At 67.9% G+C, this 113,024-nt stretch carries 103 protein-coding genes (2 of these 103 cut by a window edge); 56 read left to right on the forward strand and 47 right to left on the reverse strand.

The genetic code is table 11. The annotated features are described in order from the left end of the window. Both D7006_RS16925 and D7006_RS16930 read left to right on the forward strand, forming a co-directional pair. On the forward strand, positions 1-1,225 hold the 3' portion of the coding sequence (locus tag D7006_RS16925) for an MFS transporter (protein WP_237353853.1). 128 nt of this gene lie to the left of the window's left edge; the window shows 1,225 of its 1,353 coding nt (coding positions 129-1,353); the start codon falls outside the window, past its left edge; it ends in the stop codon at positions 1,223-1,225. Positions 1,226-1,304: 79 nt separating this feature from the next. Next, positions 1,305-2,108, forward strand: coding sequence for a 1,6-dihydroxycyclohexa-2,4-diene-1-carboxylate dehydrogenase (locus tag D7006_RS16930; protein WP_237353854.1), 804 nt, complete (start codon positions 1,305-1,307; stop codon positions 2,106-2,108). Between the two features lie 18 nt (positions 2,109-2,126). Here D7006_RS16930 and D7006_RS16935 read toward each other — a convergent pair whose 3' ends face one another. Then, positions 2,127-3,068: a LysR family transcriptional regulator gene (locus D7006_RS16935; RefSeq protein WP_169123035.1), complete on the reverse strand. Its 942-nt coding sequence runs from the start codon at positions 3,066-3,068 to the stop codon at positions 2,127-2,129. 162 nt (positions 3,069-3,230) lie between these two features. Between D7006_RS16935 and D7006_RS16940 the strand changes: the two genes are divergently transcribed. The 10 genes from D7006_RS16940 (at position 3,231) to D7006_RS16985 (ending at position 15,996) form a co-directional block, all read left to right on the forward strand. After that, complete coding sequence (locus D7006_RS16940; RefSeq protein ID WP_237353855.1) at positions 3,231-4,415, forward strand: muconate/chloromuconate family cycloisomerase; 1,185 nt, start codon at positions 3,231-3,233, stop codon at positions 4,413-4,415. Between the two features lie 103 nt (positions 4,416-4,518). Next, complete coding sequence (locus tag D7006_RS16945; RefSeq protein ID WP_237353856.1) at positions 4,519-5,877, forward strand: Rieske 2Fe-2S domain-containing protein; 1,359 nt, start codon at positions 4,519-4,521, stop codon at positions 5,875-5,877. Next, complete coding sequence (gene benB, locus D7006_RS16950) at positions 5,874-6,362, forward strand: benzoate 1,2-dioxygenase small subunit (RefSeq protein WP_237353857.1); 489 nt, start codon at positions 5,874-5,876, stop codon at positions 6,360-6,362. Before D7006_RS16945 ends, benB begins: the two co-directional genes overlap by 4 nt. 32 nt (positions 6,363-6,394) lie before the next feature. Beyond that, positions 6,395-7,417, forward strand: coding sequence for a benzoate 1,2-dioxygenase electron transfer component BenC (gene benC / locus D7006_RS16955; protein WP_237353858.1), 1,023 nt, complete (start codon positions 6,395-6,397; stop codon positions 7,415-7,417). A 56-nt stretch (positions 7,418-7,473) separates the two neighbouring features. After that, positions 7,474-8,808 carry an MFS transporter gene (locus D7006_RS16960; RefSeq protein WP_237353859.1) on the forward strand — a complete coding sequence of 445 codons (1,335 nt, stop codon included), beginning with the start codon at positions 7,474-7,476 and terminating at the stop codon, positions 8,806-8,808. A 106-nt stretch (positions 8,809-8,914) separates the two neighbouring features. Then, positions 8,915-9,844, forward strand: coding sequence for a catechol 1,2-dioxygenase (gene catA, locus D7006_RS16965; RefSeq protein ID WP_237353860.1), 930 nt, complete (start codon positions 8,915-8,917; stop codon positions 9,842-9,844). Between the two features lie 54 nt (positions 9,845-9,898). Continuing rightward, positions 9,899-11,176 carry a GTPase gene (locus D7006_RS16970; RefSeq protein ID WP_237353861.1) on the forward strand — a complete coding sequence of 426 codons (1,278 nt, stop codon included), beginning with the start codon at positions 9,899-9,901 and terminating at the stop codon, positions 11,174-11,176. Between the two features lie 86 nt (positions 11,177-11,262). Then, the gene (locus D7006_RS16975; RefSeq protein WP_237353862.1) at positions 11,263-12,795 is read left to right on the forward strand and encodes a GTPase; all 1,533 of its coding nucleotides are present in this window, start codon (positions 11,263-11,265) and stop codon (positions 12,793-12,795) included. 209 nt (positions 12,796-13,004) lie between these two features. After that, complete coding sequence (gene tkt / locus D7006_RS16980; protein WP_237356938.1) at positions 13,005-15,005, forward strand: transketolase; 2,001 nt, start codon at positions 13,005-13,007, stop codon at positions 15,003-15,005. 31 nt (positions 15,006-15,036) lie between these two features. After that, the gene (locus tag D7006_RS16985; RefSeq protein WP_237353863.1) at positions 15,037-15,996 is read left to right on the forward strand and encodes a D-2-hydroxyacid dehydrogenase; all 960 of its coding nucleotides are present in this window, start codon (positions 15,037-15,039) and stop codon (positions 15,994-15,996) included. A 178-nt stretch (positions 15,997-16,174) separates the two neighbouring features. On the opposite strand, the gene D7006_RS16990 is transcribed toward D7006_RS16985, so the two are convergent. The 6 genes from D7006_RS16990 to D7006_RS17015 form a co-directional block, all read right to left on the reverse strand. Further along, positions 16,175-18,097 (reverse strand): TRAP transporter large permease subunit, encoded by a 1,923-nt coding sequence (locus D7006_RS16990; RefSeq protein ID WP_371745122.1) that lies wholly within the window; start codon positions 18,095-18,097, stop codon positions 16,175-16,177. A 26-nt stretch (positions 18,098-18,123) separates the two neighbouring features. Next, complete coding sequence (locus D7006_RS16995; RefSeq protein ID WP_169123046.1) at positions 18,124-19,149, reverse strand: TRAP transporter substrate-binding protein; 1,026 nt, start codon at positions 19,147-19,149, stop codon at positions 18,124-18,126. A 56-nt stretch (positions 19,150-19,205) separates the two neighbouring features. Next, positions 19,206-20,084, reverse strand: coding sequence for an NAD(P)-dependent oxidoreductase (locus D7006_RS17000; protein ID WP_237353864.1), 879 nt, complete (start codon positions 20,082-20,084; stop codon positions 19,206-19,208). A 53-nt stretch (positions 20,085-20,137) separates the two neighbouring features. After that, complete coding sequence (locus tag D7006_RS17005) at positions 20,138-21,175, reverse strand: transketolase family protein (RefSeq protein ID WP_169123048.1); 1,038 nt, start codon at positions 21,173-21,175, stop codon at positions 20,138-20,140. Next, on the reverse strand, positions 21,172-22,011 hold the full coding sequence (locus tag D7006_RS17010) for a transketolase (protein WP_229643717.1): 840 nt from the start codon (positions 22,009-22,011) through the stop codon (positions 21,172-21,174). The genes D7006_RS17005 and D7006_RS17010 overlap by 4 nt, the downstream gene beginning before the upstream one ends. Before the next feature lie 89 nt (positions 22,012-22,100). Then, the gene (locus D7006_RS17015; RefSeq protein WP_237353865.1) at positions 22,101-22,850 is read right to left on the reverse strand and encodes an SDR family NAD(P)-dependent oxidoreductase; all 750 of its coding nucleotides are present in this window, start codon (positions 22,848-22,850) and stop codon (positions 22,101-22,103) included. A 155-nt stretch (positions 22,851-23,005) separates the two neighbouring features. On the opposite strand from D7006_RS17015, the gene D7006_RS17020 reads away from it, so the two are divergent. After that, positions 23,006-23,893 carry a LysR substrate-binding domain-containing protein gene (locus D7006_RS17020; RefSeq protein WP_237353866.1) on the forward strand — a complete coding sequence of 296 codons (888 nt, stop codon included), beginning with the start codon at positions 23,006-23,008 and terminating at the stop codon, positions 23,891-23,893. A gap of 105 nt (positions 23,894-23,998) precedes the next feature. Here the strand turns inward: D7006_RS17020 and D7006_RS17025 are convergent, their stop codons facing one another. From D7006_RS17025 to D7006_RS17060, 7 genes are all read right to left on the reverse strand, one after another. After that, positions 23,999-24,772 carry an enoyl-CoA hydratase gene (locus D7006_RS17025; RefSeq protein WP_237353867.1) on the reverse strand — a complete coding sequence of 258 codons (774 nt, stop codon included), beginning with the start codon at positions 24,770-24,772 and terminating at the stop codon, positions 23,999-24,001. Positions 24,773-24,783: 11 nt separating this feature from the next. Next, positions 24,784-25,782 (reverse strand): TRAP transporter substrate-binding protein, encoded by a 999-nt coding sequence (locus D7006_RS17030; protein WP_237353868.1) that lies wholly within the window; start codon positions 25,780-25,782, stop codon positions 24,784-24,786. Positions 25,783-25,841: 59 nt separating this feature from the next. Continuing rightward, positions 25,842-26,906: a branched-chain amino acid ABC transporter permease gene (locus D7006_RS17035; RefSeq protein ID WP_237353869.1), complete on the reverse strand. Its 1,065-nt coding sequence runs from the start codon at positions 26,904-26,906 to the stop codon at positions 25,842-25,844. Positions 26,907-26,909: 3 nt separating this feature from the next. Beyond that, a complete protein-coding gene (locus D7006_RS17040; protein WP_237353870.1) occupies positions 26,910-27,800 on the reverse strand; it encodes a branched-chain amino acid ABC transporter permease in 891 nt (296 codons plus the stop codon). Positions 27,801-27,811: 11 nt separating this feature from the next. Then, complete coding sequence (locus D7006_RS25430) at positions 27,812-30,058, reverse strand: ATP-binding cassette domain-containing protein (protein WP_371744957.1); 2,247 nt, start codon at positions 30,056-30,058, stop codon at positions 27,812-27,814. Between the two features lie 30 nt (positions 30,059-30,088). Next, complete coding sequence (locus D7006_RS17055; RefSeq protein ID WP_237353871.1) at positions 30,089-30,892, reverse strand: ABC transporter ATP-binding protein; 804 nt, start codon at positions 30,890-30,892, stop codon at positions 30,089-30,091. A 94-nt stretch (positions 30,893-30,986) separates the two neighbouring features. Further along, positions 30,987-32,405, reverse strand: coding sequence for an ABC transporter substrate-binding protein (locus D7006_RS17060; RefSeq protein WP_237353872.1), 1,419 nt, complete (start codon positions 32,403-32,405; stop codon positions 30,987-30,989). A gap of 207 nt (positions 32,406-32,612) precedes the next feature. On the opposite strand from D7006_RS17060, the gene D7006_RS17065 reads away from it, so the two are divergent. The 8 genes from D7006_RS17065 (at position 32,613) to D7006_RS17100 (ending at position 41,034) form a co-directional block, all read left to right on the forward strand. After that, positions 32,613-33,758 (forward strand): phosphotransferase family protein, encoded by a 1,146-nt coding sequence (locus D7006_RS17065; protein WP_237353873.1) that lies wholly within the window; start codon positions 32,613-32,615, stop codon positions 33,756-33,758. A gap of 11 nt (positions 33,759-33,769) precedes the next feature. Next, positions 33,770-34,975, forward strand: coding sequence for an acyl-CoA dehydrogenase family protein (locus D7006_RS17070; RefSeq protein ID WP_237353874.1), 1,206 nt, complete (start codon positions 33,770-33,772; stop codon positions 34,973-34,975). After that, entirely contained in the window at positions 34,975-35,766 is a 792-nt protein-coding gene (locus D7006_RS17075; protein WP_237353875.1) for an SDR family NAD(P)-dependent oxidoreductase, read from the forward strand. Before D7006_RS17070 ends, D7006_RS17075 begins: the two co-directional genes overlap by 1 nt. 15 nt (positions 35,767-35,781) lie before the next feature. Next, positions 35,782-36,996, forward strand: a complete 1,215-nt coding sequence (locus D7006_RS17080) for a CaiB/BaiF CoA-transferase family protein (RefSeq protein WP_237353876.1) — start codon at positions 35,782-35,784, stop codon at positions 36,994-36,996. 52 nt (positions 36,997-37,048) lie between these two features. Next, on the forward strand, positions 37,049-38,734 hold the full coding sequence (locus D7006_RS17085) for an acyl-CoA synthetase (protein WP_237353877.1): 1,686 nt from the start codon (positions 37,049-37,051) through the stop codon (positions 38,732-38,734). After that, positions 38,718-39,455 (forward strand): FadR/GntR family transcriptional regulator, encoded by a 738-nt coding sequence (locus D7006_RS17090; protein ID WP_169123062.1) that lies wholly within the window; start codon positions 38,718-38,720, stop codon positions 39,453-39,455. Before D7006_RS17085 ends, D7006_RS17090 begins: the two co-directional genes overlap by 17 nt. After that, positions 39,452-40,171 carry a nitroreductase gene (locus D7006_RS17095; protein ID WP_237353878.1) on the forward strand — a complete coding sequence of 240 codons (720 nt, stop codon included), beginning with the start codon at positions 39,452-39,454 and terminating at the stop codon, positions 40,169-40,171. Before D7006_RS17090 ends, D7006_RS17095 begins: the two co-directional genes overlap by 4 nt. A gap of 101 nt (positions 40,172-40,272) precedes the next feature. Continuing rightward, positions 40,273-41,034 carry an SDR family NAD(P)-dependent oxidoreductase gene (locus D7006_RS17100; protein ID WP_237356940.1) on the forward strand — a complete coding sequence of 254 codons (762 nt, stop codon included), beginning with the start codon at positions 40,273-40,275 and terminating at the stop codon, positions 41,032-41,034. 69 nt (positions 41,035-41,103) lie between these two features. Here D7006_RS17100 and D7006_RS17105 read toward each other — a convergent pair whose 3' ends face one another. Further along, positions 41,104-41,832 carry a TetR/AcrR family transcriptional regulator gene (locus tag D7006_RS17105; RefSeq protein ID WP_237353879.1) on the reverse strand — a complete coding sequence of 243 codons (729 nt, stop codon included), beginning with the start codon at positions 41,830-41,832 and terminating at the stop codon, positions 41,104-41,106. A 174-nt stretch (positions 41,833-42,006) separates the two neighbouring features. On the opposite strand from D7006_RS17105, the gene D7006_RS17110 reads away from it, so the two are divergent. The 4 genes from D7006_RS17110 to D7006_RS17125 all read left to right on the forward strand — a co-directional run bounded on the left by D7006_RS17110 (position 42,007) and on the right by D7006_RS17125 (position 46,036). Next, positions 42,007-42,780: a cyclase family protein gene (locus D7006_RS17110; RefSeq protein ID WP_169123066.1), complete on the forward strand. Its 774-nt coding sequence runs from the start codon at positions 42,007-42,009 to the stop codon at positions 42,778-42,780. 77 nt (positions 42,781-42,857) lie between these two features. Then, the gene (locus tag D7006_RS17115; protein ID WP_237356941.1) at positions 42,858-43,730 is read left to right on the forward strand and encodes a 3-keto-5-aminohexanoate cleavage protein; all 873 of its coding nucleotides are present in this window, start codon (positions 42,858-42,860) and stop codon (positions 43,728-43,730) included. 16 nt (positions 43,731-43,746) lie between these two features. Beyond that, complete coding sequence (locus D7006_RS17120) at positions 43,747-44,763, forward strand: SMP-30/gluconolactonase/LRE family protein (RefSeq protein ID WP_237353880.1); 1,017 nt, start codon at positions 43,747-43,749, stop codon at positions 44,761-44,763. A gap of 37 nt (positions 44,764-44,800) precedes the next feature. Further along, entirely contained in the window at positions 44,801-46,036 is a 1,236-nt protein-coding gene (locus D7006_RS17125) for an ABC transporter substrate-binding protein (protein WP_229643699.1), read from the forward strand. 55 nt (positions 46,037-46,091) lie between these two features. Here the strand turns inward: D7006_RS17125 and D7006_RS17130 are convergent, their stop codons facing one another. From D7006_RS17130 to D7006_RS17140, 3 genes are all read right to left on the reverse strand, one after another. Then, a complete protein-coding gene (locus D7006_RS17130) occupies positions 46,092-47,288 on the reverse strand; it encodes an ABC transporter substrate-binding protein (RefSeq protein ID WP_229646933.1) in 1,197 nt (398 codons plus the stop codon). Between the two features lie 93 nt (positions 47,289-47,381). Then, positions 47,382-48,161: a 3-hydroxybutyrate dehydrogenase gene (locus D7006_RS17135; protein ID WP_237353881.1), complete on the reverse strand. Its 780-nt coding sequence runs from the start codon at positions 48,159-48,161 to the stop codon at positions 47,382-47,384. Positions 48,162-48,174: 13 nt separating this feature from the next. Continuing rightward, the gene (locus D7006_RS17140; RefSeq protein ID WP_237353882.1) at positions 48,175-49,083 is read right to left on the reverse strand and encodes a 3-hydroxyacyl-CoA dehydrogenase family protein; all 909 of its coding nucleotides are present in this window, start codon (positions 49,081-49,083) and stop codon (positions 48,175-48,177) included. A 300-nt stretch (positions 49,084-49,383) separates the two neighbouring features. Here D7006_RS17140 and D7006_RS17145 point away from each other — a divergent pair, with 300 nt between their 5' ends. After that, positions 49,384-50,772, forward strand: coding sequence for a sigma-54-dependent Fis family transcriptional regulator (locus D7006_RS17145; RefSeq protein WP_237353883.1), 1,389 nt, complete (start codon positions 49,384-49,386; stop codon positions 50,770-50,772). Between the two features lie 21 nt (positions 50,773-50,793). Here D7006_RS17145 and xth read toward each other — a convergent pair whose 3' ends face one another. The 3 genes from xth to D7006_RS17160 all read right to left on the reverse strand — a co-directional run bounded on the left by xth (position 50,794) and on the right by D7006_RS17160 (position 53,591). Continuing rightward, positions 50,794-51,591: an exodeoxyribonuclease III gene (gene xth / locus D7006_RS17150; protein WP_237353884.1), complete on the reverse strand. Its 798-nt coding sequence runs from the start codon at positions 51,589-51,591 to the stop codon at positions 50,794-50,796. A 193-nt stretch (positions 51,592-51,784) separates the two neighbouring features. Further along, positions 51,785-52,561: an enoyl-CoA hydratase-related protein gene (locus D7006_RS17155; RefSeq protein WP_169123075.1), complete on the reverse strand. Its 777-nt coding sequence runs from the start codon at positions 52,559-52,561 to the stop codon at positions 51,785-51,787. Between the two features lie 7 nt (positions 52,562-52,568). Next, positions 52,569-53,591: a zinc-binding dehydrogenase gene (locus D7006_RS17160; RefSeq protein ID WP_237353885.1), complete on the reverse strand. Its 1,023-nt coding sequence runs from the start codon at positions 53,589-53,591 to the stop codon at positions 52,569-52,571. Between the two features lie 166 nt (positions 53,592-53,757). Here D7006_RS17160 and D7006_RS17165 point away from each other — a divergent pair, with 166 nt between their 5' ends. Next, positions 53,758-54,924 (forward strand): acyl-CoA dehydrogenase family protein, encoded by a 1,167-nt coding sequence (locus tag D7006_RS17165; protein ID WP_237353886.1) that lies wholly within the window; start codon positions 53,758-53,760, stop codon positions 54,922-54,924. Here the strand turns inward: D7006_RS17165 and D7006_RS17170 are convergent. Further along, a complete protein-coding gene (locus D7006_RS17170; RefSeq protein WP_281809818.1) occupies positions 54,890-55,456 on the reverse strand; it encodes a MarR family winged helix-turn-helix transcriptional regulator in 567 nt (188 codons plus the stop codon). The genes D7006_RS17165 and D7006_RS17170 overlap by 35 nt on opposite strands. A gap of 209 nt (positions 55,457-55,665) precedes the next feature. On the opposite strand from D7006_RS17170, the gene D7006_RS17175 reads away from it, so the two are divergent. The 7 genes from D7006_RS17175 (at position 55,666) to D7006_RS17205 (ending at position 64,545) form a co-directional block, all read left to right on the forward strand. Continuing rightward, positions 55,666-56,436, forward strand: a complete 771-nt coding sequence (locus D7006_RS17175; RefSeq protein ID WP_237353888.1) for an SDR family NAD(P)-dependent oxidoreductase — start codon at positions 55,666-55,668, stop codon at positions 56,434-56,436. A gap of 9 nt (positions 56,437-56,445) precedes the next feature. Next, positions 56,446-57,228: a 2-ketocyclohexanecarboxyl-CoA hydrolase gene (gene badI, locus D7006_RS17180; RefSeq protein ID WP_237353889.1), complete on the forward strand. Its 783-nt coding sequence runs from the start codon at positions 56,446-56,448 to the stop codon at positions 57,226-57,228. A gap of 177 nt (positions 57,229-57,405) precedes the next feature. Further along, positions 57,406-58,578 carry a cyclohexanecarboxyl-CoA dehydrogenase gene (gene aliB / locus D7006_RS17185; protein WP_237353890.1) on the forward strand — a complete coding sequence of 391 codons (1,173 nt, stop codon included), beginning with the start codon at positions 57,406-57,408 and terminating at the stop codon, positions 58,576-58,578. 22 nt (positions 58,579-58,600) lie between these two features. Beyond that, positions 58,601-60,259, forward strand: a complete 1,659-nt coding sequence (aliA, locus tag D7006_RS17190; protein WP_237353891.1) for a cyclohexanecarboxylate-CoA ligase — start codon at positions 58,601-58,603, stop codon at positions 60,257-60,259. 38 nt (positions 60,260-60,297) lie between these two features. Beyond that, entirely contained in the window at positions 60,298-62,355 is a 2,058-nt protein-coding gene (locus tag D7006_RS17195) for a 3-hydroxyacyl-CoA dehydrogenase NAD-binding domain-containing protein (RefSeq protein WP_237353892.1), read from the forward strand. 93 nt (positions 62,356-62,448) lie between these two features. Beyond that, positions 62,449-64,101, forward strand: coding sequence for an electron transfer flavoprotein-ubiquinone oxidoreductase (locus D7006_RS17200; protein WP_237353893.1), 1,653 nt, complete (start codon positions 62,449-62,451; stop codon positions 64,099-64,101). Between the two features lie 9 nt (positions 64,102-64,110). Further along, on the forward strand, positions 64,111-64,545 hold the full coding sequence (locus tag D7006_RS17205; protein WP_237353894.1) for a thioesterase family protein: 435 nt from the start codon (positions 64,111-64,113) through the stop codon (positions 64,543-64,545). A 6-nt stretch (positions 64,546-64,551) separates the two neighbouring features. Here the strand turns inward: D7006_RS17205 and D7006_RS17210 are convergent, their stop codons facing one another. Continuing rightward, a complete protein-coding gene (locus D7006_RS17210; protein WP_237353895.1) occupies positions 64,552-64,998 on the reverse strand; it encodes a MaoC/PaaZ C-terminal domain-containing protein in 447 nt (148 codons plus the stop codon). A gap of 161 nt (positions 64,999-65,159) precedes the next feature. Between D7006_RS17210 and D7006_RS17215 the strand changes: the two genes are divergently transcribed. Continuing rightward, positions 65,160-66,362, forward strand: coding sequence for an ABC transporter substrate-binding protein (locus D7006_RS17215; protein ID WP_237353896.1), 1,203 nt, complete (start codon positions 65,160-65,162; stop codon positions 66,360-66,362). 105 nt (positions 66,363-66,467) lie between these two features. On the opposite strand, the gene D7006_RS17220 is transcribed toward D7006_RS17215, so the two are convergent. After that, positions 66,468-67,616, reverse strand: a complete 1,149-nt coding sequence (locus D7006_RS17220; protein ID WP_237353897.1) for an alkene reductase — start codon at positions 67,614-67,616, stop codon at positions 66,468-66,470. Between the two features lie 182 nt (positions 67,617-67,798). Then, the gene (poxB, locus tag D7006_RS17225) at positions 67,799-69,532 is read right to left on the reverse strand and encodes a ubiquinone-dependent pyruvate dehydrogenase (RefSeq protein WP_237353898.1); all 1,734 of its coding nucleotides are present in this window, start codon (positions 69,530-69,532) and stop codon (positions 67,799-67,801) included. Between the two features lie 265 nt (positions 69,533-69,797). Between poxB and D7006_RS17230 the strand changes: the two genes are divergently transcribed. Both D7006_RS17230 and D7006_RS17235 read left to right on the forward strand, forming a co-directional pair. Beyond that, positions 69,798-71,441 (forward strand): FAD-dependent oxidoreductase, encoded by a 1,644-nt coding sequence (locus D7006_RS17230; RefSeq protein WP_237353899.1) that lies wholly within the window; start codon positions 69,798-69,800, stop codon positions 71,439-71,441. Next, a complete protein-coding gene (locus D7006_RS17235; RefSeq protein WP_237353900.1) occupies positions 71,441-71,740 on the forward strand; it encodes a UBP-type zinc finger domain-containing protein in 300 nt (99 codons plus the stop codon). The genes D7006_RS17230 and D7006_RS17235 overlap by 1 nt, the downstream gene beginning before the upstream one ends. 54 nt (positions 71,741-71,794) lie before the next feature. Here D7006_RS17235 and hpaI read toward each other — a convergent pair whose 3' ends face one another. The 4 genes from hpaI to D7006_RS17255 are packed head-to-tail and all read right to left on the reverse strand — an operon-like array spanning position 71,795 to position 75,478. Beyond that, a complete protein-coding gene (gene hpaI / locus D7006_RS17240; RefSeq protein ID WP_237353901.1) occupies positions 71,795-72,556 on the reverse strand; it encodes a 4-hydroxy-2-oxoheptanedioate aldolase in 762 nt (253 codons plus the stop codon). Positions 72,557-72,577: 21 nt separating this feature from the next. Continuing rightward, positions 72,578-73,360, reverse strand: a complete 783-nt coding sequence (gene hpaH / locus D7006_RS17245) for a 2-oxo-hept-4-ene-1,7-dioate hydratase (protein WP_237353902.1) — start codon at positions 73,358-73,360, stop codon at positions 72,578-72,580. Positions 73,361-73,382: 22 nt separating this feature from the next. After that, positions 73,383-74,222: a cyclase family protein gene (locus D7006_RS17250; protein ID WP_237353903.1), complete on the reverse strand. Its 840-nt coding sequence runs from the start codon at positions 74,220-74,222 to the stop codon at positions 73,383-73,385. After that, positions 74,219-75,478: an MFS transporter gene (locus tag D7006_RS17255; protein ID WP_169123093.1), complete on the reverse strand. Its 1,260-nt coding sequence runs from the start codon at positions 75,476-75,478 to the stop codon at positions 74,219-74,221. Before D7006_RS17255 ends, D7006_RS17250 begins: the two co-directional genes overlap by 4 nt. Positions 75,479-75,697: 219 nt before the next feature. Between D7006_RS17255 and D7006_RS17260 the strand changes: the two genes are divergently transcribed. From D7006_RS17260 to D7006_RS17290, 7 genes are all read left to right on the forward strand, one after another. Further along, positions 75,698-76,594 carry a LysR family transcriptional regulator gene (locus D7006_RS17260; RefSeq protein WP_237353904.1) on the forward strand — a complete coding sequence of 299 codons (897 nt, stop codon included), beginning with the start codon at positions 75,698-75,700 and terminating at the stop codon, positions 76,592-76,594. Between the two features lie 429 nt (positions 76,595-77,023). Then, entirely contained in the window at positions 77,024-78,328 is a 1,305-nt protein-coding gene (locus D7006_RS17265) for an MFS transporter (protein ID WP_237353905.1), read from the forward strand. 48 nt (positions 78,329-78,376) lie between these two features. After that, positions 78,377-79,345, forward strand: coding sequence for a VOC family protein (locus D7006_RS17270; protein ID WP_237353906.1), 969 nt, complete (start codon positions 78,377-78,379; stop codon positions 79,343-79,345). A 158-nt stretch (positions 79,346-79,503) separates the two neighbouring features. Next, a complete protein-coding gene (locus tag D7006_RS17275; RefSeq protein WP_237353907.1) occupies positions 79,504-81,033 on the forward strand; it encodes a bifunctional 3-(3-hydroxy-phenyl)propionate/3-hydroxycinnamic acid hydroxylase in 1,530 nt (509 codons plus the stop codon). Positions 81,034-81,076: 43 nt separating this feature from the next. Beyond that, on the forward strand, positions 81,077-81,922 hold the full coding sequence (locus tag D7006_RS17280) for a fumarylacetoacetate hydrolase family protein (RefSeq protein ID WP_237353908.1): 846 nt from the start codon (positions 81,077-81,079) through the stop codon (positions 81,920-81,922). 128 nt (positions 81,923-82,050) lie between these two features. After that, positions 82,051-82,878, forward strand: coding sequence for a DNA-binding transcriptional regulator (locus D7006_RS17285; RefSeq protein WP_237353909.1), 828 nt, complete (start codon positions 82,051-82,053; stop codon positions 82,876-82,878). A 222-nt stretch (positions 82,879-83,100) separates the two neighbouring features. Next, positions 83,101-84,981 (forward strand): DEAD/DEAH box helicase, encoded by a 1,881-nt coding sequence (locus D7006_RS17290; protein ID WP_237353910.1) that lies wholly within the window; start codon positions 83,101-83,103, stop codon positions 84,979-84,981. A gap of 208 nt (positions 84,982-85,189) precedes the next feature. Here D7006_RS17290 and D7006_RS17295 read toward each other — a convergent pair whose 3' ends face one another. Further along, positions 85,190-85,981 (reverse strand): SDR family NAD(P)-dependent oxidoreductase, encoded by a 792-nt coding sequence (locus D7006_RS17295; RefSeq protein WP_371745123.1) that lies wholly within the window; start codon positions 85,979-85,981, stop codon positions 85,190-85,192. Between the two features lie 191 nt (positions 85,982-86,172). Here D7006_RS17295 and D7006_RS17300 point away from each other — a divergent pair, with 191 nt between their 5' ends. The 5 genes from D7006_RS17300 to D7006_RS17320 all read left to right on the forward strand — a co-directional run bounded on the left by D7006_RS17300 (position 86,173) and on the right by D7006_RS17320 (position 91,242). Continuing rightward, positions 86,173-86,991, forward strand: coding sequence for a Crp/Fnr family transcriptional regulator (locus D7006_RS17300; protein WP_237353912.1), 819 nt, complete (start codon positions 86,173-86,175; stop codon positions 86,989-86,991). Positions 86,992-87,182: 191 nt separating this feature from the next. After that, the gene (locus tag D7006_RS17305) at positions 87,183-88,487 is read left to right on the forward strand and encodes a M20 family metallopeptidase (RefSeq protein WP_237353913.1); all 1,305 of its coding nucleotides are present in this window, start codon (positions 87,183-87,185) and stop codon (positions 88,485-88,487) included. Then, entirely contained in the window at positions 88,484-89,326 is an 843-nt protein-coding gene (locus D7006_RS17310) for an ABC transporter permease (RefSeq protein WP_229643690.1), read from the forward strand. Before D7006_RS17305 ends, D7006_RS17310 begins: the two co-directional genes overlap by 4 nt. Before the next feature lie 27 nt (positions 89,327-89,353). After that, positions 89,354-90,370, forward strand: a complete 1,017-nt coding sequence (locus D7006_RS17315) for an ABC transporter substrate-binding protein (protein WP_237353914.1) — start codon at positions 89,354-89,356, stop codon at positions 90,368-90,370. A 23-nt stretch (positions 90,371-90,393) separates the two neighbouring features. After that, positions 90,394-91,242 carry an ABC transporter ATP-binding protein gene (locus D7006_RS17320; RefSeq protein ID WP_237353915.1) on the forward strand — a complete coding sequence of 283 codons (849 nt, stop codon included), beginning with the start codon at positions 90,394-90,396 and terminating at the stop codon, positions 91,240-91,242. Between the two features lie 116 nt (positions 91,243-91,358). Here D7006_RS17320 and D7006_RS17325 read toward each other — a convergent pair whose 3' ends face one another. The 4 genes from D7006_RS17325 to D7006_RS17340 are packed head-to-tail and all read right to left on the reverse strand — an operon-like array spanning position 91,359 to position 95,411. Next, positions 91,359-92,735, reverse strand: a complete 1,377-nt coding sequence (locus D7006_RS17325; protein ID WP_237353916.1) for an amidase family protein — start codon at positions 92,733-92,735, stop codon at positions 91,359-91,361. Further along, positions 92,728-93,576 carry an ABC transporter ATP-binding protein gene (locus D7006_RS17330; RefSeq protein WP_237353917.1) on the reverse strand — a complete coding sequence of 283 codons (849 nt, stop codon included), beginning with the start codon at positions 93,574-93,576 and terminating at the stop codon, positions 92,728-92,730. Before D7006_RS17330 ends, D7006_RS17325 begins: the two co-directional genes overlap by 8 nt. Further along, positions 93,573-94,412: an ABC transporter permease gene (locus tag D7006_RS17335; RefSeq protein ID WP_237353918.1), complete on the reverse strand. Its 840-nt coding sequence runs from the start codon at positions 94,410-94,412 to the stop codon at positions 93,573-93,575. Before D7006_RS17335 ends, D7006_RS17330 begins: the two co-directional genes overlap by 4 nt. 12 nt (positions 94,413-94,424) lie before the next feature. Then, positions 94,425-95,411 (reverse strand): ABC transporter substrate-binding protein, encoded by a 987-nt coding sequence (locus tag D7006_RS17340; protein WP_237353919.1) that lies wholly within the window; start codon positions 95,409-95,411, stop codon positions 94,425-94,427. A gap of 395 nt (positions 95,412-95,806) precedes the next feature. Between D7006_RS17340 and D7006_RS17345 the strand changes: the two genes are divergently transcribed. Genes D7006_RS17345 through arsB form a run of 4 tightly spaced genes read left to right on the forward strand, consistent with a single transcriptional unit; the run spans position 95,807 to position 98,201 of the window. Beyond that, on the forward strand, positions 95,807-96,169 hold the full coding sequence (locus D7006_RS17345) for a helix-turn-helix transcriptional regulator (RefSeq protein WP_237353920.1): 363 nt from the start codon (positions 95,807-95,809) through the stop codon (positions 96,167-96,169). After that, a complete protein-coding gene (locus D7006_RS17350; RefSeq protein ID WP_237353921.1) occupies positions 96,162-96,701 on the forward strand; it encodes an arsenate reductase ArsC in 540 nt (179 codons plus the stop codon). The genes D7006_RS17345 and D7006_RS17350 overlap by 8 nt, the downstream gene beginning before the upstream one ends. Positions 96,702-96,710: 9 nt before the next feature. Continuing rightward, positions 96,711-97,133 carry an arsenate reductase (glutaredoxin) gene (gene arsC, locus D7006_RS17355; RefSeq protein WP_237353922.1) on the forward strand — a complete coding sequence of 141 codons (423 nt, stop codon included), beginning with the start codon at positions 96,711-96,713 and terminating at the stop codon, positions 97,131-97,133. A 15-nt stretch (positions 97,134-97,148) separates the two neighbouring features. After that, the gene (arsB, locus tag D7006_RS17360; protein ID WP_237353923.1) at positions 97,149-98,201 is read left to right on the forward strand and encodes an ACR3 family arsenite efflux transporter; all 1,053 of its coding nucleotides are present in this window, start codon (positions 97,149-97,151) and stop codon (positions 98,199-98,201) included. Between the two features lie 251 nt (positions 98,202-98,452). Here arsB and D7006_RS17365 read toward each other — a convergent pair whose 3' ends face one another. Together D7006_RS17365 and D7006_RS17370 are read right to left on the reverse strand one after the other, a co-directional pair. Beyond that, positions 98,453-99,763: an MFS transporter gene (locus D7006_RS17365; RefSeq protein ID WP_237353924.1), complete on the reverse strand. Its 1,311-nt coding sequence runs from the start codon at positions 99,761-99,763 to the stop codon at positions 98,453-98,455. A gap of 37 nt (positions 99,764-99,800) precedes the next feature. After that, positions 99,801-100,586, reverse strand: a complete 786-nt coding sequence (locus tag D7006_RS17370) for a class II aldolase/adducin family protein (protein ID WP_371744958.1) — start codon at positions 100,584-100,586, stop codon at positions 99,801-99,803. Between the two features lie 111 nt (positions 100,587-100,697). Between D7006_RS17370 and D7006_RS17375 the strand changes: the two genes are divergently transcribed. Next, entirely contained in the window at positions 100,698-101,633 is a 936-nt protein-coding gene (locus D7006_RS17375; protein ID WP_237353925.1) for a LysR family transcriptional regulator, read from the forward strand. 790 nt (positions 101,634-102,423) lie between these two features. Next, positions 102,424-102,558: a hypothetical protein gene (locus tag D7006_RS25310; RefSeq protein WP_256444913.1), complete on the forward strand. Its 135-nt coding sequence runs from the start codon at positions 102,424-102,426 to the stop codon at positions 102,556-102,558. Between the two features lie 68 nt (positions 102,559-102,626). Here D7006_RS25310 and D7006_RS17380 read toward each other — a convergent pair whose 3' ends face one another. From D7006_RS17380 to D7006_RS17420, 9 genes are read right to left on the reverse strand one after another with little or no spacing between them, the layout of a single operon-like run. Beyond that, positions 102,627-103,097: a RidA family protein gene (locus tag D7006_RS17380; protein ID WP_237353926.1), complete on the reverse strand. Its 471-nt coding sequence runs from the start codon at positions 103,095-103,097 to the stop codon at positions 102,627-102,629. 20 nt (positions 103,098-103,117) lie between these two features. Continuing rightward, positions 103,118-104,296 carry an alpha-hydroxy acid oxidase gene (locus D7006_RS17385; RefSeq protein ID WP_237353927.1) on the reverse strand — a complete coding sequence of 393 codons (1,179 nt, stop codon included), beginning with the start codon at positions 104,294-104,296 and terminating at the stop codon, positions 103,118-103,120. A 25-nt stretch (positions 104,297-104,321) separates the two neighbouring features. Then, the gene (locus tag D7006_RS17390; protein WP_237353928.1) at positions 104,322-105,095 is read right to left on the reverse strand and encodes an SDR family NAD(P)-dependent oxidoreductase; all 774 of its coding nucleotides are present in this window, start codon (positions 105,093-105,095) and stop codon (positions 104,322-104,324) included. A gap of 3 nt (positions 105,096-105,098) precedes the next feature. Beyond that, positions 105,099-106,175 (reverse strand): hypothetical protein, encoded by a 1,077-nt coding sequence (locus tag D7006_RS17395; RefSeq protein ID WP_237353929.1) that lies wholly within the window; start codon positions 106,173-106,175, stop codon positions 105,099-105,101. Positions 106,176-106,198: 23 nt separating this feature from the next. After that, the gene (locus D7006_RS17400) at positions 106,199-107,191 is read right to left on the reverse strand and encodes an ABC transporter substrate-binding protein (protein ID WP_237353930.1); all 993 of its coding nucleotides are present in this window, start codon (positions 107,189-107,191) and stop codon (positions 106,199-106,201) included. A 60-nt stretch (positions 107,192-107,251) separates the two neighbouring features. Next, positions 107,252-108,040 (reverse strand): ABC transporter permease, encoded by a 789-nt coding sequence (locus D7006_RS17405; protein WP_237353931.1) that lies wholly within the window; start codon positions 108,038-108,040, stop codon positions 107,252-107,254. Between the two features lie 3 nt (positions 108,041-108,043). Next, positions 108,044-108,859 (reverse strand): ABC transporter ATP-binding protein, encoded by an 816-nt coding sequence (locus tag D7006_RS17410; RefSeq protein ID WP_237353932.1) that lies wholly within the window; start codon positions 108,857-108,859, stop codon positions 108,044-108,046. A gap of 3 nt (positions 108,860-108,862) precedes the next feature. Then, on the reverse strand, positions 108,863-109,999 hold the full coding sequence (locus tag D7006_RS17415; protein ID WP_229643670.1) for a Xaa-Pro peptidase family protein: 1,137 nt from the start codon (positions 109,997-109,999) through the stop codon (positions 108,863-108,865). A gap of 26 nt (positions 110,000-110,025) precedes the next feature. Beyond that, complete coding sequence (locus tag D7006_RS17420) at positions 110,026-111,186, reverse strand: mandelate racemase/muconate lactonizing enzyme family protein (protein ID WP_237353933.1); 1,161 nt, start codon at positions 111,184-111,186, stop codon at positions 110,026-110,028. Positions 111,187-111,586: 400 nt separating this feature from the next. Here D7006_RS17420 and D7006_RS17425 point away from each other — a divergent pair, with 400 nt between their 5' ends. Then, positions 111,587-112,330: a GntR family transcriptional regulator gene (locus D7006_RS17425; RefSeq protein WP_237353934.1), complete on the forward strand. Its 744-nt coding sequence runs from the start codon at positions 111,587-111,589 to the stop codon at positions 112,328-112,330. 43 nt (positions 112,331-112,373) lie between these two features. Here D7006_RS17425 and D7006_RS17430 read toward each other — a convergent pair whose 3' ends face one another. Then, entirely contained in the window at positions 112,374-112,481 is a 108-nt protein-coding gene (locus tag D7006_RS17430) for a hypothetical protein (protein ID WP_237353935.1), read from the reverse strand. Positions 112,482-112,690: 209 nt separating this feature from the next. Further along, positions 112,691-113,024, reverse strand: the final stretch of a protein-coding gene (locus D7006_RS17435; RefSeq protein WP_237353936.1) for an NAD/NADP octopine/nopaline dehydrogenase family protein. 752 nt of this gene lie beyond the right edge of the window; the window shows 334 of its 1,086 coding nt (coding positions 753-1,086); its start codon lies beyond the right edge, outside the window; the stop codon is at positions 112,691-112,693.

Consider the following 113,024-nt stretch of genomic DNA (forward strand, 5'->3'; position numbering starts at 1 on the left):
GTCGATTGCCTTCATCGGGCCGGCCATCGCGCAGGACTTCAAGATGAATCCTGCCGACATGACCTGGGTCATCACCGCGAGCATCATCGGCATGGCGATCGGCGCCATCGGGCTCGGCAGCTTCGGCGACCGCTTCGGGCGCCGCAAGGCCATCATGATCGCGATCGCTTTGTTCGGCGCCTTCTCGCTGGCGGGCGCCTACGCGACCTCGCCCACGCAGATCATCGTGCTGCGCTTCCTGATCGGCCTCGGCATGGGCGGGGCGACGCCCTCCGTGCTCGCGCTGACCGGCGAGTACAGCACCGCGCCCAAGCGCGGCCTGATGATTACCGCCGTGCTGCTCGGCCTGCCCGCCGGCGCGATGCTGGGCGGCCTCATCGCGGCGAGCTGGCTGCCGGTGCTTGGCTGGCGCGGCATTTTCCTGCTCGGCGGCGCACTTCCGCTGGCCTTGCTGGTCGTCATCTACGCCCTCCTGCCGGAATCCCCCGCCTTTCTCGTGTCCCGCAACAAGGCCGGAGACCAGGACCTGGCGCGGCGCCTCCTCGGGCGCATGACCGGCCAGATCGTGCCCGCGGATGTACAGATCATCAGCCCCGTCCAGGTGGAGAAGGGGGCGTCCATTGCCGGACTGTTCGAGGCGCGCTATCGCGGTGTCACGCTGGCGATTTCCGCGATCTACCTGTTCAACTGGATCGCCTGGTTCCTGCTGCTGCAGTGGCTGCCCACCGCACTGACCACGCTGGGTCTTGAGAAGGCGCAGGCGGCGTATGGCACGGTCACGGTCAATGCCGCGTTCATCGCCATGGCCCTGCCGCTGTCGGCGCTCCTGCCCAAGGTTGATCCGCGCAAGCTCCTGACGCTGATGTTCATGGTCGGCATCGCCGTGGCGATCGGCCTCGGCCTTGCGGGCGACCGGTGGCCGGTGGTCTTCACGCTGATCGCTCTTGCCGGCTTCGGCATCGGCGGCCAGCAGCTCGTGCTGAACTACCTGATCGCCAACGCCTATCCCACGCAGCTTAGGGCCACGGCGACCGGCTGGGGCATCGGCATCGGCCGTTCGGGCGCCATCGTCGGCTCGGCGGTCGGCGGCCAGCTCCTGTCCGGCGCCGGTCCTTCCGGGTATTTCATGGCGCTGGCGATCCCCCTCGCGCTGGCCGCGTTCGCCACCCTCACGGTGCGCCGGACGTCCAGCGAGGGCGCCGCCGTGCCGGTCGCCTCACACTGAGTGCGCGCCTGCGGGGCCTCCAGCGGCCCCGCAGGCTAAAGTCCGTCTTAGATCCAGCCGCACAACAAGGGGAAAACCCGTGTCGGACCAGACCGCTCGCCCTCAACGCTTCGCAGGCAAGAGCCTTGTCGTCACCGGCGCAGCCCAGGGCGTCGGCAAGCAGGTCGCGCTGGACGCCGCCGCCGAGGGAGGCTGCGTGCTGGTGGTGGACCGCTCGCCCATCGTCGCCGAGGTCGCCGCCGAGATCGAGGCGGCCCATGGCGCGGGCCGCGCCTTGGCGATGGTGGAGGATCTCGAGACCTATGCCGGCAACGACCGGGTGATGGCGCAGGCCGATGCCGCGTTCGGCAAGATCGACGTGCTGGTGACCAATGTGGGCGGCGCCATCTGGATGCGGCCCTTCCAGGAGTTCGACGAACGCCAGATCACGGCGGAGATCAGCCGCTCCCTGTTTCCCACCCTGTGGGGCTGCCGCACCGCTTTGCCCTACATGCTGCGCGAGGGGCGCGGGGCCATCGTGAACGTGTCGTCCATCGCCACCAAGGGCATCAACCGCATCCCCTATTCGGCTGCGAAAGGCGGTGTGAACGCCCTCACCGCCTCCCTCTCCTTTGAGCTCGCCGGCACGGGCATCCGGGTGAACGCGGTCGCGCCGGGCGGGGTTTCGGCACCTCCCCGCCGCGTGCCGCGCGGCACGGATCCCATCTCCGAGCAGGACAAGGCGTGGATGCAGGAGGTGGTCGACCAGACCCTGCGCGCAACCCATCTCGACCGCTATGGCGAGCTTCAGGAGATCGCCGCCGCGATCCTCTTCCTCGCCTCCGACGAAGCGTCCTACATCACGGGAACCGTGCTGCCCGCGGGCGGCGGCGACCAGGGCTGACAGGCGGAAGAGCCGGGCCTATTCGGCGAAGGACGGCCGCGTCGGCAGATTGTGCTCGGCGCTGAGCCAGGAGGGGTTCTCCGCATACATCTCCTTGATGACCTCCTTCACCAGATCGATGTAGGGCGAGGTATCGCCCACCCGGTGATAGAGGATGACGGGAGAGGTGGCGCGTTCCCCCTCAAGCAGCCGGTAATGCACATCGCTGCGCATCTGCCGCGCCGATGAGGGAATGACGCACAGACCGGTTTCGGCGGCGACGAGGCCGAGCGCGGTCTGGATTTCGCGCACCTCATGCACCTCCGCCGGCCGGACATCATGCCCGTGCAGCAGATTCAGCACCTGGTCCGCATAGCCGGGGCGCGGCTCCTTGGGATAGACGATGAGCTTCTGGCCGGTCAGCGCGCCGATGGGCAGGGGCGCGCTGTCCTGCGCCAACGGCGTGTCCCGGGGAATGGCGACGGTCAGGCGCTCCTCGCGCAGCACGATTTCCACCACGCCGGAATCGCTGTGGTGCAGGCGCCCGAAGCCGATGTCGATGCGCCCTTCCTTCAGCGCCGGAATCTGCTGAATGGACATCATCTCCAGCACCTGGATCTCGATATCCGGCGCCCGGTGGCGCAGCTTGCGCACCAGCGAGGGCAGCCCGCCATAGAGGGTAGACGCCACGAAGCCGATGGACAGCACGCTGTTCTGGTTCAGGCCCACGCGCCGCGTCGCCGCGCGCATCTGATCGACCCGTCCCAGCACCTGCAACGCCTGCTCGTAGAACAGCCGGCCCGCCTCCGTCAGCCGCACGGGACGGCTGTTGCGGATCAGGAGGGCAACTCCCAGTTCGTCCTCCAGCGCCTGGATTTGGCGACTCAGAGGCGGCTGGGCGATGTTGAGCTGCTGGGCGGCACGGGTGAAATTGCGCTCCCGCGCAACCCCAACGAAATACCGAAGCTGGCGAAGATCCATCCCACGCCCCTCCGCGGGCACAATTTTTATGGTCGTTTACGGTATGCTGCGGTGCGGCAAGCTGCCGTTCCATTATATTTTTTCCGACATAATACCCACTGAGTATAATTGTAAACACAAAAGGTTTTGGACGGCGGGGCCCGTCATCCGCAAGGTGTCGCCATGAACGCGACCTTTGCACATCCCGTCCCGACCTCAGCTCCTGCCCGCGCCGTCATCGAGCGGGTGGAGACGGCGCTGATCGACCTTCCGACCATCCGGCCGCACAAGCTTTCGGTCGCGACCATGAACGGCCAGACGCTGATGCTGGTGCGCGTTCTGTGCAGCGACGGAGTGGTGGGCATCGGCGAGGGAACCACCATCGGCGGCCTCGCCTATGGCGGCGAGAGCCCGGAGAGCATGAAGCTCGCGGTCGATACCTATTTCGCGCCCCTGATGGTGGGCCAGGACGCCACCGCCGTGCGCGCGCTGATGCTGCGCATCGGCAAGATGGTGAAGGACAACCGCTTCGCGAAGAGCGCCGTGGAAACCGCCCTTCTCGACGCGCAGGGCAAACGACTGGGACAGCCGGTGAGCGAACTCCTGGGCGGCCGCCTGCGCTCCCGCCTGCCGGTCGCGTGGACCCTCGCATCGGGCGACACCGCCAAGGACATCGCCGAGGCGGAGAAGATGCTGGAGCTGCGGCGCCACCGCATCTTCAAGCTGAAGATCGGCGCGCGGACACCGGCCGCCGACGTCGCCCATGTCGCGACCATCAAGCGCGCGCTCGGAGACCGCGGCGCGGTGCGGGTGGACGTCAACATGGCCTGGAGCGAGACCGAAGCGGCCTACGGCATGGCCGCCCTCGCCGATGCCGGCTGCGAACTGGTCGAGCAGCCCGTCGCCACCGCCGCCGGACTGGCGCGGCTGGTGCGCCGCTTCCCGGTGGCGCTTATGGCGGACGAGTCGCTGCAGGGGCCGGAGAGCGCCTTCGAGATCGCGAGACATGCCGGCGCCGACGTGTTCGCCATCAAGATCGAGCAGAGCGGCGGCCTGTTCCAGGCCCAGCGTGTCGCCGCCATCGCCGATGCGGCCGGCATCGGCCTCTACGGCGGCACCATGCTGGAAGGCGCGGTGGGCACCATTGCCTCGGCCCAGCTGTTCTCCACGTTCGTCAACCTCCAGTGGGGCACCGAGCTGTTCGGCCCCCTGCTGCTGACCGAGGAAATTCTCGCCACGCCCCTCACCTACGCGGACTTCGAGCTGACCGTGCCTGCCGGGCCGGGCCTCGGCATCGCGCTCGACGAGGATCGCGTGGACTTCTTCACCCGGGGCCGGCCCCGCAAGACAACGAGCGTCGCCATATAGGGCGCGCCGCACCCGGTTCAACAATTTGCACGAACGCGCAGCCGGCCCCGGGCGATCTCCGCCCTCACGCCGACGAAGCGCAGCATCTCGAGGGAGGATAGCCATGTCAGCGACCGCCGAAAGGACCCGCGATCTCGACCGCCTGCTCGCCACTGCCGTGGTGGACGACAAGGAGGCCGGCGTCTTCCGCTGCCGCCGCGACATCTTCACCAACGAAGATCTCTTCGAGCTGGAGATGAAGCATATCTTCGAGAGCAACTGGGTGTATCTGGCCCATGAGAGCCAGATCCCGGAGAACAACGACTATTACACCACCTCCATCGGCCGCCAGCCCGTTGTGGTGACGCGGGACAAGGCGGGCGAACTCCACGCCGTCATCAATGCCTGCGCCCATCGCGGTGCGCTCCTGTGCCGGCGCAAGCACGGCAACAAGGGCAGCTTCACCTGCCCCTTCCACGGCTGGACCTTCTCCAACACCGGCAAGCTGCTCAAGGTGAAGGACGAGAAGACCACCCAGTACCCGCCCCAGTTCGCCAAGAACGGCTCCCACGATCTGAAGCGCGTGCCGCGCTTCGAGAGCTATCGCGGCTTCCTGTTCGGCAGCCTGAACGAGGACGTGGCGCCACTCGCCGACTATCTCGGTGAGACCAGGGCCATCATCGACCTGATCGTGGACCAGGCGCCGAACGGCCTCGAAGTGCTGCGGGGGAACTCGTCCTACATCTATGACGGGAACTGGAAGCTGCAGATGGAGAACGGCTGCGACGGCTATCACGTCAGCTCCGTTCACTGGAACTATGCGGCGACCATGGGCCGCCGCAAGGTGGAAGGCACCAAGGCGGTCGACGCCAACGGCTGGAGCCGTTCCGTCGCGGGCGTCTACGGCTTCGACAACGGCCACATCCTCCTGTGGACCAACACGATGAACCCCGAGGTGCGCCCGGTCTACGGCCACCGCGAGGAGATCGCCTCCCGTGTCGGCCAGGAGCGGGCGGACCTCATCGTCAACCAGACCCGCAACCTGTGCCTCTATCCCAACGTGTTCCTGATGGACCAGTTCAGCACGCAGATCCGCGTTGCGCGGCCCATCAGCGTGGACAAGACGGAGATCAGCATCTTCTGCTTCGCCCCCAAGGGTGAAAGCGCGGAGGACCGGGCGCTGCGCATCCGCCAGTATGAGGACTTCTTCAACGTCTCCGGCATGGGCACGTCGGACGACCTGGAGGAGTTCCGCGCCTGTCAGGTGGGCTATGCCGGCATCTCCGCCCTGTGGAACGACCTGTCCCGCGGCGCGCCCCTGTGGATCGAAGGCCCGGACGAAAATGCCAGGCGCCTGGGCATTCGCCCGCTCCTGTCCGGCGAGCGCAGCGAGGACGAAGGGCTGTTCGTGCGCCAGCACGAATACTGGGCGAAGGTGATGCGTGAGGCCGTGCCGCTCCGCGAGACGGGAGTTGCGGCATGAGCATCTCCCTCGAAGCCGCCCGCGCCTTCCTCTATCGCGAGGCGCGCCTTTTGGACGACCGTGCCTGGGACGAATGGCTCACCTGCTATGCGCCCGATGTCACCTACTGGATGCCTGCCTGGGATGACGATGACCGGCTCACCGAGGATCCGCAGTCGCAGATCTCGCTGATCTACTATGCCGATCGCGACGGGCTGGAAGACCGCGTCTTCCGCATCAAGACCGAACGCTCCGGCGCCTCCACGCCGGAGCCGCGCACGAGCCACAACGTGACCAACGTGGAACTCGTTGCCACGCGGCCGGGCGAGGTCGACCTCAGGTACAACTTCCACACCCTCAGCCACCGCTACAAGGTCACGGACCAGTTCTTCGGAACGATGCTCGTCACCCTTCGCGAGGATCAGGGTCAGATCACAATCTCGGCCAAGAAGATCGTTCTGAAGAACGACTACATCCGCCAGGTCATCGACGTCTATCACGTCTGACAGGCATCGATATCCGGCCCAGGGAGGGTTCCATGTCCAGCCATACCATCGCGCTCAATTTCGAGGATGGCGTCACGCGCATCATCGATTGCAAGGCCGGCGAAAAGGTGCTCGACGCGGCGTTCCGCAACAAGATCAATCTGCCCATGGACTGCTCCGACGGGGTCTGCGGAACCTGCAAGTGCCGCGCCGAAAGCGGCGCGTATGATCTGGGCGAAGACTATATCGAGGACGCGCTGACCGCCGACGAGGCGGCGCAGGGGCTGGTGCTGACCTGCCAGATGGTGCCGTCGAGCGACTGCATCATCGCCGTGCCGGTCACCTCGCTCTCCTGCAAGACGGGGCTGCAGAAATTCAGCGCGACGGTCGCGCAGGTGAGCCTCCACAACGACGCCGCGGTCGTCCTGGAACTGGACGTGGACGGCCCGGCGCCCGCCTTCCTGCCAGGTCAGTACGTCAACATCGACGTTCCAGGCACGGGGCTCACCCGCGCCTATTCCTTCTCCTCGGCGCCGGGCGAGACGCGCATCTCCTTCCTCATCAAGCGGATTCCCGGCGGGCTCATGAGCTCCTGGCTGGCGCGGGCGAAGCCGGGCGAGAGGCTCACTCTCAGCGGTCCGCTGGGCAGCTTCTATCTGCGCGACACAAGTGCGCCGTTGCTCTTCCTCGCCGGCGGCACGGGCCTCGCGCCCTTCCTCTCCATGCTGGAAGTGCTCGCCCGCGCAGGTTCGCAGCAGCAGATCCATCTCGTCTACGGCGTGACCCGCGACCTCGATCTCGTGCTGGTGGACGCGCTCGAAGCCTACACACCGCGCCTGCCGGGCTTTAGCTTCACCACCGTGGTGGCCGACGAGGCTTCGGCCCATCCGCGCAAGGGATGGGTCACCCAGCACATGCCCGACGACATGCTCCGCGCGGCGCCGGACGTCTATCTGTGCGGCCCCCCGCCCATGGTCGATGCCGTGCGCCGTCATTTCGAGGCGACGGGCGTGACGCCCAACTGCTTCCACTACGAGAAATTCACGCCCAACGCGCCGCTGAAGGAGAGCGCCTAGGGCTCGCGCCAGCGAACAAGATCAACGTGCAAAAGCACTCCGGGGAGGAAACCCACATGCGAAACATCGATATCACGGATGCCATCGACAAGGCGCCGTTCGGGCGCTTCCAATGGATGGTGGCCGCGCTCTGCGGGCTGCTGCTCGTGGTGGATGGCTATGACGTCTTCGTGGCCGGCACGGTGCTGCCCGCGCTGATGAAGGAGTGGGGCCTCAGCAAGCCGCAGGCCGGCACCCTTCAGGCCTGGGCCCTGTTCGGCATGATGTTCGGCGCCCTCGTCTTCGGTCCCCTCGCGGACAGGATCGGCCGCAAGAAGGGCATCGCCGTCTGCTTCCTCCTGTTCACCACATCCACCCTGCTTGCCGGCTTTGCCAATTCGCCGACCCAGTTCGGCATCTTCCGGTTCATCGCCGGTCTCGGCTGCGGCGGCCTGATGCCGAACGCGGTCGCGCTGATGAACGAATATGCGCCGAAGCGCCTGCGCAGCACCATGGTGGCCGTCATGTTCTCCGGCTATTCGGTGGGCGGCATGGTGGCGGCCGGCTTCGGCATCGGGCTCATCCCGCAATTCGGCTGGAAGCCCATGTTCTTCATCGCCGCCGTGCCCCTGCTCCTGCTGCCGCTGGTGCTGTGGAAGCTGCCGGAATCCCTCGGCTTCCTCCTCCGCCAGGGCAAGGAGGCGGAGGCCCGCACGATCTGGGCGAAGGTCGCCCCCTCCGCCCGGCTCGAGGCCGGCGACAGGCTGGTGTTCACCGAGAGCAAGAGCGCGTCCGCCTCGGTCGTCGAGCTCTTCCGCGACCAGCGGGCGGTGAGCACCGTGATGCTTTGGGCCGCCTTCTTTTGCTGCTTGCTGCTGGTTTACCTGCTGTCGTCCTGGCTGCCCAAGGTCCTGCAGGAAGTCGGCTATGCCGAGACCGCCAGTCTCCTGAGCCTCTTCTCGCTCAATTTCGGCGGCATGCTGGGGGCCATCCTCGGCGGACGGCTCGGCGATCGCTTCGGCCTGCCGCGGGTGGTGGTCGGCTTCTTCACCGCCGCCGCCGTGTCCATCGCGCTCATCGGCTTCGGCCTTCCGGCGCCCCTGCTGTTCGTGATGGTCTTCATCGCCGGAGCCACCACCATCGGCACGCAGATCCTGCTCTATGCCAGCGTGGCGCAGCTCTACAACCTGTCGATCCGGTCCACCGGCCTCGGCTGGGCCTCGGGCGTGGGCCGCATCGGCGCCATCGTCGGGCCGACGCTGGGGGGCGTGCTGCTGGCGCAGGAGCTGCCGCTGCAGCAGAACTTCCTGATCTTCGCGGTGCCCGCGGCGCTCTCGGCCCTCGCCATGCTGGTGTTCGCGGTGAACGCCGCGCGCCGCACCGCGACGGTCACGGCGGTCGCGACGGCCTAGGGAGTGGCCCCGCCTCGATCGGGCACGAGGACACCTGAACAAGATCACCGGCGCAATGGGCGAATTGAAGCCCGCGCCACCAGAAAGCGAAATGGAGGACACGAGGATGGGCGTGAAGATTTTCAACGGCAAGGACGTGCAGGACTTCCTGCGGATCATCGCCAATCTGGATGGCGCCGGCGGCAACGAGCGGGCGAAGCAGGTGGTGCACCGCATCGTCTCCGATCTGTTCAAGACCATCGAGGATTTCGACCTGACCCCGGATGAGGTCTGGCTCGGCATCAACTATCTCAACAAGCTCGGCTCGGAGGGCGAGGCGGCGCTGCTGGCGGCCGGTATCGGCCTTGAACACTACATCGACATGCGCCTCGATGCCGAGGATGCCGAGCTCGGCATCACCGGCGGCACGCCGCGCACCATCGAGGGACCGCTCTACGTGGCCGGCGCCCCCGAGCAGAAGAGCAAGGCGCGCCTCGACAAGAATCCCGATCCCGACGCCGGCCCCCTACGCATCCACGGCCGCGTCACCGGTCCGGACGGCGCTCCGGTGGCGGATGCCCTGGTGGAAGTCTGGCATTCGGATTCCAAGGGCTTCTACTCGCATTTCGACCCCACCGGCCGGCAGAGCGAGTTCAACCTGCGCGGCGCGATCCGCACCGGCGCCGACGGGCGCTATGAGGTGCTCACCCGGATGCCGGCCTCCTATGGCTGCCCGCCCTCCGGCGCGACGCAGACCCTGCTGAACCAGCTCAACCGCCACGGCAACCGCCCGGCCCACGTGCACTTCTTCGTCACCACGGACAGCTTCCGCAAGCTGACGACGCAGTTCAACATCGAGGGCGACCCGCTGATCTGGGACGACTTCGCCTTCGCCACCCGCGAGGGTCTCATCCCCCACGTGGTGGAGCGCACAGGCGGCCAGGCGGTCGGCTTCGAGGAGGACGGCTATCGGGATATCGAGTTCAACATCGAACTGACCCCGAAGGTCGCCGGCAAGGACAACCAGATCGTCGAGCGCGCCCGCGCCGCGGCCTGAGCGAAAACCGGCGGCAGCGCGAATGCTGCCGCCGGACACGCACGGGAAGCCAAGATGCCCGACGCCTCTCTTCGCCAGCCGGCAACGCCCGCCCTCCCTGCGCGGTGGCGCGACGTGCTCTGCGTCCTGCCGCATCGGGACGGCGACCTCGCGCGCCTCGATGAACTGGCGGCGGCAGATGCCCCCGTCGTCACCGTCATCGGCAAGTACAATCACGGCAAGAGCCGTCTGCTCAACGAGCTGATGCGCCGGGATGCCTTCGCCGTGGCCGACCGGCGCCAGACCATTCAGCTGGCCGAGTGCCGGCACGGGGGCGTGCGCTGGCTCGATGCGCCCGGGCTGGATGCGGACGTGGCCGGAGAAGACGACCGGCATGCGCTGCGGGCCGTCTGGCTGTCGTCCGACATTCGCCTGTTCGTCCATGCCGCGCGCGAAGGCGAGCTCGACGCCGCGGAACGGGCGCTTATCGAGACGCTGCACGCTGACAGCCAGCGCACCGGTCGCGAGACGCTGATCGTGGTGACGCAAGCCGACCAGATGGAAGACGACGACGCGCTCGGCCGCGTGGTGTCGGCCATCGCGGATCAAGTGCCGGGCGCAGGCCTTCATGTCGTCTCCTCCACCCGCCATCGCCGGGGACTGGAGGACGGCAAAACCCTGCTGGTCCAGCGCAGCGGCATTCCCGAGCTGGAGCGCGCTCTAGCGGACGCGCTCGCGCGGGTGCCGGCCGCGCGGGCCCATGAGACCAGCCTGTTGCGGGGCGAGATGCGCGCGGAACTTGGAAGTGTTCGGCGTGCCGAGGCTGAGACGCTCGCGTCACTTCGGCAGCAGCAGGAAGCCCAGCGGCGCGCCTTCGACGACGGACTTGAGACCCTGCTTGCGGCAATCGGCCAGGACATGGAGGAGGTCGTGGCACTCCCCGGCCCCGACCTCGCGCTGGTGGCGGACACCGGCCGCGAGCGCTATGCCACGACCGCCGCGAAGCTGGAGCGCGCGCGCATCCAGGTGGCCTATTCGAGGGCGTGCATCCGCCTCGACGGGTTCCTCGCAGGTCACGGTGTCTCCAGCTTGCCGCAGGAGCAGCAGACCGCTGCGGGGAGCCTCAACACGGTCATGGTGGCGGTCATGGGCGTCTCGGTAAAATTCCGGGCGGACCTGCGCCGCATGTTCTGCGAGGCGCCGGGGCGGGCGCGGCTGCAGGCGGCCTTCGCGCACTATTTCGAGCTGTCGCGGTCGCAAGCTGCGCTGCGGGACAGGATCACCGAGGCCGCCGCCGTGCTGGATGCGACCGACCGCGCCCTTGCCGCCCTGCCGCCGGACGCCGCGCCATGAGGGCGGAGACGATGGACCGCGGTGGCCCCTCGCCGGCACTCAATGAGCCGTCAACACGCGCGGCTCTGTCCGAGGAACAGCTTTTCATGGCCGAGGCCGAGGCGGCCGCGCTCGCCTCGGATGACCTTAGCCCCGCGCTCGCCCGTCTGGACGGGTGGCTTTCAGGTCTGGGCACGGGCCTTGCCAGCGCCCGCATCGACGCCGCAGCATTGCGGGAGGACAGCGAGATCGCCCGCCGCGTCGCGGCGACGAATGCCGCTGTTGATGCTTGCGTCTCGGACTGGCCCCGGCAACGCGACGCGCTGCGGCCCGCCGAGGCGCTGGCGCGGAGCCTGGACCAGGCCGTTGTCCTGCTGGTGTTCGGCAAGTTCAATGCGGGCAAGAGTTCGCTCTGCAATCTCATGGCCGACCGCTTCGCGGCACATGGCGCGGAAGTCGCGTTTTTTCAGCTCGACGCCGACGGGCGCCTGGAGCCATGCGCCCGCTTCACGGAAGGTGCGACGGAGACCACATCGCGCATTCAGGGCATCCGGCTGGGCCAACGGCTGGTGCTGCTCGACACGCCCGGCCTCCATTCCGCCACCGGCGAGCACGCGGCGCTCACCCGCCGCTTCGCCGACTGCGCCGATGCGGTGCTTTGGCTCACCAGTTCCTCCACGCCGGGGCAGGTGCAGGAACTGGACGAGCTTGCCGGCGAATTGCGCCGCGGCAAGCCCCTGCTGCCGGTCATCACCCGCAGCGACCGCTATGAAGAAGACGAGATCGACGGCGCACTGGTGAAGCTCATGCGCAACAAGCCCACGGCCGACCGCTGCGGGCAGGAGGCTGATGTGGCCGAGCGTGCGCGCGACAAGCTCGCTGCGCTGGGGCTGGACGTGACGCAGTTGCGGCTGCCCGTATCGGTCTCCGTCCATATGGCGCGGGTGGAGGGAGCGAGCCCAGCCGCCATGGCGGCGGCGGGCATGGATCGTCTCTATTCTGCCCTGCGGTCCCTCGTTTCGCCGGCACTGGCTTATCGGCGCCGCAAGCCGGCCGAGGTGCGGCTGCGCCATCTGGACGAAACCGTCCTCGGCGGCCTGCAAGCTCTGCTGCGGCCCGCGCTGGAGCAGCTGAATGCCGCGCTGGACGACGCGACGGGCCAGCTCGCCCTCCGGGGCGCGCAGGTCCAGGAGGATGTGTGGCGCGCCGTCGTCCCCCTTCTGCCGGACCTGCTCGATGCCCAAGCCCGTGAGCGGGATGCAGATGGCGTCCGCCGCAACGTATCGCGCGCCCTGCAATCGGCATGGGGCGAGGCACGGGACGCCCACTTCCGCGATTATCGGCTCGGCTGCGATGCGCAACCTGCCCCGTTCGAGCCCGCCACGGACATCGGCTTCGAGGAGATCATGATCGAGGTGGACGATAGCCTCCAGTCTGCTGGGGTCGACGCCACGCGCCTGCACGCCGCTTTGGAGCGGGAGATCCGGGATTGGGCGGCCGTTGCGGCCGACCACGCGCGGGAGGAATGTGCCGAGAGCCTTCGCGAGGTGATGGCGGGCGCCGCGCGCCTCGATGCCGTCCTTCGCGCCCACGAGGCGAGCCTCCGCGAGATCAGGAGCGACCTTCGCGCACCCGCCTGAACGCGCCTTGATTCATCCGCGATGAACGCAAGGCTCGGAAAATCCGCGGCGGGCCGGGCGCATCCATGAACTAGATTCACCAATCGGTGTGTTTTTCGCGTTACCGACCTTCGGCGGCTTTCGGCATCATCGCGCCCCTAAAAGACCAAGGCACGATGAGGAGACGACCCTTGACCGGTCAAGCCCCCGCCACGACGGGCGATATCGCCATTTCCGCCGACCCGGGCGCCCCCCTAGCCGAGGCGCTCCAGCCTCTGGCGCACGCCATCCGCTTCCTGGCGGTGGACGCCATTCTCGCCGCCGGCGAAGGCCATCAGGGCGTTCCCCTCGGCATGGCCGAGATCGCGACGGTGCTCTACAGCCGTCACCTGAAGTTCGATCCCGCCGACCCGACCTGGCCGGACCGCGACCGGGTGGTGCTCTCCAACGGGCACGGCTCCACCCTGCTCTATTCGTTGCTGCACCTCACCGGCTATCACCACATCTCGCTCGACGCGGTGAAGAGCTTCCGTGAACTCGGCTCACCCTGCGCCGGCCATCCGGAATACGAGCCCGCCGCCGGCATCGAGACCACCACCGGCCCGCTCGGGCAGGGCATCGCCAATGCGCTGGGCATGGCCATCGCCGAAGCCCATCTCAACGCGCGCTTCGGCGACGACCTCATCGATCACCGCACCTGGGCCTTCGTCGGCGACGGCTGCCTGCAGGAAGGCGTGGGGCAGGAGGTGATCCAACTCGCCGGCCACCTCAGGCTCGGCAAGCTCACCTTCTTCTGGGACGACAACGCCATCACCGACGATGGCTCCACCGAGCTGTCCATCTCCGAGAACGTGGCCGAACGCTTCCGCGTGGCCGGCTGGCACGTGGTGGAGATCGACGGCCACGACATCGAAGCCGTGGACGCGGCCATCACCGCCGCCAAGGCGGATCCCCGCCCCTCCATGATCGCCTGCAAGACGACCATCGCCCGCGGCATCCCCCGCCTCGAAGGCCAGCGCGGCGGCCATTCCGGCAAGCTGTTCCCCGAGGATCGCAGCCAGATGGCCGCGCGCTTCGGCTGGTCGGCCGGCAGCTTCGACATCCCCGCCGACATCGGCGCCGCCTGGCGCGCCACCGGCTCGGCGGGTGCGGAAACCCGGGCGGCCTGGCGCAAGCGGCTGGCGGACACCGGCAATGCGGTGCAGGACGAATTTCACCGCACCGTCTCCGGCACGCTTGCCGCCCGCTGGCGCGAGGCCATCCACGCCTACAAGGCGAAGATGGCGGCCGAGGAGAAGGCGGACTTCTCCATCGCCACCTCCGGCGACATCGCGGCGGCGCTCTATGAGGTGCTGCCCGAGATCATGACCGCCTGCGCGGACCTTGAGGCGCCCACCAACCACAAGCGCCAGCTCTCCGCCTTCACCGCGAAGGACCGGGCCGGCCGCTACATCCATTGCGGCGTGCGCGAGCATGCCATGGGCTCGCTGGCCAACGGTATGGCCGCCCATGGCGGCGTCATCCCGCTCGCCGTCACTTACCTGCCCTTCTCGGATTACGAGCGCCCTGCCCTGCGCATGGCGGCGCTCATGGGGCTGCCGGTGAAGTTCGTGTTCAGTCACGATTCCATCGGCATCGGCAAGAACGGCCCCACCCACCAGCCGGTGGAGATCATCGCCTCGCTGCGCGCCATGCCGAACATGATGGTGCTGCGCCCGTGCGATGCCATCGAAGCGGCGGAGGCCTGGGAGATCGCGCTGGAGCATCGCACCGGCCCGGTGGCGATGGTGTTCGCGCGCCAGTCCCTGCCGGCTTTGCGGCGCGACGGCGGCGCGGAGAACCGTTCGGCGCGAGGCGCCTACGTGCTTCAGGAGGCCGAGGGCGGCCCGCGCCGCGTCACCCTCATTTCCACCGGCTCGGAAGTGCAGATCGCCGTGGAGGCCCGCGCGCAGCTTCAGGCGGCCGGCATTCCCACCGCCGTCGTCTCCATGCCCTGCTGGAGCCTGTTCGAGGCGCAGGATGCCGCCTATCGCAAGGCGGTGCTGGGCACGGGCACCGTGCGCGTCGCGGTGGAAGCGGCGGTGAAGTTCGGCTGGGAGCGCTGGATCGGCGAGGATGGCGGCTTCGTCGGCATGACGGGCTTTGGAGCCTCCGGCCCGGCCGATGCGTTGTACCGGCACTTCGGCATCACCGCCGAGGCCGTGGCCGAGGCCGCGCGCGTGCGGCTCTGAGCCTGTCGCGACAATCGGAAAGAGCAAGACCATGCACAAGATCGTCGTTCTCGACCGCGACACCATCGCGCCCGAGGTCCAGGTCCGCCGCCCCTCCTTTGCCCATGAATGGGTGGAATATGCGCGCACCAGCCCGAGCGAGGTCATCGCCCGGGCCAAGGACGCCACCATCATCATCAACAACAAGGTGGACCTGCGCGCCGACACGCTGGCCCAGCTGCCGCAGCTCAAGCTCATCGCCATCGCCGCCACCGGCACCGATTGCGTGGACAAGACGGCGGCGGCCGCGCAGGGCGTGCCGACGGTGAACATCCGCGGCTATGCCAAGGCCACCGTGCCGGAGCACACCTTCGCACTGCTCCTCTCCCTCGCCCGCTCCATCGTACCCTACCGACAGGAGGTGCTGGAGGGCGCGTGGCAGGCGGCGCAGCAGTTCTGCTTCTTCACCAACCCCATCGTGGACCTCGCCGGCCGCAGGCTCGGCATCGTCGGCGCTGGCGTGCTGGGCTCGCAGGTGGCGGGCATCGCGCGGGCCTTCGGCATGGACGTGGTGTTCTACGATCCCATGGCGAAGCCGGGCACTGCGGGCGTCGTCAGCCTCGACGAGCTGATCGAGACCTCCCACGCCATCACCCTGCACTGCCCGCTGACCGACGAGACGCGCGGCATGTTCGACATGGCCGCCTTCCGGCGCATGAAGAACCAGCCGATCCTCATCAACACCGCCCGCGGCGGGCTGATCGTGGAGGAAGACCTGGAGGTCGCCCTCGACGAAGGGCTGGTGAGCGCCGCCGGCCTCGACGTGACCCTGCCGGAGCCGCCCGCTCCCGACAGCGCCTTCATGCGGCTCGCACGGCGGCGCAACGTCATCTGCACGCCGCACATCGCCTGGGCCTCGCTGGAGGCCCAGCAGGCGCTGGCCGACCAGCTCATCGACAACGTCGAGAACTTCGTCGCCGGTAGCCCCACGAACGTGGTCTCGCCCGACTGAGGCGTCTCGCACCATTTCAGTGTTGGCAGAACGCCGGCCGGAACTCTTCCGGCCGGCGCTTTCGTTTGCTCCTGGCGATCCTCGGCACAAAAAAAGGCCCACCGGCGAACCGGCGGGCCTTCAGGCTAGGGAGCTTGCAAGACGGGAAGCGGGGCCCGGTCTGCGCCGGGCGCCCTCCTCAGGGCAGGAAGCCGATGGAGATCCACGGCACCGCGGCCACCACCGCCAGCGCGATCAGCAGCACCAGCATGTAGCCGACGATGGGTTTCATGCCCTCGTCCGGGTTCACGTCGCCGATAGCCGTGGCGCAGTAATAGCCGACGCCGAAGGGCGGGGCGAAGAGGCCGATGCCCATGGCGAGGATGACCACCATCGCATAGTGGACCTCGTGGATGCCCATCTGCCGCGCGATCGGGAACAGGAGTGGCCCGAACAGCACGATGGACGGGATGCCCTCCAGCACCGAGCCAAGGATGATGAAGGCGAGGATGGAGACCACCATGAACGTCGCCGCGCCGCCCGGCAGGCCGGACATCACCTTGGCGAGGTTCTGCGAGAAGCCGGACTGGGTGAGCGCCCAGGCCATGCCCGTCGCCGCGCCGATGATGAGCAGGATCGCGCCGGAGAGCGCGGCCGTGCTGATCATCATCGGCACCACCCGGCTCCACTCGAACTGCCGGTAGACGAGCAGGCCTACCACCACCGAATAGATGATGCCGATGGTGGAGACTTCTGTCGCCGTGGCGATGCCCTCCATCACCGCGCCGCGGATGACGAACGGCAGGGCGATGGCCGGAAGCGCGATGCCCGCCGACCACAGGATGTCCCGCGCGGAGACGCGCTTGACGTTGGAAAGGTCGTCGTTGCGGTAGCGGTAGCGCACGAGGAGGCACAGGGCGAGGCCGAGCACCAGAGCGGGCAGAAGTCCGCCGGTGAACAGCGCCGCGATGGACACGCCCGTGACCGAGCCGATGGTGAGCAGCACGAGGGAGGGCGGGATCGTCTCCGTCTGCGCGCCGGTGGCGGCGAGCAGGGCCACGAGATCACCCTTCTTGGCGCCGCGCTTCACCATTTCCGGGAACAGCACCGGCGTCACCGCCGCCATGTCCGCCGCCTTCGAGCCGGAGATGCCCGAGACGAGATACATGGCGCCGATCAGCACGTACGAGAGGCCGCCGCGCACATGGCCGAGAAGGCTGGCGAGGAAGCCCACCAGCGCGCGGGCCATGCCGGTCATCTCGATGAGAAGGCCGAGGAATACGAACAGCGGCACCGACAGAAGGATGAGGTGGCTCATGCCCTCATCCATGCGCCCCACCACCACCGCGAGCGGGGTCGTGGTCGTGAAGGTGAGATAGCCCACCGTCGCGAGGCCGAAGGAGAAGGCGATGGGCACCCCGGCGAACACCGACGCCGCCACGAGGCCGACAAGGAAGATGAGCAGGTTGTAGTTGCCCAGCGTCTTCAGCCAGGGCGAGGCCACATGGCCGAGGGCGACCGCCAGGACGAGGCAGACGCACACCACCGCCACCTGTTTCGGATTGGCCGCGCGCAGCAGCTTCAGGAAGCTGACGAGCGCCATGAGGCCGATGCCGATGGGCAGCGCGGCCGCCTTCCACGTGTTGGGCACGTCGAGGGCCGGCAGCGTGACGAACATTTCGTCCTCGGCATACTCGATGGCGGGATGCAGCACCGCCATGAGGAAGACGAGGGGCGCGGCGAGGGCCAGCGTCTCCAGCACCGACCTCACGCGCGGCGAGGCCATGCTGACGAGGGCGGTCATGCGCATGTGGCTGTCGCGCTGGAGGGCCAGCACCGCGCCGAACATGGCGAGCCAGATGAACAGGACCGAGGCGAGTTCGTCCGACCACACGATGGGGCTGTGCAGCGCATAGCGCTTCACCACGCCGACGAAGAGCACGGTGATCTCGGCCAGCACGAGGGCGGCGGCGAGATATTCCACCACCCGGCAGAGGGCCGTCTCCACACCGAAGACGGCGCGGCGCCAGCCGGTGGGAAGCGCCTGGGTCGGCGCCTCCTCGGTGGCGTAGGCTTCGTGCAGCGCGTGGGTTTCATCCAGCGCGTGCCCGGGCGGCGGCATGGAATGCGATACGTGCTGCGACATGCTCACCCCCCCAGCTTGCCGACGGCGGCTTCGAGCAGGCCCCACGCCTCATCGCCATACTTCGCCTTCCACTCGCCGTAGAAGGGGGTGGAGGCCAGCGCCTTGCGGAACAGCTCGCGGTCCACGTCGATGAAGGTGATGCCCTTGGCGGTGAGGTCCGCGCGCAGGCTCTGGTTGAGCGAGGCGATGTCGGCGCGCTGGTCCACGGCCGACTTGTCCAGCTCGCGGGTGACGACGGCGCGGACGTCCTCCGGCAGCGTGCCCCAAGCGCGGCGGTTGCCGAGGATGACGTAGCCATCCCACACATGGCCGGTCATGGAGCAGGACTTCTGCACCTCGTAGAGGCGGGTGGAAGCGATGATGGCGAGCGGGTTTTCCTGGCCCTCCACCACCTTGGTCTGGAGCGCGGAGTAGAGCTCATTGAAGTTGATGGGCGTGGCGCCGGCGTTCAGCGACTTGAACACCGAGGTCAGCATGGGAGCGGGCGGGACACGGATCTTGAAGCCGTTCAGGTCCTGCGGCGTGCGGATCTCGCGGGTGGACGAGGTGATCTGGCGGAAGCCGTTGTCCCAGAACTTGGCGGGGGCGACGAGGCCGGTCTTCTCGATCTGCGTGCGGATGTACTTGCCGAGGTCGCCGTCGACCGCCTTCCACACCGTCGCATAGTCGGGGAAGGCGAAGCCGGTGTTGACGATGCCGGAGACCGGAACCAGCGTCGCGAGGATCGAGGTGGAGAGGTTGAAGAACTCGACGCCGCCCGAGCGCACCTGGGCGAGGAGATCGGTGTCCGAGCCGAGCTGGTTGGCCGGGAACAGCTTGATCTCGACGCGGCCGGAGGTGGCCTCGCGGATGCGGTCGAGAGCTTCCTGGGCGCGCTTGTTGACCGGGTGGGTGGGATCCTGCCCGGTGGCGTACTTGTAGGTGAACTCGGCGGCCTCACCCCGGCGGGTGAGGATGCTGAACAGGGGCAGCGCGGCGCCGGCGGCCAGCACATGACGGCGGGTCAGGCCGGTCTTGGTCGGTTTCATGGTGTCTTCTCCCTAGTGTGCCGCTTTCGGCGGCTTGGTCGTTTGGAAAGAGGGGACTAGGCCCGGCCCTGTAGGGCTCGGTATGCGTCGATGACCTTGCTGTCGTCCTTTGCGCCCTTGCCCTGTCCGGAGACGGCGAGGAACATCTGGTGGGCGGTTGCGGCGAGGGGCAGCGCGGTCTTCGCGCCGGCACCGGCTTCCAGCACGATGCCGAGGTCCTTCACGAAGATGTCCACCGCGCTGGTCACGCGCGGCTCGCTCTCCAGCATGCGCGGTCCGCGGTCCCTCAGCATCCAGCTGGAGGCCGCCGAGCCGGAGACGATGTCGAGCATGGCGTTCATGTCGAGGCCGAGCGTCTCGGCCAGCGACAGCGCCTCGCCGGCGACCGCCAGATGGACGCCGCACAGAAGCTGGTTCACCGCCTTGGCAGTGGCGCCCTGCCCGGCCTTCTCGCCCAGCAGCACCACCTTGGAGCCCATGGCGTCCAGCACCGGTTTCACCTGCGCGAACAGGTCGGACGGTGCCGCCACCATGATGGTGAGGCTGCCCGCCTCGGCCCCCACCACACCGCCGGAGACCGGGGCGTCCACGAGGCGGCGGCCTTCGGCCTCCACACGTCTGGCAAGGGCTGCGACGGCGGCCGGCGGGCAGGTGGCCATCAGGATCACCGTGCCGCCTTCAGGCAGATGCGCCAACGCGCCCGCGCCGAACAGGATGTCCTCGGCCTGGGTGGCGTTCACCACCATCAGCACCGCGGCATCCTGGCCGGCGAAGGCGTCGGTAAGGCTGGTTGCGGCCACGCCCCCGGCGGCGGCGACCTTCGCCCCGGCCTCGGGGCGAAGGTCGAAGCCGGTCACGGCGAACCCCGCGCGGGCGAGATTGCCGGCCATGGGCAGGCCCATGGAGCCGAGCCCCACAAAGCCGATCTTCTTCATCTTGTCCTCCCGCTCGGCCCGCCTCTCTTGCCGGAGGCTGGGGCCGTATGGATCTATTTCAGCCAGCCCTTCACCTGCGCGCAGAGCGCGTCGGTGGAGATGCCGTAGCGATCGTGCAAGGTCGGCAGCGCGCCGGCCGCAAGGAATTCGTCGGGCAGGCCGATCATGCGGAAGGCGGGGTGGACGCCCTCGCGCATCAGCAGCCCCGCCACCGCCTCGCCGAGGCCGCCGATGACGGTGTGATTCTCCACCACCACCACAAGGCGGCCGGGCTTGGCGCAGGCCTCCAGAAGGGTCGCGGTGTCGAGCGGCTTGATGGTGGGCACATGCAGCACGCCCACGTCCACGCGGTCCGCCTCGAGGGCCTTGGCGGCCTCCAGCGCGCGCATGGTCATGATGCCGGACGAGATGAGCAGCACCTCGTAGCCGTCGCGCAGCATCTTCGCCTTGCCCAGCTCGAAGGTGTAGCCGTACTCGTCGAGCACGAGCGGCACCTGGCCGCGCAGCAGGCGCATATAGACCGGGCCCTTGTGGGCGACGATGGCCGGCACCGCCTGCTCGATCTCGTGCGCGTCGCACGGGTCGATCACCGTCATGTTCGGGATGGCGCGCATGAGCGCCAAATCCTCGGCCGCCTGGTGCGAGGGGCCGTAGCCGGAGGTGAGGCCCGGCAGCGCGCAGACGATCTTCACGTTGCGGTCTTCTTCCGCGATCGTCTGGTGGATGAAGTCATAGGCCCGGCGCGAGGCGAACACCGCATAGGTGGTGGCGAAGGGCGTGAAGCCCTCGGCCGCGAGGCCCGAGGCCGCGCCGAACAGCAGCTGCTCGGCCATGCCCATCTGGTAGTAGCGATCCGGGAACGCCTGCTGGAAGATGTGCAGGTCGGTGTACTTGCCGAGGTCCGCCGTCATGCCGACGATGGAGGGATCGGTCTTCGCGCATTCCACCAGCGCGTGGCCGAAGGGGGCTGGCTTGGTGCGCTGCCCCTCGCCCGCGATGGACGCGATCATGGCGGAGGTGGTCAGGCGCGGTTTGGCGGGGGCGTCGGCGCCCTTGGCGGCGGGAGCGGGATGAGCCGTGGCGGGTTTCATGCGGGCTTCCTCTCGTCGAGGGCGGCCAGGGCCAGCTGCCACTCATGGGCATCCACACGGATGAAATGGTTCTTGTCGCGCGCCTCGAGGAAGGGGATGCCCTTGCCCATGAGCGTGTCGGCGATGATCATGCTGGGCCGGCCGCCATTGGCGTCCTTGGCCGCATCGAAGGCGGCGCGCACGGCGCCGAGGTCGTTGCCGTCCACCCGCTGCACGAACCAGTTGAACGCCGCGAGCTTCTCCGCCAGCGGCTCGAAGCCGAGCATGGAGGTGGAGGGGCCGTCCGCCTGCTGGTTGTTCACGTCGACGATGGCGATGAGGTTGTCGAGCTTGTAATGGGCGGCCGACATGATGGCCTCCCACACCGAGCCCTCGTCCAGCTCGCCGTCGGAGAACAGGGTGTAGACGCGGCTGTCAGAGCCCTTGCGCTTGAGGCCGAGGCACTTGCCCACCGCGATGGACAGGCCGAGGCCGAGCGAGCCGCCGGACATCTCCATGCCCGGGGTGTAGCTCGCCATGCCCGACATGGGCAGGCGGCTGTCGTCGAACCCGTAGGTCTCCAGCTCGTCCTCGGGGACGATGCCGGCCTCGATCAGCGCCGCATAGAGCGCGATCGCATAATGGCCGTTGGAAAGCAGGAAGCGGTCGCGCCCCTCCCATTCGGGGTTCTGGGGCTCGTAGCGCATGGCATGGAAATAGGCGGTGGCCAGCACATCGGCGATGTCGAGCGCCTGGGCGATGTACCCCTGCCCCTGAACCTCGCCCATGCGGATCGCATGCCGACGAATGTTCCAGGCGCGCCGCTCCAGCGAGACGTTGGAAGGTGAAATGGTCATGTCCCTGTTCCTGTCGAGGAGCGCCCGCGCCGGGACGGGTCCGGCCGCCATGCGACCAGCCATCCCGCGCGCGCCGTGGCGGACCGGGATTAGTGGATCAGCATGCCGCCATTGACGTCGATGACGGCGCCGGTGACGTAGGCAGACAGGTCGCTGGCGAGGAACAGATAGATTCCGGCCACGTCGCTCGCATCGCCGAGGCGGTTGAGCGGGATGCCCTTCAGGATGTCCTTGCGCATCTCGTCCGTCAGCTTGCCGCCGGTGATGTCGGTCTGGATCAGGCCGGGGGTGACGCAGTTCACGCGGATGCCGTCCACGCCGAACTCGCGGGCCATCGCCTTGGCGAGGCCGAGCACGCCCGCCTTCGCGGAGGAATAGTGCGGGCCGCCGAAGATGCCGCCGCCGCGCTGCGCGGACACCGACGACATGCAGGCGATGGAACCGGACTTGCGCTCGCGCATGTGCGGGATGAACACTTGGCTGAGGAACAGGACGCCCTTGCAGTTGATGTCCTGGATGCGGTCCCAGCTCGCCTCGTCGATGTCGAGGGTCTTCACCGGCTGGGTCACGCCGGCATTGTTGACGAGGATGTCGACGTGTCCGAACGCCTTGATCACTTCATCCGCGGCAGCCTGGCACGAGGCCTTGTTGGCGACGTCGCAGCCGACGCCGATGTGCTCCGGGCCGAGCTCGGCGGCAGCGGCCTTGGCGGCGGCCTCGTCAATGTCGAGAATGGCGATGCGCGCGCCATGGGCGGCGAACAGCTTCGCCGTGGCAAGACCAATGCCGCGGGCGCTGGCCGCCCCCGAGATGGCGGCGGTCTTGTTCTGAAGCAACATGGTTTCCTCCACGAGGGGCCTCTTTTTGTAAGGGTGATACTGGCTCCCCTTTTCCCGGCTGAAAAACGCAAAAATTGCGCCAATGGATGAATCATGTTCATCTAAAGCCCTGGATTGCCCGCCGTTCCCTTACGGCCCCCTTCATGAGAGCTCACATGAAGCGCCTTCCCCTCTCCGCCCTCCAGGCTTTCGAGTCCGCCGCGCGCCGTGGCTCCTTCCGCGTCGCCGGCGAGGAGCTGGGCATCTCGCCGAGCGCCATCAGCCACGCCGTGCGCAAGCTGGAGGACCTGATGGGCGCGGCGCTGTTCGAGCGGGAGGGCCGCGCGGTGCGGCTCAACCCGGCGGGCGAGGCGCTGATGCGCCATGTGGCGGCGGGGTTCGACGAGATGCGGCAGGGCATCGAGATGGTCGGCGCCCGCTCGGTGAACCTGCTGCGGCTCCACTGCGCGCCGTCACTGGCCGCCCAATGGCTGCTGCCGCGGCTGCGCACGCTGCTCGCCAAGCAGCCGGGGCTGGAGGTGCGGCTCGCGGCCGGCGTCGACTACCCGCGCTTCGAGCATGACGAGTTCGACGCCGACATCTGCTACGGCCCGCCGCGGCAGGAGGGGCTGATCGTCGTGCCCCTCGGCGAGGAGACGGTGACGCCCCTGTGCGCGCCGGAGATGGCCGCGCGTATCTCAGGCCCCCTCGACCTGCTGGACCACGATCTGATCGAGAGCGACAACAAACGCGTGCGCTGGAACCACTGGTTCGAATCCAACGGCGTCGCCCCGCCCGGCCCGCGCGGCTCGCGCTTCGACCGCTCCTTCATGGCCATCGCCGCGGCGGTGGACGGGCTCGGGATCGCGCTGGAATCCACCCGCCTCGCCGAACGCGAGATCGCCCGCGGCCAATTGGTGGCGCCGCTGGCCGACAAGGCCAACGACGTGACCTATGTAGGGCACTACCTCGTCTTCCCCCGTGCTGCAAAGGCGCGGCGGGCGGTGCGCATGTTCGCCACCTGGATCACGCAGGAACTCGATTTACCCACGCCTCGCATGTGAGGGAGACGCGGGGTCGGGGCGGGGCACCATCATCTCCTCCCGCCCCGCAGGATCGGGGCGGGAGGATCATCACCCGACGTCCATTCTCAAGCCGGTCCCGCCGGGTCACATGTCGCGAAACTGCGGCGCGCGCTTCTCCACGAAGGCGGCCATGCCCTCCTTCTGGTCCTGTGTCGCGAACAGGGCGTGGAAGGTCCGACGCTCGAACAGGAGCCCCTCGGACAGCGAGGTCTCGAAGGCACGGTTGACGGCCTCCTTGATCGCCATCGTGCTGATGCGGGACTTAGTGGCGATCCCCTCCGCCACGGCCTGTGCTTCGGCGAGCAGTTCCGATGCCGGGACGACCCGTGAAACAAGGCCCAGACGTTCCGCCTCCGCGGCATCCATCATCCGGCCGGTCAGGCAGAGATCCATGGTCTTGGCCTTGCCGATGGCGCGCGCGAGGCGCTGTGTGCCGCCCGCGCCGGGCATCACGCCGATCTTCACCTCCGGCAGGGCGAACCGCGCCGTTTCGGCCGCGATGATGACATCGCACATCATCATGATCTCGCAGCCACCGCCGAGGGCATAGCCCGCCACCGCGGCGACGAGAGGCTTGCGCAGGTGCGCGATGGCATCCCAGGAGGCGAGGAAGTCCTCAAGGAACGTCTCAGGATAGCTGCGGCCCGCCGCCTCCTTGATATCCGCTCCGGCGGCGAAGGCGCGTTCCGAGCCGGTGAGAACCACGCAGCCGATGTCGGGATCGGCGCCGAACCCGGCGAGGGCGCGCACAATTTCGCCCACCATCGCCGCGTTCAGGGCATTGAGCGCCTCCGGCCGATCCAGCGTGATCCAGCCCACCCGGCCGGCGACGCGGGTCTGAATGAAGTCGTATGCCATCGGCTTTCCCATCACTTGCGGTCCGCCCCGATCTGCGCGCGGAAGTCCCGCCAGGTGTCGGGGAAGCGCTCGGAGAAGCTGGCGGCCACCGGCGAGACGGCCTCGCGCCAGGGCTTGAGATCGGTCACGGTGACGATGGCCGCGCCTTTGGCGGCCATGTCCTTGAGGATCGCCGCGTCGTCCGCCTCCATGCGCCCCCAGCCTTCGGTGATGTTGGTGCGGGCGGCCGCGAGCAGCGCATCGCGATCGGCGGTGGAGAGGCGATCGATCGCGTCCTTCCGCGCCACCAGCACGTAGGTGATCATCATCAGCCCCGGCGCGTGGGTGGCCTTGGGGGCGGCCATGCCGAGCTGAGAGGTCCAGGCGCCGGGAGAGGTGAAGACCCCGTCGAGGGCGCCGCGCTCGAAGGCGGGCTTCATCTCGGGAATGGGCAGCACCACCGGGTCCGCCGAGAGGCGGCGCATGATGTCCTCGTAGGTGCCGGACCCGGCCACGCGGATCTTCAGCCCCTTGAGGTCCGCCGGGGTCGCGACGCGCTTGTCGCGGAAGACGAAGAGCTGGTCCGCGCCCCGCATCAGGCCGATCACCCGCAGGTCCTGCTTCTGGGCGAGCGTGTCGAGGAGGTCCACCACGCCACGGCGCGCGGCTGGCTGGGCCATGGCGGTGTCGTCGAGCGCGAAGGGCAGATTGATGAAGCCGAAGCGCGGATCGAGGCGCTCCAGATTGGCCGCATTGACGAAGGTGAGTTCCGCCTTCCCGGCCTTCAACGCCTCGATGGAGGCGAACCCTGGGTAGATGGTGCCGCCCGGATTGGCGGCGATCGTCAGCCGGCCCGAGGTTGTCTTGGCCACATCCTCCGCCATGGCCGTGAAGTAGGGCACGCGCGGATGATTGGCCGGGATGTCGAACACGAGCCTCAGCTCGTCCGCCGTGGCGACGGACGGAAGCGCGGCGAGGGGGGCGAGCGTCATCATCGCCGCCCCGAGAAGGCGGCCGACAGTCTTGGTCATGGGCGTGTTCCTCCGGTGTTGCGCGCGTTGGGGCGCGTCGTTCATCCGCTGGGCGGATTTCAATAGGGCAGCGGCCAGCGGCGCAGGCGATCCTTCGCCTTCACGGCGAGACGGGCGAGGCCGCTCGGCTCGATGATGAGGAAGGCGACGATGAGCGCGCCGAAGATCATCAGCTCCAGATTGGCCAGGACGTCGGGCTTCAGGGCCTCGCCGAACAGGGTCGCGGCGTTGGCGATGGCCACCGGCAGGAGCACGATGAAGGCCGCCCCGAGGAAGGAGCCGAGGATGGAGCCGAGGCCGCCGATGATGACCATGAACAGGATCTGGAACGAGCGATGCAGCGAGAAGGCCTCGATCTCCACATTGCCGAGATAGAGGAACGCCCAGAGCGCGCCGGCCACCCCGCAATAGAAGCCGGAGACTGCGAAGGCGGTGAGCTTGGCGCGGGTGGTGTCGACCCCGGTCAGTTCCGCAGCCGTCTCGTGGTCGCGCACCGCCATCAGGGCGCGGCCGGCGGAGGAGCGGATGAGGTTCTTCGCCACGAAAGCCAGGGCGACGACCGTCACAAAGGCGACGAGGTAGCGGGACGGCACGGACGAGAAGCCGAAGCCGAATAAAAAGAGCGTCGGGGTGGAGACGACGCCGGAGGGGGTGTTCAGCACCAGCCACGGAATGTGGGTGCAGATCCATTCGATGAAGAACTGGGCGGCGAGCGTCGCCACCGCCACGTAGAAGCCGCGGATGCGCAGGCTCAGGAGGCCGAAGGCGAGCCCCACGGCGCCCGCCACCATCCCCGCCAGCACGAAGGAGACCGGGAACGGCAGCCACGGCAAGCGGATGACGAGGTTCACCGCCGCATAGGCCCCCACCGCCATGAAGGCGCCCGAGCCCAGCGAGAGCTGGCCGGCATAGCCGGTGAGGATGTTGAGCCCGATCGCCGCGAGCGACAGGATGAGGCATGGCAGGAGGATGGAGCCGAGCCAGTAGGGCCCGGCCACGAACGGCACCACGAGCGCGCCCACGGCCATGAGGGCCACCACCGCCCAGCGGTCGAGGGCCACGGGGAAGATGGCCTGCTCCTCGCCATAGGACGTCTTCAGCGCGCCGGCGTCACGGTGGAACATGGGTCAGACCCTCGCGATGCGCGCCGCGCCGAACAGGCCGGCGGGGCGGATGAGCAGGACGGCGATGGCGAGTGCGTACGGGAACCAGTTCTCGATGCCGCCGCCGACGAAGGGCCCGAGATAGATCTCGGCGAGCTTCTCGCTGACCCCGATCACCAGCCCCGCCACGATGGCGCCAGCGATGGAGTTGAACCCACCGAGGATCATCACCGGCAGCGCCTTGAGCGCCACCAGCGTCAGCGCGAACTGCACGCCGAGCCGCGCGCCCCAGACCAGACCCGCGACAAGCGCAATGAAGCCCGCGGCGCCCCACACCACGGCCCAGATGAAGCCGAGCGGCACGCCCGCCACCTGCGCCGCCTGGGTGTCGTCGGCCACCGCCCGCAGCGCGCGCCCGACCTTGGTGTAGGAGAAGAAGGCTGACAGCACCGCCACCAGCACCGCGGCCATGGCCGCAGCGGAGAGGTCGAACTGCGAGATGAGGATGCCGCCGATCTCGATCGGCTCGTCGGAGATGCCGAGGTCGAGCCCGCGCACCTTGGTGCCCCAGATCAATTGGGCGAAGCCCTCCAGGAAGATGGAGAGGCCAATGGTGGCCATGAACAGGATCATGTGGTCCTGCCCGACGAGGGGGCGCAGCACCGTGCGCTCGATGGCCACCGCCAGCGCCAGCATGGCGGCGAGCGCGAGCAGGAAGGCGGCCCACATGGGCAGGCCGAATTCCAGGAAGCCGACGAAGGTGAGCGCGGCGAACAGCACCATGGCGCCCTGAGCGAAGTTGAACACGCCCGAGGCCTTGAAGATGAGCACGAAGCCCAAGGCCACCAGCGTGTACATCACGCCGGACAGGAGGCCGCCCACCACCACTTCGATAAAGAAGGAAAAGTCGCCCATGGTATTCTCCCTCAGGCGGCTTCGCCGAGGGCGGCGGAGCCGAGATAGGCGGCGATGACTTGGGGATCGGCACGAACCACATCGGGCGTGCCATCGGCGATCTTGCGGCCGTAATTGAGGACCGCGACGCGATCGGAGAGGCCCATCACCACGCCGATGTCATGCTCGATGATGAGGATGGTGGTGCCGAAGCTCTCATTGACCCGGCGGATGAAGCCGCACATGTCGCGCTTCTCCTCGTGGGTCATGCCGGCCATGGGCTCGTCGAGCAGCAGCAGGCGCGGCTCGGTGGCGAGCGCGCGGGCCAGCTCCACCCGCTTCTGGATGCCGTAGGGCAGGCTGGCGACCGGCGCCTGGCGCAGATGCTCCAGCTCCAGGAAGGCGAGGATGCGCTCCGCAGCCTCCCGCTCGCGCCGCTCTTCCGCAGACGTGGAAGGCAGGCGCAGCAGCTTGCCAAGCAGCGAGCCCTCGAAGCGCGCGGCGCGGCCCACCAGAACGTTGTCGATCACGTTCATGCCCTTGAACAGGGAGACGTGCTGGAACGTGCGGCCGATGCCCGAGCGTGCGGCAAAGGCCGGGCGCATGCGGGCGCGTTCCTTGCCGGCGAAGGTGATGGTTCCCGAGCGCGGGTGGTAGACGCCGTTGATGACGTTCAGCAGCGAGGTCTTCCCCGCCCCGTTCGGCCCGATGATGGAGAGGATCTCCCCTTCATGGATGGCGAGGGACACGTCGGTGAGCGCCTTCACCCCGCCGAAGGCGACGGCGACGCCGCTGACCTGCATGAGCACGGATCCGCGCGAGCGGGCTGAGCGCTCGGTCGGCCGTGCCTGCGTCTCGCGGCCGGCCGGGGCGAACGGAGCGTCACGCACCTCGCCCTCCAGCGTCAGCTCCTGCGGACCGAAGCCGTCGGCGGCGAGGTCGAAGGTCCGAATGGCTAGAGACGTTCCGGGGAATTCCCCGGCCAGCCGTGCATTCACCCGCTCCACCGCCGCCGATGCATGGCTCTGGGCCGTCGCGGTGTCCTCCGCGTCCGCGGCGGACGGCGCGAGCGCGATCCGGGCACTGAGGCCGCCGGGGACGCGCGTGACGCGGGCGCGATCAATGACGGCCTCGCTCCGGAGCGCGGCTTCGACGGACCGGAGCAGATGGGGGTCGTCGGCCGCGGCGACGGCGTGGGAACGGAGGCTGCCGTCATCGGCGAGGGCAAGATCCGCGTCGAGCGGCACCCCGTAGGACGCGAGGCGGCCGACGGTTGTGGGGTCCAGAATGCCGGAGGTGACAAAGGCCAGGCGGCAGGCGCCGAGGCCAAGGGTGTTGCGCAGCGGCGCCCCGAAGGCGAGACCCGTGCCCGGCAGCCTCTTCTCATTCGCCCGCGCGAGGGCGCGCACCAGCGGCCCGCCCGCGGACAGGCGAACGCCAGCGTCCCTCACCAGAAGCTCGAACACGCGCGCCGGCGCGGCCAGCACGGTGGGCGCCACCTCCTTCAGATCGTTGGGGAAACTCGCCGGCCCCTCCACGCAATGGAGGGAGCAGCCCGAGAGAAGCGGTTGCACCAGGCTGCCGGCGGCGTCGGCTATGCCCGAGGCGGGCAGAAACGCCATGAGCCGGTCGGAGGGAGAAAGCTGCAGGCGGGACATGGCCGCCGCGCCGGCGTCGAGGAGACGCCGGTGGGTAAGCGCCAGCGGGCGGGGCGGCCCGTCCACGCCGGCAGTGTGGAGAATGAGGGCGGTTCGGCTTCCCTCAACCGTGGCGGTCCGCCAGGCGTACCAGGCCACGGCCTCGTCCTGGGCGGCCTCCGGCGATGGCGCACATTCGTCGAGACGCAGCGCGATGGCGGGCGAGCGGCTGGCAGTGCGCCACGCGCGGGCGGCCTCCTCATTCTCGCAGAGGACGAGGGCGGGATCGGCCGCAGGCGAACCGAAGCGGCGCAGGAATTCCGGGCCCACCGGCATCACCGCGGCGCCGAGGCCCTGCGCGGCAAGGGCTGCGGCGTAGAGCTCCGGCCGGTTCTCGCCGACAGTCATGAGCAGGCCTTCGCCGGTGAAGCCTGCACCATCGAGAAGCCGGGCCATGGCGGCGGTACGGGCGAGATACTCGGCGAACGTCCAGGTGCGCCAGATGCCGCCCACCTTGTGGCGCAGGGCCGGGTGCGCGGCATGGCGCCGGGCGGCGGCGATCAGGGCACCGGGCAGCGTGTTTGCGGGGCAAGGATCGGCCCGTTCCGCGGCGCCGGAGGCATGGTCGAAGGCGCGGTTCATGGCAGGAGGAATCCCTTCGTCCATGGAGGATCAGGAGAGCCAGCGCGGGCGACGGCGGGCGGCGAGGCTCGCCCCGTCCGCTTCGGCGGAGGCATCGAGCCCGAGATAGGAGGCGCGGATCTCGGGATCGGCAGCGAGCGCGCGCGCCGGCCCCTCGCGCACCACTCTTCCGCCCTCCACGAGATAGCCGTAGGTGGCGTAGCGCAGCGCTACGGCGGCGTTCTGCTCCGCGAGGAGGAAGGTCACCCCGGCTTCGGCATTCAGCTGCTGCATGATGGAGAAGATCTCCTCCACCAGAAGCGGTGCGAGGCCCATGGAGGGCTCGTCGAGCAGGATCATGTGCGGCCGGGCCATGAGGGCGCGGCCGATGACGCACATCTGCTGCTCGCCGCCGGAGAGGAGGCCGGCCGGCTGATGCCGCCGCTCCTTCAGGCGGGGAAAGGTGCTGTAGACGCGTTCGAGACTCTCGGCGACCGCGCCGTCGCGGCGGGAATAGGCGCCGACCTTCAGATTGTCCTCGACCGACAGGGTGGGGAAGGCATGGCGGCCCTCCATCACCAGAGAGAGGCCACGGCGGGCGAGGTCGGACGGGTCGAGCCCGTCGATGCGCGCGCCGTCATAGTGGATGGCGCCCTTCGTCACCTCGCCGCGCTCGGATCGCAGCAGGTTGGCGATGGCCTTCATGGTGGTGGTCTTGCCCGCCCCGTTGGCGCCCAGCAGGGCGACGATGCCGCCCCGGGGAACGCTGAGCGTGAGCCCGCGCAGCACGAGGGCCAGACGGGAATACATCACCTCGATGCCGGCGACGGACAGCAAGGGGCCTTGCGCGCTCATGGCGTGCCTCTCCCAAGGGGTGGCTCCGGCGCCGGGGGCAGAACGCCCCGGCGCGCGGCAGGTCACGGATCAGGGCAGAACGGGGCCTGCGAGGTCAGTTCGTCTCGCCGGCGCAGTCGCGGGGCGTGATGCCCTTTTCCTTGGCGAACTGGGCGGCGGACGCCTCGATGAGCGGCCGGACCATGGACTGGTCGGACTTGATCCAGTCGGAGATCATCACCCACTTGGCGCCGTCCCATTGCTGGAAGCGGATGGCACCATCGCCCTCGTGGTCGGCGCAGGTGACCTTGATCTCCGGCATCAGGCCCTCGAGGCCGAGCTGCTTGATGCGCTCGCTGGTCATCACCAGATGCTCGAGCCCCCAGCGCACCTCGTCACCGGTGAGGGGACGATTGCCGAACTTCTTCATGGCGGTGCGCATGGCTTCCGTCACCGCCACGCCGTGGAGCACGCCACGGACATAATAGACGGAGCCGATGCGGTTCTCCTCCACATTGCCCTGCCCCTTGGCGTAGACGTACTTCTTGATGTCCTCGAACACCGGATAGTTCGGCCCGGTGGCGTGGAACTGAGCGGTGATGAAGCCCTTGGCCGCATCGCCCGCCGGCGTTACGTCCTCTTCCGAGCCAGACCACCACCAGCCGATGATGCGGTCGCGGGCGATGCCGGCGCGGGCGGCTTCCTTGATGCCGGTGGGGGTGGCGGCGCCCCAGCCGCGGAACAGCACCCAGTCCGGCCGATACTGGCGCACCTGAAGCCACACGGCGCGCTGGTCGAGGCCGGGCGGCGTGATGGGGAAGGTCGTCACCTCGAAGCCATAGCGCTTGGCCTGGGCGTCGAGAATGGCCTGGGTCTCGCGGCCGGCGGCGAAGTCCATTACCACATTGGCGATCTTCTTGCCCTTCAGCTTCTCCAACCCGCCTTCGCGCTCGGCGATGTAGCGGATGGTTGCGGTGTTCTCGCTCCAGTAATTGGAGATGAGCGGGAAGAAATAGGGGAAGACCCGGCCATCGGAGGAATCGGTCCGCCCGTAGCCGATGGTGACGGAGGGGATCTTGTCCGCCGTCATGCGGTCGATGAGGGCATAGACGCCGCCCGTGCCGGAGGGCGTGAAGGCCGCGGCGCCGGTCGGCCCCTTCGCCTTCTGGCGCTCGTAGCATTCGATCATGCGGTCGGGCTGGTAGCCGGTCTCGCACTCCTCATAGACGAGCTTCACGCCGTTCACGCCACCATCGCGGGCGTTCACCAGCGCGAGATAGTCCGCATAGGCACCGTAGATGCCCGAGCCGCCCGGCGCGTAGGGACCGGTGCGGTAGATGGCGATGGGCACGAACTGCTCCATCGCGGCACCGCCCGTAGCGGCGGGTGCCGCCGTCTGGGCGGCGGCCGGCACGGCGAAACCGAGCGTCGCGACGAAGGCAAGGAGACAGGCCGGCGCGACGGATTTCCGGCGCCGCGAGCTGAAGCATTGAGGCATGGCGTCATCCTCCAGGCCGGAATTCTGGTCCGGCATCTTTATCTGATGATCGGACCATAAATCCAAAATCGCCGCGCCGTCAATCTCCGGATGGAGGCGGCGAATTTTCCAGTCAATTCATTGATTATCATACAAAATTCCGCCACATCCGCCGCTCACAATGGGTGCCTGACGGAAAATTTCCGCTTGACCCCATGATTTCAGTCGGACAATTTAGTCCGACAAAAACGAGGCGACGCGTCCATGGTCGAGGCTGTTCACGTGCTGGAAGGCGAGGGCACCGCAAAGGGGCAAGTCGGCGCGTCCATGCTGGACCCGGCGCCGCCGGCCGGTGTCGCCCTGCGCAGCGTGGCCGAGAGCCGGGCGCTCGATTGGCCGGCGATCGGTCGTCATCTGGCTGCCCACGGCATCGGCTTCGATCCCGCCTTCGTGCCCCGTCAATTCACGGGCGGCCTCGCCAACCTGAACTTTCTCGTGCGCGTGTCGGACGGCTGGGCGGTGCTGCGGCGGCCGCCCGACGGCCCCCTGCCCCCGGGCGCGCACGACATGGCGCGCGAGCACCGCATCCTTTCGAATCTCTGGCGGGAGCTGCCCCTCGCCCCGCGCAGCCTGCACCTGTGCGCCGACGCCAGCGTCGCCGGCGCGCCGTTCCAGGTGATGGAGTTTCGCCCCGGCATCGCCCTGCGCGGCGACAGCCTGGCGCCCTTCCCGGCAACCGCCGCCACCGGCGCGGACCTCTCGCACAAGCTGGTCGAGACATTGGCTGCCATCCACGCGGTGGACCCGGCGCGGATCGACCTGTCCGATCTCGGCCGCCCCGCTGGCTTCTTCGCCCGCACAGCCGCAGGCTGGATCGGCCGCGCCGAGCGGGTGGCGCAGGGCGCGCTCTCCCCGGCCGCCCGCGCCGTCGCCGGCTGGCTCGCCGCAGCAGAGGTGCGGGACGCGACGGCGCCGACCCTTCTCCATAACGATTTCAAGCTCGACAACGTGCTGCTGGATCCCGCCACCCGCGCCCCCGTCGCCGTGGTGGACTGGGACATGGGCACCCGTGGCGACCCACTGTTCGACCTCGCGACGCTGCTCAGCTACTGGACCGAGGCCGGCGACCCGCCGTGCATGCACGAGCTGGCGCAGATGCCCACGGCCCGCCCCGGCTTCCTGACGCGGGCCGAAGCGGCGGATGCCTATGCCCGCGCCACCGGCCGGGACCTGTCCCAGCTGAAGGTCTACCGCGTGCTCACCATGCTGAAGCTCGGCGTGGTGTTCCACCAGCTCCACGCGCGGCACCTCGCCGGCGAGACGGCGGACCCGCGCTATGCCGGCTTCGGCACGCTCGCCGAAGCGCTGTTCGATTTCACCCTCGACATCATCAACGACAAGACCTTCTGAAGGCGAGGCCCATGGATTTCGCGCTCCCCCCCGATCTCGCCGCGCTGGAGGCCCGCACGGCGGCCTTCGTGCGCGACGAGGTTCTGCCCTTCGAGGCCGACCCGCGCCGCACCGCCCACGGCCCCACCGACGATTTGCGCCGTGATCTGGTGGCGAAGGCGCGCACGGTCGGACTGCTGAGCCCGCACGTGCCGAAGGCGTGGGGCGGGCTCGGCCTCTCCCACCTCGGCAAGGCCGTGGTGTTCGAGGCGGCGGGCTATTCCATGCTCGGCCCCATCGCGCTCGCCATCGCCGCGCCGGACGAGGGCAACATGCACCTTCTCGCCGAAGTGGCGAGCGAAGCGCAGAAAGCCCGCTACCTCGCCCCCATGGCGGCTGGCGAGACGCGCTCCTGCTTCCTCATGACCGAGCCGCATCCCGGCGCCGGAGCGGACCCGTCCTTGCTCAAGACAACCGCGGTGAAGGACGGCGACCACTTCGTCATCAACGGCCTCAAATGGCTCATCACCGGGGCCGAGGGCGCGGCCTTCGCCATCATCATGGCACGGACCCTCGTGGACGGGCGGGACGTGGGCGCCACCATGTTCCTCGCCGACCTGCCGGCCGAGGGCGTGCGCATCGTGCGGGCGCTCGACACGCTGGACAGCTCCTTCACCGGGGGCCATGCGGAAGTGGCGCTGGAAAATCTGCGCGTTCCCGCGTCCGACGTGCTCGGTGCCGTGGGCGAGGGCTTCCGCCATGCGCAGGCGCGGCTCGTGCCGGCGCGGCTCACCCACTGCATGCGCTGGCTCGGCGCCGCGCGCCGCGCCCACGACATCGCCACCGAATATGCGGGCCGGCGCGAGGCGTTCGGCGGCACGCTCCTGTCCCATGAGGGCGTCGGCTTCATGCTGGCCGACAACGAGATCGATCTCCACACCACCCGCCTCGCCATCCGCCACGCCGCATGGCTGCTGGACAAAGGCGAAAAGGCGAACGTGGAAAGCTCCATGGTGAAGGTGTTCGCCTCCGAAGCCATCTTCCGCATCGTGGACCGGTCGCTTCAGGTGCTAGGCGGCCTCGGCATGACGCGCGACACGGAGGTGGAGCGCATCTTCCGCGACGTGCGCGGGTTCCGCATCTATGACGGCCCCTCCGAGGTCCACCGCTGGAACATCGCGCGCCGGCTCGCCCGTGGCGCGGCCGTGAAGGCCCTGCCGGAAGGGAGGGCCGCGTGATGGGCCTCGCCCTTCCCCTGCCCCATCCCGCGCCCATGCCCGGCCTTGCCGGCAAGATCGTCATCGTCACCGGCGGCGGGCGGGGCCTCGGCCGCGCCGTAGCGGAGGGCTTTGCCGCCGCCGACGCCCATGTGGTGCTCACCGGCCGCAGCGCCGAGACGCTGGCCGAGGCCGCCGCCGCGATCGCCACGCAGGGCGGATCGGCCGAAGGCATCGCTGCCGATGTGGCCAGCGAAACGGACGTCGAGGCGCTGGCCCGCTCCGTGGTGGAGCGCCACGGCCGCATCGACGTGCTCGTCAACAATGCCGGCATCAACCCCTGGTACAAGACCGCCGAGGACACGAGCCTCGACGAGTGGCGGCAGGTGGTGGACACCAACCTCACCGGCGTGTTCCTCGCCGCCCGCGCGGCAGGCCGGGTAATGCTGGCCCAGGGCGAAGGCGCCATCGTCAACATCACCTCGGTCGCCGGCCGGGTGGGACTGGCGCGCACCACCGCCTATTGCGCCGCCAAGGGCGGGGTGGAGCTGATGACCCGCCAGCTCGCGCTCGAATGGGCGAAGAAGGGCGTGCGGGTGAATGCCGTCGGCCCCGGCTATTTTGAAACCGAGCTGACCGAAGGCATGCGCCAGAACCCCAAGCTCGCCGAGCGCGTCACCGGCCGCACGCCCATGGGCCGCTTCGGCCATCCGCAGGAGCTGGTCGGCGCCTGCCTGTTCCTCGCCTCGCCCGCGGCCTCCTACATCACCGGCGCCTCGCTGGCGGTGGACGGCGGCTGGACCGCCGCCTGATCCGAAAGACCAGAGATGAACGCCCTGACGCCCACATCCACACCGAGCTCCACCCCCTTGGCCCTCGCCGGCCTCAAGGTGCTGGACCTCACCCGCCTGCTGCCGGGCGCCTTCTGCTCGCTGATGCTGGCCGACCTCGGGGCCGACGTGCTCAAGATCGAGCAGCCGGAGGGCGGCGACTACAACCGCACCTTCCCGCCGCTGAACCGGGCGGAATCCGGCTCCTTCCTGCTGCTCAACCGCAACAAGAAGAGCCTGACGCTGAACCTCAAGTCGGAAGAGGGCCGTGCCATCCTCCTCAAGCTGGTGAAGGATGCGGACGTGCTGCTGGAGGGCTTCCGCCCCGGCGTCATGGACCGCCTCGGCCTCGGCTATGACACGCTGGCCGAGATCAATCCGCGCCTCGTCTATTGCGCCATCTCCGGTTATGGGCAGGACGGGCCGAGCCGGCTCAAGCCGGGGCACGACCTCAATTACCTCGCCGAAGCCGGCGCGTTGCAACTGTTCGGCAAGGCGGGCGAAGGCCCCATCGTGCCGGGGCTCTCCATCGCCGATGTGGGCGGCGGCTCGCTCATGGCCTCCACGGGAATCCTCGCCGCACTGCTGGCGCGGGCGACCACCGGGCGCGGGCAGTTCGTGGACGTGTCCATGCATGACGGCGCCATGTCCTGGCTGTCCCTGCACGGCGCCGATCATCTCTTCGCCGGCATCGAGCCGAAGGGCGGCGAGCGGCCCTTCATCGGGCAGGCGCCCTGCTACAACGTCTATGCCTGCGCCGACGGGAAGCACGTCGCGCTGGGCCTTATCGAGACGCATTTCTGGCACCGCTTCTGCGACGCCGTGGGCCTGCCCGCGCTGAAGGACGAGCAGTGGCCGGAGGGCGAGCGGGAAGTGGCGCAGAAGGCCACCCTCGCCGAGCTGTTCGCCCGCAAGACGCGCGACGAATGGGTAACAGAGCTTGAAGCCGCCGACATTCCCTTCGGCCCGGTCTTTTCCATGGAGGAGGCGTTCGCCGATCCCCATGCCCGCCACCGGCAGATGCTGATGTCCATGGAGCATCCGGTGGAGGGCACCATTCCCCAGCTCGGCTTTCCGGTGAAATATTCCGGGACGCCCTGCACGCTGCGTTCGCCGCCGCCCCTGCTCGGCGAGCACAATGGCGAGGTGCTGGCGGGCCTCGGCTATGCGCCCGAGGAGATCGCCGCGCTCAAGGCCAGCCGGGCCATCTGAGGCACTACGCGCAAGAGAGCACCAAGAGAGCACAATGCTCCGGGAGGAAACCATGGCCCTCAGCCAGATGGCGCCGACCAAAATGGCGCCCAACATGACCGACTATGCCGAAACCGTCCGCACCTTCCGATGGCAGGTGCCGGAGACGTTCAATTTCGGCGCCGACGTGGTGGATCATTTCGCCCGCACCGCGGACGGGCCCGCCCTCATCTGGGCCAATGCGGCGGGCGAGGAACGGCGCTTCTCCTTCTCGGACATGGCACGACTGACCAGCCGCTTCGCCTCGGCGCTGGCAGCGCGCGGCATCCGGAAGGGGGACCGGGTGCTGGTCATGCTGCCGCGTATTCCGGAATGGCAGGTGGCCATGGTGGGCTGCCTCAAGCTCGGGGCGGTGCCCATCCCGTCCATCGAGATGCTCACCCCCAAGGACATCGAATATCGTGTGCGCCATGCCGGCGTGCGGGCCGTGGTGGCGCGGGCCGAGCACGCACCGAAGTTCGCCAACGTGATGGGAGAGGTCCCGGTGCGCCTCGCGCTGACAGGCCCCCTTGGAGGCGCGCCCGGGTTCGAGCCGCTGGAAGAGGCGCTGGCCTCCGGCGACGAGGCTTTCGCGCCGGTGACCGTCAGGGCCGACGACCCGGCCGTCCTCTATTACACCTCCGGCTCCACCGGCCAGCCGAAGGGGGTGCTCCACGCCTCCCGCGGGCTCTATGCGTGGCGTGGTTCGGCCGTCTGCTGGCTGGATCTTCGTCCCGGCGACACCATCTGGTGCACGGCCGACACCGGCTGGAGCAAGGCCGGCACCTCCATCCTGTTCGGCCCGTGGAGCTGCGGGACGGCCAGCTTCTTCTACGACGGCCCGTTCGACCCCAAGGAGCGCCTGCGGCTGCTGGAGCGCTACGGCATCACCGTCTATTGCGCGCCGGGCACCGAGCTTTTCCGGGTGGTGGATGCCGGCGTCGCCGAGCACGACCTCTCGCGCCTGCGCCACACCGTCTCCTCCGGCGAGACGCTCAACCCCGCGGTCGCGGCGCGCTGGCAGACGGCGACAGGCATCCCCATCCTCGAAGCCTACGGCCAGACCGAGACGCTGATGACGCTGCTCAATTATCCCTGCGTCGCCCCGCGCGAGGGCTCCATGGGCAAGCCCCTGCCGGGCCTCGATCTCGCCGTTATCGACGGCGCGGGCAACCGCCTGCCGCCCGGCGTTGAGGGCGATATCGCCCTGCTCACCCCCAACCCGCAGATGATGCTCGGTTATCTCGACGAGCCCGAGCGCACCGCCAGCGCCCATGTGGACGGGCCGGAGGGGCGGTGGTTCGTCACCGGCGACCTCGGAATGGTGGATGCGGACGGCTATTTCTACCATCGTGGCCGCAATGACGACGTCATCAATTCTGCCGGCTACCGCATCGGCCCCTCCGAGGTGGAGAACGCCCTGCTCGACCATCCGGCGGTGCAGGAATGCGCGGCAGTGGCGGCGCCCCACCCGGAGCGCGGCGAGATCGTGAAGGCCTTCGTGGTGCTGCGCGCGGGGCTCACCGGCGACAACGCCCTCGCCAGCGCCTTGCAGGATCACGTGAAGCGTGTCACCGCTCCCTATAAATATCCCCGCGCCATCGAGTTTCTCGGCGAGCTGCCGAAGACCATGACCGGGAAAGTGCAACGCAAGGTGCTGCGCGACCTGGAGAAGGCCCGCGCCGCCGAGAGGATGGTTCCTGATGTCGCTCGCGCTTGATCCGGTGCAGGTGGAGCCTGCCTTCCGTCTCGTCGCCCGCACCATCGAGGACAAGATCCTGGCCGGCGAAATCGCGCCGGGGGATCTGCTGCCCTCAGAGGCGGGGCTGGCCGAGAAGCTGGGCGTGAACCGCTCCACCATCCGCGAAGCCATCCGCGTGCTGGAGCAGAACGGCTTCGTCAGGCGCGAGGCGGGGCGGAAGAAGCTCTATGCCTCCATCCCCCAGTCCGGCGACATTTCCCGTCGGCTCACGGCGGCGATGGTGCTGCATCAGGTGACGTTCGAGGAATTGTGGGAGGCGATGTACGCCATCGAGCCCGCCGCGGCCGCCTCCGCCGCCCAGCGCAGCGATGCGGCCGACCTTGAAGACCTGGAGCGCAATCTCGAGGAGACGCGCAAGGCGCTGAAGGATTCCACCAGCCTCACCGCCCTCGACATCGAGTTCCACGATTTGGTCGCCCGCGCCACCCGCAACCGGGCCATCCAGATGGCAAGGCTGCCGATCTCCGAGCTGTTCTATCCGCCCTTCCTGAAGGTGATGTCGCGCCTCAATGCCGGCGAGCGCCTGCTGGTGGCCCATGAGGCGATCTTCGCGGCGGTCCGCGATCACGACGAGAAGCGCGCGCGGGACTGGATGGAGAAGCACATCCTGGACTTCAAGCGCGGCTACGAGCTCGCCAATCTCGACATGGCCACGCCCGTGGATATGCCCGAAAAATGAGTGCGCCCGCCCCCTCCCCCGCTTCTGTCACCTCCGGCGTCATCTCCGCCGAGGAGGCCATCCGCTCGCGCCGCTCCATCCGCGCCTTCCTGCCGAAGCCGGTCGGCGACGAGACCGTCGCGGCCATACTGGAGCTTGCGGCCCGCGCGCCCTCCGGCACCAACATCCAACCGTGGCAGGTGCTGGTGCTGCGGGGTGAACCGCTCGCGGCTCTGACGCGTGAACTCCACGCCCTCTCCCTCGCCGGCGATCCCGGCACGGAGGAATTTGCCTATTACCCGCGGCAATGGCGCGAGCCCTATCTCTCCCGCCGCCGCAAGGTGGGGTGGGATCTCTATGGCACGCTCGGCATCGCCAAGGGTGACACCGAGCGGATGCGCCACCAGCTCGCCCGCAACTTCCTGTTCTTCGACGCTCCGGTGGGCCTGATCTTCACCATGGACCGGGACATGGAGCGGGGCTCCTGGCTCGACTACGGCATGTTCCTTCAGAACATCATGATCGCCGCGCGGGCGTTCGGCCTCCACACCTGCCCGCAGGCGGCCTTCAACGCCTATGGCGCGGTCATCGCGCGTCGCCTCGCCATTCCCGACACGCAGATGATCGTCTGCAGCATGGCGCTCGGCTTCGCCGATCCCGAGGCCCCGGAGAACACCTTCACCACGGTGCGTGAGCCCCTGGAGCGCTTCGCGCGTTTCGTCGACGCCATCGCCTGAGCCACACGCTCAATTTCATCCCCGATCGTTTCGCCCGTCCCGCTGCCGCAGGGCGATCGCCTGCGCATGTCACCTGCGCCTGTCACATGAATGGGGTCATCGTGGATCTGAAGGACAAGGTTGCCATCGTCACCGGCGCCGCCTCCGGCCTCGGCAATGCCACCGCGCGCCGCCTCTCCGGCCTCGGCGCCCGCCTCGCCTTGGTGGACTTGCAGGAGGCGGGCATGTCGGCCCTCGCGCAAGAAACCGGGGCGCTCGCCCTCGCCTGCGATGTCGCCGACGGCGCGGCGTCCGAGGCCGCCTTCGCCCGGATCCTGTCGGAACGCGGCTGTCCCCACCTGCTGGTGAACTGTGCCGGCATCGCCCCCGGGGCCCGGATCGTGGAGAAGGGGGGGCCGGGCTCCCTCAGCGAGTTCGAGCGCATCGTCCGCGTCAATCTCACGGGCACCTACAACTGGCTCCGTCTCGCCGCCGCCGCCATGGTGGAGAATGCGCCGGATGACGAGGGCCAGCGCGGCGTCATCATCAACACGGCATCCGTCGCCGCCTATGAGGGCCAAATCGGCCAGACGGCCTATGCGGCGGCGAAGGGCGGCGTGGCGTCCCTGACCCTGCCGGCTGCCCGCGAGCTGGCGCGCCACGGCATCCGCGTCGCCGCCATCGCGCCCGGCCTGTTCGGCACCCCCATGGTGGAGGCGATGACGCAGGAAGTGCAGGACCGCGTCTTCGAGGTGATCCCGTTCCCCAAGCGTCCCGGCCGGCCGGACGAATTCGCCCGCATGGTCCTCAGCATCGTCGCCAACCCCATGATCAACGGCTCCGTGCTCCGGCTCGACGCCGGGCTGAGGATGCAGGCGCGGTGACGTCGAAGCGTCCGGAGAAGCGCGAAGGGGCAGGCCTCTGGCAGCCGCTCCAGCCACCCGGCCGCCCCTCTATCGCGGTGGCGGGCAGCCGCACATGGCATTGAGGCCGGCCGTGACGAACCGCACGAAATCCTCGAACAGCGCCGGATCGCCCGCCGTCGCCCGGCCGCCGGACAGGCGTTCGATGCGCTTGTCGGCGACGTACATCAGCAGAGCGCCGACGGCATATTCATAGGCCCAGAGCAGCCGGTCGTCCGGGCAACCGGGAAGCGCGACGGCCATGGCCTCCAGGAAGGCGCGGACGAGCGGATCATAGAAGCGCTCAATGGTCTCGGTGGCTTCCGGGCCGGGATCCCACGCGGTGCGGGCGACCAGCAGGGAGAAGCTGTCGCCGCTCGCCGAGCCGTGCAGCCGCACCACCGGCTCCGCCCACGCGGTGACGATCTCGGCGACCCGCCCCTCCCCGGGGCCGCGCGCCCCGATCTCGCGGATGCGGGAAATGCGCTCGTCCAGATTGGCCTGGCGGTGGGCGAAGACGGTGGCGAGCAATTCCGGCTTGCGACCGAAATAATAGCCCACCAGCGCCACCGGCACGCCGGCACGGGCGGCGATGTCGCGCACCGAGACCGCGGCATAGCCCCGTTCGGCAAAGAGAAATTCCGCGCTGGCGAGAATGTCCTGCCGGCGATCGGGCCGCTGCGGGTCGCCGGGCGCGACCGCCGAGCGGCGCGCACCTTTCCCGCGCCCGGACGGCGAGGCGGAGCGCCTGGCGGCAGATGTCTTCTTCGTCGTCTCCATGGGCCTTTTCTAGCGTTGCCGCTGCATCCGCACCAGCCGCGGTGTCACGCGCGAGGCGGCAGGCGCGGCCACCGCTCGCCCTATCTTGTACAACCGTACAATAACCTGTACGACTGTGCAAAACGAAGCCTGCAAGAGCGATGCTCACGCTCGGGGCCGGGAGGACGAGACGCCGTGCCAAGATTCGTTGACATCTCCATTCCGCTGGAAAACGACGTGCCCGCCGACCCGCCCTTCCAGCGGGTCCGCATCGACTATTCCGTCCACACGGAAACCGCGGCCACTCTCTGCGCCGCCTTCCCCGGATTGAAGCCCGAGCAGCTCCCGGACGGCATGGGCTGGGCGGTTGAGACAGCCCATATCTCCACCCACAACGGCACCCATGTGGACGCCCCCTGGCACTATCACCCCACCATGGATGGCGGTGCCCGCGCGATCACCATCGACGAAATCCCGCTCGACTGGTGCTTCCGCCCCGGCGTGAAGCTGGACTTCCGCCACCTGCCCGACGGCCATGTGGTGACGCCCGCCGAGATCGACGCGGAACTCGCCCGCATCGGCCACACGCTGAGCCCCCTCGACATCGTGGTGGCCAACACCGCCGCCGGCACCGCCTATGGCCGGGCAGACTATATCGACAAAGGCTGCGGCTTCGGCCGCGACGCCACGCTCCACCTCGTGAACCAGGGCGTGCGCGTGGTGGGAACGGACGGCTGGAGCTGGGATGCGCCCTTCTCCTTCACCGCCCGCCGCTTCGCCGAGACGGGCGATGCCTCTCTCATCTGGGAAGGCCACAAGGCCGGGCGCGAGAAGGGCTATTGCCAGATCGAGAAGCTCCACAATCTCGAGGCGCTGCCCGCCACCGGCTTCACCATCAGCTGTTTCCCGGTGAAGGTGCGCGCCGCCTCCGCCGGCTGGACGCGGGCCGTCGCCATCCTTCCCGATTGAACGCATTTTCGCGGAGACATGTCTTGAGCAAGGTCATCATCACCTGCGCGGTGACGGGCGGCATTCACACGCCCACAATGTCCGATGCACTGCCCATCACGCCCAACGAGATCGCCGAGCAGGCCATCGCCGCGGCGGAGGCCGGCGCCGCCATCCTGCACCTGCACGCCCGCGATCCCAAGGACGGGCGGCCCACGCCCGATCCCGCCGTGTTCATGGAATTCCTGCCACGCATCAAGCAGGCGACCGATGCGGTGATCAACATCACCACCGGCGGCGGCCTGAACATGACGGTGGAGGATCGCCTCGCCGCGCCGCTGAAGGCTGTGCCGGAAATGTGCTCGCTGAACATGGGCTCCATGAACTTCGCGCTGCATCCCCTCGCGAAGCGCTATTCCAACTGGAAATACGAGTGGGAGGAGCCCTACCTCACCGGTACGAAGGACTTCATCTTCCGCAACACGTTCGGCGACATCGAGCGCATCTACAAGATGCTGGGCGAGGAGCACGGCACCAAGTTCGAGCATGAATGCTACGACGTGGGCCACCTCTACAATCTCGCCCATTGCCTCGACCAGGGCTGGTTCCGTCCGCCGGTGTTCCTGCAGCTGATCTTCGGCATTCTCGGCGGCATCGGGCCGGACATGGACAATCTGATGTTCATGAAGCGCACGGCGGACAAGCTGTTCGGCAAGGACTATCACTGGTCCGTGCTCGCCGCCGGCCGCCACCAGATGCCATTCGCGACGCAGGCGGCCATGATGGGCGGCAATGTGCGGGTGGGGCTGGAGGACAGCCTGTTCATCGGCCGGGGCAAGCTCGCGACCTCGAATGCCGAGCAGGTGGCGAAGATCCGCCGCATCCTGGAAGAACTCGGCCACGAGATCGCCACCCCGGACGAGGCCCGCGCCACCCTCGGCCTCAAGGGCGCCGACAAGGTGAGCTTCTGAAAACCTGAGGAACGCCATGGCAACGCCCAACCCCATCGACGGCTTCGAGGTCGACCCCGCCGCCATCGCCTATGTGGGCGAGGGCCTGCAGCGTCCCGAATGCATCCTCGCCGAGCGCGACGGCTCCCTGTGGAGCGCGGACGCGCGCGGCGGTGTCGTCCACATCCGCCCGGACGGCTCGCAGACTCTGATCGCCCAGAGCGAGGCGACGCATTTCGCCTCCGCCACCGACGAGGAGACGCGCTTCGTCTCCGGCACATTGCCCAACGGCCTCGCCTTCGCCCGAAACGGCGACATTCTCATCTCGAATTTCGGCACCGACCGGCTGGAAGTGATGACCCGCGACGGCCGCTCCCGCGTGCTCGCCGACACCATCGACGGCACGCCCATCGGCAAGGTCAATTTCGTGCTACGCGACAGCCGCGACCGCATCTGGCTCACCATCTCCACCCGCATCAAGAACTGGATGCAGGCCATGAGCCCGAGCGTACGGGACGGCTATGTGGCGCTCTATGAGAACGGCCATCTGCGCATCGTCGCGGACGGCTTCTGCTTCACCAACGAGATCCGCTTCGACGCCAACGAGGAATGGCTCTACGTGGTGGAGACCGGCGGCAAGCGCGTGACGCGCCTTCGGGTCCTGCCCAATGGCGACCTCACCGACCGCGAGACGTTCGGCCCTTCGGACCACGGCGCCTTCATTGATGGCATCGCCTTCGACGCCCATGGCAACCTCTGGGGCACCCATGTGATGACGGACCGCATCTTCGCCATCACCCCGGACGGCGACCTGCGCATCATCCTCGACGACGACCGCGGCAGCGCCGCCGGCAAGGCGCTGATGGCGGCGCTGGAGAAAGATGCCGTGACGCCGGAGCTGATGCTCTCCTGCGGCGGCGCCATCGCCCCCTGGTTCGCCAGCGTCACCTTCGGCGGGCCGGACCTCAGGACCGTCTATGTGGGCAGCCTGCGCGGCACCCGCATTCCCTTCTTCCGTTCACCGGTGGCGGGCCTGCCCATGGTCCACTGGTGACGGCCGACCAATAAAAAGCACGAACGGGAGGACATCCATGACAGCGAAATTCGGCCCCCTCGCCCTGGCCCTGGCGGCGGGACTTGCCGCGGCTCCGGCGGCGGCGGAAATCTCCGGCGGCACGGTGAAGGTGGGCGTGCTCACCGACATGTCCGGCGTCTACTCCGACATCACCGGCAAGGGCTCGGTGATCGCCGCCCAGATGGCCATCGACGACTGCCTGAAGGCGGAATGCGCCGGCATGAAGATCGAGATGATCTCCGCCGACCACCAGAACAAGGCGGACATCGCCTCAGCCACCGCCCGCAAGTGGATCGATCAGGACGGCGTGGACGTGCTCGCCGACATGTCCAACGCTTCCATCCAGCTCGCCATCGCGCCGCTGGTGAAGGAGAAGAACCGCGTCGCGCTCTTCCCCGGCGGCACCGCGCGCCTCACCGGCGATGCGTGCCAGCCCGGCCACGTGGTGCAGTGGATGTGGGACACCTACGTGCAGGTGGCCGGCATCGCCAACCGCCTCACCCAGCCCGGGACGTCCTGGTATCTCGTGACGGCGGATTACGCCCTCGGCCAGCAGCTGGAGGCGGACGCCAAAACTGTGGTGGGCAAGAAGGGCGGCAAGGTGCTCGGCTCCGTGCGCCATCCCTTCCCGGCGGTGGACCTCTCCTCGCCCCTGCTGACCGCGCAAGGCTCGGGGGCCGACATCATCGCCCTCGCCAATGCCGGCAACGACACGGTGACGGGAATCAAGACCGCACGCGAATTCGGCATCACCACCTCGAAGCAGAAGCTCGTGGCCTTCTTCCTCACCGCGCTGGACGTGAAGAGCGTGGGCCTGCCGGTGGCGCAGGGCACGCTCCTCTCCGAAGGCTTCTACTGGGATCTCGACGACGGCACCCGCGCCTTCTCCGAGCGGTTCAAGGCGCAGAACGGCAAGATCCCATCCGCCATCCATGCCGGCGTCTATTCCTCCGTCCTGCATTATCTGAAGTCGGTGGCGGCGACGAAGAGCGATGACGCGGAGACCGTGGTGAAGAAGATGGGCGAGCTGCCCATCAAGGACGATGTCGTGCGCAACGCCAAGCTGAGGCCCGACGGACGCATGGTCCACGATTTCTACGTCTTCGAGGTCAAGTCCCCCGAAGCCTCCAAGGGCGAGTGGGACCTCTACAAGCTGGTCGCCACGCTCCCCGGCGACGAGGCCTTCCGCCCGCTCTCCGAAAGCGCCTGCCCGGCCATCATCGCCGCGCGCGGCGAGAAGAAGGCGAACTGAGCGAAGGGCCGCGCCAGCATGGCGCGGCCCTTTTCCTGCGGCGGCGCGCCGCCTGCTACTTCACCAGCGGGCAGCCGCTGTCCTTGACCGGGATATAGGCCTCGGCGCCGGGCACGGTCTGGAGCAGGGTCAGGTAGTCCCACGGGCCCTTGGACTCGGCCGGCTTCTTCACCTCGAACAGGTACATGTTGTTGAACACGCGCCCGTTCTCGCCGATCTTCGCATCCTTCATCATCATGTCGGTTACGGGCGTGGCGCGCATCTTGGCGGCCACCTTGTCGGCGTCATCCGTGCCGAGGTCCTTCACCGCCTGGAGATAGTGCCGGACGGCGGAATAGACGCCCGCCTGGTTCATGGAGGGCTTGCGGCCGGTCTTCTCCTCGAACTTTTTCGACCACGCGCGGGTCTCGTCGTTCATGTCCCAGTAGAACGAGTTGGACAGGATCAGGCCCTTCGCCACCGGCAGGGTCAGCGCGTGGATGTCGTTGATGTTGAGCAGCAGGCCGGCGAGCGTCTGGCCGCCCTGCGGCAGGCCGAACTCGGTCGCCTGCTTCACCGAATTGATGGTGTCGCCGCCGGCATTGGCGAGGGCCACCACCTTCGCGCCGGAGGCCTGCGCCTGCAGCAGGAAGGAAGAGAAATCGGAGGTCGCGAGGGGCACGCGCACGCCGCCCTTCACGGTGCCGCCCATGGCCTTCACCGTCTTGGACGCCTCCTCCTCCAGCGAATGGCCGAAGGCGTAGTCGGCGGTGATGAAGAACCAGCTCTTGTCGCCCTTGTTCACCAGCGCGCGGGCGGTCGCCGAGGAGACCGAGTGGGTGTCCCACGTCCACATGAAGCCATACGGGCTGCACGCCTTGCCGGTGAGGTCCACCGAGCCGGGGCCGGACATGAGGAAGATGCGCTTGCGCTCCTTGGTGATGGCCTGCACGGCGAGCGCGGCGGCGGAATTGGGCACGTCCGCGATCACGTCCACCTGCTCGGTGTCGATCCACTTGCGGGCGAGGCTCGCCGCCACGTCCGCCTTGTTCTGGTGATCGCCGACGATGATCTCCACCGGCACGCCGTTGATGGCATTGCCGAACTCTTCCGCCGCGAGCCGCGCCGCCTGGGCCGAGCCCTCGCCGTTGATGTCGGAATAGACGCCGGCGAGATCGGACAGGAGCCCGATCTTGATCTTGCCGTCCGACATCTGGGCGAAGGCCGGTCCTGCGAGCCCGGCGACAGCCGTGCCGAGCGCCGCGGCAACCATGATACCCTTCATGCGTATCCTCCCTGCTTTATGTTTGCCTGATCTTTTGCTTGTCTGATCCGCACCTGCACGCGTCACGCGCCTTGCACGCCCTCAGCGGGCGACGTAGCCGCCATCCACCGCCAGCGTCGTGCCGGTGACGCCGGAGCCGGCCGGCGAGCACAGGAACACGACGGCCCCGGCGATCTCCTCCGCAGTCACCGGGCGGCGGATGGGCTGGTTCTGGAGGAACACCTCCTTCACCACGTCCTCGGGCGACAGGCCCGTGACCTTCGCCTGGTCGGCCACCTGCATCTCGATGATGGGCGTCATCACCATGCCCGGGCAGACGGCATTGCAGGTGACGCCGGTCTCCGCCACCTCGATGGCGATGGATTTGGTGAGCCCCACGAGGCCGTGCTTGGTGGCCACGTAGGCGGCCTTGTGCGGCGCTCCGACGAGCCCGAGCACGGAGGCGATGTTGACGATGCGGCCGAAGCGCCGCTCCGTCATGGAAGCGATGACCGCCTTGCTGGCGTGGAAGGCGGCGGAGAGGTTCACCGCGACGAGGCGGTCCCACTGCTCGTCCGGAAAATCCGCCAACGCCGAGACATGCTGGATACCGGCATTGTTCACGAGGATGTCCACCGGCCCCAGTTCCGCGCGCGCCGCCGCGACCAGCGCGCGGACCTCGGCCGGGCGGCTCACGTCGGCGCCGTTATAGGCGATATTCGTACCGGCGGCCGCGGCGAGATCGGCGCGGACAGCCTCGATCTCGCCCGCGTCGCCGAGACCGTTGAGCATCACGTTGCAGCCCTCCCCCGCCAGCGCCCGCGCGATGGCGAGGCCGATGCCGGAGGTGGAGCCGGTGACGATGGCGTTGCGGCCTTTCATGTCTTGGTCTCTCTCATGTGTCGTGAACGTCGAACCGGCACAGATGGTCCGCGAGGCGCGCGCGCACCGCCTGCGCCTCCGCCTCGGTCCAGTCCCGGAAGCCCCCGCCGGTCTTCATGCCGAGGCGGCCGGCGGCGACCAGCTCTTCCAGCAGCGGCAGGGGGCCGGGCGTGCGGTCGAGGTCGTGCAGGACATAGCGGTGGACCATCAGCGTCAGGTCCGTGCCGACAAGGTCGGCATTCTCCAGCGGCCCCAGCACCGAAAGGCGTCGGCCGAAGCTCTCCTTCACCACCTCATCCACGGTCGCGGCATCGCAGACGCCGGCCTGAACCAGCGCGATGGCCTCGCGCCACATGGCATGCTGCAGCCGGTTGCCGATGAAGCCCGGCACGTCCCGGCGCAAATGCACCGGTTTCTTTCCGATGCCTGCGAGAAGCGCCATCATGGCCTCGATCTCGGCGTCGCCGGTGCCCTCGGCCTGCACCACCTCCACGAGGGGGATCTGGTGCGGCGGGTTCCACCAGTGCGTGCCCATGGCCCGCCGCCGGTGGGCAAGGCCGGCCATGATCTGCGTGATGGGAATGACCGAGGTGTTGCTGGCCAGCAGCGCGGACGGTGGGGCGGCGGCCTCGATCTCGGCGAACACCCTCTTCTTCAGCTCAAGATCTTCCGGCACCGCCTCGATCACCACGTCGGCGCCGGCAACCGCTGCGGCGAGCGTGTCGACGGGCGTCACCCGGTCGGCGGCGGCCGGATCGCCACCCAGCTGCTTAAGGCTCTCGCGGATGCGGCCGGGAACGCCGGCGCGTCTCGCCGGATCCGCGTCGTGAATGGAAACAGCAAGTCCGGTGCCGGCAAAGGCCTGCGCGATGCCATGGCCCATCAGGCCGGCGCCAATGACGGCGATCCTCTTCGGCTGCATTTCGTCCCGATGTCTTGCGTGCCCGCCGTCAGGGGCGACCTGTTTTGCCTTTTCCCTGCGCAAGGCGCGTGCCAGCGGCGGAGGCGCCGTGCCGAACCAGCAGAATCAAGGGATTGCGCGGAAGGTCCGGCCAAGCTCGGTGCCGGATGTGTCCAGCATTCCGGACTGAGGCGCCTCGACCTTACCGAGACCCGTCCGCGAAGGGCTCGATTTGTGCATTGACAACGGCCGGCGCGCCTGCTGTCCAGATCACCGACACACTTGTCTAGAATTTGGACACCCATCCATCCGGATTGGCCCATGACCACCATCGCCGACGAACGCTTCGCCGCCGCCAGGGCGCTTCTGGGCATGGTGGAGGGCATGATCGACGGGGCGACCCTGGTCGATCGGGAGTCCCGCGTCGTCTGGTTCAGCGAGGGCCAGCTGGCGCTGCTGGGCAAGACGGACCTTGCCGAGCTCGTGGGGCAGGAAATCGAGCGCGTCATCCCCCATAGCCGGATGCGCGAGGTGGTGGAGACCGGCCATCCTCATCCCCTCGACATCATCCAGTATGGCGACCGCTGGCTGCTGGTGACGCGGCTTCCGCTGCGGGACGAGACCGGCGCGATCATCGGCGCCATCGCCTTCGCCCTCAAGGACAGCATTCCCTATCTGCGGCCCATCGCCGAGCGGCTACACCAGATGCAGTCGCGCCTCAGCCGGATGGAGCAGGCCTTCTCCGCCAAGCGGGCCGTGCGCTTCACCGCCGAGCATATCCTCGGCGCGAGCCCCGCCATGCGGCAGCTGGCGCGCCTGCTGCGCCGGGCCGGCGAGGTCGGGTCTGCCGTGCTGCTTCTCGGCGAGACCGGCACGGGCAAGGAAATGGCGGCGCATGCCATCCATGCCGCCTCAAAGCGCATGAGCCGGCCGTTCGTGGCCATCAACGTCGCGGCGGTGCCGGAAAACCTGCTGGAGGCGGAGTTCTTCGGCGTGGCGCCGGGCGCCTTCACCGGCGCGGCCCGCCAGCCGCGCCCCGGCAAGTTCCAGATCGCCCACGAGGGCACGCTGTTCCTCGATGAGATCGGCGACATGCCGCTGGCGCTACAGGCGAAGCTGCTGCGCACCCTGCAGGATGGGGAGGTGGAGCCCGTGGGCTCCAACCAGCCCTCGCGGGTGGACGTGCGGATCATCGCCGCCACCAGCCGCCCCCTCGCCGATATGGTGCGCGCGGGGACGTTCCGGCAGGATCTCTATTACCGGCTCAACGTGCTGCCCATCCACCTGCCGCCCTTGCGCGAGCGGGCGGGAGACGTGGAACTGCTCGCCACCCGCTTCAGCGAGCAGACCGCCGCCGCCTTCGGCGTCGCCGTGCGTCCGCTGACGGCGGCCGCCGTGGCGCGGCTGGAGCGCCATGACTGGCCGGGCAATGTGCGCGAGCTCGCCAACGTCATCGAGCAAATCTATGTGCGCAGCGACGGCGCGCGAATCGAGGCGAGCCACGTCGCGGACGTCCTCCCCGCCCCGCCCGAGGCCGCGACGGAAACCGCACCGAACCTCGACCTCGCGTCCGCCGTAGCCCGGATGGAGCGCACCATGATGGCCGATGCGCTGGCGCAGGCGGGCGGCAACAAGCGCGAGGCGGCCGCGCGCCTCGGCCTGTCGCGCAGCAGCCTCTACGCCAAGATCAGGCAATACGGGATGGGCTGAGGGGGAAGGCAGCCCCCGCCCCTATCGCCTGCCGGCCTTGGGCCCCGGCTCGGCAAGCTCGATCCACTCCGGCGCATGGTCGCTCGCTTTCTCCCACCCACGGACCGCCCGGTCCACGTCCGCTGCGGCGAGCCGCGGCGCGAGTTCCGGGCTCAAAAGGAAGTGGTCGATCCGCAGCCCGGCGTCGCGCCCCCAGGCATTCCGGAAATAGTCCCAGAAGGTGTAGATGCGCTCGTCCGGATGCAGCGCCCGCAGCGCATCCGTCCAGCCCTGGCCGACGAGCGCGTGGAACGCGCTCCGCACCTCCGGCCGAAACAGCGCATCCTCCTGCCACCGCGCGGGATTGTAGACGTCGAGGTCGGTCGGCATGACGTTGAAATCGCCGGCGAGGAGCACGGGCACCTTGAGGTCGAGGAGCCCCGCAGCGTAGGCGGTCAGGCGCCGGAACCACGCGAGCTTGTAATCGAATTTCGGGCCCGGCGCCGGATTGCCGTTGGGCAGGTAGAGACAGCCGACGAGGATGCCGTTCACCGCCGCCTCGATGTAGCGGCTCTGGGCATCGTCCGGGTCGCCCGGCAGGCCTCGGCGGGTCTCGATGGGGTCCGCCCCACGGCAGAGGATCGCGACGCCGTTCCAGCTCTTCTGGCCGTGCCAGATGGCGCCATATCCGGCCTTCTCGATGGCCCCGATGGGAAACCGTTCGTCGGGTGCCTTGAGCTCCTGAAGGCAGACCACATCCGGCGCGGCCTCGGCGAGCCAGCGCAGGAGAACCGGCAGCCGGCCGTTCACGCCGTTGACGTTGAAGGTCGCGATCTTCACGGCCGGGCACGAGCGGGCGTCATGTCCGCGCGCGTTCCCAGCGTTGCGTCGGCGGAACGGCGCGCACCGCTGCTGACCTCGAATAGCCTTCGCCTGTCCATCTGCCGTCTCCTCGAAGCACGGAGTATGAACGACGCAGGGCCGCTTTCGATGCAGGGATATTGCGCGGCGCAACCCGATGGGGCCGGGCCCGCTAGAGGCCGCGGAAGATCGGCTTGCGCTTCTCCGCGAAGGCATTCATGCCCTCGCGCCGGTCCTCCAGGGCGAAGGTGGCGTAGAGGAGCCGGCGCTCCACATAGAGCCCCTCCTGAAGATGCGTCTCGTAGGCCTGGTTCACGGCCTCCTTGGCGAGGCGCACCACCGGACCGGACGAGGCGGAAATCCGGGCCGCGATCGCGACGGCCTCGGCGACGTGGGTGCCCGCGGGCACGACGCGGCTGACGAGGCCCATGGCAAGCGCCTCCTGGGCGGAAAGTGCCCGACCGGTGAGGATCATGTCCATCGCCACGGCCTTGCCTACGATGCGGGTGAGCCGCTGGGTGCCGCCGGCGCCGGGGATGATGCCGATGGTGGTTTCCGGCAGAGCGAACCGCGCCGTCTCCGATGCGATGATGATGTCGCACATCAGGGCGACCTCGCAGCCGCCGCCGATGGCATGGCCCGAGACCGCCGCGATGGTGGGCTTGCGAACCCGCGAGAGCCCTTCCCAGGTGGCGGTGATGAGCTGCTCCTCGTAGACCTCGGCAAAGGTCTTGTCCTTGATTTCCTTGATGTCGGCGCCGGCCGCGAACGCCCGCTCCGAGCCGGTGACGACGATCGCGCCGATGGCGGGGTCGGCATCGAAGGCGGCTGCAGCCTGCGAAAGCTCGGCGGTGATCCGGCTGTTCAGCGCATTCAGCGCCTCCGGGCGGTTGAGGGTGATGATGCCAACGGCACCATCCGTGGCAGTGAGGATGCTCTCGTAGGTCATAAGTCGCTCACGAAATATGGATCAGGATCTTGCCGAGCCGCGCCGGCTCCTCGAGCCGTGCAAAGGCCGCGGGTACCTCGGCCAGCGGGAACACGCTGTCGATGGGCGGCGCGAGTCCGCCGCCGGCAAAGGCGAGCATGAGCCGCCGGAACTCCTCCATGGAGCCCATGGTGGAGCCGTGCACGGACAGCTGCCGCACGAACAGGCGCTGGATGTCGGCCGAGGGATGGCCCCCGGTGGTCGCGCCGCAGGTGACGAGATGACCGCCCCGGGCGAGAGACTTGAGCGAACTGCTCCAGGTGCGCTCACCCACATTGTCGATGACGAGGTCCGCCCCCTCGCCCCGCGTGAGAGCCTGCACCGCCTTGGGCACGTCCTCGGTGCGATAGTCGATGGTGGCGATGCCGAGATCGCGGAAATGGGCGATCTTGTCTTCGCCCGTGGTGGTGACGATGACGCGCGCCCCGGCCATGCGCGCCAGCTGCATGGCGGCATAGGAGACGCCGCCGCCGGCGCCCTGGATCAGCACGACGCTGCCGGGGCCCGCGGGCGCCTTGCCGAACACCATGCGCCACGCCGTGAGATAGGCGACGCCCAGCACCGCCGCCTGGTCCATGTCCACGTCATCAGGAAGCTTGACCAGGGCACGCGCCGGCAGCGCGACATACTCCGCGAAGGTGCCGTGACGATGCTCACCGAGGATGCGGGCGGAATGGCAGAGCGGCTGGTCGCCCGCGAGGCAGGACCGACAGGTGCCGCAAAACTCATAGGGGTAGAGAACCACCTTGTCGCCCGGCGAGAAGCCAGACCCGTCCGGGACTTCCACCACCTCGCCGGCGCCATCCACCCCCATGATGAGCGGCAGCTCATGGGTGATGCCCGCGCCGGAGTCGCGCATGTAGAGATCCACGCGATTGATGGAGGCCGCACGCATGCGCACCTTCGCCCATCCGCTCGGCACGGCAGGCTCGGGCATGTCTTGCAGCACGACGCCATCGACGCCGCGTTTCGTCAGAACAATGGCCTTCACGGCTTTTCCTCCCGAATTTCGGAAAATATATTGTCATACCTGCGCATCAGGCAAGACGCCGCGAGGCCAGCTACGAGGCCTCAAATCGGCATCAAACTCCACGCTTGCACGGTCCCCGCTGTCGATTATATATGCAAATATATTTCCATATAATGGGGAGGATGTCATGGCTCTGGATCCCGGGACCCTGTCCCAGCTCATCGGCACGATCCGCCGCTTCGTCGATGAGCGGCTGATCCCCGCCGAGACAGAGGTGGCCGAGAGCGACGCCATTCCGGACGAGATCGTTGCGGGGATGCGCGACCTCGGCCTGTTCGGCCTCACCGCGCCCGAGGACTATGGCGGCCTCGGCCTCACCATGGAGGAGGAGGTGCTCGCGGTGTTCGAGCTGGGCCGCGCCGCCCCCGCCTTCCGCTCCATGTTCGCCACCAATGTCGGCATCGGCATGCAGGGCATCGCCATCGACGGCACGCCCGAGCAGAAAGCAAAATATCTGCCCGGCCTCGCCTCCGGCGACATCATCGGCTCATTCGCCCTCACCGAGCCGGAGGTAGGGTCAGATGCGGGATCGGTGAGGACCACGGCGCGGCGCGAGGGCGACGCCTATGTGCTCAACGGCACCAAGCGCTTCATCACCAACGCCCCGCACGCCAGCCTGTTCACCGTCATGGCCCGCACCGACCCATCCCAGAAGGGCGCGGCCGGCGTATCGGCCTTCGCCGTGGAGCGCGGCACGCCGGGGCTTTCCACCGGCAAGGTGGAGAAGAAGATGGGCCAGCAGGGCGCCCATGTGTGCGACGTGATCTTCGAGGATTGCCGGGTGCCGGCCTCCGCGCTGATCGGCGGGGTCGAGGGGCAGGGCTTCAAGACCGCCATGAAGGTGCTCGACAAGGGCCGCCTGCATATCGCGGCCGCCTGCGTCGGCCTGTCCGAGCGCATCCTCGACGACATGCTCGCCTATGCGGTCGGGCGCCGGCAGTTCGGCCGGCCGCTGGCGGACTTCCAACTGCTTCAGGCCATGTTCGCCGATTCGAAGGCCGACGCCTACGCGGCCCGCTGCATGGTGCTGGATGCGGCCCGGAAGCGGGATGCGGGCGAGGATGTAAGCGTGGAAGCCTCCTGCGCCAAGATGTTCGCCTCCGAGGCGGTGGGCCGCATCGCCGACCGCAACGTGCAGGTCCATGGCGGCAACGGCTATATCCGCGAGTACCGGGCCGAGCAGCTCTATCGGGACGCGCGCCTGTTCCGGATCTACGAGGGCACGACCCAGATCCAGCAGATCATCATCGCCAAGGCCCTCACCGCCGAGGCGAGGGCACGCGCCGGACTCTAGGCGTCGGTGCGGGCGCGGCTGCCCGCACCTCCTCCTCGTGGCGGGCGGAGGCTTCCGGATCGAGGGCCTTGAAGTTGGTCAGCATCTTGTCGAGGTAGTGGATCATGTGGATCCGGTCCTCGGTGGAGAAGCCGGCGAGCGCCGCGTCGTAATAGTCCGCGATTACGGGACGCATGTTGGCGTCCCACAGGCTCCGCCCCTTGGGCGTCAGGCGAATGAGTCGCGAGCGGTTGTCGTTGGCGTCGACCGTGCGCTCCACATAGTCCATGGCCTCGAGCCGCTGCAGCACGCCGGCCAGATTCTGCCGCGTGACCAGCAGGAAGGCGGCGAGATCGCCCACGGCCACGCCCTCCGCGAAGGCCGGGCGGGTCAGCGCGCCGAGCACCGCCCATTGCTGGGTGGTGATCTCGTAGTCATCCAGGGCCCGGGTCCCTGTTTTGTGCAACATGTTGGCGCATTGATAGAGCCGGAAGAAGAGCCTGTTGCTCAAGCCCGGCGAAATGCCCCGCGAACCGCCGCCATCCTTCGTCATTCCTGCACTCTGACCGCGCCGCACCGCGCGGTCAAGGGACGCGCGTGCGGTGCAGTAATGGAAATATATTGACATAAAATCCGCGATGGCCGTAGTTTCATCGCACGGAGTTGGTTGCTGTTCCGGGACGCCTTAATCCCACGATATGACGCAATGTGGCGGTTATGAACGCTTCATCTCCGGATCGCGATTTGGGAAGGAATGCCATCGTGCGGGGTTTGAAAGGGAAAGTCGTTGTTGTAACTGGCGGTGGCGGCGGCATCGGGTCGGCGACCTGCCGGCGCTTTGCCGAGGATGGCGCGCGCGTCATCGTGGCGGATATCAGCGCCGCCGCGGCCGAGACGGTGGTGGAGGAGATCAAGGCCGGCGGGGGCGAGGCCATCGCCCTGGTGGTCGATCTCACGGACTACGCCGCCGTGGCCAAGGCGATCGCCACGGTGGAGGCCGACTTCGGCCCCATCGACGTCCTGGTCAACAATGCGGGCTGGGACCTGTTCGTCCCCTTCCTGAAGTCGGAACCCGACTTCTGGTCGAAGATCATCGATATCAACCTGCGCGCCGTGCTGAACATCACCAAGCCGGTACTGGCCTCCATGGTCGCACGCGGACAGGGCGGGCGCATCGTGTCCATCGGCTCGGACGCCGGGCGGGTCGGTTCGTCCGGCGAGGCGGTCTATGCCGCCTGCAAGGCCGGCGTGATCGCCTTCATGAAGACGCTGGCGCGGGAAAACGCCCGCCACGGCATCACCTTCAACACCGTCTGCCCCGGGGTGACCGAGACGGCGATGCTGGAAAGCTTCATGGAAGCGGCCGGCGACAAGGAAAAGCTGCGCACCGCCTTCACCCGCGCCGTCCCGCTCGGCCGCCTCGGCAAGCCCGAGGACCTGCCCGGCGCCATCCTGTTCCTGTCCAGCGACGACGCCGCCTTCATCACCGGCCAGGTGATTTCGGTCTCCGGCGGCCTGACCATGCACGGCTGAGGATCAATCATGAGCTATACGGATATCCTCTACGAAATCCGCGGCGGCGCCGCCTGGATCACCATCAACCGGCCGGACAAGTACAACGCCTTCCGCGGCCACACCGTGGACGAGCTGATCCACGCCTTCCAGACCGCCGGCTGGGATCGCAAGGTGGGCGTGATCGTGCTCACCGGAGCCGGCGACAAGGCCTTCTGCACCGGCGGCGACCAGTCGGCCCATGACGGGCAGTATGACGGGCGCGGCGTCATCGGCCTGCCCATCGACGAACTGCAGAGCCTCATCCGCGACGTGCCGAAGCCGGTCATCGCCCGCGTGAACGGCTTCGCCATCGGCGGCGGCAACGTGCTCGCCACCATCTGCGACCTTACCATTGCGTCCGACAAGGCCCAGTTCGGGCAGGTCGGCCCCAAGGTGGGCTCGGTGGATCCGGGCTTCGGCACCGCCTATCTCGCCCGCGTGGTGGGAGAGAAGAAGGCGCGGGAGATCTGGTACCTCAACAAGCGCTACAGCGCCGCCGAGGCGCTGGCCATGGGCCTCGTCAATACGGTCGTGCCGCACGAGGAGCTCGACGCTGAGGTGGACCGCTGGGTGGCCGAGCTGATGGAGCGCTCGCCCACGGCGCTCGCCCTCGCCAAGGTGTCCTTCAATGCCGACAGCGAGAGCATCCGCGGCATCTCCGCCCTCGGGATGCGGGCGCTGAGCCTCTATTACGACACCGACGAAAGCAAGGAAGGCGGCGTCGCCTTCCGTGAGAAGCGCAAGCCCGACTTCCGCAAGTTCGGCAAGTAGGGCGCCGTCTCCGTCGTCCGGTCCTGTCCCGCCAACGGGGCGCAAGGGACAGGACGGCGCCGCCATGTCGTCCGTCAGGGCGGCGGCATGGCGGACGCACGGCACACCGCGCCGCGCACGGCGGGGAAGCCCTCAGGCAGCAAGAAAAAGCACCCAGGAAACCAAGGCAGGCAAGCCATGACTCCCACGGCCTATCCAACGGTTTTCGACACCGAAGACCTCGTCGCCCTGCGCGATCTCGCCGCAAAATTCGCCGTCGACAAGCTCGCGCCCGGCTACAAGGCGCGCGAGCACACCGGCACGTTCGGCAAGGATCTGGTGCGCGAGATGGGCAGCCTCGGCCTGATCGCACCCGAGCTGCCCGAGGAATTCGGCGGCAGCGGCGCCGGCTCCATCTATTCCGGCGTCATCATCGAGGAGATCGCGCGGGGCGACTTCAACTTCGGCTATGTGAACGTCCTCGCATCGCTCAACGGCCAGATCCTCGCGAACTTCGCCAATCCGGAGATCAAGCGCCACTGGCTGCCGAAGCTGACCGCCGGCGAGATCCTGCTGGCCATCGCCCTGACCGAGCCGCGCGGCGGCTCCGACGCGGCCAATCTCGGCCTGCGGATGGAGCGCGACGGCGACCATTACGTCATCAACGGCGAGAAGACCTCCATATCGGCCGCCGACCAGGCCGCCGCCGCCGTCGTCTTCGCCCGCACCGGACGGCCCGAGGACAAGGCGCACGGCGTGTCCGCCATCTTCGTGCCCATGGACACTCCCGGCATCTCGACGACCCGCTTCACCGACCTCGGCCAGCACGCCATCGGCCGCGGCTCGATCTTCTTCGACAATGTGCGGGTGCCTGCCGATCACCTGCTCGGGGCGGAGAACAAGGGCTTCGTGCAGGTGATGCAGGGCTTCGACTTCTCCCGCTCGCTTATCGGCCTGCAATGCCTTGGAACGGCCCGCCAGTCCCTTGCCGAGGCGTGGGCCTATATCGGCGAGCGTCGCGCCTTCGGCAAGCCGCTGGCTTCCTTTCAGGGCATCACCCACCAGCTCGCCGATTTCGACACCCGCGTCGAGGGCGCCCGGCTGCTGAGCTACAACGCGCTGTGGCTGAAGGACAACGGCCTGCCGCACGTGGCGGAGGCGGCGATGGCCAAGTGGTGGCCGCCGCTCCTCGCCTATGAGGCGATCCATGCCTGCCTGCTGATCCACGGCCACGCCGCCTATTCCACCGAGCTGCCGTTCGAGCAGCGGCTGCGCGACGTGCTGGGCCTCCAGATCGGCGACGGCACCGCGCACATCATGAAGAACATCATCGCCCGCGAACGGGCGGGTCGGGTCGCGGTCAACGGCTGATCCGGAGACAGGGGAGGAAACCATGCAATTCGACGCCGTGCTCATCGCGCCCCGCCGCGCCCGGATGGAGGCCGAAGGCTTCTGGCAGGGCAAGACCCTGCTCGACTATTTCGAGATCTGCCTCGCCGAGAAGCCGGACGCCGTGGCCGTGCTCACCGTGCTGACCGGCACGGGCGCGCGGCGCGAGCTGACCTATGCCGAGCTCGACCGCCTCGCCTGGCGCGCCGCCGCAGGACTGCGCCGCCTCGGCCTCGGCAAGGACGATGTGCTGTCGTGCCAGCTGCCGAACGGCTGGGAATTCGTGGTGCTCTACATCGCCTGCCTCCGGCTGGGCATCGTCTTCAACCCGGTGATGCCCATCTTCCGCGAGCATGAGCTCTCCTTCATGCTCCGCCACGGCGAGACCAAGGTGTTCGCCGTTCCCCGCGCCTTCCGCGGCTTTGACCATGAGGCGATGGCGCACCGGCTGCAGGCGGACCTGCCCGAGCTGCGCCACCTCGTCGTGGCGGGCGGCGCGGGACCGGACGCATTCGAAGCCTCCCTCCTCGACCCCGCGTTGGACGCGGAGGTGCCCGCCATCCAGGAGATCAGCGCCCGGGACCGCAGCGACGCCAATGCGGTGTGCCAGCTCATCTACACCTCCGGCACCACCGGCGAGCCCAAGGGGGTGATGCACACCGCCAACACCATGTATTCCAACCTGATCGCCTATGCGGGACGGCTCGGGCTGGGCGATGCGGACGTGGTGCTGATGGCGTCTCCCATGGCCCACCAGACCGGCTTCATGTACGGCCTCCTGATGCCGTTCATGCTCAAGGCCCGCATGGTGCTGATGGACAGCTGGGACAAGGCGCTGGCGGCGCGGCTCATCGCGCAGGAGGGCGCCACCTTCACCATGGCCTCGACGCCCTTCCTCATGGACATCACCAACACGGTCGAGGAACTGGGCACCGATTCCTCCTCCCTCCGCATCTTCCTGTGCGCCGGCACCGCCATTCCCGGCGTGCTGGTGGAGCGGGCGCGGAAGGTTCTGGGCACCAAGATCATCTCCGCCTGGGGCATGACGGAAAACGGCGCGGTGACGGTCGTCTCCCCCTCCGACCCCGACGAGCGCTCCATCAACACCGATGGCTTCGTGCTGCCGGGCATGGAATTGCAGATCCGGGGCGCCGATGGCGCGGCGCTCCCGGTCGGTCAGGACGGCGCGCTGTTCGTGCGGGGCTGCTCCAATTTCGGCGGCTACCTCAAGCGGCCGCAGTGGAACGCTACCGATGCCGAGGGCTGGTTCGACACCGGCGACATCGCCCGCATTGACCAGAAGGGCTACATCCGCATCTGCGGGCGCACCAAGGACGTCATCATCCGCGGCGCCGAGAACCTGCCCGTGGTCGAGATCGAGTCCGTGCTCTACAAGCATCCGAGCATCCAGCAGGTGGCCATCGTCGCCTATCCCGACGAGCGCCTGGGCGAGCGGGCCTGCGCCTTCGTCGTGCCGAAGGCGGGCAAGACCTTCAGCTTCGAGGAGATGATCGCCTTCCTCGAAAGCCAGCACCTCGCCAAGCAATACTTTCCCGAGCGGATGGAAGTGCGCGAACAACTGCCCTCCACCGCCTCCGGCAAGATCCAGAAATTCGCCCTGCGCACCCTGCTGCGCGAGGAATACGAGCAGTCACGGCCGTGACTGCTCGTCATCGCCGTCTGGCGTCAGGTGAGACCGACATGAGCGGACCTGTTCATTTCGCCGTCGCCGACGGCATTGCGCGCGTCACCATCGACAATCCGCCGGTGAATGTGACGTCCCATGCGGTGCGGCAGGGGCTTGCCGCCGCGCTCGATGCTGCCGAGGCCACGGGGGTGAGCCGGGTGGTGCTGACAGGTGCCGGCAAGACCTTCATCGCCGGTGCCGACGCCAGGGAATTCGCCGCCGCACCCGTCGAACCGCATTTGCCGGATATTATCCGCCGCATCGAGACCTTCCCGGTTCCGGTGATCGCGGCCATCAATGGCGCTGCCCTCGGCGGGGGGCTGGAGATCGCGCTCGCCTGCCGGGCGCGCATCGCTGCGCCGGGCGCGACGCTTGGCCTGCCGGAGGTGACGCTCGGCATCGTCCCCGGCGCTGGCGGCACGCAGCGTCTGCCACGGCTCGTGGGCCTCGGGCCTGCGCTTTCGTTGATCAGCGAGGGCCGGATCATCCAGGCGCAGGAAGCGGAGACGATGGGACTGGTGGACGCCATCGCCACCGATCCAGTGGCGATGGCGTCCACCCTCCCGATCCCGGCGCGGCCGGCGACCGGCGTGCCCCCCGCGCCCCAGCCCGATGCGGATGCGATCAAAGCGGCGCGGCAGCAGGCGACCAAGCGCAGCCCCGGCCAGATCGCGCCGCTGAAGGCCATCGATCTCATCGAGGCCGCCGCCCGCCTGCCCCTCGACGAAGGGCTGGCGCTGGAGCGCGAGACCTTTCTCGGCCTGAAGACCTCCGATCAGGCGGCGGCCCTGCGCCATGTTTTCTTCGCCGAGCGGACCGCCATGGCACAGGGCAAAGCGGGCGGTCGGGACATCGCCTCTGCCGTCGTCGTGGGTGGCGGCAATATGGGTGCGGGCATCGCCTATGCGCTGGTCGGGCTCGGCATTTCCGTGGCACTGGTGGAAAACGATGCGGCCGGCGTCGAGCGGGCGCGGGCCAATGTGGCGCGGCTCTATGCGGATGCGGTCAAGCGGGGCAAGACCACGGCCGAGGCGGCCGCCGCCGAGCAGGTGACCCGCCTCTCGATCCATGATGGCTATGGCGCGCTGCCACCGGCGGACTTCGCCATTGAGGCGGTGTTCGAGGACATGGAGGCGAAGCGGCAGGTCTTCTCCGCGCTCGATCAGGCGCTACCGCAGAGCACCATCCTCGCCACCAACACCTCCTATCTCGATGTGAACCGGATCGCGGAGGGCCTGCGCCATCCGGAGCGCTTCCTCGGCCTCCACTTCTTCAGCCCGGCCCATGTGATGAAGCTCGTGGAGGTCATCCGGGCGCGGACCACCTCCGCCGAGACGCTGGCGACGGCCCTGCGCCTCGCCGCGCGGCTGAAGAAGATCCCGGTGCTGGCCAGCGTGTGCGACGGCTTCATCGGCAACCGCATCCTGACCCGCTATCGCCAGACCTGTGACATCATGCTGTTGGAAGGCGCGTTGCCGGCCCAGGTGGACCAGGCGCTGCGCGGTTTCGGCATGGCCATGGGGCCCTACGAGGTGCAGGACCTCTCGGGCCTCGACATCGCCTATGCCAACCGCAAAAGGCTCGGCTGGCGCACGAAGCAGGGCTTCCGCTACATCCCCATCGCCGACCGGATCGTCGAGGAGACCGGCCGGCTCGGCCGCAAGACGTCGGCGGGCTGGTACGACTATGAAGGCGGCAACGCGTCTCCCTCCGCGCAGATCGACACCATCGTCGTGGAGGAATCCAGGCGTGCCGGCATCACCCGCAGGAGCTTCCCGGATGAGGAGATTGTCGCCCGTGCCGTGACCGCCATGGTCGAGGAAGGCTTCCGCATTCTCGAGGAAGGCATCGCGGCACACCCGGCCGACATCGACCTCGTGATGATCCATGGCTACGCATTCCCGCGCTGGCGCGGCGGCCCCATGCACTATGCCGGCCATCTCGGCTTCCACGAGATCCTGCGCCGGATCGAGTCATTCGAAGCGCAGGACAAGCTATCCTGGAGCGTCCCCGACCTCCTGCGCCGCGCGGTGCGTGACGGGCTCGGCCCGGACGATCTGAAGCGCGCGTGACGCAGGCATAGCGCCCCGTCGCGATCGAACGCATCACCCGCCAGCCGAAGACTGGACCCGCCGCCGGCGGAACGATCTGCCTGAGAGGACGACATGACCGACATTCAAAGGGAGGCCATGGCCTATGACGTGGTCATCGTCGGCGCAGGCCCCGCCGGACTTTCCGCCGCGATCCGGCTGAAGCAGCTCGATCCCGACCTGTCCGTCGTGGTGCTGGAGAAGGGCTCCGAGGTGGGCGCGCACATTCTTTCCGGCGCCGTGCTCGACCCCTCCGGCCTCGATGCGCTCATCCCCGACTGGCGGGAGCGCGGCGTACCCATCACCGTGCCGGTGCGCGAGGACAACTTCCACTTCCTCACCGAGACCAGCGGCGTCCGCATCCCAAATTGGCCCATGCCGCGGCTCATGTCGAACCATGGTGCCTACATCGTCTCCATGGGCAATGTGTGCCGGTGGATGGCCGGGCAGGCCGAGGAGCTGGGCGTCGAAATCTTCCCCGGCATGGCCTGCTCGTCGCTCGTCTATGGCGATCAAGGCGAGGTGAAGGGCGTGGTGGCGGGCGAGTTCGGCCGCCTCGCCGACGGTACGCCCGGCCCGGCCTACGAACCGGGCATGGAACTCCACGGCAAGTATGTCCTGCTTGGCGAGGGCGTGCGCGGATCGCTGACGAAGGAGGTCATCTCCCGGTTCGACCTCGGCCGGGGGCACTGCCCGCAGAAGTTCGGCATCGGCATGAAGGAGATCTGGGAGATCGACCCCGCCAAGCACCGCGAAGGCACGGTCACCCACACCATGGGCTGGCCACTGGGCTCCAGCGCGGGCGGCGGGTCATTTATCTATCACATTGACAACAATCAGGTCTATGTCGGCTTCGTCGTCCACCTGAACTATGCCAATCCGTATCTTTCGCCCTACATGGAGTTCCAGCGCTTCAAGCATCATCCGATGGTCGCGGAGCTGCTGACGGGAGGAAAGCGTGTGGCCTACGGCGCCCGGGCAATCTCGGAAGGCGGGTGGCAATCCATCCCCACGCTGGTGGCGCCCGGCGTTGCGCTGCTTGGCTGCGCGGCCGGCCTCGTGAACGTGCCGCGCATCAAGGGCAATCACAATGCCATGCTCTCGGGCAAGGCGGCGGCCGAGGCGGCCCACGCCGCCATCTCTGACGGTCGCGCCGGCGATACGCTCACCGCCTATGAGGCGGAGGTCCGCACCGGCGCCATCGGCAAGGACCTGAAGAAGGTGCGCAACGTGAAGCCGCTTTGGTCGCGATACGGCCTCACCGCATCCCTGATGCTCGGGGGCCTCGACATGTGGACCAACGATCTTTTCGGAGCAAGCCTGCTGGGCACCCTGAAGCACGGCAAGAGCGATGCCGCATCAACCGGAGAGGCCAGGGATTTCGCGCCCATCGCCTATCCCAAACCGGATGGCATTCTCTCCTTCGACCGGCTGACCAACGTCGCGTTCAGCTTCACCAACCACGAGGAAAGCCAGCCGCCCCACCTGAAGCTCGCCGATCCCGCTTTGCCCGTGGCGGTCAATCTGCCGAGGTTCGCCGAGCCCGCCCAGCGTTATTGCCCTGCCGGGGTCTACGAGGTGGTGGAGGAAGTCGGCAGCGGCCCGCGCTTCGTGGTCAACTTCCAGAACTGCGTCCACTGCAAGACGTGCGATATCAAGGATCCCCTGCAGAACATCACCTGGACGACGCCGCAGGGCGGCGACGGGCCGAACTATCCCAACATGTGACGAGGGCCCATGGGCGAGGACGCATTCATCTGGCGGCGGCGGGTCGGCTTCGGCGACTGCGACCCCGCGCGCATCGCCTATACCGGCAAGATTCCCGACTTCGCCCTCGAGGCCATCGACGCCTTCTGGGAGGACCTGCTGGATGGCACCAACTGGTTCCGGATGAATGTGGACCTGGGCATCGGATGCCCCTTCGTCCACATGGAGATGGACTTCAAGGCCCCCATCACGCCGCGCGCCCCGCTGTTCTGTCATGTGGAGCCGGCGCGGCTTGGCACGACCTCCATCACGTTTCGCGTGACGGGCGTGCAGGAGGAGCGGACCTGCTTCGTCGCCGGCTTCGTGGCGGTGTTCGTGCGGGAGGGCGAGCTACAGAAAATCCCCGTCCCCGAGCACATCCGCGCCGCGCTGCTGGGGCGCTTCGCGCACCTGCGCGAGGCGTGAGGGCCACTATCCGGCAGCCGGCGGGTTCGCCAGCCAGGCGAGCGTGTGGGAGGCGACCGCAACCAGCGTGCCGTCCTGGTTCGTGACCTCGATGTCGGCGCCGGCGCGCCGGCGCGCCGCATCCACCGTCGCGACGCGATAGAGGGTCGTCACCGTATCGCCGAGGAAGACCGGCTTGATGAAGCGGATGCGGTCATAGCCGAGCGCGACGGCGATCTCGTTCGCCTCGGGTGGCGTTCGGGCCGCGATCAGTCCGGCGACCGTAGACATGAAGCCCACCAGCAGCGCACCATGGGCCTGCAACCGGCCGAAGCGCGAGCGCTGCATGTAGGCCAGGTTGACGTGGTTCGGGGCGAAGTCGCCGGTGATGCCGGCAAACAGGTACACGTCGCTCTCGCCCACCGTCTTCGTGAAGACCGCCGTGTCTCCCGGCTTCACATGGAAGTCCTGCATCCCCCTGCCCTTTCCGCTCGGAACATCCCGCGACAGGCGCGGGAGAGCACCCTAGCGCGGGCGCGTAAATTGGCAAATATATTTACACAATATATGGAATGTGATTGACATAAATAGGCGCCAAACAAGACAGATCGATAAAGCGCCAGGGAGGATACGCCATGCGTCATTATATCAGCATATGCGCGCTTTTGTCCGGGATCGCGCTGGGCCTGGGGCCGGTGATGGCCGATACCCGGATCAAGATCGGAATTCTGAGCGACATGAGCGGACCATACTCGGATCTTGCAGGTCCGGGCTCTGTTGCCGCCGCCCGCCTCGCGGTGGAGGACTTCAAGGGGAAGGACAAGGGCATCGAGGTGGAGATCGTCTCGGGCAACCACCAGAACAAAGCGGACATCGGCTCCGTCATCGCCCGCTCATGGATCGATCAGGAAAGCGTGGACGTCATCGGCGACGTCACCGGCTCGCCGGTCGCGCTGGCGGTCAGCCAGATCGTCAAGGACAAGGACAAGATCCAGCTCAATGCCGGCGCGGCGACGGCCGACCTCACCGGCTCCAAGTGCACGCCCAACACCATTCACTGGACCTACGACACCTGGGCCAATGCCAACGGCACCGGCAGCGCCATGGTGCGCCAGGGCGGCAACAGCTGGTTCTTCATCGCCGTGGACCAGGCCTCCGGCCACGCCATGGAACGCGATACGGTGGCGGTGGTGAAGGCCGCCGGCGGGCAGGTACTGGGCTCGGTCAAGCATCCGCTGGGAACAAGCGATTTCTCCTCCTACCTCGTCCGGGCGCAATCCTCCGGCGCGAAAGTGGTGGGCCTCGCCAGCGGCGGCGAAGACATGATCAACGCCATCAAGCAGGCGTCCGAATTCGGCATCGTGCAGGGCGGGCAATCCATCGCCGGCCTGTTCACCTTCATCACCGACATCCACGCGCTCGGCCTGAAGCTGGCGCAGGGGCTTGTGCTGACGGAAGCGTTCTACTGGGATCGCGACGACGCGAGCCGCGCCTTCGCCAAGCGCTTCGCCGCCCTCCACAAGGGCAAGATGCCGACGCAGGTCCATGCCGGCGTCTATTCCTCCATCATGCACTATCTGAAGGCCGTGGAGGCCGCCGGCACCAAGGACACCAACACCGTGCTCGCCAAGATGCGCGCGATGCCCATCGATGATCCCCTGTTCGGCAAGGGCGAGGTGCGCATCGACGGCCGCGCCGTGCACGACATGTTCCTGTTCCGGGTGAAGACCCCCGCCCAGTCGAAGGGGGAATGGGACGTCTACGAGACCCTTGCCACCATCCCGGCAGCGCAGGCGTTCCGCCCGCTCAATGAAGGCGGCTGCCCGCTGGTGAAGTGAGCGCGCCCCCTCGCCCGCCTGGGCTCACCAGTGGTCCGGCACGGCGGAACCCGGCGGGCGGCGGGGCACATCACCATGCCGCCCGCCGCCCGCGACGCTCCAGAGCTATCGGAAATCGCCGGTGGCGATGGGGTCGGAGGCCGGGAAGGTCTCCTCCAGCGCCTCGTCGAGCAGCGCGACGTCTGCGGTGGGATAGTCGGTGTAGCCCTCCGGTCCCTGCGTGTACCAGGTCTCCATGTGGTCCGGCGCGAGCGGGATCGCGTGCTGGATGCGGGAGGGCAGATCGGGATTGGCGAGGAAGCCGCGACCGAAGGCGATGGCGTCCGCCTCGCCCTTCTCCAGCGTGGCCATGGCGCGGGCGCCGTCGAAATCCGAGTTCAGCACCAGCGGCCCGTCGAACACGGCCCGGATCTCGGGATGAACAGCCGGGTGGTCGGGCTTGCCGCGGGTACCCTCGGGCGGCGGCTCGCGCAGCTCGAGGAAGGCGATGCCGATGTCCGACAGGAGCTTGGCGGCATACCGGAACAGGGGCACCGGATCGGGATCGTTGACGCCCTGGCTCTCCCCGTTGGGCGACAGGCGCACGCCGGTCCGGTCGGCGCCGATCTCGCCGGCCACCGCTTCCGTCACCTCGCGCAGCAGCCGGGCGCGGTTCTCGATGGAGCCGCCATAGGCGTCCGTGCGGTGATTGGCCGAGGCCCGCAGGAACTGGTCGATGAGATAGCCGTTCGCGGCGTGGATCTCCACGCCATCAAAGCCGGCGAGAAGGGCGTTGCGGGCCGCCCGGCGATAGTCGAGCAGCAGGCCGGGAATCTCGTCGGCGTCCAGGGCGCGGGCCTCGGCGTGGGGCTGCTTGCCGTCATAGGTGTGTGCATAGGCCGGCGCCGTGGTGGCCGAGGCGGACACCGCCTTCGCGCCATCAAGGAAGCTCGGATGCACGATGCGCCCCATGTGCCAGAGCTGGCAGACGATGCGCCCGCCCGCGCGCTTCACCGCATCGGTGACTGGCCGCCAGGCGGCGACCTGCTCCTCGCTCCAGATGCCCGGCGCGAAGGGCCAGCCGAGGCCCTGACGGCTGATGCCGGTGGCCTCGGAGATGATGAGCCCGGCGCTGGCGCGCTGGGCGTAATATTCCGCCATGAGCGCAGTGGGCACATGCTCGCGCGTGCCGCGGCCACGGGTCAGGGGCGCCATGAACATGCGGTTCGGCGCCGCGATGGCGCCCAGCTGGATGGGATCGAACAAGGTTGGCATGGGCGGTCTCCAAGGATTTCTGATCGTAGCGCGCATCGGGCGTCTTCCGCGCCGGACGAGCGAGACGAGGGGGCAAGTTTTTCGTCGAAATGAACGCGCCGGCGCCCCGGAAGGGGACGCCGGCGAGCGGGCGGCGCACCGCCCGCCAGTTGAAGCCCGGCCGAACCGGGCGGGGGCGGAACTCAGCGGGGCAGCAGGTTGGTCTTGGCGAGGTCGATCACCTCGTCGCCGCGCCCGCTCATCACCGCGCGGATCAGCCAGAGGCTGAAGCCCTTCACCTCCTCGGCCTCGATGGTGGGTGGCATGGAGAGTTCCTGCCGCGCGGTCACCACGTCGAGCAAGGCCGGCCCGTCATGGGAGAGGATGTCGTCCAGCGCGCCCGGCAGGTCACCCGGGTCCTCGACGCGGATGGCGTGGATGCCCATGGCACGGGCAGTGGCCGCGAAGTCGGGATTTTCCAGATCGACGCCTGCCTCCAGATAGCCGCCGACCTTCATCTCCAGCGCCACGAAGCCGAGCACGCCGTTATTGACCACCACCACCTTCACGGGGGTTTTCGTCTGCACGAGCGTGACCAGCTCGCCCATCAGCATGGTCAGGCCGCCGTCGCCGGAGAAGGAGATCACCTGCCGTCCCGGCTGGGACGCCTGGATACCCATGGCCTGCGGCAAGGCATTGGCCATGGATCCGTGGACGAGAGAGCCGACCAGCCGCCGCAGGCCGTTCATCCTGAGGTAGCGCGCGGCCCAGATGGTCGGCGTGCCCACGTCGAAGGTGAACACCGCATCCTCGTCCGCCTTGTCGCTCAGGAGCTTGGCCAGATACTGCGGATGGATCGGCTTCTTGCCGGGCGTGCCGGTGGCCAGGCTGTCGAGGCCCTCGCGGGAGGTCTTGTAGGTGGCGAGCGCCTCGTCGAGGTGGCTGCGGTCGTCCTTGACCGTCAGGCGCGGCAGCAGGGCCTTGAGCGTCGCTCCGACGTCGCCCACCACGCCGAGGTCGAGCTTGCAGCGCCGGCCGAGCTGTTCGGGGCGAATGTCGATCTGGGCGATCCGCGTGTCGCTGGGCAGGAACTGCTTGTAGGGAAAATCCGTGCCGAGCATCACCAGCAGATCGCAGGAATGCATGGCATCGTAGCCGGACCTGAAGCCGATGAAGCCGGTCATGCCGACATCATAGGGGTTATCGTACTCGACCCATTCCTTGCCGCCGAGGGCGTGGACGATGGGGCTCTTCAGGGCCTCGGCGAAGGCCATCAGCTCGGCATGCGCGCCGGCACAGCCCCGGCCGCAGAACAGCGTGACGCGCTCCGCCCCGTTCAAAAGGTCTGCCAGCGCATCGAGTTCCGCCGCGGCGGGGGTAACGATAGGCGCCGGGGGCAGAAGGCCGGCGGCCGTTGAGGGGCCGCGCTCGGGCGCCGGGCGCAGCGCCACGTCGCCGGGGATCACCACCACCGCAACGCCACGCTTGCCCACCGCCGCGCGGATGGCATTCTCCAGCACATAGGGCATCTGGCGGGGATCAGAGACGAGCTCGCAATAGACGCTGCATTCCGCGAACAACGACTGCGGATGCGTCTCCTGGAAATAGCCGCCGCCGATCTCTGCCGAGGGGATCTGCGCGGCGATGGCCAGCACCGGCGTCCGGCTCCGGTTGGCATCGAACAGGCCGTTGATAAGGTGGAGGTTTCCCGGCCCGCACGAGCCGGCGCAGACGGCGAGCTTGCCGGTGATCTGCGCTTCGCCCGCCGCCGCGAAGGCCGCCGCCTCCTCGTGTCGGACGTGGAACGGCTCGATGCCGCCATGACGCCGGAGGGAATCGGTGATGCCGTTCAGGCTGTCGCCGACCACGCCATAAATGCGCTCGACCCCGGCCTCGGCCAGCACGTCGACCACAAGATCCGCTACCTTCCGTGCCATTGGCAAAGCCTCCGTGTGACCCTTGAATGAGATTGCCTGCGGGATGCGGTGGCGGGCTTGGATATTGGCGCCAGCATTGGCTTTTCGCGCCCGGCCCGTAACCGCGATACCCTGCGCGGCTCGATGCCAAAGGTACGGGCGCAGCCGATCGGAACACCATACACACCTGCGTATAGATGACGCCAACGATAGGGCCGGCGATAAGTCCTCAAGCATTGGACCCCCGCAGGCTGTCGTGTGCCTGCGCGATCGACTGGAGGATGCCGTGACGCCGTCGAACTCGCGCGAACACCAGATGTATCCCACCTTCACCGCAGAGCAGATCGCCACCGCGCGGCGCTTTGCGGACGGGCCCGAGCAGCGCTTCGAGCCGGGCGAGACCCTCTATGACATCGGCGCCGTGGGCGCGCCGACCTGGCTGGTGATCGAGGGCACCATCGAGGTGGTCCGGCGCGATGGACTGTCCGGGGAGGCGCCCGTCACGGTCCATCATGCGGGGCAGTTCTCGGGCGAGGTCAACCAGCTGGATGGCCGCCCCGCCATCGCCGCCGGCAGGGCGGGACCCGACGGCTGCACCGCCCTGCCCTTCGACGCGACCCACCTGCGCGCGCTCGTCATCGGCTCGGCCGAAATCGGCGAGACCATCATGCGCGCTTTGATCCTGCGCCGCGTGAACCTGATCGCCGAGGGCGGGTCCGGGACGATCCTCATCGGCGTGCCGGACAGCCCGGAAATCCTCGACCTGCAGGTGTTCCTGAACCGCGCGGGTCTGCCGAACCTCGTCCTCGATGTGCGCAGCGACGAGGAGGGGCGCGCTCTGGTCGCTCGAATGGGCGTTCCGCCCGAGGACCTGCCGCTGATCGTCTGCCCCACCGGACCGATCCTGCGGCGCCCCACCGTCGAGGAGATGGCCGGCTGCCTCGGTCTCGTTCCCGCGCTGGATCCCGCAAAGCTCTACGATGTCGCCATCGTCGGCGCCGGCCCGGCGGGCCTCGCGGCAGCCGTCTACGGGGCGTCGGAAGGCCTGTCCGTCATCGTGCTCGATGCCCGCGCCTCGGGCGGTCAGGCGGGCGCCTCGGCGCGGATCGAGAACTATCTCGGCTTTCCGACCGGCATTTCCGGCCAGGCTCTGGCCGGGCGGGCCTTCAACCAGGCCCTGAAATTCGGCGCCGAGATCGCCATTCCGGTGGCGGTGGAGCGGCTGGACTGCGCGGGCGGCGAGCTGAAACTCGCCTGCGCGGGGGACCGTCATATCCGGGCGCGCGCGGTGGTGATCGCCTCCGGCGCCCGCTATCGCCGCCCGGACGTTCCCGACCTCGCCAAGTTCGAGCGCTCCGGCATTTCCTACTGGGTCTCGGCGGTGGAGGCGCGCCTGTGTGCGGGGGAAGAGGTGGCCCTCGTCGGCGGCGGCAATTCCGCTGGGCAGGCCATCGTGTACCTCGCCCCTCAGGTGAAGAAGCTGCACGTGGTGGTGCGCCGTCCGCTCGCCGACACCATGTCGCGCTACCTGATCGACCGCATCGATGCACTGCCCAATGTGGAACTGCACGTGGGGAGCGAAGTCGCGAGCCTGGAGGGGAACCGGACCACGGGCCTCACCGCCGCAACCTTCCGCGACCGGCGCGACGGCACGCTGCACCGGCGCGAGCTTCGGCACATGTTCCTGTTCATCGGCGCGGACCCGAACGCCGCATGGGCGGCGTCCTGCGTGAAGACCGACGGCAAGGGCTTCATCATCACCGGGGCGGGTGCCCGCGCGCTGGAAACGAGCACGCCCGGCGTGTTCGCCATCGGCGATGTGCGCGCCGGCTCCACCAAGCGCGTGGCCGCAGCCGTGGGCGAGGGCGCCGCGGTGGTCGCCCAGATCCATGCCATGTTCGCCGAGGAAGCCAGCAGGGAGACGGCCTGATGTCGTGCACGCACGCAAAAGCCATTCACGAGGTCACGCCCAGCGCCAAAGGGTGCGAGGAATGCCTGAAGATCGGCAGCGCTTGGGTCCACCTGCGGCTGTGCCGGACCTGCGGCCATGTGGGCTGCTGCGACGATTCTCCCCATCGTCACGCCCGGGCGCATTTCAGGGCCACCGGGCACCCCATCATCGAGGGCTATGATCCGCCGGAGGGCTGGGGCTGGTGCTACATCGACGAGGTCGAGGTGGACCTGCCCGACCAGACCCCGCAGGTCGGGCCCATTCCCCGCTTCTACTGATCGCGCCCGTGCCCGAAGCCCAACGCGGCTTGCCACGCCGGGCTTCGGCCCCGTCTAGCGGAAGGCCGCGAGCGCCTGTTCCGACTGGCGCGCGAGGATGCCGGCATCGACGCCGATGGCGGTGAACGTCGTGCCGAGATCGATGCAGCGCTTCGCGAAGGCGGCATCGCCCGTGAGGATGCCCGCGGGCTTGCCGGCGGCGCGAATGCGGGTGACGGCATTTTCCACGGCGTCCACCACACGGGCATGCTTCAGGTCGCCCACATGCCCGAGGCTCGCGGCGAGATCGCCGGGGCCGATGAAGATGCCATCGACACCCTCGACGGCGGCGATGGCGTCGATCTGGTCCAGCGCTTCCTGCGTCTCCACCTGCACCAGCAGGCACAGTTCCCGCGCGGCCTCGCGGGCATAGTTCTTCACGCGGCCGAAGCGAGTGGCGCGGGTCAGCGCGGACACGCCCCTTATGCCATCGGGCGGATAGCGCGTGGCAGCCACGGCCGCGCGGGCCTCCTCGGCATTCTGCACGTAGGGGATCAGCAGGCTCTGCGCGCCGATGTCGAGCAGGCGCTTGATGAGCACGGTGTCATTGGCCGCCGGCCGCACCACCGGGGACACCGGATAGGCCGAGACGGCCTGCAACTGGGCGAGGACCGTCGTCAGCTCGGCCGGGGAATGTTCCGTGTCGAGCAGCAGCCAGTCATAGCCGGCGCCGGCCACCACTTCGGTGGCATAGGCGCTGGAGAGGGTGCACCAGAGGCCGAGCTGCTGGCGGCCCTCGATCAGGGCCGCCTTGAAGGCATTGCGGGGGAGGTCCATGGAAAGCCTCGGGTGAAAGCCTCAGGTGAAGGAGACGCTGATGGCGCCCACCGGTCCATAATCGGCGGTTATCACGTCGCCGGCGGCGATGTCCACGGGCCGGGTGAAGGACCCCGCCAGCACGATCTGCCCCTTCTGGAGCTTCGCGCCCACGGCGGAGAGCTTGTTCACCAGCCAGGCGATGCCGGCGGCCGGATGGCCCATGATGGCGGCCGAGACGCCGCTCTCCTCGATGATGCCGTTCTTGCTCAGCGTCGCCCCCACCCAGCGGATGTCGATGTCCATGGGGCGGATGATGCGGCCACCCACCACGATGGCGGCGAAGGCGGCGTTGTCGGCGATGGTGTCCACGATGGCGCGCGGCACCTCGGTGCGATAGTCGATGATCTCCAGCGCCGGCACGACGAACTCGGTGGCGCGCATCACGTCATAGATGCGCACGCCCGGCCCTTCGAGGTCCTCGCCCATCACGAAGGCCAGTTCCACCTCGAGACGCGGCTTGATGAAGCGCGCGGCGGGGATCTGGGCGCCGTCATTGAACAGCGCGTCATCGAGGATGCGGCCATAGTCCGGCTCGGTCATCTTCGAGGCCATCTGCATGGCGCGGGAGGTGAGGCCGATCTTGTGCCCGGCCACGCGGGCGCCGTTGGCGATGCGCGCCTGCGCCCACAGATCCTGCACGCGATAAGCGTCCTCGATCTCCATGTGCGGGAAGGTGCGGCTGAGCTGGACGACGGGCTTGCCCTCGCGCTCGGCCTTGAGAATCGATTCAGCGCCGAGGCGGCGCTCCTCTTCGGTCATCATGGATGCGTGTTCCGGCTCGTGGTCACAGAAGGGCGAGGGGACGGACCGGCGAGCCCGTGGCGCCGGTGATCCGCAGCGGCTGGGCGACGAAGGCGAAGGAGCCCTGCCCCGCCGCGCCCAGCTCGTCGAGCGTGAGATTCTCGATGATGTGGATGCCGTTCTGGGCGATGAGGATCATGTGCACCTCCAACGTGATGTTGTGGTGGTTCATCACCTCGAACGCCGACGTATCGGAGCCCACGGAGAACGGCTTGCGCGCCGCCAGCCAGCGCCCGCCCTCGACGCCCGGGCCGGGGGCGCCGGCGGAATCGAGGCCGAGATATTTGGGCGAATCCTGCCAGTAGGCGGCCCAGCCGGTGCGCACCAGCACCACATCGCCCTCCCCGACCCGCGTGCCGGACGCGGCCTCGGCCGCCTCCAGTTCCGCGACGGTGATTTCATGGGCGGGATCGAGCGCATCCACGCCCAGCGCGCGCGCCACATCGAGCAGCACGCCGCGACGGAAGATGGGGGCGATGGTCTCCGCCCCGTGCACCTTGAACAGGCCGGTGCCCTGCTGCTCGCGGCCCGCATCATACTTGCCGTAGAGCGCGCCATGCTCGGAGACGTGGCACAGGGCATCGATGTGGGTGGACGAGTGGGTACTCGTCACCATCAGCTCGTTGGACGAGGAATGGCCGCAGGAGCGCAGCACGTCGCCGTGCCGGTTGTTGAGGGTGATGTGGAAGGGCGGATGCGCCGGATGAATGGGCATGCCTTTCTGCATCGGGTGGCTGAGGTCGATCCGGCGGGCAGCCTGCGCGGCCTTGAGCCAGTCCTCGAAATCGAAGCTGCGGGACGGCGCGGGAGTAACGGCATTCATTGGAGCTTGGCTCCCTTCGTCTCGGGCAGGAAGATGAGGACGATGAGGCCGGCGAGCAGGAAGAAGCCGGCGGTGAAGGCGAGCGCACCGGAGAGGCCGTAGCCCGCCGAGAGGAAGCCCACCATCATGGGGGCGAGGGCGCTCACCGCGCGTCCCGCGTTGTAGATGAAGCCCTGCGCCGTGGCCCGCACGTTGGTGGGGAAGAGCTCGGCGAAGGTGGGGGCGAAGCCGGAATAGAAGCCGGTGCCGAAGAAGGCGACCACCGGGCCGAAGGCCAGCAGCACCGTGGGGCTCGAAATCATCGTGTAGGCCGGCACCGCGATGGCCGACAGCACGAAGTAGACGATGAAGGCCACCTTGCGGCCCAGCGAATCCGCCACATAGCCGAAGGAGATGAAGCCGAGCGCCGCGCCCACCTGCATCACCACGATCCAGGTGGTGGACTTCACGAGGTCGAGGCCGGGGCCGCCATTGGCCACGGGGGTCGCGAGCCAGGTGGGAATCCAAGTGAACAGGCCCCAGTAGCCGCACATGGCCGCCGCCGTGAACGCGAAGCACACCAGCGTGCTGCGTCCATGCTCGCCGCTCAGCATCTTGACCGTCTCCACGAAGGTCAAGCGGCGGGTCTGCTGCTTCCAGATCTCCGGCTCCGGCGTGTGGCGGCGGATCCAGAAGGCGAGCAGCGCCGGTGCGATGCCGAAGAAGAACACGCCGCGCCAGCCGATCGTCGGCAGCAGCACCGCCGCGACGATGGCCGCCAGCGCATAGCCCGAGGCGAACGCGCTCTGCACCCACGCCATCACCTTGCCGCGATGCTGGGCGGGCCAGGTCTCGGTGATGAGCGCGGCACCCGCCGACCATTCGCCGCCGACGCCGAGGCCGACCACCATGCGGAACAGCAACAGCTGCGCGATGCTCTGCGAGAAGCCGCACAGCAGGGTGCCCACCGAATAGCAGAGGATGGAGAGCACCATGGACCGGGTGCGGCCGATGCGGTCGGCGAGGAAGCCGAAGACGAGGCCGCCGAAGGCGGTGGCCACGAGGCTCGCCGAGGCGATCATGCCGGCCGTGGAGCGCTCCATGCCGAGGTCCGCGCTGATGTGGCTGATCAGCATCGCGAACAGCAGCAGGTCCATGATGTCGAGGGCCCAGCCGAGATAGGCGGACCAGAACGACTGCCATTGGGCCTTGGTGGCGCCCACATACCAGCGTGTGCCGGCGGCCGCGGGGCGGCTGCCGGAGACATCGAGGCTCATCGGTATTCCTCCACGATTATTGCTTGCCGCGCCTTTTGCGCGGGCCTTTCCGCCTCGGCCACGAAATGCCTTGGCGGACAGGGCTTTGGACCTTGATAGGAATGGCGGGTGCGGGCCGCAATTGGTGAATTTTCAAGCGGGATGTGAGCGGAATTGACATGCGCGCGGCGGGGCCCCATGCCTCAAGGGCATTTGTCCGTGGCCGCGTGTGAAACTGGAATGTCTCAACTCTATCGCTCCCTGCCCTCGCTCCAGACGCTGCGCTGCTTCGAGGCGGCGGCGCGCCTCGGCAGCTTCACGTCGGCGGCCGAGGAGATGTGCATCACCCACAGCGCCGTGAGCCACCAGATCCGCGCCATGGAGGAGGCCGTCGGCCAGCCGCTGTTCACGCGGCAGGGCAACCGCATGGCGCTGACGGTCGCCGGGCGGACGCTCGCGGCCGAGACCCGGCGCGCGCTCGACTATCTCAGCCAGGCCTATGCGGTGGCCCATGCCCAGGCGGTGCCGCGGCCGCAGATGCTGAACCTGTCGCTCCAGGTGGCGCTGGCGGAGCATTTCCTGCTGCCGCGCCTCAATGAGTTCAAGCAGGTGCTGGGCCCCGTCGTGCTGCGCATGACGAGCCTCGCGGACCTCGACGAGAAATGCCCGGATGACACCGACATCGCGCTGGTCTACGGCACCGGCGACGTGCCCGGCATGATCGTGGAGAAGATCGCGGACGAGGAGGTGTTTCCGGTCTGCAGCCCCGCCTTTCTCGCGCGCTACCCGGACCTGTCGCTGGAGTGCATGCCCGAGGTGCCGCTGCTGCTGCATTCGCAGGTGACATGGAACCTGTGGCTGGAAAAGGCCAACCTGCCCATCGTCTACCCCACCCAGTCGACGCTGCTGGACGACATCGCCCTCACCATCCGCGGTGCGCTCGCCGGCCAGGGCATCGCCATGGCGCGCTCCCTCGTGGTGCGGGACTATCTGCGGACGGGCGAACTGGTCCGTCTGTTCGACCTCTCGGTGCCCGGCATCTTCTCCTACCACCTCGCCTGCCGCAGCCAGGATGTGCGCTCGCACTACGCGCCGCAGATCGACTGGATCGTCCGCGCCATGCGCGCGCTGCGATAGGCCGGCCTTCGCGCCGCCTGTCCCGTTGGGTCTGGAAGCCGGGATTGCACCGGCAACACCTCAGGTAGCGTCAGGGGCGCAGCGCACACCGTCGCCGCGACGCGGCGTGTCCGCCACGCGGACACTCGAGATAATACGCTGTTGCCAGATCGCCCGGCGTCCTAACCCAAGACAAGAAAAAGAACACGGGGAGGACGACATGACTGGTGGCCACGCCAAGCTGCCATGTTCCGAAATGCAGCGCAGGTTCGGAACCTAAGGACGCCACGGGCGCACGCGCCCTCTATCGAGACTTCCCGAAGATCGCACCCTGGCCCCGGCCAGGCGGCGTCGGCTGTCGCCTGCGCAGAAGCAGCGAGGGCCAACGGCGCCGCGCATGTCTCGTAGCACAAACACAGCCCATAGATAATATGGAGGCCCCGAGGATCCATGACGCACGCCACCTATCCCCTTTCCGGGCAAGCCACGCCCAGCCTCAACAAGGCGCAGTGGCGCATCATCTTCCTCGCGAGCCTCGGCGGCTCGCTCGAATTCTATGATTTTATCATCTATGGCATCTTCGTTCAGTATATCTCCGCACAATTCTTCCCGGCGAATGATCCCTATGTCTCGCTGATCCTCTCCTTCTCGGTGCTGGCCCTCGGCTTTCTCGCCCGGCCATTCGGCGGAGCGGTGCTGGGCATTCTGGGCGACCGCTATGGCCGCCGGCCGGTCTTCATCGGCTCGCTGGGCCTCACTACGCTTGCCACCATCGCCATCGGCCTTTTGCCGAACTACCAGTCCTGGGGCATCGCGGCACCGCTGCTGCTGGTGGCCTTCCGCCTGGTGCAAGGCATCTGCCTCGGCGGCGAGCTGCCGGGCGCGGTGACCTATGCGGTGGAGGCGGCGCCCGCCCGCGCGGGCCTGGCCTGCGGCTTCATCATCTTCTGCGTCAATGTGGGCGTGCTCATCGCAACGCTGGTCAATCTCGGCATCCAGTACGCCCTGCCGCCGCAGGATGTGGCGGACTATGGCTGGCGCATCGCCTTCCTACTCGGCGGCGTCATCGGCCTCGTGAGCTTCGCGCTGCGCCGCAAGCTGGAGGAATCGCCGGAATTCGTGAACCTCCACGGCAAGGCGACACGGCATCCCCTGCGGGAGCTGATGCGCCATCACGGTCGCTCGGTTCTGGTGGCGGCCGGCGTCGCCGCCATCATCGCCGGCTTCAACGGCATGCTCTACGGCTTCGTGCCCGCCTTCCTGGTGAAGACACTGCATTATCCCGCCCCCGACGTGGCGCTGGCCATGACGGTGGCGCTGGTGGTCAGCTCCGTGGGCCTCATCCTCGCCGGCTGGGCCGGAGACTTCGTGCCCGGACGCCTCATCCTGCGGGCCGGATCGCTGGGCATGGTGGTCGTGGTGGTTCCCCTGTTCGCGCTGATGGCGAACCACGGCGCCAGCATCGTCCTGGTGCTGAGCCTGCTGTCGCTGGTGTTCTCGTTGGCGAGCGGCATCTGGCCGAGCATCCTCGCCGGGCTCTTCCCGACGCAGGTGCGCTTCACCGGCATCGCTCTGTCCTACAATGTGAGCGTCACGCTGCTCTCCGGCTTCGCGCCTCTGGCCGCCACCGCGCTCATCGCCCAGACCGGGATGAATTCGGCCCCCGCGCTCTACATCGCGGCGTCGGCGGCGCTGACCTTCTGGTGCAGCTTCCTCATCCCCGCCCGTTCGGCCTCGGCGCTGCCGCCGGCCTGAGGCCGCGCCCCGCCGCCAAGACCCACCCCCACCCGGAGGACCACCGTCATGGGCGTCATCGCGCTCGGTTATCTCGGCATCCGCTCGGACAGGATGGACGACTGGAACGCCTTCGCCTCGGGCCTCCTCGCCATGCAGGCGGTGGACTCGACGCGCGCCCAGACGACCTTCCGCATGGACGACCAGCGCCAGCGGCTGTTCGTGGTGAACGAGCCGGGCGCGGTGATCGCCGCCATCGGCTGGGAGGTGGAGGAGAAGGCGGATCTCGACCGCTTCGCCGCGCGTCTCGAGGCCGCCGGCGTCGCGGTGACGCGGGGCGCGCGGTCGCTGGCGGACCGGCGCTTCGTCGAGGATCTCATCACCTTCGCCGATCCCGACGGCAACAGTGTCGAGCTGTTCTTCAACCCCATGCGGGCGAGCGATCCCTTCGTGCCCGGCCGCCCCATCTCGGGCTTTCGCACCGGCCCCTTCGGCATGGGGCACGCCGTGCTCCACGCGGTGCGGATCGACGCGCTCCTGCCCTTCTATCGCGACCTGCTGGACTTCCACATCAGCGACTACGGGCTCACCCCCTATCCGCTCTATTTCTTCCACGTGAACGGGCGTCACCACAGCCTCGCCATGGTGGGCTCGGGACAGACCGGCTTTCACCACTTCATGATCGAGTTCAACAATCTCGACGACGTGGGCCAGGGCTACGACCTTGCCGAGCTGCAGGAGGGGCGCCTCGCCTACACGCTGGGGCGCCACACCAACGATTTCATGACCTCCTTCTACGCCAACTCGCCCTCCGGCTTCTTCGTGGAGAACGGCTGGGGCGGGCGGGTGATCGATCCGGCCACCTGGGAGCCGCACGAGACCTTCGCCGGCCCGAGCTTCTGGGGGCACGAGCGCCTCTACCTGCCCGAGGAGCCGCGCGCCCGCCTGCGCAACATGCGCCTCACGGCGGCCGCGAACGGCCTCAGGTCGCCGGACGTGGTGGACTGCCCCTGGCTCTACAGCCGGCTGGCGGGCTGACCGCCGCCCTTCCCATCCAAGCCCCTGCGGGACTCCGCTTCCGGCCTCCCGCAGGCCCTCATTACCGCACCGATGTCCGCCAGGCGGACGCCAGGGCCGGCTTCATTGCCGGCTGAGACCCGCTCTGGGATCAGTCCGGCCCAAACACGGGGAAAACCATGCCCGAGGCAAACGGCAGCACGCCGGATCGTTTCGACGTCGTCATCATCGGCCTCGGGCCCGTTGGCGCGACCCTCGCCAACCTGCTCGGCCTTCAGGGCGTCTCCACCCTCGTGCTCGAACGTGAGACCGAGGCCTATCACCTGCCACGCGCCGTGCACTTCGACGACGAGGTGATGCGCGTGTTCCAGACCATCGGCCTTGCGGACGAGATCATCCCGTCTTTGCGGGTCAATCCCGGCATGCGCTTCGTCGACGCGACCGGCGCGCTGCTGATGGACTGGCCGCGCCCGCAGGAGGTGAGCGAATTCGGCTGGCACGCCAGCTACCGCTTCCACCAGCCGGACCTGGAGCGGACCCTGCGCGACGGCCTCAAGCGCTTCCCCAGCGTGCGGGTGCGCACGCGCTGCGACGCCTTCGCCTTCGAGCAGGACGCTGAAGGGGTAACGGTCCGCTACGAGGACCTCGCCACCGGCCGCCTCCAGCAGGCCCGCGCCCGCTATGTGGTGGGCTGCGACGGCGCCCGCTCGCTGGTCCGCCGCTTCATCGGCTCGTCCATGGACGACCTGGGCTTCCACGAGCGCTGGCTGGTGGTGGACGCGGTGCTCCGGCGGCCGAAGCCCGAGCTGGGCGATCACACCATCCAGTATTGCGACCCCGCACGCCCCGCCACCTATGTGCGCGGCCCCGGCGACCGCCGCCGCTGGGAGATCACCGTCCTGCCCGAGGAGGACGGCCGCGTCATGGTGCATCCCGAGAAGGTCTGGTCGCTGCTGGCGCCGTGGCTCAGGCCCGATGAGGCGGAGCTGGAGCGGGCGGCGGTCTATACCTTCCATTCGGCGGTGGCGCAGCGCTGGCGCGCTGGCCGTCTGCTACTGGCGGGCGACGCCGCCCACCAGACCCCGCCCTTCATGGGCCAGGGCATGTGCTCCGGCGTCCGCGACGTGGCGAACCTCGCCTGGAAGCTCGAGGCGGTGGTGAAGGGACGGGCGCAGGACTGCCTGCTCGACACCTACCAGAGCGAGCGGGCGCCGGACGCCCATGCCTATATCGAGACCGCGGTGCGGCTCGGCGGCCTCATCAACACCTGCGGCACCGAGGCGGCCCTCAACGCCGCCTTCCGCGATGCGGACGGCGTGGTGCGCCTGCGCAGCCGGGTGCCCCAGCTGGGACCGGGCCTCGCCATCGGCCGCGTGGACATCGCCGGCAGCCGCTTCGCCCAGCCCCGCCTCGCCGACGGGCGCCGGCTGGACGACGCCGTGGGCTTCGGCTTCGCCTTGCTGTGCCGAGACCAGCTCTGGCGCGCTGCCGCCGAGCGGGTGCGCCAGCGCTTCGAGGCGTCCGGCATCGCCGTCGTCACCGTGGCCGACTGTCCCGACCTCGGCCCGCTGCTGGATGTAGCCAGCGCGGCGGCGGTGCTCGTCCGCCCCGACCGCTACGTGGCCGGAAGCGCGGCCGACGAGGCGGACTTGGCTGCCATGGCCGATGCGCTGGCACCCGCCGACCCCGCACAGGCCTCCGCCGCCTGATCTCTCTCACATCCCGAAACGTTCCAGGAAAAGGTTTGCCCCCATGAAGTTCGCGTCCTTCACCCATGCCGGCAAGGCCGGATACGGCCTCGTGACCGAGGGCGGGATCGTCGATCTCGCCCGCCGCTTCCCCGAGGCGCCGACGCTGCGCACCTTCATCGCCGGCGGTCTCGACCGCGCCGCCGCTCTGGTCGGCGCGCCGGCGGACTTCGCCCTCGCCGACGTGACGCTGGCGCCGGTCATTCCCGACCCGGACAAGATCGTGTGCGTCGGCCTCAATTATCACGACCACGTGGTGGAGACGGGCCGCACGGTCACCCCCAATCCCATGCTCTTCGCGCGCTATGCGGGCAGCCAGGTGGGCGACGGCGAAGCGCTGGTGAAGCCGCTGGAATCCGACGAGTTCGACTATGAGGGCGAGCTTGCCGTCATCATCGGCAAGGGCGGCCGGCGCATCTCGGAGGCCGATGCGCTGTCCCATGTGGCGGGCTATGCCTGCTACAACGACGCCAGCGTGCGCGACTGGCAGCGCCACACCTCGCAGTTCATGCCCGGCAAGACCTTTGCCGCCACCGGCGGCTTCGGCCCGTGGATGGTGAGCGCCGACGAGATCGGCGATCCCACCCGCCTCACCCTCGCCACCCGCCTCAACGGCGCCGAGGTGCAGCGCACCACCGTGGACCTGATGATCACGCCCATCCCCACGCTGATCGCCTACACCTCCACCATCCTGCCTTTGCTGCCCGGCGACGTGATCGTCTCCGGCACGCCCGGCGGGGTCGGCGCGCGGCGCACGCCCAAACTCTTCATGAAGGACGGCGACGTGGTGGAGGTGGAAGTCAGCGGCATCGGCGTGCTGCGCAACCCCGTCGTGGCTGAGAAGGCCTGAGGCCGGACCCGGCCGGCCCGGTACCACCCGGGCCGGCGCAGGCTGGGCAGCGCCCGCCCATCGCGTGTAGCATGGCGGGACGACCGGCTCGTCCGGCCGAGGGGGAGCGCCGAGGATGGGGCCGGACCATGGGACAGCGACCGGCTGACGACGGCGCGGGGGCGCAGGACCGCACCGACAGCGTGCGCGCACTGCGCCGCGGCCTCGCCGTGCTCCGCCACATCAATGCGGTGGGCAGCACCAGTGCCGCCGCCATCGCCCGCGCCCTCGACATCCCCCGCCCCACCGTCTACCGCCTGCTGCAGACGCTGGAGGAAGAGGGCTATGTGGCCTTCTCCGCCTCCTCGTCGCAGGTGCGGGTCACGCGCCTCTCCGCCAGCCTCGGCGACGGCTATGCCGCGCATTCCCGCGTGTGCCAGGCGGCGGGGCCGGTGTTCGGCGAGCACGGACCGCGTCTCGTCTGGCCGCTCGACCTGACGGTCTACGAGAACGCCGCCATGGTGATCCACGAGACCACCCACACGCGCAGCCCCCTCTCCATCGACCGGGGCATGATCGGCTATCGCCTGCCCATGCTGCGCACCTCGGCGGGCCGGGCCTATCTCGCCTTCTGCAGGCCGGAGGAGCGGGTGATGATCCTCGATCACCTGCGCCGCATCGACGATCCCGAGGACCGCCCTTTCCTCGATGAGACCTGGCTGAAACGCATGGTCGAGGATACGCGACGGCGCGCCGTCGCCGTGCGCGATGGCGGCGAGTTCCGGCCGAAGACCTCCAGCATTGCGGCCCCTGTCATGATCGGCGACCGCGTGGAGGCGGTTGTATCGATGATCTGGATCCGATCGGCGCTTTCCCTGGACGATGCCCTTTCGGCACATTCAGAGGCGTTGCAGGGCACGGCTGCCGCCATTGCGCGCGAGGTATCTGCGCAACTGCAAGCGGGTGCCGCCGAATAGCCCTACCGACTACCGCCGGCGCGTCCGGAATGAGGCCCGCGACCGGCTCTTGCCGTCGGCGATCTTTGGCGGCAGCTTTATGAGAATGCCGCCATGCGCCTTATAAGCGCACCCTGGCGGCGGTGGCATATGAACTCCCGGCCTATTAGGAAGGCGTTCCAGATGCTTTCCGACGGCTCCCCTTCGACGCCTGACGATATTGCGAGATAGGCGGAACCAGCCGTGCCCTTCCTGACGACGAATCCAGCGCTCGCGCACGCTTTGGCCGAACGGGACTACGACAACCCAACGCCGGTGCAGCTCGCCGTGCTGGCGCCCGAGGCGTCGGGTCGCGACCTTCTGGTGTCGGCCCAGACGGGGTCCGGCAAGACCGTCGCCTATGGCTTGGCGATGGCCGAGACACTGCTGGGCACAGCCGAGCGTTTCGAGTTCGCGAGCGTGCCGCAGGCGCTGGTGGTGGCGCCCACGCGGGAACTGGCGCTGCAGGTGCAGCGCGAGTTCGCATGGCTCTATGCGGCGACCGGCGCCCGCATCGTCTCCTGCGTCGGCGGCATGGACCCGCGGCAGGAGCAGCGCCTGCTGGCGCGGGGGGCCCACATCGTCGTCGGCACGCCCGGCCGCCTGCGCGATCATCTGGAACGCGGGCGCCTTGATCTCTCGGCGCTGCGCGTGGCCGTGCTCGACGAGGCCGACGAGATGCTCGATCTCGGCTTTCGCGAGGATCTCGAATTCATTCTCGACGCCACCCCACCGGAGCGGCGCAGCCTCTTGTTCTCCGCGACAATGCCGCGCGGGATCATCGCGCTCGCCAAGCGCTACCAGCGCGACGCCTTGCGCATCGAGGTGGCGGGGGCCGAAGGCGGACACGCGGACATCGAGTACCGCACCATGCGCGTCGCGCCGACCGAGGTCGAGCACGCGGTCGTCAACGTACTGCGCTATTATGATACCCCCAGCGCCATCGTGTTCTGTAACACGCGCGAGACCGTGCGACGGCTGCACGCCATGCTTCAGGAGCGGCAGTTCTCGGCCGTCGCGCTGTCCGGCGAACTGAGCCAGAACGAGCGCAACCACGCCTTGCAGGCGCTGCGGGACGGGCGGGCGCGGGTCTGTGTCGCGACCGACGTTGCCGCGCGCGGGATCGACCTGCCGAACCTCGGCCTCGTCATCCATGCCGACCTGCCGAACGATGGCGAAAGCCTGCAGCACCGCAGCGGCCGCACCGGACGGGCGGGGCGCAAGGGCGTGAGCGTGCTTCTGGTGCCGCCGTTTCGCCGGCGCCGGGCCGAGGATCTCATGCGGGCGATCGGCATCCGGCCCTCATGGTCCGGCCCGCCCACCTCCGAGGACATCCGCAAGCTCGACCACGAGCGGATGCTGCGCGACGCCCTCATCACCGACGAGCCGAGCGAAGAGGATACGAGCGCCGGCCTTGCGCTGCTCGCCGCCCATTCGCCCGAGCATCTGGCCGCCGCGCTGGCGCGCCTTTACCGGGCTGGCCTGCCGGCCCCGGAGGAGGTCGCCGACCCGGGCGAGCCCCGTGCCGCGCGCGACCGGGCGGCCGGCCGGGATTTCGACGGCGGATCGGGCGCCGGCAGTGTCTGGTTCCGCCTGAATGTCGGGCGCCGCAACAATGCCGATCCCAAATGGCTGCTGCCGCTGATCTGCCGGCGCGGGAACGTGACGCGCAAGGAGATCGGCGTCATCCGCATCTTCGACGAGGAGACCGCCTTCGAGGTGAGCCTCGCCGCCGCCGACCGCTTCATCAAGGGGGCCCGCAAGGCGGACGGCGACGACGTCGTCATCGAGCCGATGCCCGGCCAGCCCGCGGAGCAACCGAAGCGTCCCGGCCGCGGGAGGCCGCAGGGCGGCCTGCCACCATCCGAAAAGCCCGCACGCGGCCGGAATTTTCGCAACGGACCCGCGCCGGGCAAATCTGCCGATGGCAGAGCGGAGCGCGGCAAGACCGCGTACGAGAAGCCACGCGAGGCAAGGCCGGCGGGTCAAGGCAAAGGCGAACGCCCGCCGAAAGGCCCGCGTCCGACCACGTTCGAGGGAAGGCCCAAAGGAAAGCCGAAAGGCAAGCCGACCCGACGCACCTGACGACGTTAGTCGGCTCCTGACGCACTGCGCGGCGCCCGGTATTCAGCTCTATCTGGACCGGGTGCCGTCGTTCAGCCTGCAATCACGCGGCGACGGCTGAAGACCAGACAGGCGGCGTCCCTACGGCTGAATGGGGGTGAGGTTCCTCGCCAGAGGCCCTCGCCCTTTCACCGGATACCGGCGCCGGCGGTCCGTCGAGATCGAAAGGTCACCCCCGGCGGGCGGTACCGCGCAGGGTCGGCAGTCCGATGCCCGCAGCGTCGAAGCCGCCGTCCACGGCGAGTTCCTGCCCGGTGATGTAGCTCGCCTTGTCGCCGCACAGAAAGAGCACCGCCTCGGCAAGCTCTTCTTCCAGGCCGTAGCGGGCGAGCGGGATGGCGTCGTGATAGTCGGCGCGGATCACGGGCGAATGCACCTGTTTCGCCATGGCGGTGTCCACCGGCCCCGGCGCCACGGCGTTGACGCGGATGCCGATGCCCGCGAGCTCCACCGCGAGCTGCTTGGTGAGGTGGGCAAGCGCAGCCTTGCTGGTGCCGTAGGCGGCCCGCAGGGTCGAGGCGCGCAACCCGGAGATGGAGGTGATGTTGACGACGGCCCCGCCGCCCTGCCGCGCGATCAGCGGCGCGGCGGTCTTGGTGCAGTGGAACGGGCCGGACAAATTGACGTCGAGCACGCGGCTCCACTCCTCGTCCGTGGTCTCGAGAATCGGTTTGAACACGGCAATGCCGGCATTGTTGACCAGCGCGTCGAGCCGGCCGAACCGGGCCTCGATCGCCTGCACCGATTCCGTCACCGCCGCTGCATCCGCCACGTCGCAGACCAAAGCAAGCGTCCGCTCCGGCTCCTCAAGGGCGGCGACCGCATCCTGCAGAAGCTGGGCCTCGATATCGAGCAGCGCCACCCGCCAGCCGTCGGCGAGGAACTTGCGCGCCACGGCAAGGCCAATGCCGCGCGCAGCGCCCGTGACAAGAGCAACCCGGGGTTCCAAGGAGGTGGACATATCGGACATGAGCGCTTCGCGGTGGAGTGAGGTTGGGACCGCTCATATCCCGCCCGCCGGCGAAACGGAATGCCCAGCGTCGATCCACCATGGGATGCCGAACTTTTTCGGGATGACGCGGCTGTCATCCCCCGCCCTTCACGCTACCTTCGCGCACCTGGACGCGCGCAAAGAGCATCAGACGAGGGCCAATGGCGAAAGATGACGTCGAGGGAGAGGGTCTCGACGCCCCTATTCTGCTGGCGGAATGGGAGATGCCTCTGCGCCGCGAGGCCAGCCTGATCGAACGGCTCTCGGAGGTCGATCAAGCCATCGTCCGGCAGCATGGGCACGAGATGCGCCTTGCAACCGGCGAGCCCCTGTTTCGCCAGGGAGAGCGCCACGACGGCATCGTGGTGATCGAGGACGGGCAGATCCGCAGCTTCTATGTGGCGCCCTCGGGACGCGAGATCACGCTGGCCTATTGGTCCAAGGGCCACTTCGTCGGCGGGCCGGATGTCTTCGGCGGCGGCACGCACATGTGGGCCGCGACCGCCATGCGGCCGAGCCGGCTGATGTTCCTGCCCGGCGCAGGCCTGCGGCAGCTGGCGCGACAGGTGCCGGACCTCGCCATCGGGATCATCGACGCCCTCGTCTTCAAGGCCCGCTGCTACTCTGCCTTCGCACAGATGCTGGGCACGCGATCCGTCGCGCAGCGGCTCGTGCAACTGCTCCAGCACCTCGCCCAGACCTATGGCGTGAAGGACGAGCGCGGCATTCTGATCGCCGCCGCCTTCACCCATGCCGATCTGGCAGCGCTCATCGGGGCAACCCGGCAATGGGTGACGGTGCAGCTCGGCCGGATGCAGCAAGAGGGCATCCTCACCAACCGCCGCGGCCTGATGGTCATCCTGAAGCCCGAAGCGCTCGCCCCGCGCAGCTGGAACATGCCGGCGAGCGCTGACCGCCTGTTTCAGGAGGATGGCGTCTGGAGCCCACGGAAACACAAGCAACAAATTGCCGTTAAATAAAGAATGTCGATTTGATAAATTAATGGCCGCTTGATTAAGCGCGCCCCTGAATCCGGGCGCGAAAATGAGCGGGTGCCGCTCAAAGGCAATTCCTTTGCAATTACGAAACCGCCAGTCCTTTCAATGCGATAACGTTCATCCCGGCAATTGGCATCCCGCTTGCTCAGCACTGTTGCGCTTTCGAGGATGCCATGACCGTCGCACTGTCTTCCCAGCCCGCCGCATTGCCCCTGCGCGACGCGGTTTTGTCCTTCATCACCGAAAGGGCCTGGCTCGCTCTCGCCTGCGAGCTGATCCCGGCCGGCCAGCCCGAGGCGGAAAATCCGCTCGACCCGGACCTGCCGGGCGGGAAGGAAGAGGGCATCGCCCTGCTCCTCGCCGACAAGCTCACGGCCCTCGGCTTCACCGTGGACCTGAAGGCTCGCACGCCCCACCGGCTCAACGTCACCGCCGACCTTCCCGGCGAGACTGAGGGGCCATCCCTCATCCTCAACGATCACCTCGACACCTATCCCGCCGGCGACTGGGCGGCCTGGACCATGACCGGCGGCCATCCGTTCCGGCCGACGCGCCACGGCGACCTGCTCTATGCCCGCGGCACCTCCGACACCCGTGGCAACCTCGCCTGCACGCTGCTGGCGGTGGAAGCCATCAGGGCCGCCGGCGTGCGCCTCAAGGGCACGCTGAAATGCGTCTACACGGCGGACGAGGAGAAGAACGGGCCGGACGGCTCCATCTTCCTGCTCGACGAATGCGGACTTGCCGCCGACTACACCATCGTCTGCGAGCCCACGGCCTGGACCGCGCCCGATGGCGGCTGGGGCATGGGCATCGCGATCGCCAATTGCGGCAACTTCCTCGTGGAGGTGGAGACCTCCGGCATCAAGACCCATCTGTGGCGGCCCGATACCGGCATCAACGCCATCACCAAGATGATGGAGCTGCTGCCGCAGCTCGAAAAGATGAGCTTCGCCCACACCCCCGCCCCGCACGCGGGCGGCACGCCGCCCATGGTCACGGTGCTGCGCATCGCCGGGGGCGTGCCGCGTGAGATGCAGTTCACGCCGGACAGCTGCAAGGCGGTGCTCGGCGTGGTGGGCATCCTGCCGGGCATGACGCGGGACAGCGTGATGGCGGACATCAACCGCGTGATCGCCGGTGCGCTTGCCGCCGACCCGACCTTGAAGGCCGAGGCCCGGCCTTTCCCCGGCGCGCTGTTCGTGGACGGCACCGGCGAACAGGAGGCGGATGCCGAGCCCGTCCGCTCCCTGCGCAAGGCCTATGGCGAGGTGCTCTCCGGCGAGCCGAAGCTCTACCGCAAGAACGCCTTCAACGACACGATCCGCTTCTCCGAGCGCGGCTTCAAGGCGGTCACCTTCGGCCCCGGCGAAGACGGCTGGGCGCCGGTGAACGAGAGCATCCACATCGGCAAGGCGGTCGCGGCAACCCGCATCCTCGCGCTCACCGTCATGGACCTTCTGGGAGTCGAGGAATGACCGCCGTGGAGACCGCTTCCGAGCGCGCGCAGAGGGCGGCACGGCCGAAGCTGCTGCCGGCTCGGCTGCGGGCCGCCCTGCCCCGCACACGGCTCCTCACCACCCTCACCGCGGCCTCGCTCTTCGCCCTCTGGTGGCTCGCGGCCCACTATGCGTGGGTGAATCCCCTGTTCCTGCCCTCGCCGAAGGCGGTTTGGGACGCCTTCGTTCGCACCGCCACCGTGGGCTACCAGGGCAGCCTGCTGCACGAGCATCTCATCGCCAGCCTCTACCGCGTGCTGGCGGGCTATGCGCTCGCCTGCCTCGTGGGCATTCCGCTGGGCATCGTCATGGGGCTCAGCCGGGACGTGAAGGCGGTGTTCGATCCCGTGATCGAATTCTACCGGCCCCTTCCGCCGCTGGCGCTCTACACCCTGATCGTCATGTGGCTCGGCATCGGCGATGCCTCCAAGGTCGCCATCCTGTTCCTGGCCGCCCTGCCCCCGTTGACCATCAGCTCCATGCACGCGGCGGCCAGCGTCGATCCGCGCTATGTGAAGGCGGCCAAGAGCCTCGGCGCCAACTCGCGCCAGCTGTTCCGACACGTCTTCCTGCCCGCCTGCATGCCGGGCATCTGCACCGGCATGCGCATCTCGCTCGGCTTCACCTACACGGTCCTGGTGGCCGCCGAGATCGTCGCCGCCACCGCCGGCCTCGGCTGGATGATCTGGGACGCCAGCAAGTTCCTGCTCGGCGACATCGTCATCATGGGCCTGTTCGTCCTCGCCTTCACCGGCATGGCGCTCGACTTCCTCATCCGCCTCGCCGAACGGGCCCTCACGCCCTGGCGCTTCCGCTGATCCTTATCCCGCCGACTGGAGACTGAGATGAAATCGCTTCGACGCACGGCCTCTCTTCTGCTCGCCGCTGCCTTCGCGTGTGGCCTTTCGGCGGGCGCGCAGGCGCAGCAGAAGCCGGAGGGGATCACCATCGGCTATCTCAACCTCGTCAATGCCCAGCTCGTCACCAAGGCACTGGGCCTGCACGAGAAATCCGGCGTGCCCATCAAGTGGGTCAAGTTCGGCTCGGGCGGCGACATGAATCGCGCCGTGGCCGCGAACCAGGTGGATTTCGGCGGCGTCGGCAATCCGCCCTTCACCATCGGCGCCACCCGCGCCTTGCCCTACAAGGGCATCTTCGTGCTGAACATGCTCGGCCCGGTGGAATCCCTCGCCGTGCGCTCCGACAAGAACATCAAGTCCCTGAAGGACCTCGCCGGCAAGACGGCGGCCGCCCCCTTCGGCTCCACCACCCACTATCTGTTCATCGCGGCGCTGAAGGAGGCGGGGGTGAACCCCACCGACGTCAAGCTCATCGACCTTTCGCCCTCCGATGCCGTCGCCGCCTGGCTGCGCAAGGACATCGACGCGGCCTGGATCTGGGAGCCCAACCTCGACAAGATCGTGAAGAATGGCGGCGAGATCTTCCTCACCAGCGGGGAGATGGCGAAGCGCGGCTATCCCACATGGGACGTGGGCGTGGTGATGAACGACTTCGCCGCCAAGTATCCCGATCAGGTGGTCGCCTACGTGAAGGCGGAATGCGAAGGCATCGACTACTGGCTGAAGCACCCGAAGGAGACGGTGGACATCATCGCCAAGGAATTGTCCCTGCCGCCCGAGGACGCCGAGCGCATGATGAAGGGTACCACCATGGTGCCCTGCCCCGAACAGATCACGAAGGACTATCTCGGCACGCCCGGCCAGATCGGCCAGTTCGCCGACACGGTGCTCGCCACCGCGACCTTCCTGAAGGACCAGGGGCGGCTCCCCACGGTGATGGACCGGGCGGGATACGCGGCCTTCATCGATCCGTCCTACCTCGCGAAGGCGCTCGGCAAATGAGCGCCGGCCGGGATGCGATGTCGATGCCCCCGCCCCTTCCCGTGCCCACGCACCTCGCCCCGACGCCGGGGCGCGGGCGGCTGCAACTGAAGGACATTTCCATCGCCTATGGCGAGGGCGCGGCGCGGCGCACGGTGGTGGAGCGCTTCGACCTAGACGTGGAGCCGGGCGAATTCGTCTGCGTGCTCGGCCCGTCGGGCTGCGGCAAGTCCACGGTGCTCAATGCGGTGGCGGGCTTCGTGCCCGCCGCGCGCGGGCTTCTGGAGGTCGATGGCGAGACCATCCAAGGCCCCGGCGCAGACCGGGGCATGGTGTTCCAGCAGGCGACGCTCTTCCCCTGGAAAAGCGTGCTGGAGAACGTCGCCTTCGGCCCCCTCATGTCCACCGGAAGCACCTCGACGGCCGAGCAGAGGGCTCGGACCTTCCTGTCCCTCGTGGGTCTGGCTGCGTTCGAGAAGCACTATCCGTCCGAGCTGTCCGGCGGCATGCAGCAGCGGGTCGGCATCGCGCGGGCGCTCGCCAACTATCCTCGCGTGCTGCTCATGGACGAGCCGTTCGGCGCGCTGGATGCCCAGACGCGGGCGATGATGCAGGAAGCGCTCCTGAACATCTGGGCGGAGTTCCGCACCACCGTGCTGTTCATCACCCACGACATCGAGGAGGCCATCTTCCTCGGTGACCGCGTGGTGGTCATGAGCGCCAATCCCGGTCGCATCGTCGCCGACATCCGCGTGGACATCCCGCGCCCTCGCACGCCGGAGGTGCAGTTCTCGGAGACGTTCCTCGCCATCAAGCGGGAATGTTTCGCGCATATCCGGTCGGAGACGCTGAAGGCGTTCGCCCACCAGCAGAACGCCACGGCGCTGTCGTGATCGCCTGAGGGGACGGGATGCGATTGCCCCGGCCCCGTCGCACGCTCGCTCGTAGCCCCCCGCCTTCGCCTACTGGCTTCGGCGGAGGGCTACGGTGTCTGCGAGCCTCACCCCTCTCAGTCCGCCTGCTGAAACTGCCGGGCAAGGCCCGCCACCACACCATCGCGCCCCGCGAGAGAGATGAAGCTGAGCGAAGAGGGCAGCCCCGCCCGGGCCGGGGCGCCGGGCGCCGCGACGGCGCACAGGTCCATGGGATTCACGAAATAGGTGTAGGTGCCCATCGTTGCGTTGCGCACCATGGGGTCCGCCAGCATCTCGTCGATGGTGTAGATGGTCGGCACTGTCGGCACCACGAACGCGGCATAGTCGGCGAGCGCGATTTCCGCGGCGCGCTTCAGCTCCCGCATCCGGTAGATCGTCTCGAAGGCCTGCTTGGCGGAATAACCCCGCCCCGGCTCGATGGCGGCGAGCGCCGCGGGGTGGATGGCGTCGCGATGGGCCGTGATGACCTCGTCATATTCGACGAGCCGTTCGGCCACGAGCGCCGACTGGAACACCAGCCGCCCGGCCTCCTCGAAGGGGGAATAATCGATCTCCTCCAGCGTGTAGCCGAGCCCGCGCAGACGATCGAGATTGGTGTCGAACGCGGCCTCGGCGACAGCGTCGCCGAAGAAGCGCATCTGGTCCCGGCGCGGAATGGCAAGGCGTGTGGACGGTGCCTGCACGGGCGCGGTCCCGATGGTGTCCGCATCGCGGCGGCTCCAGGGATCGAGCGGGTCATAGCCGGCGATCAGGCCGAGGACTTCGCTCGCGTCGTCCACATTGGCCGCGAAGATGGGGATGCAGTCCAGCAGGCGGCTGTTGTAGACGGCGCCGCGCGTGCTCACGAGCCCGAGCGTGGGTTTCAGTCCAACGATGCCGTTGCAGGCCGCGGGAACGCGTCCCGAGCCACCCGTGTCGCTGCCCAGCGAGAAGGAGACGATGCCGGCCGCCACGGCGACGCCGGAGCCGGAGCTGGACCCGCCGGGGATGAAATCGGGGTCGAGCGCATTGCGGCACAGGGGATCGGGGCTGCGCGTGCCGTTCAGGCCCGTCGCGAACTGGTCCATGGTGTTCTTGCCGATGAGCACCGCCCCGGCCGCCTCCAGGCGGCTGATGGCCAGCGCGCTCTCCTCCGGCGCCATGGCGACCACGGGGCAGTTGAGCGTCGTCGCCATCCCCGCCACGTGCAGATTGTCCTTCACCGAGAAGGTGAGGCCGAGCAGCGGGAGCGCCTCGCCGGCCCTCGCGCGGGCAGCGGCGGCAGCGGCCTTCCTCTCCACCTCCTCCCGGGGCACCAAAGCTGTGAAGATGCCATCCCCAGCGGCCGCCTGGGCGCGATCCGCCGCATCAAGCACCAGCGCCACCGGATCCGCGCCGTCGGCGAGAGCCGCACGGGCGGTCGCGAAGCCGCTTCGCGGAGGGCGGACGGTGGGGGCAACCTTGTCAAGCATCGTGGGTCCCTTCGAAGGCCTTCTGGCTCTGCTGTCGGATGAGGTCGAGACACTCCCGGCGAAGCGCCTGGAAGCGGGCACCCAGTGTTGTTTCAATGGTGCGCGGACGCGGAAGGTCCACGGCAAGGTCGCGGACGATACGCCCCGGCCCCGCCGACATGACGAGCACCCGGTCCGCCAGCAGCACGGCCTCGTCGATATCGTGCGTGACGAAGAGGATCGTGGTGTCCAGTTGCGCCCACAGCCGCAGCAGGCCCTCCTGCATCACGGTGCGGGTCTGGGCATCCAGCGCGCCGAACGGCTCATCCATCAACAGGATGTTCGGCCGGTTGGCGAGCGCGCGGGCAATGGCGACGCGCTGCTGCATGCCGCCGGAGAGCGTGTGCGGAAGAGCCTTGGCGGAGCGCGAAAGGCCGACCATCTCGATCAACTCGTCGGCAATGGCCCCGGCATCGGCGCGCGATTTTCCGGCCATGCGCGGGCCATGCGCCACGTTCGCCCGCACCGACTTCCAGGGGAACAGCCGGGGCTGCTGGAACACGACGCCGCGATCCGGCCCCGGCCCCGTGACGACCTTCGTGCCCACCACCACCTCGCCCTCATAGGGCGTCTCGAAGCCGGCAACGGCATTGAGGAGGGTGGACTTTCCGCAGCCGGACGGCCCCAGCAGGCAGATGAACTCGCCGCGGCGCACCTGGAAGGACACCCGGTCCACGGCGGGAACGAGTTCGCCGCCATCCCGCTCGAACGCGATGGTGACATCGCGCACGTCGATCTCGACTTCGCCGCCCTCCCTCAACGGGACAGGCACGGGCTTGCGGATCATGGAAATGATGCTCATCGCCACCATACCAGGCGCTGCGCCATCATCGCGAAGCAGCGATCGGCGATGAAGGAGATCAGGCCCAGCGCCGCGAGGCCGGCGAAGACGAGGCCGGTCTGCATGTTCTGCTGGGCCAGCTGGATGCGATAGAAGATGCCGGCGAACGCGCCCGCCAATTCCGCCGCGACCAGCGTGTAGAACGAAATGCCCACCGCCGTGCGCAGGCCCACGACGATGAAGGGCAGCGCGCTCAGCAGCACCACCTCGCCCACGAGCCGGCGGCGTGGCGTGCCCAGCATCTGGGCGGCGCGCACCAGTCCCTGATCCACCTTCTGGACGCCGAGATGGGTGGACAGCCAGACGGTGAAGAACACACCCCAGACGATCAGGAAGACCTTCCCGCCCTCCGACAGCCCGAACCACAGGATGACGATGGAGACGAAGGCGATGGGCGGGATGGGCCGCAGCACCTGAAACAGCGGACCGAGCAGCCCGGAGAAGAAGGCGGAGCGCCCCGTGAGCAGGCCGCATCCCACGCCGACGACGGACCCGACGAAATAGCCAGTCGCCACGCGCTTCAGGCTCGCCACCGCGTCCTCGACGAACAGGCCGCTCGTGACCCATTCCATCGCCGCGCGCGCAACTTCGGTGGGCGCGGGAAAGAGGATGGGATTGACGATCCTCGCCTGAGCGATCAGTTGCCAGACCATCAGGAAAAGCGGGATGGAGACGAGCCCCACCGCCATGTTGATCCGCTGGCTCAGCCGGGCACTGCGCCGCCGCTTCGCCCCCACGGCGGGGAGCGCGCCTGCCCCGCGTGGGGAGAGCGCCGCCGGGGTGGAGATGTCAGCCATGATGCCGACGCTTCAGTTGAGCTTGTAGGTGATGCGGGCGGCATCCAGCGCACGCAGGGGTTCGGGAAAGAGAACCACGGCGAAGTCCGGCACGCCGGTCACGCCGGGCGGATGGTTCTTTGTATCGAGACGCCACTGGGCATGGGCCTTGAGGGCATCGATCTGCTTCGCCCCGATGCCGACCTGATAGACATAGTCGCTCCAGATCGGCTTCAGATCCTCCGGCTTCATGCCCACGGCCTTGGAGACGACCTCGATCGCCTCTTCGGGATGCGCCTTCACCCAGGCTTCGGCGGCAATGAGCGCGGCGAGGAATTTGGAAACGATCTGCGGATTGGCCTTCAGGTAATCCTGCATCACCACGATGTTGAAGGTCTCGGAATAGACGCCTTTGGTATCGAGCAGCGCGACATCGTCACCGAGCGCCTTCCGGCCGTTGGCGATGTGCGGCTCCCAGGTGTCGTAGGCATCGATGCTCCCGGCCGCCAGCGCGGGCAGCATCTCCTGGGGCTTCAGATTGACCAGCGTGACATCCTTGCTGGTAAGGCCCGCCTTCTTCAGCAGCTCGGTTGTGTAGACCTCGCTGCCAGTCCCGGCGGTGTAGGCGATCTTCTTGCCCTTGAGATCCGCGAACGACTTGATGGCCGCCTTCTTCGCCGTCAGCGTCTTGATGTCCGAATATTCCATGCCCGCCACGAAGGCGATGGGCTGGCCGGCCATGGCGGCCGCCGTGACCGGCGCTTCTGCCGTGGTGGCGATATCGGCGCCGCCGCCGATCACCGTGTCGAGCGCCTGCTTGCCACTGGTGAAGTTGCTCACCGAGATGTCGAGGCCTTCCTTCTCGAACAGCCCCTGCGCCTTGGCGACGATGGTGAGGGCCGAGATGGGCGCCAGATTCTGCGCGAGGCGGGCTTTCAGAAGTTCTGCCGCTCCGAGGCTGGAGACGGGCGCCAGGAATATCGCGGCGGCAATAACGCTGCAGAGCTTGAAATGCTGCATGGCCCGGTCTCTCTTCTGCAGTCTGAGGATGCAGCCATCGAGCGCGTCCCGGCCCCGCTTTAGAAGCAATTAATTGCTGACTGCAGACCTTGAGGGTCCTCGGCGGGCAAGAGCCACCGCCGTGGACGGCGCCATGATGGACGAGCCGGGGCGCGGGCGCGTGCGCCCCTCGCCGGCGCCCTCCGATCGCGGCCAGCAAAATCTCGCAGCGCCCCGGCGCACGTCACCCATATTCAATGAGGCAATCGGCAGCCTGGTCCGGGGACATCAGATGATGTTGTGCTTCTTCAGCCGGTAGGCGAGCGTCGGGTGCTCCTTTTCGGTGCCCGCCAGGGCTTGTCGTTTTCCGCGGAATGGCGTACTCGACATCTCAATAAATCTTGAGATGTTGACTCATGGATGAATCGAAGGCCCTCACCTCCTTCGCTGCGCTTTCTCAGGTAACCCGTCTCCGCGTGGTGCGCCTTCTGGTGCAGGCCGGTCCGGAGGGGCTGCCTGCGGGCGCCATCGGCGAGGCCATGGATGGTGCTTCCTCCTCCCGCATGTCCTTCCACCTGAACCATCTGGAGCAGGCCGGGCTGGTGCGCTCGCGGCGGGACGGGCGATCCATCATCTACAGCGCCGTCTACCCGGCCCTCTCCGACCTCGTGGCCTTCCTGATGCGCGATTGCTGCAACGGGCATCCCGAGGTCTGCGCCCCCGCCGTTGCCGCCTTGTCCTGCGCCTGCGAACCCAAGACTGAGGACACCCATGCCTGACACGAGCTCCGATCACGTGTTCAACGTGCTGTTCCTGTGCACCGGCAATTCCGCCCGCTCGATCCTCGCGGAAAGCATCCTGTCGAAGGACGGGGCCGGCCGGTTCCGCGCCTTCTCGGCCGGGAGCGCCCCCAAGGGCGAGGTGAACCCGCTCGCCATACGGACGCTGAATGCCTTCGGCTACCCGACCTATGGCTTTCGCTCCAAGAGCTGGCTCGAATTCGCCGAGCCGAACGCGCCGGTGATGGATTTCGTCTTCACCGTCTGTGACAATGCGGCCGGCGAAGCCTGCCCCATCTGGCCGGGGCAACCCATGACGGCACACTGGGGCATCGAGGACCCCGCCGCGGTGGAGGGCAGCGACATCGTCCGGGAAGCGGCCTTCAACGCCGCCTTCCGCTATCTCAAGAACCGCATCTCGGTGTTCACGGCGTTGCCGATCACCAAGCTCGACCGCCTCGCCCTCGGCACCAGGCTGCGCGAGATCGGCCGCCTCGAAGGTGGCACCGATCCGCGCTCCGACGTGGCCTGAGGTGTGGCGATGGACGTCATCATCTATCACAACCCGGACTGCGGCACCTCGCGCAACACGCTGGCGATGATCCGGAATGCCGGGATCGAACCGCATGTGATTGAGTACCTGAAGACGCCGCCAAACCGCGCGCGGCTCGAGGATCTCATCAGTCGCGCCGGTCTTTCCGTTCGCGAGGCCCTGCGCGAGAAGGGCACGCCGTATGCGGAACTCGGACTGGGCGATCCCGCCCTTTCCGACGACGCCCTGCTCGACGCCATGATGGCCCATCCCATCCTCATCAACCGTCCTTTCGTGGTCTCGCCTTTGGGGGTGCGGCTATGCCGTCCGTCCGAACGGGTGCTCGATCTGCTGCCCCAGCAGCAGGGCGCCTTCACCAAGGAGGATGGCGAGCGCGTGGTGGACGAGGCCGGCCGGCGCATCGCCGGCTGAGTATGGAGATCAGCAATGTCCCTTTTTGAGCGGTATCTCACCGTGTGGGTCGGTTTGTGCATCGTCGCGGGCGTGCTGCTCGGCCACCTGGCACCGTCGGTCTTCCACGCCATCGGGGCCGTGGAGATCGCGCAGGTGAACCTGCCGGTGGCCGTGCTGATCTGGCTGATGATCGTGCCCATGCTGCTGAAGATCGATTTCGCCGCCCTCGGCGAGGTCGGCCGGCACTGGCGCGGCATCGGGGTGACGCTGTTCGTCAACTGGGCGGTGAAGCCCTTCTCCATGGCCCTGCTCGGCTGGCTGTTCATCGGCTGGCTGTTCCGGCCCCTGCTGCCGGCAGACCAGATCGACAGCTACATCGCCGGCCTGATCATCCTCGCCGCGGCGCCCTGCACCGCCATGGTTTTCGTGTGGTCGAACCTCACCAAGGGGGAGCCTCATTTCACGCTGTCGCAGGTGGCGCTGAACGACGCCATCATGGTGGTCGCCTTCGCGCCGATCGTCGCCCTGCTGCTGGGCCTCTCCGCCATCACGGTGCCCTGGGGCACGCTGGTGCTGTCCGTGGTGCTCTACATCGTCATTCCGGTCATCGTCGCGCAACTGCTGCGCCGTCGGCTACTGACGCACGGCGGACAGGCGGCGCTGGACGGCCTGCTGGCCCGTCTCGGACCACTCTCCCTCGTGGCGCTGCTAGCGACGCTGGTGCTGCTCTTCGGCTTCCAGGGCGAGGCGATCATCGCCCAGCCGCTCGTCATCGCGCTGCTGGCGGTGCCGATCCTGATCCAGGTCTATTTCAACGCCGGCCTCGCCTACCTGCTGAACCGCGCAACAGGCGAGGCGCACTGCGTTGCCGGGCCCTCGGCGCTGATCGGCGCGTCGAACTTCTTCGAGCTGGCCGTGGCCGCGGCCATCTCGCTGTTCGGCTTCACCTCCGGTGCGGCGCTCGCCACGGTGGTGGGCGTGCTGATCGAGGTGCCCGTGATGCTCTCGGTGGTCTGGATCGTGAACCGCTCCAAGGGCTGGTACGAGCGAACAGCCGAGGCCGGGAAAATCCGTCCCGCCGACTAATTCGATAATTGCCGAAGTCGTCCTTGATCCAGTGTGACGTTCGCTCTAGCCCCACATGAGCACCAAAGAACGAAGCGCAGCCGAGCCGGCCTGAAAAGACCGTGCTGCGGACCATCTACGCCACTTCGGCACCGAGATGGACCTCCTGTCTCCGCAGTCTCCAACGTCTTGATACTGCTTCCGCGGCGCGGCGGCTTCGGGCTCGCGCTAGCTCGAAACCGCCGCGTGGAGCCCGAGCCGCCCTTGCCGGACTACCGGTTCACCACGCCGCCGCGGAACGTCAACACCATCGCAGCTCCGAGCACGAGGATGCCCGCAAGGCTGTAGAGGGCGACACTGCCGCCATCCACGACATGATCGCGCAGCCACCCGATCGCGAACGGCGCCGCGAACCCGCCCAGGGCGAGAGCGGAATTGATGAGGGCGAGCCCGCCCGCCAGGGCCTGAGGGCCGAGAACGAGGCCTGGCAGCGTCCAGAACGTCGCGACCGCCGTGCTGATTCCGGCCACGCCCAAGGTCAGTCCGACCAGCACCCTGTGAAGATCGCCTCCGGACTTGACCGCCAGGACGATCCCGAGGGCTCCCATCAGGATCGGCACGACGAGATGAAGACGTCGCTCCCGGAAGCGATCCGACGACCAGCCCGCAGCCATGATGACGACGATGGAGAACAGGTGGGGGATAGCGGAGAGGAGACCGATGGACGTATTCGACCCCGCGCCGGCCTCCTTCAGCAAGGTCGGCATCCAGAACGCAATTCCAAGAAAGCCGGCTCCCAGCGAGAAATATACGAAGGTCAGTTTCCAGAGGGAGGGGGATGTCAGCGCGTGGCGAAAGGAATGTCCGGGCACCTCCGGGAACTCTTCCGCCTTGATTTGCCGCAGCCGCATGCGATCGGCCGGCGACAGCCACTCGGCTTGCTCAGGCGTGTCGCGCAGGACGAAGAGGCAGGCAATCCCCAGGAGAATGGACGGAAAGCCTTCGACGAGGAAAAGCCACTGCCATCCGGTCAGTCCCCCCACCTGGTGGAGCGCGTCGAGAAGCCACCCGGAGACGGGGCCGCCGATCAGTCCGGAGATGGGAATGGCGCAGATCAGGGCCGCCATGATACGCCCGCGAAGCTTGCTCGGATACCAGATGGTCAGAAAGTAGATGATGCCGGGGAAGAAGCCGGCTTCCGCCACCCCGAGCAGAAATCTCAGGATGTAGAACGAGGTCTCGCCCTGCACGAACAAGGTCGCGCAGCTGATGGCCCCCCAGCTGATCATGATGCGGGACAGCCAGAGCCGGGCGCCGACGCGATCGAGAATGAGATTGCTCGGCACTTCGAGAAAAAAGTATCCGATGAAGAAGATGCTTGCCCCAAACCCATACACTGAATCGCTGAACTGAAGATCTTTCGCCATCGACATTTTGGCGAACGACACATTCACCCGGTCAATGTAGGCGAAGAGGTAGCAGAGCATTATGAATGGAATGAACTTCCAGCTTATTCTGGCAAACAGGCGGCTATCGTCGTCACTCAGGTCCCTGCTGAATGTGGCGGCGGTCTCGGAGCTCATGGTGTTTCCCCCAATCCTGTCTTGTCGTTCTTAACCTTCACGCCGCGTATTTGGACTGCCGGCGCTCCAGCAGGCGGAGGAGCGCCTTCCAGTCACGCTCGTCGATGAAGGGGTCGATATCCTCGAATTGCTTTGCCGTCCGGCGGGCCACCGCCTCGGACGGGAAGATGAGCGATGCTCCGGCAGACTGCGCTGCGACCTGGATCTTGCAGGCCGTCTCCAGATAATACATGAGCTCGAAGGCATCGCGGACAGTCTTCCCGCACGTCAGGAGCCCATGATTTTCGAGAATGAGGGCATTGTGCGCGCCGATATCCAGCACAAGGCGCGTCTGCTCTTCGAGATCGAGGGCGATGCCCTCGAAGGGATGGTAGCCTACCCGCTCGAAGAAGCGCAAAGCGTGCTGGGAGATGGGCAGGAGCCCCTCCTTCTGCGCAGACACGGCGACGCCGGCGGCCGTGTGGGTGTGAAAGATGCATCGCGCATCCGGCCGTGCACGGTGGATCGCCGAATGAATGACGAAGCCGGCGGGGCTGACGTCAAGCGGGTCGTCGTCGAGTTGGTTGCCCTCGATATCCACCTTCACGAGGTTGGAGGCGTTCACCTCCTCATAAAGCAGCCCGAAGGCATTGATGAGGAAATGCTCGCTCTTGCCGGGGATGCGCAAGGAGATATGATTGTAGATCATATCCGTCATCCCGTAGTGGGCGCACAGATGGTAGCACGCGGCCAACTCCACGCGCGCCGCCCACTCCACGTCGCTGACCCGATTACGCAATGTGGTGCGACGCTGCAGAGACTGCTGCATTTTATCGTTGTTCATGACGCAGGATGCTCCCTATCATCTCGTCCGGCCGTGTTGAGGCCGGGTGAAGCTGCAGCACGCATCCCGCAAAATCCAATGCCGTGTGAGCCGGAGATATAACCAGAAATCATGCCCCTCGATTCCAGACTGGTGACGGCGTTTCTCGCGGTGGCCGAGCAAGGCTCTCTCAGCCGGGCCGCGCAGGCGCTCAACCTCACCCAGCCGGCGTTGACCCGGACGATCAAGCGCCTGGAGGCCCAGGTGGGCGCGCCGCTCTTCGAGCGCCATCCCGCTGGGATGACGCTGACCGCGTATGGCGAGGTGCTTCTGAGGCGGGCGCGGATTCTCGAGAGCGAGACACAGACCACGATCTCGGAAATCCGGGCGCTGCGCGGAATCGGCCAGGGCAGCGTCCGGCTCGGCATCGTGTCCAGCGCGGCCGAGGTTCTTCTTCCTCCGGTGATCGCCCGGATGGCGGAGACATTTCCAGAGACGGTATTTTCCGTCGCGGTCGGGCTGGAGGATGAGTTGGCCGTGCGCCTCGTCCACGGCGAACTCGATCTGGCGGTTGCCTTTCACCTGCCGGAGGGACAGGACATTCAATGCCTCGTCAGCGGTCCGCCCCACGATGGCTGCTGCTTCGTCTCCAGCAGGACGCACGTGCTGGCGGCGCGGGCGGACCTCTCCCTTGAAGACATCCGCGCGGAAAACTGGGTCCTCCCGCCCGTAGGCACCTCGGTGCGCGCGCAGGTGACCGAAGTATTCGCCAGAAATGGCTCGCCGGAACCTGTCGTTCGCGTCGAGACGCAGTCCTTGCTGGCCATGAAGGCCCTGGTGGAGCGGGCCGGATTCCTGACCTGGCTTCCGCCGATGCTGTTCGAAGGCGATGCCGCGCCGATCATCGCGCTGGACGTGAGGCGGGCGCAGGTGCAATCGAGCCGCAGCTTCTCGATCTATTGCCGTGCGAACAGCTTGCTGACGGTCGCCGCGTCCCGTGTGCTGCAGCAACTGAGGAAAGAGCTGGAATCCGGTCAACACAGAGCGGACATTCGCGGCCCGAGGTGAGGCGCTCGAAGTGTCTTCTGCGACCTCTGGCGAGAGCTCTTGCTCTACGAAGCGACTTCAGAACCCGCGCAACCCATTTATTTATCGACTCATTCTGCTCCGACGATCGCCGGTCGACCGCTGACCGTCAAAAAATTCCACCACCGATACAAGTCCGCCCCCCGACTGCCGGGTCATGATACCACTCATTCCCGAGGGTAAGCTTTCAGCCGAATTAAGCAGATCCATTAAAATCGGGGGGACTGATGGCGAAGGGGATGGGGCGCCAGGCGGGGGCGCGTGGTCTTGCGGAGCGGCGGCTGGAGCTTTGTGCGAGCGCGAGCGTGCTGGCATTTTCTATAGCCACCAGCCCAGCTCTCGCCTAGACCTACGGCGGCACGCGCAACAGCCTCTTCGTGAACCCGTCTCCAATCCACGGGCAGGATGCCTACAGCACCGGCTGGTGGCTCTTCAAAGACTACTATCAGGCGACGCAGGGCGGCGACGGCCCGACCCTGAACGTCACCACCTATGGCACCATCAAAGCCATCGATCCCACCCAGATCATCTGGAAGCAATCCATCGCGCCAGCCCTCGTCGTGGGCTCGGAAGGCGGCCACGGCGGCGCCGGGCTCAAGCGCGGCTACCAGGCGTTCGGCGGCGGCGCGGGCGGCAACGTCACCGTCGAGAACAACGCCCAGATCAGTCGGTCCACCCAGCAGGGGGACAAGGCCAAGCCCACGGCCCTGGTCTCCATCTACTTGAAGGGCGGCAAAGGCGGGAACGGCAACTTTTACGTCCGCTCCCTTCGGTGCTGGGCAACGTCACGGCCGGGCTGCAACTCTTCTCCACCACGGGATACGAGCTGCGCACAGAATACAAAGCCGACTTCGGCAACAATTACCTTGCCCAGGAGGCCAGCGTGCGCTTCGCCGTCACGTTCTGACGGCAAGGCGTTTCCTCAACGGGAATGCGGCTTCGGCGCGCGTCTTTGCGAAGGCTGCTGGCGCGCGCCTACATGGTGTGGATCTCGAACAGCCCTTCCACCTCGACGGGCACGTTGCGCGGCAAGGAGGAACTGCCGACCGCGATGCGGACATGCCGCCCGGCATCGCCGAACACCTCGACCATGAGGTCCGAGGCGCCGTTGATGACCTTGGGGTGATCGCCGAACTCCGGTACGGCGTTCACGAAGCCGCCAAGGCGCACGACGCCGGCCACCCGGTCGAGATCGCCACCCAGCGCCTTCGACAGCTGCGCGAGAAGGTTGATGGCGCACAACCGCGCGGCGGCCTGACCCTCGGCGAGGGACACGGTGTCACCGAGCTTGCCGGTGAACTGGTCCTGTCCGTCGCGGGTTGGCACCTGACCGGCCACGTAAAGGCACGTTCCGACGCGCCGGGTCGGCACGTAATTGGCCGAGGGGATGGCAGGATCGGGAAGCACGATGCCGAGTTGCGCGAGGCGCTCTGCGATCTTGCCCATGGGTTTCGGACCTCCTGTCGTCAAAGTGCGTCCGGCAACGGCACCACCCGGCGGATGCTGTCGCGGTTGATTTCGTCGAGGGATTTCCAGCCGCCGATGGCCATGGCGAGGTCGATCTCCGCCTTCAGCAAAGCGAGGGCGTGCCGGACGCCGGCTTCTCCCGCGATGGCGAGGCCCCACAGGTGGCTCCGGCCGATGAGCACCGCACAAGCGCCGAGTGCGATGGCCTTCAGGACGTCCGAGCCGCGGCGCACCCCGCCGTCGAGAAGCACGGGGACTTCGCCCGCAACCGCATCGACGACCTCTGCGAGGGCCTCGATTGCACCCAGGGTCCCATCGAACTGGCGGCCGCCATGGTTGGAGACCTGCACCCCGTCGCAGCCGAGAGACACGGCATGGCGCGCATCCTCGGCCCGCAGGATGCCCTTGATGATCAGCGGGCCGTCCCAGATGCCGCGCAGCCATTCCACGTCCTTCCAGGACACGGCGGGGTCGATCAGCGTCGAGATGTAGCGCGCCATGTCGACCACCCCGCCGCCGCCATAGGGCTCGAAATTGCGGAAGGTGACGCGCGGCGTGCGCGCCATACGCATCCACCACCCCGCGTGAAGGGCCGCATCGGCGAGTGTGCCGAGCGACAGGCGCGGATCGATGGTGAAGCCGTTGCGGATATCGCGCTCGCGCCTGCCGAGTACGGGGCAGTCCACGGTCAGGACGAGCGCCTCGTAGCCTGCGGCCTTGGCACGCGCCGCGAAGTCCCGCGTGATGCCGCGGTCGCGATAGATGAAGAGCTGGAGCCAGCGGGCGCCCTCCGCCGCTGCGGCGACCTCCTCAATGGCGAGCGTCGCACCGGCGCTCACTTCCATGATGGTGCCTTCGGCCGCGGCGGCGCGGGCGACTTCCGCCTCCCCCCGTGGCCAGAGGAGGCCCGAAGAGCCCGTCGGCGCGACCAGGACAGGTGTCGAAATGCGTCGGCCGAACAGCGTGCGGCCCTGGTCCCCGGTTTCGCCGCCGGTGAGCGCCTGCGCCATGAGCGCGTAGTGGGCAAAGCAGTCTGTGTTCCGCCTGAGCGTCGACTCGTCCCCGGATCCACCGTCGACGAAATCGAACAGCATGCGCGGCAGCGTTCGACGTGCGGCCTCGCGCATGTCGTCGATGGTGAGGAGGGAGGACAGGTGTCTGCGTCCGGTCGGGACCATCAGGGCAACTCGCGCTCGGTGAGGATCAATCGGCGGTCCACCCGCCATCGACGAGGAGGGATGCCCCGGTCACGAGCGCGGCGGCATCGCCGGCGAGGAACAGGACGGCGCCCATCACATCCTCGACCCGGCCGATGCGGCCGAGCTTGATGCGCGCACGGACCGCGGCCAGCGCGTCGTCGTCCAGTCCGTAGGAGCGGGTCAGGGGCGTGTCGATGAAGGTGGGCGCGATGGCGTTGACGCGGATGTCGTGCGGCCCAAGCTCCACCGCGAGCGCCTTGGTGAGGCCCTCGATCGCGAATTTCGAGGCGACATAGAGCGACCGGTTGGCCGCGCCCACATGCCCGAGCTGCGACGAGATGTGGATGATTGATCCCGGTCGTCCGGCGGCAATGAGGGTGCTCGCGACGCTCCGGGCGAGGAAATAGGCGGCCTTCACGTTGAGATCGAAGACCGCGTCGAAATCCTCGGGCGTCGTCTCGATCAGCGGGCGCGGACGATTGGTGCCGGCATTGCTCACCAGAATGTCGAATGGCTCGATCCGCTCCAGCGCGTCCTGCATCGCCGGCAGGTCGGTGATGTCGAGGGGCAGAGCGGAGGCGGCGCCGCCGGCCGCCCGGATGGCTTCGGCCCCGGCCTCCACTTCGGCTGCCGTGCGTGCGCACAGGGTCACATGGACGCCCGCATGCGCGAGGGCCGCGGCGGCCCCGAGCCCGATGCCGCGACCGGCACCGGTGACGAGGGCGCGGCGCCCTTCCAGGCGGAAGGACGGCGTTTCCGGCAGCGGAGGCAGGGCCATGCCTCAACCGCCAAGCCGGGCGCGCAGCTCGCCTAGCGCCGTGGCCGCCGCTTCCACTTCGCTCACCTGGAAACCGGCCGCGAGGTCCGGGCTGTAGGCCGAAAGCGCACGTCGGGCAGCCTCGGAATAGACCACCCGTCCGTCCGCGGTCACGCTGACGCCGTCCGCCGCCTCGAAGCTCCGGTTCCAGGCCACGGCCTCCTCCTCGGCCATGCCGTCCGGCAAATCGAGCGTCACCCGGCCGCGATCGACCCTGACCGGATATCCGCCCGGCAGGCCCGCAGGCCCGGGCACGTGGGCGCGGATTTCGCCGTGGCCGGCAAGCGCCAGCAACACGGGAACGGCGGCAGCGCCGGAGATCGCATTGAGATCGCGGTAAGGGAGCTGCACGTGGCGGGTCCAGCCGTCCACGTCCTCGACCTCCTCGCCGCCGATCCAGGCGCGCACGGGGGCGCCGGTGCGCTCGGTGCCGGGCTTTCGCCACTGAACGAGATGCTGGTGGTGGCCGAGCACGCGCACGCTGGCACGTTGCTCCGGAGGGACGAGCGCCTCGATGATGGACGAGAAGATGCCAATATTGCCCACGCCGCAGGTGATGGGCAGGCCGGACGCCGCCAGCACCTGGTTCACCCCATCCGGATAGCAGGTGTTGACGAAAGCGATGTCGGCGCCGCCGGCCTTCACCGCGCGCGACGAGCGGGACGGCAGCAAAGCGTGGAACGCGATGGTCATGCCGAAGCCGGCCTCCGCCACCAGCTTCGACCACGCGCTGTCCATCCGGTCCACCTTCCAGGGGGACTGGAGCGAGGCGGACTGGACCACCACGCCGGGCTCGGAGGCGGCGATGGCTTCGCCCACCGTCTCCGCCGAAGACTGGTCGACCGCGAGGGTATCGAAGGTGGCCGGCGTGCCGAAAATGGCGGCGCGGGCGTTGCCCGCCTGCGCGAGCCACGTCATGCGCTCGCGATTGCGCCCGCCGATGGTGACCCTGACGGGCGCGCGCGCCGTGGCCGCCAGGTCACTGATCATGATCTCGGCGAAATAGCCGGTTCCGATGATGAGAATGTCGCTGTTGGCCACGGTCCGCCCTTTTTGCTCGGGGATCACTTCAGGAAGTCGTTGGTGAACACCTTGGAGATGTCGGTCTTGTCCTTCATCATTTCCATGGCGATCAGCTGCGCCTGAAGGCTCTCCCAGGCCGCTGTGGTCGAGTGGCCGAGACCGTTCTGTTTCACGTCTGGCGACTGGGTGAGTTTGAGAACCTCGGGCAGCTTCAGCTCCGCATACACCTTGTCGGTGCTGGGATTGGCCTTGATGAAGGCCTCGTAGGCCGCCTTGGGATCGTCGATGGCGGCCTGCCAGCCCTTCAGGAAGGCCCGGGTGAAGCGCTTCACGAGGTCCGGCTTCTCCTTCACCAGGGCCGGGTTGGTGAGCAGGGAGGTGGAGTACATCTTCATGCCGAGGTCCTCGAAGAGGATCCAGCTCACATCCTCGCCCGTCGCCCTCAGCTTCAGCGCGTCGTTGAAATAGAAGCCGACGCCCACATCGATGCGGTTCGAGGCGATCATGGCGACGAGCGCGCCGTCGGCCGGCACCTCGCGCAGCTTGGCAGGATCGAGCTTGAGGTCCTTCTTCATCGCCTCCCACTGGCGCCCGGTGTTGCTCTTGAGCTGGACGCCGATGGTCTTGCCGTAGAGGTCGGTCTTCACGTCCTTGATGTTCTGGGACGTCTTGAAGATGAAGGCCGTGGGGTTCTGCTGGAGCACCACCGCAGTCGCGACCAGATCCAGCCCGCGCTGGGCGCCGATCAGGATCTGGTCGGCGGTGGCATAGCCGAATTCTGCGTCCCGGTTGCCCACCAGCTTCACCGTGACGGACGAGCCCTCACCAGGCAGGAGATCGACATCAATGCCTTCATCGCGGAAGTAGCCACGCTCCAGGGCGAGGAAGATCGGCGCGTGCTCGGAACCGAAAACCCAATCGAGCCGCAGCTTCACCTTGTCGGCCGCCTGCGCCACCACGGGCGCCAGAAGCCCCGACAGTGCGATGCCGGCGGCGGCCGTGAGTTTCAGAAGAGACCTGCGTTCCGTCCACATGTCCGTTCCCCTTTGTTGCTGGAAGGTTCTGTTTCAACACGAGGTCTGCGGCCCTGCCGCTCACATGGTGGCCTGCACCCCGCCGCCTTCCGGGGCGGACGGAATGAGCAGGCGCTCGGCCAGCACCACGGCGAGGAACATGAGGATGCCGAGGACGCTGAGGCAGATGATGGCGGCGAACATCAGCTCGGTATCGAGCGTGATGTTGGAGGCGTTGATGACGTATCCGAGCCCCTCGCCGGCAGCGACGAACTCGCCCACCACGGCACCGACGATGGCGAGGGTGATGGAGATCTTCAGCGCTGCGAAGAAATAGGGCATGGCCCAGGGCAGGCTGATCTTGGTGAATTTCTCCCAGGTGCTGGCGCCCAGGGAGTCCATGTATTGCAGCAGCTCGGAATCGACCGAGGTGAGCCCCTTGGACGTGTTGATCACCACCGGGAAGAAGGCGATCAGCGCCGCGATCACCACCTTGGGGGTGAGGCCGAAGCCGAACCAGATGAGGAAGAGCGGCGCGAAGGCGATCTTGGGCAGGATCTGCGCCGCCACGAGAAACGGATAGGTCAGGTCACGGATCACCCGCGAATAGGCGATGCCCACCGCGATGACGAAGCCGCTGGCCACCGCCGCCAGGAAGCCGAGGGAGATGGCGACAAAGGTGGGCCAGGTGTTCTTGATGAGGATGGCCCGGCTCTCCCACGCCACCTCGGCGATGCGGGAGGGCGGGGGCAGGATCACCGGCTTGATGCCAAGGAAGTCCACCAGCACTTCCCACAGGCCGAAGAAGGCGACGAAGACGAGCACCTGGCCGAAGGTGACCGAGACGCGATAGAGCGAGGCGCCGGACATGGTTCACACCTCCGCCATGGCAGGCACTGGCGCCGATGCCGGATCCCGGGGGCGCAGCAGGCCGCGGATGCGGGAGGCGAGCGCGGCGAAGTCCGGCATCTCCCGGATCTTCTCGGTGCGGGGGCGGGCAAAGGGCACGTTGATGCGCTCCAGCACGCGGCCGGGGCGCGCGGACATGACGACGATCTGTTCGGACAAGAGCACCGCCTCGGGGATCGAGTGGGTGATGAAGACGACCGTCGTCTCCGTCTGGGCCCAGATGCGCAGCAGTTCTTCCTGAAGGGTCTCCCGCGTGATCTCGTCGAGGGCGGCGAAAGGCTCGTCCATCAGGAGAATTCTCGGGCGGAAGGCGAGCGCGCGGCAGATGGAGACCCGCTGCTGCATGCCGCCGGACAGCTCGTGCGGGAAGCGATGCTCGAAGCCGGCAAGGCCGGCAACCTGGAGCCAGTGCCGGGCCTCTGCCTCGCGCTCGCTCCGGCTCATGCCGCGGCGGGCGACTTCCAGGGTCAGCATCACGTTGTCGAGCGCACTCCGCCACGGCAGGAGCAGCGCCCGCTGAAACACGTAGCCCACCTGCCCTTGTACCTTGGTTCGCGCCAGCGGCTCCCCGTCGAACAGCACGCGGACACCCGAGGGCTGGAGCACGCCGGAGAGGATCTTGAGCAAGGTGGTCTTGCCGCAGCCGGAGGGTCCCACCACGCTGAGGAACGAGCCGGGTGCGATATCGAATGAAACCTTGTCGAGCGCCGTGGTGACGCCCGTCTTGGTCTTGAAAACGACGGACAGGTCCTCGATCGATATTCCGGGGGCTTTGGCCATGGCTCAACCGATCCTGATCAGCCGGTCGGTGTCGGTGTAGTCCGACAACAGCTCCGAACCGGTGGCGGTGATCAGCATCAGGTCCTTGTTCTGGACCCCGAAGCCGTAGCCCGTGCGGTAGCAAAGGGGCTCGAAGCCCAGCACCATGTTCTCCTCGAGAGCCGCCGACTTCCCGGGCTGGCCAAGGAGAGGCGTTGCCCCGAGATAGGGGTCTTCGTGAAGGTGGAGGCCGATGCCGTGACCGACGAAGGAGATCGGCGGCAAATTATGCGCTTTCAGCCGCCCCACGAAATCGTTGTAGATCTCGAGGCAGTCGGCCCCCGGCTTGGCAAGATCGAGCAGCCGATACTTGCAATCCACCATCACCTGCCAGACCTCTTCGGCCATGGGCGGCGGCTCTTCAACATAAGCGGTACGGCAGACGCCCGCCTGATAGCCGCCGATGACGGAGAAGATCTCCACGCGGCAGACGTCGCCGCGCACCAGCTTGCGGTCGGTGGGGCCGACGTTCGGCAACTGGCTGCGCTCGCCGGTGGCGGTGATGAGCAGCTTGAAGTGCTCGGCACCCAGTTCGTAGATGTTGCGTGTGAGATAAGCGGCGATGTCGAGCTCGGTATCGCCGGGCTTGAGCGCCGAGAGCGTGTCTCCGATGGCCTGGTCCGCGATGCGCGCGAGCCGGCGCAGCAGCGCTACTTCGCCGGGCGTCTTGATCTGCCGGAGGCGCGAGAGGAGATGCTCGGCGGGCACGAAGGTAACACCCGGCAGGGCTGCCGAGAGGCGGGCGAAGTCTCCCGCTGGCAGGTAATCCATCTCGATGCCGATGCGCCCACCTGAGAGGCCGAGGCCTCTGAGCATCGTGGCGAGCTCGCTCATGGCGTCGTCGGAGAACTCCTTCCAGATGGTGAGCGGCACGCCGGGCGCCTCGCGCACCACCGTGCTCTCCTCCATGTCCACGACGAACAGATTGAGCGCCGCATCCGCGCTCACCACCGCCATGGCGTGGCGATGGCGCAGCAGCGGCTGGGAGGGGACGACGAAGCCGGCCGCATAGGCGAAGTTCTCCGGCGAGCAGGAGACGATCGCGTCGATGCCCTGTTCGTGCATGGCGGCGGCCTGCCGGCTGAGGATTTCCTCACGCATGTGTTCTTATCCCTGGATGCTTCGGCTCAGGCCGGAACGGTGTAGCGGGCGATCTTCTCGGCATCGATGTCGATGCCCATGCCGGGACCGGTGGGCACCTCGATGGCGCCGTCCACGAGGGTGAGCGGCTGGCAGATCAGGTCGTCCGTGTAGTAGATGCCGCCGATCTGGCCCCGCTGGAACGCCGCGGGGGTGGAGACCGGCACGACATTCGAGAGGGTGACGGCCGGCGCGGACGCGGCGAGGTGGATGTTGGCGAGGTTGCCCACGCCCGTTTCCACCGAACCGTTCACGTTGCAGACGATGCCAGCGGCCCGGCACACCGCGGCCACCTCCATCGCCTTGTAGAGGCCACCGGGCTTGGTGGTGTAGATCGAGACGATCTGGGCGGCCCGGCGTTCGATGATCTGGATGGCGTCGTGGGCGTTCCAGGCGGATTCGTCCGCCATCACCGGCGCGTCGATGGCCCGCGCGACCTCGGCGATCCGCTCGATGCCCATCACCGGCTGCTCGACGTACTTCAGCTCGTATTTTTCCATCTTGCGGATGGTGCGGATGGCATCGCCCGGCGTGCGATATCCTTCGTTGGCGTCCACGCAGATGTCCACCTTGTCGCCCGCCGCGGCCCGCACCGCGCCCACCACCGCGACGTCGCGGTCCGGGTCCACGCCGATCTTCACCTTGATGGTGCGTATTCCCTCGGCGGCGACCTTCTCCGCCTCGGCTGCGGCCTCCTCCAGCGAGATGAGACCGATGGAATGGGTGACCGGCACGCGCGACCGCGACTTGCCGCCCAGCAGGGTGTGGACCGGAACCCCCAGCCAGCGGCCGCTCACGTCGTAATAGGCGAACTCCACCGCCGCCTTGGCGTAGGGATAGCCTTTCAGCACGGCGTCCATGCGGGCATGCAGCTCGGCCGGATTGGCAAGCTCGGCGCCGATGATGGCGGGCGCGAGATAGCGCCGGATCAGCAGGTCGGCGATGGCGACGCTCTCGCCGAAATAGCGGCCGAACTCGCCGCCCCAATCCTTGAGCGCCGGCGCCTCGCCCCAGCCGGTCCGGCCGTCGTCGTCGGTCATCTTCACGAGCAGGTAGCGGCCGATGGGCTCCGTCAGCCCGGTCCATTGATGCTTCCGGCGGGTGGGGAGCTGTACGACAAGGGTCTCGATGCTGGCGATTTTCGGCACGTCTTGGCTCCAATGTGAGCACATAGTGTGATCACATTTTGAAGCTGTCAACGATCCCGGATGAAGATCAGTGCAGTTTTTTTAGTGCCCATTCGTTGGGCGCGCGCCGTAATTTCCGGCACGGCTTTCAACGGTGACGTGGCCCGAAAAGCCTTGTCTACGCGAGGGCCCTCGCCTCCCAGCAGGTACGATCCACGATATCGGAGCGGCGGCGCCGAGCGCCCGATCGAAGCGTTTCCGGTGCGCGTGGCTTGGTGTAGTGTCTAGCTCGTTCATTCTCGGGTTGCCGATCCTGGACGACTAAATTATTGATCACATATTGAGATCACAGACCGATCAACCGCCTTCCGCTCCGGCCGCTTCCGACAGGCGTCCCGCGGCCGGCGGTGGCGAGGACCCGATGGCCAACGCGAAGACCAACAAGACGCCCCCCGCGCCGGAGGAGAAGGCCACGCGCGGGCGCGCCCATGTCTACAATCTCGTCGCCAGATACATGTATCGCGGCCTCATGGTCGGCGCCTTCTTGCCGGGGCAGGTCATGAGCCTCAGAAAGCTTGCCGCCGCCCTCGGCACCAGTCCCATGCCGGTTCGCGAGGTGCTGAGCCGGCTGGTCGCCGCCAATGCGCTGGAGGAGACCAAGGGCGGCTCGGTTCGGGTGCCCCGGCTGACGCCGGAAAAGATTGCCGACCTGTTCGATGTGCGCGAGCAGCTGGAGGGCAATGCTACTGAACGCGCAGCCAAGTCGTGCACGAAGGACTTGATCACGGAGCTGACGGCAATCAACAAGAGCCTGCTCCAGGCCATCGAGAAGCGCGACATCATGAACTGCCTGTCGCAGAACCAGAAGTTCCACTTCACCCTGTATGAGGCGTCCGGCTCGGACGTTCTGATGCCGCTGATCGAATCCCTGTGGCTGCAGTTCGGCCCGACCATGTACATGTCATTCCTCGTGCCTTCGATGCCGTGGGACGCATCGAGCCACGTCAAGATCATCGAGGCGCTCAAGGCGGAAAATCCCGGCGCGGCCAAGCGCGCTATGCTGCACGACATCCGGCGCACGGGCCAGGCGCTGCTCAACGTGGGTGGCGGACAGAGCATCGAGCTGCCCTTTACCCGCGGGCTGGAGCTGCTTTTCGACACCTGACGGCGCTGCCCTCCCCCCTCGGCCGTCGCGCCACCTGGTAGAGTTATACCTTGGTCCCGTCCGGGTCCCCCACGCAGATGGCGAGGCCGCAGGGTCCGTCGTGCAGGTCTATTGAGAAGGGCACCTCGGCCGACTTCAGGCGGTCGCGCATGGCGCGCACGTCATCCACCGCGAAGGCGATGTGGTCGATATGCCGGGAATGGGGAAAAGGGCGATGTCAGCGCCTCCGAGCGCGTCCACCGCATCCTGCGCCAGCCGCACACCCTCGATGCCGCCCTCGGGCCAGAGAATGCCGAAGGCGTGCACTTCTGCCCCCGCCCCTGCGGCGCAGCGCGCAATCTCCTGCTTCGCCCTGCCAGCTCATGCCGCCCTCACCTTCTCCAGCAGCCCAGCAAAGGAGAGGCCGGCGATGCCCATGGCCTGCGCCGTGCGTCCGCCCGCGCGATAGTCCACGTCCACCGCGGTCTCGGCGAGGCGCATCAGCGCGACCGCCACCGGCACCTCCACACCGGCGATCCGCGCCAATTCGAGGAAGGGCAGCAGGCCGTGACCGAAGTCCTCCTTGTAGTAGCGATGGTCGAACGAGCCCGGCGCACGGATGCGCTGGTTCGCCGAGCCGGCGGAGATGGCACCGCGATAGTCGTCGGGATCGTCCAGCGCATCAATCGTGCCGATCTTCTGCATCTCACCCATG

Origin of the sequence: Xanthobacter sp. YC-JY1 (genome assembly GCF_021730305.1) — a bacterium.
GTDB lineage: Bacteria > Pseudomonadota > Alphaproteobacteria > Rhizobiales > Xanthobacteraceae > Xanthobacter > Xanthobacter flavus.

What these genes read in the sequence shown, in the direction of transcription:
- D7006_RS16935 (WP_169123035.1), bottom strand. Translation starts at nt 3,068, where the DNA reads ATGGATCTTCGCCAGCTTCGGTATTTCGTTGGGGTTGCGCGGGAGCGC.
- D7006_RS16940 (WP_237353855.1), top strand. Translation starts at nt 3,231, where the DNA reads ATGAACGCGACCTTTGCACATCCCGTCCCGACCTCAGCTCCTGCCCGC.
- D7006_RS16945 (WP_237353856.1), top strand. Translation starts at nt 4,519, where the DNA reads ATGTCAGCGACCGCCGAAAGGACCCGCGATCTCGACCGCCTGCTCGCC.
- benB (WP_237353857.1), top strand. Translation starts at nt 5,874, where the DNA reads ATGAGCATCTCCCTCGAAGCCGCCCGCGCCTTCCTCTATCGCGAGGCG.
- benC (WP_237353858.1), top strand. Translation starts at nt 6,395, where the DNA reads ATGTCCAGCCATACCATCGCGCTCAATTTCGAGGATGGCGTCACGCGC.
- D7006_RS16960 (WP_237353859.1), top strand. Translation starts at nt 7,474, where the DNA reads ATGCGAAACATCGATATCACGGATGCCATCGACAAGGCGCCGTTCGGG.
- catA (WP_237353860.1), top strand. Translation starts at nt 8,915, where the DNA reads ATGGGCGTGAAGATTTTCAACGGCAAGGACGTGCAGGACTTCCTGCGG.
- D7006_RS16970 (WP_237353861.1), top strand. Translation starts at nt 9,899, where the DNA reads ATGCCCGACGCCTCTCTTCGCCAGCCGGCAACGCCCGCCCTCCCTGCG.
- D7006_RS16975 (WP_237353862.1), top strand. Translation starts at nt 11,263, where the DNA reads ATGGCCGAGGCCGAGGCGGCCGCGCTCGCCTCGGATGACCTTAGCCCC.
- D7006_RS16985 (WP_237353863.1), top strand. Translation starts at nt 15,037, where the DNA reads ATGCACAAGATCGTCGTTCTCGACCGCGACACCATCGCGCCCGAGGTC.
- D7006_RS16990 (WP_371745122.1), bottom strand. Translation starts at nt 18,097, where the DNA reads ATGCCGCCGCCCGGGCACGCGCTGGATGAAACCCACGCGCTGCACGAA.
- D7006_RS16995 (WP_169123046.1), bottom strand. Translation starts at nt 19,149, where the DNA reads ATGAAACCGACCAAGACCGGCCTGACCCGCCGTCATGTGCTGGCCGCC.
- D7006_RS17000 (WP_237353864.1), bottom strand. Translation starts at nt 20,084, where the DNA reads ATGAAGAAGATCGGCTTTGTGGGGCTCGGCTCCATGGGCCTGCCCATG.
- D7006_RS17005 (WP_169123048.1), bottom strand. Translation starts at nt 21,175, where the DNA reads ATGAAACCCGCCACGGCTCATCCCGCTCCCGCCGCCAAGGGCGCCGAC.
- D7006_RS17010 (WP_229643717.1), bottom strand. Translation starts at nt 22,011, where the DNA reads ATGACCATTTCACCTTCCAACGTCTCGCTGGAGCGGCGCGCCTGGAAC.
- D7006_RS17015 (WP_237353865.1), bottom strand. Translation starts at nt 22,850, where the DNA reads ATGTTGCTTCAGAACAAGACCGCCGCCATCTCGGGGGCGGCCAGCGCC.
- D7006_RS17020 (WP_237353866.1), top strand. Translation starts at nt 23,006, where the DNA reads ATGAAGCGCCTTCCCCTCTCCGCCCTCCAGGCTTTCGAGTCCGCCGCG.
- D7006_RS17025 (WP_237353867.1), bottom strand. Translation starts at nt 24,772, where the DNA reads ATGGCATACGACTTCATTCAGACCCGCGTCGCCGGCCGGGTGGGCTGG.
- D7006_RS17030 (WP_237353868.1), bottom strand. Translation starts at nt 25,782, where the DNA reads ATGACCAAGACTGTCGGCCGCCTTCTCGGGGCGGCGATGATGACGCTC.
- D7006_RS17035 (WP_237353869.1), bottom strand. Translation starts at nt 26,906, where the DNA reads ATGTTCCACCGTGACGCCGGCGCGCTGAAGACGTCCTATGGCGAGGAG.
- D7006_RS17040 (WP_237353870.1), bottom strand. Translation starts at nt 27,800, where the DNA reads ATGGGCGACTTTTCCTTCTTTATCGAAGTGGTGGTGGGCGGCCTCCTG.
- D7006_RS25430 (WP_371744957.1), bottom strand. Translation starts at nt 30,058, where the DNA reads ATGAACCGCGCCTTCGACCATGCCTCCGGCGCCGCGGAACGGGCCGAT.
- D7006_RS17055 (WP_237353871.1), bottom strand. Translation starts at nt 30,892, where the DNA reads ATGAGCGCGCAAGGCCCCTTGCTGTCCGTCGCCGGCATCGAGGTGATG.
- D7006_RS17060 (WP_237353872.1), bottom strand. Translation starts at nt 32,405, where the DNA reads ATGCCGGACCAGAATTCCGGCCTGGAGGATGACGCCATGCCTCAATGC.
- D7006_RS17065 (WP_237353873.1), top strand. Translation starts at nt 32,613, where the DNA reads ATGGTCGAGGCTGTTCACGTGCTGGAAGGCGAGGGCACCGCAAAGGGG.
- D7006_RS17070 (WP_237353874.1), top strand. Translation starts at nt 33,770, where the DNA reads ATGGATTTCGCGCTCCCCCCCGATCTCGCCGCGCTGGAGGCCCGCACG.
- D7006_RS17075 (WP_237353875.1), top strand. Translation starts at nt 34,975, where the DNA reads ATGGGCCTCGCCCTTCCCCTGCCCCATCCCGCGCCCATGCCCGGCCTT.
- D7006_RS17080 (WP_237353876.1), top strand. Translation starts at nt 35,782, where the DNA reads ATGAACGCCCTGACGCCCACATCCACACCGAGCTCCACCCCCTTGGCC.
- D7006_RS17085 (WP_237353877.1), top strand. Translation starts at nt 37,049, where the DNA reads ATGGCCCTCAGCCAGATGGCGCCGACCAAAATGGCGCCCAACATGACC.
- D7006_RS17090 (WP_169123062.1), top strand. Translation starts at nt 38,718, where the DNA reads ATGTCGCTCGCGCTTGATCCGGTGCAGGTGGAGCCTGCCTTCCGTCTC.
- D7006_RS17095 (WP_237353878.1), top strand. Translation starts at nt 39,452, where the DNA reads ATGAGTGCGCCCGCCCCCTCCCCCGCTTCTGTCACCTCCGGCGTCATC.
- D7006_RS17105 (WP_237353879.1), bottom strand. Translation starts at nt 41,832, where the DNA reads ATGGAGACGACGAAGAAGACATCTGCCGCCAGGCGCTCCGCCTCGCCG.
- D7006_RS17115 (WP_237356941.1), top strand. Translation starts at nt 42,858, where the DNA reads ATGTCCGATGCACTGCCCATCACGCCCAACGAGATCGCCGAGCAGGCC.
- D7006_RS17120 (WP_237353880.1), top strand. Translation starts at nt 43,747, where the DNA reads ATGGCAACGCCCAACCCCATCGACGGCTTCGAGGTCGACCCCGCCGCC.
- D7006_RS17125 (WP_229643699.1), top strand. Translation starts at nt 44,801, where the DNA reads ATGACAGCGAAATTCGGCCCCCTCGCCCTGGCCCTGGCGGCGGGACTT.
- D7006_RS17130 (WP_229646933.1), bottom strand. Translation starts at nt 47,288, where the DNA reads ATGGTTGCCGCGGCGCTCGGCACGGCTGTCGCCGGGCTCGCAGGACCG.
- D7006_RS17135 (WP_237353881.1), bottom strand. Translation starts at nt 48,161, where the DNA reads ATGAAAGGCCGCAACGCCATCGTCACCGGCTCCACCTCCGGCATCGGC.
- D7006_RS17140 (WP_237353882.1), bottom strand. Translation starts at nt 49,083, where the DNA reads ATGCAGCCGAAGAGGATCGCCGTCATTGGCGCCGGCCTGATGGGCCAT.
- D7006_RS17145 (WP_237353883.1), top strand. Translation starts at nt 49,384, where the DNA reads ATGACCACCATCGCCGACGAACGCTTCGCCGCCGCCAGGGCGCTTCTG.
- D7006_RS17155 (WP_169123075.1), bottom strand. Translation starts at nt 52,561, where the DNA reads ATGACCTACGAGAGCATCCTCACTGCCACGGATGGTGCCGTTGGCATC.
- D7006_RS17165 (WP_237353886.1), top strand. Translation starts at nt 53,758, where the DNA reads ATGGCTCTGGATCCCGGGACCCTGTCCCAGCTCATCGGCACGATCCGC.
- D7006_RS17170 (WP_281809818.1), bottom strand. Translation starts at nt 55,456, where the DNA reads ATGACGAAGGATGGCGGCGGTTCGCGGGGCATTTCGCCGGGCTTGAGC.
- badI (WP_237353889.1), top strand. Translation starts at nt 56,446, where the DNA reads ATGAGCTATACGGATATCCTCTACGAAATCCGCGGCGGCGCCGCCTGG.
- aliB (WP_237353890.1), top strand. Translation starts at nt 57,406, where the DNA reads ATGACTCCCACGGCCTATCCAACGGTTTTCGACACCGAAGACCTCGTC.
- aliA (WP_237353891.1), top strand. Translation starts at nt 58,601, where the DNA reads ATGCAATTCGACGCCGTGCTCATCGCGCCCCGCCGCGCCCGGATGGAG.
- D7006_RS17195 (WP_237353892.1), top strand. Translation starts at nt 60,298, where the DNA reads ATGAGCGGACCTGTTCATTTCGCCGTCGCCGACGGCATTGCGCGCGTC.
- D7006_RS17200 (WP_237353893.1), top strand. Translation starts at nt 62,449, where the DNA reads ATGACCGACATTCAAAGGGAGGCCATGGCCTATGACGTGGTCATCGTC.
- D7006_RS17205 (WP_237353894.1), top strand. Translation starts at nt 64,111, where the DNA reads ATGGGCGAGGACGCATTCATCTGGCGGCGGCGGGTCGGCTTCGGCGAC.
- D7006_RS17210 (WP_237353895.1), bottom strand. Translation starts at nt 64,998, where the DNA reads ATGCAGGACTTCCATGTGAAGCCGGGAGACACGGCGGTCTTCACGAAG.
- D7006_RS17215 (WP_237353896.1), top strand. Translation starts at nt 65,160, where the DNA reads ATGCGTCATTATATCAGCATATGCGCGCTTTTGTCCGGGATCGCGCTG.
- D7006_RS17220 (WP_237353897.1), bottom strand. Translation starts at nt 67,616, where the DNA reads ATGCCAACCTTGTTCGATCCCATCCAGCTGGGCGCCATCGCGGCGCCG.
- poxB (WP_237353898.1), bottom strand. Translation starts at nt 69,532, where the DNA reads ATGGCACGGAAGGTAGCGGATCTTGTGGTCGACGTGCTGGCCGAGGCC.
- D7006_RS17235 (WP_237353900.1), top strand. Translation starts at nt 71,441, where the DNA reads ATGTCGTGCACGCACGCAAAAGCCATTCACGAGGTCACGCCCAGCGCC.
- hpaI (WP_237353901.1), bottom strand. Translation starts at nt 72,556, where the DNA reads ATGGACCTCCCCCGCAATGCCTTCAAGGCGGCCCTGATCGAGGGCCGC.
- hpaH (WP_237353902.1), bottom strand. Translation starts at nt 73,360, where the DNA reads ATGATGACCGAAGAGGAGCGCCGCCTCGGCGCTGAATCGATTCTCAAG.
- D7006_RS17250 (WP_237353903.1), bottom strand. Translation starts at nt 74,222, where the DNA reads ATGAATGCCGTTACTCCCGCGCCGTCCCGCAGCTTCGATTTCGAGGAC.
- D7006_RS17255 (WP_169123093.1), bottom strand. Translation starts at nt 75,478, where the DNA reads ATGAGCCTCGATGTCTCCGGCAGCCGCCCCGCGGCCGCCGGCACACGC.
- D7006_RS17260 (WP_237353904.1), top strand. Translation starts at nt 75,698, where the DNA reads ATGTCTCAACTCTATCGCTCCCTGCCCTCGCTCCAGACGCTGCGCTGC.
- D7006_RS17265 (WP_237353905.1), top strand. Translation starts at nt 77,024, where the DNA reads ATGACGCACGCCACCTATCCCCTTTCCGGGCAAGCCACGCCCAGCCTC.
- D7006_RS17270 (WP_237353906.1), top strand. Translation starts at nt 78,377, where the DNA reads ATGGGCGTCATCGCGCTCGGTTATCTCGGCATCCGCTCGGACAGGATG.
- D7006_RS17275 (WP_237353907.1), top strand. Translation starts at nt 79,504, where the DNA reads ATGCCCGAGGCAAACGGCAGCACGCCGGATCGTTTCGACGTCGTCATC.
- D7006_RS17280 (WP_237353908.1), top strand. Translation starts at nt 81,077, where the DNA reads ATGAAGTTCGCGTCCTTCACCCATGCCGGCAAGGCCGGATACGGCCTC.
- D7006_RS17285 (WP_237353909.1), top strand. Translation starts at nt 82,051, where the DNA reads ATGGGACAGCGACCGGCTGACGACGGCGCGGGGGCGCAGGACCGCACC.
- D7006_RS17295 (WP_371745123.1), bottom strand. Translation starts at nt 85,981, where the DNA reads ATGTCCACCTCCTTGGAACCCCGGGTTGCTCTTGTCACGGGCGCTGCG.
- D7006_RS17300 (WP_237353912.1), top strand. Translation starts at nt 86,173, where the DNA reads ATGGCGAAAGATGACGTCGAGGGAGAGGGTCTCGACGCCCCTATTCTG.
- D7006_RS17305 (WP_237353913.1), top strand. Translation starts at nt 87,183, where the DNA reads ATGACCGTCGCACTGTCTTCCCAGCCCGCCGCATTGCCCCTGCGCGAC.
- D7006_RS17310 (WP_229643690.1), top strand. Translation starts at nt 88,484, where the DNA reads ATGACCGCCGTGGAGACCGCTTCCGAGCGCGCGCAGAGGGCGGCACGG.
- D7006_RS17315 (WP_237353914.1), top strand. Translation starts at nt 89,354, where the DNA reads ATGAAATCGCTTCGACGCACGGCCTCTCTTCTGCTCGCCGCTGCCTTC.
- D7006_RS17320 (WP_237353915.1), top strand. Translation starts at nt 90,394, where the DNA reads ATGCCCCCGCCCCTTCCCGTGCCCACGCACCTCGCCCCGACGCCGGGG.
- D7006_RS17325 (WP_237353916.1), bottom strand. Translation starts at nt 92,735, where the DNA reads ATGCTTGACAAGGTTGCCCCCACCGTCCGCCCTCCGCGAAGCGGCTTC.
- D7006_RS17330 (WP_237353917.1), bottom strand. Translation starts at nt 93,576, where the DNA reads ATGAGCATCATTTCCATGATCCGCAAGCCCGTGCCTGTCCCGTTGAGG.
- D7006_RS17335 (WP_237353918.1), bottom strand. Translation starts at nt 94,412, where the DNA reads ATGGCTGACATCTCCACCCCGGCGGCGCTCTCCCCACGCGGGGCAGGC.
- D7006_RS17340 (WP_237353919.1), bottom strand. Translation starts at nt 95,411, where the DNA reads ATGCAGCATTTCAAGCTCTGCAGCGTTATTGCCGCCGCGATATTCCTG.
- D7006_RS17345 (WP_237353920.1), top strand. Translation starts at nt 95,807, where the DNA reads ATGGATGAATCGAAGGCCCTCACCTCCTTCGCTGCGCTTTCTCAGGTA.
- D7006_RS17350 (WP_237353921.1), top strand. Translation starts at nt 96,162, where the DNA reads ATGCCTGACACGAGCTCCGATCACGTGTTCAACGTGCTGTTCCTGTGC.
- arsC (WP_237353922.1), top strand. Translation starts at nt 96,711, where the DNA reads ATGGACGTCATCATCTATCACAACCCGGACTGCGGCACCTCGCGCAAC.
- arsB (WP_237353923.1), top strand. Translation starts at nt 97,149, where the DNA reads ATGTCCCTTTTTGAGCGGTATCTCACCGTGTGGGTCGGTTTGTGCATC.
- D7006_RS17365 (WP_237353924.1), bottom strand. Translation starts at nt 99,763, where the DNA reads ATGAGCTCCGAGACCGCCGCCACATTCAGCAGGGACCTGAGTGACGAC.
- D7006_RS17370 (WP_371744958.1), bottom strand. Translation starts at nt 100,586, where the DNA reads ATGAACAACGATAAAATGCAGCAGTCTCTGCAGCGTCGCACCACATTG.
- D7006_RS17375 (WP_237353925.1), top strand. Translation starts at nt 100,698, where the DNA reads ATGCCCCTCGATTCCAGACTGGTGACGGCGTTTCTCGCGGTGGCCGAG.
- D7006_RS17380 (WP_237353926.1), bottom strand. Translation starts at nt 103,097, where the DNA reads ATGGGCAAGATCGCAGAGCGCCTCGCGCAACTCGGCATCGTGCTTCCC.
- D7006_RS17385 (WP_237353927.1), bottom strand. Translation starts at nt 104,296, where the DNA reads ATGGTCCCGACCGGACGCAGACACCTGTCCTCCCTCCTCACCATCGAC.
- D7006_RS17390 (WP_237353928.1), bottom strand. Translation starts at nt 105,095, where the DNA reads ATGGCCCTGCCTCCGCTGCCGGAAACGCCGTCCTTCCGCCTGGAAGGG.
- D7006_RS17400 (WP_237353930.1), bottom strand. Translation starts at nt 107,191, where the DNA reads ATGTGGACGGAACGCAGGTCTCTTCTGAAACTCACGGCCGCCGCCGGC.
- D7006_RS17405 (WP_237353931.1), bottom strand. Translation starts at nt 108,040, where the DNA reads ATGTCCGGCGCCTCGCTCTATCGCGTCTCGGTCACCTTCGGCCAGGTG.
- D7006_RS17410 (WP_237353932.1), bottom strand. Translation starts at nt 108,859, where the DNA reads ATGGCCAAAGCCCCCGGAATATCGATCGAGGACCTGTCCGTCGTTTTC.
- D7006_RS17415 (WP_229643670.1), bottom strand. Translation starts at nt 109,999, where the DNA reads ATGCGTGAGGAAATCCTCAGCCGGCAGGCCGCCGCCATGCACGAACAG.
- D7006_RS17425 (WP_237353934.1), top strand. Translation starts at nt 111,587, where the DNA reads ATGGCCAACGCGAAGACCAACAAGACGCCCCCCGCGCCGGAGGAGAAG.
- D7006_RS17430 (WP_237353935.1), bottom strand. Translation starts at nt 112,481, where the DNA reads ATGCGCGACCGCCTGAAGTCGGCCGAGGTGCCCTTCTCAATAGACCTG.